General features: G+C 54.4%; 89 protein-coding genes, 1 tRNA gene and 2 pseudogenes (2 of these 92 cut by a window edge). 51 read left to right on the top strand and 41 right to left on the bottom strand.

What is annotated here, in order from left to right:
* The 5 genes and pseudogenes from Q4G72_RS16105 to ispF form a co-directional block, all read right to left on the bottom strand.
* A pseudogene (locus Q4G72_RS16105) lies at positions 1-1,185 on the bottom strand (hypothetical protein); the annotation flags it as partial.
* Positions 1,186-2,831: 1,646 nt separating this feature from the next.
* Positions 2,832-5,228: a T9SS type A sorting domain-containing protein gene (locus tag Q4G72_RS16100; protein ID WP_303312450.1), complete on the bottom strand. Its 2,397-nt coding sequence runs from the start codon at positions 5,226-5,228 to the stop codon at positions 2,832-2,834.
* A gap of 792 nt (positions 5,229-6,020) precedes the next feature.
* Positions 6,021-7,421 (bottom strand): LutB/LldF family L-lactate oxidation iron-sulfur protein, encoded by a 1,401-nt coding sequence (locus Q4G72_RS16095; RefSeq protein ID WP_303312449.1) that lies wholly within the window; start codon positions 7,419-7,421, stop codon positions 6,021-6,023.
* Positions 7,422-7,549: 128 nt separating this feature from the next.
* Positions 7,550-9,244: a M28 family peptidase gene (locus Q4G72_RS16090; RefSeq protein ID WP_303312448.1), complete on the bottom strand. Its 1,695-nt coding sequence runs from the start codon at positions 9,242-9,244 to the stop codon at positions 7,550-7,552.
* A gap of 96 nt (positions 9,245-9,340) precedes the next feature.
* Positions 9,341-9,820, bottom strand: a complete 480-nt coding sequence (gene ispF / locus Q4G72_RS16085) for a 2-C-methyl-D-erythritol 2,4-cyclodiphosphate synthase (RefSeq protein ID WP_303312447.1) — start codon at positions 9,818-9,820, stop codon at positions 9,341-9,343.
* A gap of 242 nt (positions 9,821-10,062) precedes the next feature.
* Between ispF and Q4G72_RS16080 the strand changes: the two genes are divergently transcribed.
* The 5 genes from Q4G72_RS16080 (at position 10,063) to Q4G72_RS16060 (ending at position 17,269) form a co-directional block, all read left to right on the top strand.
* The gene (locus tag Q4G72_RS16080) at positions 10,063-10,674 is read left to right on the top strand and encodes a TetR/AcrR family transcriptional regulator (RefSeq protein ID WP_303312446.1); all 612 of its coding nucleotides are present in this window, start codon (positions 10,063-10,065) and stop codon (positions 10,672-10,674) included.
* Between the two features lie 19 nt (positions 10,675-10,693).
* On the top strand, positions 10,694-12,220 hold the full coding sequence (locus Q4G72_RS16075) for a TolC family protein (RefSeq protein WP_303312445.1): 1,527 nt from the start codon (positions 10,694-10,696) through the stop codon (positions 12,218-12,220).
* Between the two features lie 61 nt (positions 12,221-12,281).
* A complete protein-coding gene (locus Q4G72_RS16070; RefSeq protein ID WP_303312444.1) occupies positions 12,282-13,409 on the top strand; it encodes an efflux RND transporter periplasmic adaptor subunit in 1,128 nt (375 codons plus the stop codon).
* Between the two features lie 63 nt (positions 13,410-13,472).
* Positions 13,473-16,973 carry an efflux RND transporter permease subunit gene (locus Q4G72_RS16065; protein ID WP_303312443.1) on the top strand — a complete coding sequence of 1,167 codons (3,501 nt, stop codon included), beginning with the start codon at positions 13,473-13,475 and terminating at the stop codon, positions 16,971-16,973.
* 29 nt (positions 16,974-17,002) lie between these two features.
* On the top strand, positions 17,003-17,269 hold the full coding sequence (locus tag Q4G72_RS16060; protein WP_303312442.1) for an acyl carrier protein: 267 nt from the start codon (positions 17,003-17,005) through the stop codon (positions 17,267-17,269).
* A gap of 418 nt (positions 17,270-17,687) precedes the next feature.
* On the opposite strand, the pseudogene Q4G72_RS16055 reads toward Q4G72_RS16060, so the two are convergent.
* Positions 17,688-17,849 (bottom strand): annotated as a pseudogene (locus Q4G72_RS16055) (YkvA family protein); the annotation flags it as partial.
* 368 nt (positions 17,850-18,217) lie between these two features.
* Positions 18,218-18,823: a C40 family peptidase gene (locus tag Q4G72_RS16050; protein ID WP_303312441.1), complete on the bottom strand. Its 606-nt coding sequence runs from the start codon at positions 18,821-18,823 to the stop codon at positions 18,218-18,220.
* 264 nt (positions 18,824-19,087) lie between these two features.
* Between Q4G72_RS16050 and Q4G72_RS16045 the strand changes: the two genes are divergently transcribed.
* Entirely contained in the window at positions 19,088-19,522 is a 435-nt protein-coding gene (locus Q4G72_RS16045) for a hypothetical protein (RefSeq protein WP_303312440.1), read from the top strand.
* A gap of 234 nt (positions 19,523-19,756) precedes the next feature.
* Entirely contained in the window at positions 19,757-20,440 is a 684-nt protein-coding gene (locus Q4G72_RS16040; protein WP_303312439.1) for a hypothetical protein, read from the top strand.
* 123 nt (positions 20,441-20,563) lie between these two features.
* Here the strand turns inward: Q4G72_RS16040 and Q4G72_RS16035 are convergent.
* Positions 20,564-20,639 (bottom strand) — tRNA-Thr (locus tag Q4G72_RS16035).
* A 157-nt stretch (positions 20,640-20,796) separates the two neighbouring features.
* On the opposite strand from Q4G72_RS16035, the gene Q4G72_RS16030 reads away from it, so the two are divergent.
* The 7 genes from Q4G72_RS16030 (at position 20,797) to Q4G72_RS16000 (ending at position 27,553) form a co-directional block, all read left to right on the top strand.
* A complete protein-coding gene (locus tag Q4G72_RS16030) occupies positions 20,797-21,249 on the top strand; it encodes a hypothetical protein (RefSeq protein WP_303312438.1) in 453 nt (150 codons plus the stop codon).
* A 65-nt stretch (positions 21,250-21,314) separates the two neighbouring features.
* Positions 21,315-22,073: an FkbM family methyltransferase gene (locus tag Q4G72_RS16025; protein WP_303312437.1), complete on the top strand. Its 759-nt coding sequence runs from the start codon at positions 21,315-21,317 to the stop codon at positions 22,071-22,073.
* 11 nt (positions 22,074-22,084) lie between these two features.
* Positions 22,085-22,369, top strand: a complete 285-nt coding sequence (locus tag Q4G72_RS16020; RefSeq protein WP_303312436.1) for a DUF4834 family protein — start codon at positions 22,085-22,087, stop codon at positions 22,367-22,369.
* Positions 22,370-22,584: 215 nt separating this feature from the next.
* Positions 22,585-25,131 carry a YfhO family protein gene (locus Q4G72_RS16015; protein ID WP_303312435.1) on the top strand — a complete coding sequence of 849 codons (2,547 nt, stop codon included), beginning with the start codon at positions 22,585-22,587 and terminating at the stop codon, positions 25,129-25,131.
* 95 nt (positions 25,132-25,226) lie between these two features.
* The gene (locus tag Q4G72_RS16010) at positions 25,227-26,198 is read left to right on the top strand and encodes a 1-aminocyclopropane-1-carboxylate deaminase/D-cysteine desulfhydrase (RefSeq protein ID WP_303312434.1); all 972 of its coding nucleotides are present in this window, start codon (positions 25,227-25,229) and stop codon (positions 26,196-26,198) included.
* A 107-nt stretch (positions 26,199-26,305) separates the two neighbouring features.
* A complete protein-coding gene (locus tag Q4G72_RS16005; protein ID WP_303312433.1) occupies positions 26,306-26,938 on the top strand; it encodes a DUF4230 domain-containing protein in 633 nt (210 codons plus the stop codon).
* 24 nt (positions 26,939-26,962) lie between these two features.
* Positions 26,963-27,553, top strand: coding sequence for a GNAT family N-acetyltransferase (locus Q4G72_RS16000; protein ID WP_303312432.1), 591 nt, complete (start codon positions 26,963-26,965; stop codon positions 27,551-27,553).
* On the opposite strand, the gene Q4G72_RS15995 is transcribed toward Q4G72_RS16000, so the two are convergent.
* Positions 27,550-28,101 carry a regulatory protein RecX gene (locus tag Q4G72_RS15995; protein WP_303312431.1) on the bottom strand — a complete coding sequence of 184 codons (552 nt, stop codon included), beginning with the start codon at positions 28,099-28,101 and terminating at the stop codon, positions 27,550-27,552. The two genes, Q4G72_RS16000 and Q4G72_RS15995, sit on opposite strands and share 4 nt — an antisense overlap.
* 95 nt (positions 28,102-28,196) lie before the next feature.
* Between Q4G72_RS15995 and Q4G72_RS15990 the strand changes: the two genes are divergently transcribed.
* Positions 28,197-30,821 carry a DUF5686 and carboxypeptidase regulatory-like domain-containing protein gene (locus tag Q4G72_RS15990; protein WP_303312430.1) on the top strand — a complete coding sequence of 875 codons (2,625 nt, stop codon included), beginning with the start codon at positions 28,197-28,199 and terminating at the stop codon, positions 30,819-30,821.
* Here Q4G72_RS15990 and Q4G72_RS15985 read toward each other — a convergent pair.
* Positions 30,818-31,732, bottom strand: a complete 915-nt coding sequence (locus Q4G72_RS15985; protein WP_303312429.1) for an EamA family transporter — start codon at positions 31,730-31,732, stop codon at positions 30,818-30,820. The two genes, Q4G72_RS15990 and Q4G72_RS15985, sit on opposite strands and share 4 nt — an antisense overlap.
* A gap of 132 nt (positions 31,733-31,864) precedes the next feature.
* Here Q4G72_RS15985 and Q4G72_RS15980 point away from each other — a divergent pair, with 132 nt between their 5' ends.
* Positions 31,865-34,363 (top strand): bifunctional UDP-N-acetylmuramoyl-tripeptide:D-alanyl-D-alanine ligase/alanine racemase, encoded by a 2,499-nt coding sequence (locus Q4G72_RS15980; protein WP_303312428.1) that lies wholly within the window; start codon positions 31,865-31,867, stop codon positions 34,361-34,363.
* Between the two features lie 58 nt (positions 34,364-34,421).
* Here the strand turns inward: Q4G72_RS15980 and Q4G72_RS15975 are convergent, their stop codons facing one another.
* Together Q4G72_RS15975 and Q4G72_RS15970 are read right to left on the bottom strand one after the other, a co-directional pair.
* Positions 34,422-35,321, bottom strand: a complete 900-nt coding sequence (locus Q4G72_RS15975) for a carboxypeptidase-like regulatory domain-containing protein (RefSeq protein ID WP_303312427.1) — start codon at positions 35,319-35,321, stop codon at positions 34,422-34,424.
* Positions 35,322-35,404: 83 nt separating this feature from the next.
* Positions 35,405-36,301 carry a carboxypeptidase-like regulatory domain-containing protein gene (locus Q4G72_RS15970; protein WP_303312426.1) on the bottom strand — a complete coding sequence of 299 codons (897 nt, stop codon included), beginning with the start codon at positions 36,299-36,301 and terminating at the stop codon, positions 35,405-35,407.
* Positions 36,302-36,505: 204 nt separating this feature from the next.
* Between Q4G72_RS15970 and Q4G72_RS15965 the strand changes: the two genes are divergently transcribed.
* On the top strand, positions 36,506-36,769 hold the full coding sequence (locus Q4G72_RS15965; RefSeq protein WP_502213691.1) for a FeoA family protein: 264 nt from the start codon (positions 36,506-36,508) through the stop codon (positions 36,767-36,769).
* A 9-nt stretch (positions 36,770-36,778) separates the two neighbouring features.
* Entirely contained in the window at positions 36,779-38,962 is a 2,184-nt protein-coding gene (feoB, locus tag Q4G72_RS15960; protein WP_303312425.1) for a ferrous iron transport protein B, read from the top strand.
* A gap of 20 nt (positions 38,963-38,982) precedes the next feature.
* Here the strand turns inward: feoB and Q4G72_RS15955 are convergent, their stop codons facing one another.
* From Q4G72_RS15955 to Q4G72_RS15930, 6 genes are all read right to left on the bottom strand, one after another.
* Positions 38,983-39,690 carry an SAM-dependent methyltransferase gene (locus Q4G72_RS15955; RefSeq protein WP_303312424.1) on the bottom strand — a complete coding sequence of 236 codons (708 nt, stop codon included), beginning with the start codon at positions 39,688-39,690 and terminating at the stop codon, positions 38,983-38,985.
* 158 nt (positions 39,691-39,848) lie between these two features.
* The gene (locus Q4G72_RS15950) at positions 39,849-40,628 is read right to left on the bottom strand and encodes an alpha/beta fold hydrolase (protein WP_303312423.1); all 780 of its coding nucleotides are present in this window, start codon (positions 40,626-40,628) and stop codon (positions 39,849-39,851) included.
* A gap of 66 nt (positions 40,629-40,694) precedes the next feature.
* Entirely contained in the window at positions 40,695-41,258 is a 564-nt protein-coding gene (locus Q4G72_RS15945; protein WP_303312422.1) for a PH domain-containing protein, read from the bottom strand.
* A gap of 33 nt (positions 41,259-41,291) precedes the next feature.
* Positions 41,292-42,356 carry a selenide, water dikinase SelD gene (gene selD / locus Q4G72_RS15940; protein ID WP_303312421.1) on the bottom strand — a complete coding sequence of 355 codons (1,065 nt, stop codon included), beginning with the start codon at positions 42,354-42,356 and terminating at the stop codon, positions 41,292-41,294.
* 44 nt (positions 42,357-42,400) lie between these two features.
* Entirely contained in the window at positions 42,401-43,474 is a 1,074-nt protein-coding gene (gene mnmH / locus Q4G72_RS15935; RefSeq protein WP_303312420.1) for a tRNA 2-selenouridine(34) synthase MnmH, read from the bottom strand.
* 31 nt (positions 43,475-43,505) lie between these two features.
* A complete protein-coding gene (locus tag Q4G72_RS15930; protein ID WP_303312419.1) occupies positions 43,506-44,219 on the bottom strand; it encodes a pyridoxine 5'-phosphate synthase in 714 nt (237 codons plus the stop codon).
* 136 nt (positions 44,220-44,355) lie between these two features.
* Between Q4G72_RS15930 and Q4G72_RS15925 the strand changes: the two genes are divergently transcribed.
* The 14 genes from Q4G72_RS15925 (at position 44,356) to Q4G72_RS15860 (ending at position 57,889) form a co-directional block, all read left to right on the top strand.
* The gene (locus tag Q4G72_RS15925; protein ID WP_303312418.1) at positions 44,356-44,817 is read left to right on the top strand and encodes a GatB/YqeY domain-containing protein; all 462 of its coding nucleotides are present in this window, start codon (positions 44,356-44,358) and stop codon (positions 44,815-44,817) included.
* A gap of 78 nt (positions 44,818-44,895) precedes the next feature.
* Positions 44,896-45,417: a CvpA family protein gene (locus Q4G72_RS15920; protein WP_303312417.1), complete on the top strand. Its 522-nt coding sequence runs from the start codon at positions 44,896-44,898 to the stop codon at positions 45,415-45,417.
* A gap of 51 nt (positions 45,418-45,468) precedes the next feature.
* On the top strand, positions 45,469-46,164 hold the full coding sequence (locus Q4G72_RS15915) for an anthranilate synthase component II (protein WP_368409013.1): 696 nt from the start codon (positions 45,469-45,471) through the stop codon (positions 46,162-46,164).
* Positions 46,148-46,930, top strand: a complete 783-nt coding sequence (locus Q4G72_RS15910) for an alpha/beta fold hydrolase (RefSeq protein ID WP_303312416.1) — start codon at positions 46,148-46,150, stop codon at positions 46,928-46,930. The genes Q4G72_RS15915 and Q4G72_RS15910 overlap by 17 nt, the downstream gene beginning before the upstream one ends.
* Positions 46,931-47,033: 103 nt before the next feature.
* Entirely contained in the window at positions 47,034-47,711 is a 678-nt protein-coding gene (locus tag Q4G72_RS15905) for a CBS domain-containing protein (RefSeq protein WP_303312415.1), read from the top strand.
* Positions 47,712-47,819: 108 nt separating this feature from the next.
* Positions 47,820-49,160 carry a POTRA domain-containing protein gene (locus tag Q4G72_RS15900; protein ID WP_303312414.1) on the top strand — a complete coding sequence of 447 codons (1,341 nt, stop codon included), beginning with the start codon at positions 47,820-47,822 and terminating at the stop codon, positions 49,158-49,160.
* Positions 49,161-49,202: 42 nt separating this feature from the next.
* On the top strand, positions 49,203-50,099 hold the full coding sequence (locus Q4G72_RS15895; RefSeq protein ID WP_303312413.1) for an NAD kinase: 897 nt from the start codon (positions 49,203-49,205) through the stop codon (positions 50,097-50,099).
* A gap of 129 nt (positions 50,100-50,228) precedes the next feature.
* Entirely contained in the window at positions 50,229-51,167 is a 939-nt protein-coding gene (locus Q4G72_RS15890) for a DUF6089 family protein (RefSeq protein WP_303312412.1), read from the top strand.
* Positions 51,168-51,206: 39 nt separating this feature from the next.
* On the top strand, positions 51,207-51,947 hold the full coding sequence (gene porG, locus Q4G72_RS15885; RefSeq protein ID WP_303312411.1) for a type IX secretion system protein PorG: 741 nt from the start codon (positions 51,207-51,209) through the stop codon (positions 51,945-51,947).
* Positions 51,948-52,011: 64 nt separating this feature from the next.
* Positions 52,012-52,758 (top strand): undecaprenyl pyrophosphate synthase, encoded by a 747-nt coding sequence (gene uppS / locus Q4G72_RS15880; RefSeq protein ID WP_502213690.1) that lies wholly within the window; start codon positions 52,012-52,014, stop codon positions 52,756-52,758.
* A 10-nt stretch (positions 52,759-52,768) separates the two neighbouring features.
* Positions 52,769-55,357: an outer membrane protein assembly factor BamA gene (gene bamA, locus Q4G72_RS15875; RefSeq protein WP_303312410.1), complete on the top strand. Its 2,589-nt coding sequence runs from the start codon at positions 52,769-52,771 to the stop codon at positions 55,355-55,357.
* A gap of 30 nt (positions 55,358-55,387) precedes the next feature.
* Positions 55,388-56,059 (top strand): OmpH/Skp family outer membrane protein, encoded by a 672-nt coding sequence (locus Q4G72_RS15870; RefSeq protein WP_303312409.1) that lies wholly within the window; start codon positions 55,388-55,390, stop codon positions 56,057-56,059.
* Between the two features lie 39 nt (positions 56,060-56,098).
* Positions 56,099-56,746, top strand: coding sequence for an OmpH/Skp family outer membrane protein (locus tag Q4G72_RS15865; RefSeq protein WP_303312408.1), 648 nt, complete (start codon positions 56,099-56,101; stop codon positions 56,744-56,746).
* Between the two features lie 93 nt (positions 56,747-56,839).
* The gene (locus Q4G72_RS15860) at positions 56,840-57,889 is read left to right on the top strand and encodes an RluA family pseudouridine synthase (protein ID WP_303312407.1); all 1,050 of its coding nucleotides are present in this window, start codon (positions 56,840-56,842) and stop codon (positions 57,887-57,889) included.
* Between the two features lie 68 nt (positions 57,890-57,957).
* On the opposite strand, the gene Q4G72_RS15855 is transcribed toward Q4G72_RS15860, so the two are convergent.
* From Q4G72_RS15855 to mazG, 9 genes are all read right to left on the bottom strand, one after another.
* On the bottom strand, positions 57,958-59,589 hold the full coding sequence (locus Q4G72_RS15855) for a tetratricopeptide repeat protein (protein ID WP_303312406.1): 1,632 nt from the start codon (positions 59,587-59,589) through the stop codon (positions 57,958-57,960).
* Between the two features lie 52 nt (positions 59,590-59,641).
* The gene (locus Q4G72_RS15850; RefSeq protein WP_303312405.1) at positions 59,642-60,610 is read right to left on the bottom strand and encodes a PstS family phosphate ABC transporter substrate-binding protein; all 969 of its coding nucleotides are present in this window, start codon (positions 60,608-60,610) and stop codon (positions 59,642-59,644) included.
* The gene (locus Q4G72_RS15845; protein ID WP_303312404.1) at positions 60,600-60,848 is read right to left on the bottom strand and encodes a hypothetical protein; all 249 of its coding nucleotides are present in this window, start codon (positions 60,846-60,848) and stop codon (positions 60,600-60,602) included. The genes Q4G72_RS15850 and Q4G72_RS15845 overlap by 11 nt, the downstream gene beginning before the upstream one ends.
* A 180-nt stretch (positions 60,849-61,028) precedes the next feature.
* Positions 61,029-61,838, bottom strand: coding sequence for an energy transducer TonB (locus tag Q4G72_RS15840; RefSeq protein ID WP_303312403.1), 810 nt, complete (start codon positions 61,836-61,838; stop codon positions 61,029-61,031).
* A 208-nt stretch (positions 61,839-62,046) separates the two neighbouring features.
* On the bottom strand, positions 62,047-62,871 hold the full coding sequence (locus tag Q4G72_RS15835) for an energy transducer TonB (RefSeq protein ID WP_303312402.1): 825 nt from the start codon (positions 62,869-62,871) through the stop codon (positions 62,047-62,049).
* Complete coding sequence (locus Q4G72_RS15830; RefSeq protein WP_303312401.1) at positions 62,868-63,389, bottom strand: ExbD/TolR family protein; 522 nt, start codon at positions 63,387-63,389, stop codon at positions 62,868-62,870. Before Q4G72_RS15830 ends, Q4G72_RS15835 begins: the two co-directional genes overlap by 4 nt.
* A gap of 10 nt (positions 63,390-63,399) precedes the next feature.
* Entirely contained in the window at positions 63,400-64,023 is a 624-nt protein-coding gene (locus Q4G72_RS15825) for an ExbD/TolR family protein (RefSeq protein WP_303312400.1), read from the bottom strand.
* A gap of 65 nt (positions 64,024-64,088) precedes the next feature.
* On the bottom strand, positions 64,089-64,961 hold the full coding sequence (locus Q4G72_RS15820) for a MotA/TolQ/ExbB proton channel family protein (RefSeq protein WP_303312399.1): 873 nt from the start codon (positions 64,959-64,961) through the stop codon (positions 64,089-64,091).
* A 254-nt stretch (positions 64,962-65,215) separates the two neighbouring features.
* Complete coding sequence (gene mazG, locus Q4G72_RS15815) at positions 65,216-66,058, bottom strand: nucleoside triphosphate pyrophosphohydrolase (RefSeq protein WP_303312398.1); 843 nt, start codon at positions 66,056-66,058, stop codon at positions 65,216-65,218.
* A 165-nt stretch (positions 66,059-66,223) separates the two neighbouring features.
* Between mazG and glmM the strand changes: the two genes are divergently transcribed.
* The 4 genes from glmM (at position 66,224) to Q4G72_RS15795 (ending at position 70,342) form a co-directional block, all read left to right on the top strand.
* Positions 66,224-67,618, top strand: coding sequence for a phosphoglucosamine mutase (gene glmM / locus Q4G72_RS15810; RefSeq protein ID WP_303312451.1), 1,395 nt, complete (start codon positions 66,224-66,226; stop codon positions 67,616-67,618).
* 198 nt (positions 67,619-67,816) lie between these two features.
* The gene (locus Q4G72_RS15805; RefSeq protein ID WP_303312397.1) at positions 67,817-68,998 is read left to right on the top strand and encodes a cysteine desulfurase family protein; all 1,182 of its coding nucleotides are present in this window, start codon (positions 67,817-67,819) and stop codon (positions 68,996-68,998) included.
* Positions 68,999-69,138: 140 nt separating this feature from the next.
* Positions 69,139-69,765, top strand: a complete 627-nt coding sequence (locus tag Q4G72_RS15800) for a hypothetical protein (protein WP_303312396.1) — start codon at positions 69,139-69,141, stop codon at positions 69,763-69,765.
* Positions 69,766-69,832: 67 nt separating this feature from the next.
* Positions 69,833-70,342: a PRC-barrel domain-containing protein gene (locus Q4G72_RS15795; protein ID WP_303312395.1), complete on the top strand. Its 510-nt coding sequence runs from the start codon at positions 69,833-69,835 to the stop codon at positions 70,340-70,342.
* Between the two features lie 89 nt (positions 70,343-70,431).
* Here Q4G72_RS15795 and hemH read toward each other — a convergent pair whose 3' ends face one another.
* Positions 70,432-71,478, bottom strand: coding sequence for a ferrochelatase (hemH, locus tag Q4G72_RS15790; RefSeq protein ID WP_303312394.1), 1,047 nt, complete (start codon positions 71,476-71,478; stop codon positions 70,432-70,434).
* A 228-nt stretch (positions 71,479-71,706) separates the two neighbouring features.
* Between hemH and era the strand changes: the two genes are divergently transcribed.
* The 3 genes from era to Q4G72_RS15775 all read left to right on the top strand — a co-directional run bounded on the left by era (position 71,707) and on the right by Q4G72_RS15775 (position 74,403).
* Positions 71,707-72,609, top strand: a complete 903-nt coding sequence (gene era, locus Q4G72_RS15785) for a GTPase Era (RefSeq protein WP_303312393.1) — start codon at positions 71,707-71,709, stop codon at positions 72,607-72,609.
* 80 nt (positions 72,610-72,689) lie between these two features.
* Positions 72,690-74,012 (top strand): ribosome biogenesis GTPase Der, encoded by a 1,323-nt coding sequence (gene der, locus Q4G72_RS15780; RefSeq protein WP_303312392.1) that lies wholly within the window; start codon positions 72,690-72,692, stop codon positions 74,010-74,012.
* Positions 74,013-74,163: 151 nt separating this feature from the next.
* Positions 74,164-74,403, top strand: coding sequence for a hypothetical protein (locus Q4G72_RS15775; protein WP_303312391.1), 240 nt, complete (start codon positions 74,164-74,166; stop codon positions 74,401-74,403).
* Positions 74,404-74,484: 81 nt separating this feature from the next.
* Here the strand turns inward: Q4G72_RS15775 and Q4G72_RS15770 are convergent, their stop codons facing one another.
* The 4 genes from Q4G72_RS15770 to Q4G72_RS15755 all read right to left on the bottom strand — a co-directional run bounded on the left by Q4G72_RS15770 (position 74,485) and on the right by Q4G72_RS15755 (position 77,771).
* Entirely contained in the window at positions 74,485-75,051 is a 567-nt protein-coding gene (locus Q4G72_RS15770) for a hypothetical protein (RefSeq protein ID WP_303312390.1), read from the bottom strand.
* 383 nt (positions 75,052-75,434) lie between these two features.
* Positions 75,435-76,241 carry an N-acetylmuramic acid 6-phosphate etherase gene (gene murQ, locus Q4G72_RS15765; protein ID WP_303312389.1) on the bottom strand — a complete coding sequence of 269 codons (807 nt, stop codon included), beginning with the start codon at positions 76,239-76,241 and terminating at the stop codon, positions 75,435-75,437.
* Positions 76,242-76,262: 21 nt separating this feature from the next.
* Positions 76,263-76,544 carry a cytochrome b5 domain-containing protein gene (locus Q4G72_RS15760; protein ID WP_303312388.1) on the bottom strand — a complete coding sequence of 94 codons (282 nt, stop codon included), beginning with the start codon at positions 76,542-76,544 and terminating at the stop codon, positions 76,263-76,265.
* Between the two features lie 78 nt (positions 76,545-76,622).
* Positions 76,623-77,771 (bottom strand): formimidoylglutamase, encoded by a 1,149-nt coding sequence (locus tag Q4G72_RS15755; protein WP_303312387.1) that lies wholly within the window; start codon positions 77,769-77,771, stop codon positions 76,623-76,625.
* A 132-nt stretch (positions 77,772-77,903) separates the two neighbouring features.
* Here Q4G72_RS15755 and Q4G72_RS15750 point away from each other — a divergent pair, with 132 nt between their 5' ends.
* The 6 genes from Q4G72_RS15750 (at position 77,904) to Q4G72_RS15725 (ending at position 87,707) form a co-directional block, all read left to right on the top strand.
* Positions 77,904-79,685 (top strand): AMP-dependent synthetase/ligase, encoded by a 1,782-nt coding sequence (locus tag Q4G72_RS15750; RefSeq protein ID WP_303312386.1) that lies wholly within the window; start codon positions 77,904-77,906, stop codon positions 79,683-79,685.
* 152 nt (positions 79,686-79,837) lie between these two features.
* Positions 79,838-80,317 carry a MarR family winged helix-turn-helix transcriptional regulator gene (locus tag Q4G72_RS15745; protein WP_303312385.1) on the top strand — a complete coding sequence of 160 codons (480 nt, stop codon included), beginning with the start codon at positions 79,838-79,840 and terminating at the stop codon, positions 80,315-80,317.
* A gap of 81 nt (positions 80,318-80,398) precedes the next feature.
* Complete coding sequence (locus Q4G72_RS15740) at positions 80,399-82,807, top strand: 3-hydroxyacyl-CoA dehydrogenase/enoyl-CoA hydratase family protein (protein ID WP_303312384.1); 2,409 nt, start codon at positions 80,399-80,401, stop codon at positions 82,805-82,807.
* Positions 82,808-82,889: 82 nt separating this feature from the next.
* Positions 82,890-84,068, top strand: a complete 1,179-nt coding sequence (locus Q4G72_RS15735) for an acetyl-CoA C-acyltransferase (protein WP_303312383.1) — start codon at positions 82,890-82,892, stop codon at positions 84,066-84,068.
* A gap of 294 nt (positions 84,069-84,362) precedes the next feature.
* The gene (locus tag Q4G72_RS15730) at positions 84,363-86,150 is read left to right on the top strand and encodes an acyl-CoA dehydrogenase FadE (RefSeq protein ID WP_303312382.1); all 1,788 of its coding nucleotides are present in this window, start codon (positions 84,363-84,365) and stop codon (positions 86,148-86,150) included.
* Between the two features lie 132 nt (positions 86,151-86,282).
* Entirely contained in the window at positions 86,283-87,707 is a 1,425-nt protein-coding gene (locus Q4G72_RS15725; RefSeq protein WP_303312381.1) for a Glu/Leu/Phe/Val family dehydrogenase, read from the top strand.
* 88 nt (positions 87,708-87,795) lie between these two features.
* Here the strand turns inward: Q4G72_RS15725 and Q4G72_RS15720 are convergent, their stop codons facing one another.
* Entirely contained in the window at positions 87,796-89,247 is a 1,452-nt protein-coding gene (locus Q4G72_RS15720) for a hypothetical protein (RefSeq protein ID WP_303312380.1), read from the bottom strand.
* 389 nt (positions 89,248-89,636) lie between these two features.
* On the opposite strand from Q4G72_RS15720, the gene Q4G72_RS15715 reads away from it, so the two are divergent.
* Positions 89,637-89,873, top strand: coding sequence for a hypothetical protein (locus Q4G72_RS15715; protein ID WP_303312379.1), 237 nt, complete (start codon positions 89,637-89,639; stop codon positions 89,871-89,873).
* Between the two features lie 50 nt (positions 89,874-89,923).
* Here Q4G72_RS15715 and recG read toward each other — a convergent pair whose 3' ends face one another.
* The 4 genes from recG to mutY form a co-directional block, all read right to left on the bottom strand.
* Positions 89,924-92,023, bottom strand: coding sequence for an ATP-dependent DNA helicase RecG (gene recG, locus Q4G72_RS15710; protein ID WP_303312378.1), 2,100 nt, complete (start codon positions 92,021-92,023; stop codon positions 89,924-89,926).
* 102 nt (positions 92,024-92,125) lie between these two features.
* A complete protein-coding gene (gldD, locus tag Q4G72_RS15705) occupies positions 92,126-92,722 on the bottom strand; it encodes a gliding motility lipoprotein GldD (protein WP_303312377.1) in 597 nt (198 codons plus the stop codon).
* A 117-nt stretch (positions 92,723-92,839) separates the two neighbouring features.
* Complete coding sequence (locus Q4G72_RS15700; RefSeq protein ID WP_303312376.1) at positions 92,840-93,262, bottom strand: single-stranded DNA-binding protein; 423 nt, start codon at positions 93,260-93,262, stop codon at positions 92,840-92,842.
* Between the two features lie 87 nt (positions 93,263-93,349).
* Complete coding sequence (mutY, locus tag Q4G72_RS15695) at positions 93,350-94,444, bottom strand: A/G-specific adenine glycosylase (protein ID WP_303312375.1); 1,095 nt, start codon at positions 94,442-94,444, stop codon at positions 93,350-93,352.
* A gap of 193 nt (positions 94,445-94,637) precedes the next feature.
* Here mutY and Q4G72_RS15690 point away from each other — a divergent pair, with 193 nt between their 5' ends.
* From Q4G72_RS15690 to Q4G72_RS15680, 3 genes are all read left to right on the top strand, one after another.
* Positions 94,638-94,943: an HU family DNA-binding protein gene (locus Q4G72_RS15690; RefSeq protein ID WP_044511619.1), complete on the top strand. Its 306-nt coding sequence runs from the start codon at positions 94,638-94,640 to the stop codon at positions 94,941-94,943.
* Positions 94,944-95,017: 74 nt separating this feature from the next.
* On the top strand, positions 95,018-95,914 hold the full coding sequence (locus tag Q4G72_RS15685; protein ID WP_303312374.1) for a tetratricopeptide repeat protein: 897 nt from the start codon (positions 95,018-95,020) through the stop codon (positions 95,912-95,914).
* A gap of 326 nt (positions 95,915-96,240) precedes the next feature.
* A complete protein-coding gene (locus tag Q4G72_RS15680; RefSeq protein WP_303312373.1) occupies positions 96,241-97,848 on the top strand; it encodes an Rne/Rng family ribonuclease in 1,608 nt (535 codons plus the stop codon).
* Between the two features lie 113 nt (positions 97,849-97,961).
* On the opposite strand, the gene Q4G72_RS15675 is transcribed toward Q4G72_RS15680, so the two are convergent.
* A complete protein-coding gene (locus Q4G72_RS15675; protein WP_303312372.1) occupies positions 97,962-98,633 on the bottom strand; it encodes a porin family protein in 672 nt (223 codons plus the stop codon).
* Between the two features lie 106 nt (positions 98,634-98,739).
* Between Q4G72_RS15675 and gldB the strand changes: the two genes are divergently transcribed.
* Complete coding sequence (gldB, locus tag Q4G72_RS15670) at positions 98,740-99,750, top strand: gliding motility lipoprotein GldB (RefSeq protein ID WP_303312371.1); 1,011 nt, start codon at positions 98,740-98,742, stop codon at positions 99,748-99,750.
* A 71-nt stretch (positions 99,751-99,821) separates the two neighbouring features.
* Positions 99,822-101,027, top strand: a complete 1,206-nt coding sequence (locus tag Q4G72_RS15665; protein WP_303312370.1) for a glycosyltransferase family 4 protein — start codon at positions 99,822-99,824, stop codon at positions 101,025-101,027.
* A gap of 54 nt (positions 101,028-101,081) precedes the next feature.
* Here the strand turns inward: Q4G72_RS15665 and nth are convergent, their stop codons facing one another.
* Positions 101,082-101,786 carry an endonuclease III gene (nth, locus tag Q4G72_RS15660; RefSeq protein WP_303312369.1) on the bottom strand — a complete coding sequence of 235 codons (705 nt, stop codon included), beginning with the start codon at positions 101,784-101,786 and terminating at the stop codon, positions 101,082-101,084.
* Between the two features lie 20 nt (positions 101,787-101,806).
* A protein-coding gene (locus Q4G72_RS15655; protein ID WP_303312368.1) for a hypothetical protein crosses the window boundary here: on the bottom strand, positions 101,807-102,026 show its 3' portion. 11 nt of this gene lie beyond the right edge of the window; the window shows 220 of its 231 coding nt (coding positions 12-231); its start codon lies off the right edge, out of view; its stop codon occupies positions 101,807-101,809.
* Positions 101,976-102,026, bottom strand: partial view of an RNA polymerase sigma factor gene (locus Q4G72_RS15650; RefSeq protein ID WP_303312367.1) — the 3' portion only. Its footprint extends 585 nt past the window's final position; the window shows 51 of its 636 coding nt (coding positions 586-636); its start codon lies off the right edge, out of view; its stop codon occupies positions 101,976-101,978. Before Q4G72_RS15650 ends, Q4G72_RS15655 begins: the two co-directional genes overlap by 62 nt.

Genomic DNA, 102,026 nt, shown 5'->3' with positions numbered 1-102,026 from the left:
CGCCGGGGTAGTCACGCCGGGGCCGGAGTAGACGCCGCCAGCAGGTGCCCCCCCACTTAAAGCAAAGGCAGCCGCATTTACGCATACCGAATTAAAGGCGGCTAGCGTGGTAGTCTTCACCGTAATGCTCTGAGAAGCCGAGCATCCGTTAGATGTATAAGTAATGGTATGGGTGCCTACACCAGCTACGGCTGGGTTAAACTGGTAGGTTGTGCCACTAACCAGCGTTACGCCCGGGCCGGAGTAGACGCCGCCCGTAGGGGCTCCACCGCTCAGGTTAAAGGCAGCCGCATCCACACAAACCGCAGGGAAGGCCGTGAGGGTTGGCAGGGGTTTCACCTCAATAGTTTGAGTAGCCGAGCAGCCATTGACGGTGTAGGTAATGGTTTTGCTCCCGGTCCCAGCGGTGGCGGGATTAAACTGGTAAGTCGTGCCACTAACCAGCGTTACGCCCGGGCCGGAGTAGACGCCGCCCGTAGGAAGGCCTCCGCTTAGGTTGAAGGCAGCCGCATCGACGCAAACGGCCGTAAAAGCAGCCAGCGTGGGCAGGGCAGTTATGCTGATAGTTTGCTTAACGGATCCGCAGCTGGTAGTATAGGTAATTTGATAATCACCCGGCGCCAGCGTTTTATCAGCATTGAATACATAGGTTCCGGCTGTGGGCTGCGTTACTGCTCCAGCCGTGGGGCTGTCGTAACTGCCTCCCACTGGTGCGCCACCAGAAAGGGTACGGGAAGTGCCTTCACAGATAGGAGCGAGGGCTGCTAACGTGGGGACAGCAATAACTGTGATATTTCTGGAAGCTGAGCATCCATCAGCCGTGTAGGTTATGGTCTTGGTTCCAGCTCCCGCTGCGGACGGGTCAAACTGATAGTCAGCAGTACCATTCTGGGCCGGAGAGGTCACACCCACGCCAGAGTATACCCCCCCCTCCGGGGCTCCACCCGTTAGAACAAATGCCTCGGCATTAGCACACACGCTACTAAAAGCAGATAGAGTAGTGGCTTTTACTGTGAGGGTTTGCGAAGCGGAACAGCCGTTAGCCGTGTAGGTAATAGTACGAGTACCAACCCCATTCCAATGAGGAATGAAATAGTAATTGCCATTCACCAATGCTACACCCGGCCCGGAGTAAACACCGCCGGCCGGAGAACCAGTAGTTAATGGAATGGAGGTTCCATCCATACAGACTGGAGCAAAAGGTGGTAGCGTTGTAGGAGCAGTAACTGTAAGTGGCTGAGTAGCTGTATAAGCGGAAAGCGGGCAACTGTTATTCCCCTGTGATTTAGGGGCATTTGGTGCTGTATAGGTAATTGTATGCGTACCTACACCTGCAAGAGAAGGGTCAAACTGATAGTTCGCCGTCCCATTCTGAGCCGGTGTAGTAACGCCCGGGCCCGAGTAGTTACCTCCTATTGGCAAGCCCCCAGTTAGCGTGAAGGGGGCAAAAGTGGAGCAAATAGTAGGTTGTGCTTGTAGCGTTGTACTTGGGCAAGACGATATCATGATATCGTCTATCATCATAAAATCCTTTGCCTGTGCGCCGGTAGTGACACTAGGGCTCTGCATTTTGAAAGCAATATAGTATTGCGTGGTAGCAGTAACAGAGAAAGTGCCTGAGAAAGAGGTGTATAGATCTTGCGTAACGTTAGTGGGTACGAAAGTGCTGGTAGTGCCTGCAGGCGCATAAATAACCCGACTCGCACTATTAGTAGCATTATCGTTAGTAGGGGTTAGGCTACTTGGAATGCCCATAATGCGCAGGGAGCCGGGCTTGGGAGTACTTCCACTGGTGGAAGATACTTTGGCAAATACTTCTACTGTATAATTATAGCCGGGCTCAAAAGTGAGCAACTCTGTAATAATAGAGCCATCATAGGTCTGAGTAGAAGTGCCCTCATTGGTTATACGGCCAGCAAAACAGCCATTCCTAGGACGGATGTTAAACCCATTAGCTGTATTCCGTGACACCCGCCCAATAGTTGTCCCTACTGCTTTTTCATATGTAAAGGTAGGGTCGAAGGTAGTATTCTCAATTGGGTTTGTGTCTGGGCAGTCACCGCCCTCAAAACCAGACTGATAAAATACCTGTCCGATACTTAGACTGACATTAGTCAGTAGAAGCAGACAAAGCAGCAAAGCGCCTCGCCACAAGGTTTGGCTCCCTTTTCTAAGGGCCTTCGGTAATGCACTCAGTAGTTTCCCCTTTCTCCTAAGGCTAGGGAAAGTGGTTGCAATAGGTAGAGCGTGTTGCATGATCGTATTGGTAAGAAATAACTATGTATTTTACTTTTTTGAAGAATCTCGCTAAAAACGTAACCTTTTCTAATTAATAATATTAGAAGAATAAATTTAATTATCATTCATACATGTTCATATTTTTTTCAATCATATTGTTATTAATCAATCCAGCCATGATTAAGTGAGGATTGTTGAATTTTTTACTTGATGATAAACTTTGATTTGTTATATATTTATAATTAAAATACCATTATATTATTATCACTTATATATGGTTATAAGCATTTGTGAAAAGTATAGTCATATACATATACAACTGAATTTTGCGGCTGAACATTATGTTCAGTTACTTCAGGTATTTTGGCAGTATTATCTGCCCATGAGCCCGCATATCTTATCGTTTAGCAAGCATGTCGCCAAATGAGAAGCAGACTCAGGTAGTCTTCAGAGAAGTAGTCAGGTAAAGACATTTAACTGAAGCCAAACAAAAAAGCAGCATGACCCGGTATGAATGAATCATACCGGGTCATGCTGCTCATAAGAAAAGTATTCGCCTGCTCTGCCGCTTAGAGAGTTTGGAGCAGTTTCACTTATTCCTGCACCACACGCATATGCTGGGGTGGTGCGTTACCTATTTGTATGCTCAGGTTGTAAATACCGGTAGCGGTAAGCTTGGGCAGTACTTCTAAGGTATGGGTGCCTGCCGCCAGCTGGTGAGTAGCATGGTATACTAGTTGCCCCGTAAGCGTGTACAGTTTCACCATGATAGGTTGTTGCTGGGCCAGCGAAGCCAACTCTACTGTGAAGGAGTGGCGGAATGGATTTGGATAAGCCATGATGCTCTGCGTTCCGTTGTTGCTTACTGTTACAGAGCGTACCGGACTATAAGTAGCGGTGCCATCCGTGTCTTCCTGACGCAGACGGTAGAAGTAGATGCCAGTAGAGCGAGGCGTAGCATCGGTATAGGCGTAAGATAGTGCCGTAGAGTTGTTGCCGGCTACTGAGGGAACGAAGGCCAGTTCCTGAAAGTCAGAGCCTTTTGCGGCTACTTCCACACCAAAGCCACGATTGTCCTTTTCCGAAGCCGTGCTCCAGGTGAGCTGTACTGCCTGATTACTGCTCTTAGCATTGAAGGCTATCAGCGTTATAGGCAGCGGATTGGCCAGGTCGCCCAGCGTGATACGTCCCAACGCCGTCAGGTTGGTAAAAGACAACAGATTACTGCCGGTATTTACCGTACTGGGAAGGGGCGTCCAGGGAATGCCACCATTGGCTGAGCGGAAGGCACGGAGGTTGTTTTCCGGCAGGCCATTTAACTCGGCCTGCCGGTAGTTTACCGTACCCGATAATATAAACGGAGCGGTTGACGGAGGTACTGCAACTACATCAAAGTAGCGTTGGATACTTTGGCTGGTTCCCTCGCCGGTTTGTATGGCGCCAACACTGCCAGATACTCTGTTAACGACCACTGTGCCGGGGGAAGTGCCGGATGTTAGGGCCAATGACAAGCCAATGCCTCCAAAGTTTTGCGGGCCTGAAGAAGGAATAACCCGCTCAGCACGGACGCGGGCAAATACATAGCTGGCCTCTGTTTCAATCAGAGTACCGGTGGTGCCTAAGTCAATTCTAAAATCAGCGGAGCCATTTAGCTCTCCTGTATTCAGCACCCCACTCTGCATAGTAAGAGTGCCGGTTACGGCAATATTACCGTTCAAAGACGTTGAGCCCGTAGTGGCCACTGTCAGGTTATCGAAAGTAGCCACCCCCACAATCTGGCTGTTGCCACGTAATGTAACGGTACCGCCACTATGCACAAATCGCCCTGATCCAGAGATAATTAAGTCGCCGTGTAAATCAATATTCCCTGAGGTTGGCAGCCATGTGCCTGCCACTACCAGGCTGCGTACTGCTACCGTGGTGCCCGGGCTAATCACGGGGTAATTGTTTGATGCAGAAGCCGGGATAAAGGCACCAATAGTAGTGCTGGGTACACAGTTAGACCAGTTCCGGGCATCTGACCAGTCATTTGACACAGCACCGGTCCAGTCTGAAGTACCCGTAACGTTCAGATCAATAGTAGTAGAACCGCAGTTGGTGGTGTAAGTAATAGTGAAAGGACCGGTACCCGTTAACCCACCGGGGTTGAATACACCGGCAGAACTAACACCAGGCCCTGAAAAAGTACCGCCAATAGGAGAAGCATAAGGCGCTAAATCAAGCGTAGTGCCCGCACATACTGCTTTGAAAGTTTGCGAGAAGGTAGGTTTTGGAATAATAGTAATGCTTTGTGAAGCAGTGCCACAACCGGTAGAGTAAGTAACGGTATAGTCTCCCGGGGCTAACGTGCCGGAGGCATTAAACACAAAATTGCCGGCAGAAGGATTCGTAACACCCAGGCCTGTATAAGTGCCACCTGTTGGTGCGCCGCCGGAAAGCGTCAGAGAGGATCCTTCGCAAATAGGGCTAAAGGCTGCGAGGGTGGGTAGAGGAATAACGGTGATAGTTTGCGGGGTACTGCTTCCGCAAACGGTGGTATAAACTACAGTATGTGTACCAACGTTGGCAGCTGTGGGGGTGAAAGTGGTAGCTGCAGCACCATCTACAGTGTAAGTGCCACCGGCCGGTGTGCCACCCGCCAATGTATAAGGAGAGGCATTTGCACAGAATTGCGTTTGGGTTAGCGCCAGCGTCGGAACGCCAGAACAGGTAGCAACCGTTAGGTCATCAATTTCCATGAAGTTATTGCCATTGCCTGTCCCATTGCCATTATTAAACAAGCGTAATGCTACATACCGGTTGGTTAAATTGGTAGTACCAGTAGTGAAGGTGAATGTAAACTGCTGATAGTCATTCCCGGCTACTACAGTAGCTGTATTAGGGGTGGCCACTATAGCCGAGGCATTGGTAGTAGCTGCAACCGTTTTGTCAGAGGTATTATATGCTGTTAGAAAGCCATTGGAATTAGCCGAGTTTCCGGCGACAGCCACCTTTGCCCATACGGTGACAACGTAAGTAGTATTGGCAGTAAGGTTTCCTAGACTGATGAAGAGATATCCATTATAAGTTTGTCCGTTAGCTTGTATTAGGGCTAAACCACTTCCTGTATGGGGAGATGCATTGGTAACCCCAACAGGCGGTTGATTAATCTGGCCAAACCGGCTGGCAGTCCCTGTGATATAAGTAAGAGCTGAGTTACCAGTGGAAGTCTCAAAACCATAGCTGAACACTGGAGTTTGGCCCAGGCTTTGGGTATAGTTGCTGAAAATTAGTAGTAATAGCAGGGCAATACCCTTTCCGTAACGAAAGAAGGAGAAATGCCTGGAAGGGTTCAACGAATAGGAAGAAGCAAATCCTGTGGTTTTGCTTCCTGTACTCTTTGCAAGAGTAAGTTCTGTAAGCGTTGACATAAGATATGCGCTTTAAAAGTCCTACCCACTATTACAATCTGTTGTCACTACTACAAAGCCCAGCAGTCAGGCACTTTGACATACAGAAATAATTATTTCCATTTTTATTTACACTTGTTTTAGAAATAGGTTGCGATAATTATGAAAATTTATATTATAAATATGATTGTTATGTGTTTGTGATTCTGTAGCCAAGAATCATTGTTTGTAACCATCTATTCTATATGCTGCTGGTGTAGCGCTCTAGGCAACCGTTTAACTAATACCCTTTTACTGTACAGATAAAGCTTTCTAAAAACAGAATGCCTGCTCTTCCTCAATAGGAGAGAGCAGGCATTCTGTGCCTCTGCGCAGGAAAGTAGAGGATACTCCCTATGGCCGTTTCCCTTGCCGCCAGAGCTTGTTAAACGACTTCTCTGCCACCAGCAGCGGCTCGCGTCTTTTGCTCCAGCCCACTTGGCTCAGCAGGCGCATTAGTACCCAATTCTTAGCCCGCATGGGCAGCAGGTTGAACAGCGTCCGGCTCAGCATAGCCCGCATCCAAAGCTTAATGGCGCGGGTTTCTTCTTTTTCGGAAAGTCCCTCCTCCACACTCTGCTGGCGGTTTTTCAGGAGCAGGTTGTGAATATTAATCTTCACCGGGCATACTGAAGTGCAGGCCCCGCACAGCGACGAAGCAAAGCTCAGGTGCTTATTCTCGGCCATGCCCGACAGGTGAGGCGAGATAACCGAGCCAATAGGCCCGGAATACGTGTTTTCGTAGGTATGGCCGCCAATGTTCTTGTACACGGGGCACACGTTCAGGCAAGCGCCACAGCGGATACAATTCAGGGCTTCGCGCTTGTCGGGCTGGGCTAGTAAGGTGGTGCGGCCGTTATCCAGCAGCACCACGTACATTTCCTCCGGCCCATCTTTTTCCAGCGGCTGACGCGGGCCGGTATACACCGTATTATAAACGGTTACCTGTTGCCCGGTTCCGCTGGTGCTCAGCAGCGGCCAGAACAAGTCCAGGTCCTCCAGCCTGGGAATTACCTTTTCTATCCCCACTATGGCAATGTGCGTGCGTGGAAAAGTAGCGGAGAGGCGGGCGTTTCCCTCATTCTCCGTCACGGCCACGCCGCCCACATCGGCCACCAGAAAGTTGCCGCCCGTAATGCCCACTTCCGCCGAAGTGTACTTATTGCGCAGCAGGCGCCGGGCCGTGAGTACCAGTTCCTGCGCATCATCCGTAGGCGCAATGCCGAGGTGCTTTACAAAGATGTTGGCAATGTCCTGCTTACTCAGGTGCATGGCCGGCGTTACAATATGGTAAGGCCGTTCGCCATTCAGCTGCACAATGTACTCCCCCAGGTCCGTTTCTACGGATTCAATGCCGTGCTTTTCCAGGAAAGGATTCAGGTGAATTTCCTCCGTAGTCATGCTCTTGGCCTTTACCACCGTGCGGGCGTGCCGGCGCGCCATGATTTTGCCGATTTCATGCAGGGCCTCTTCCGCATTCTGCGCCCAAATCACGCGTCCGCCGCGCTCGGTGAAGTTCCGCTCAAACTCCAGCAGGTACTGATCCAGGTTGTTGATGACCTTGGATTTCAGGTACGAAGCCCGTTCCCGGGCCAGCTCGTGGTCCTGATAGAAGCCCAGCCCGGTCTGTACAGCGGCATTGTACTTGCCAATGTTGAACCGGATTTTGCGCCGGTGCTCCAGATCGAAGGCTTTGGCATCAGAATCAGCCAGAAACTGGGAGGCTTTCGACGATTTGGTGGCAGTAGGGTTCATGGCAGAGCGGCAATTAGGTAAGCGGATACTAACAAAGATAAAAACCCGCCGGACCCAAACGGGTTCGGCGGGTTTTTATGATGGAGAATTATCGTTTCCCGCGCATTAAGCGAGAAACGATAATGGGATTACGGCTTGTTGGAGTCCACTACCGGACGGTTGTCGCGGTTAGCCAGCTCCCAGGCGGTGAAGAACACCAGGCGGGCGCGCTTCTCCATTTTGGGGAATTCGATTTTGCTTACTTCATCCCCCGCGCCGTGGTAGTCATCGTGCACGCCATTGAAGAAGAAGGCCACCGGAACGCCGTTTTTAGCAAAGTTATAGTGGTCAGAGCGGTAGTAGAAGCGGTTCGGGTCTTGTGGGTCATTGAAGCGGAAGTCCAGGTCCATCTTCGTGTACTGGTCGTTGGCGGCCAGCAGGATGCTGTGCAGCTCCGAGGAAAGCTTGTCTGAGCCAATAACATACACGTAGTCGCCTTTGCTTTCGTGGTCCTTGTCGGTGCGGCCTACCATGTCAATGTTCAGGTCCGTCACGGTCTGGGCCAGCGGGAAAATGGGGTGGTTGGCATAGTATTCCGAGCCTAACAGACCTTTTTCCTCGCCTGTTACCGTCAGGAACAGCACACTACGGCGTGGGCCGTGGCCTTCTGCCTTGGCCTTGGTGAAGGCTTCGGCCAGCTCCAGCACCGAAACCGTGCCTGAGCCATCATCATCGGCTCCGTTATACACCTCGCCATTAATAATGCCTACATGGTCGTAGTGCGCGGATACCACCAGCACTTCGTCCTTCTTATCAGTGCCTTCCAGGTAGCCCATTACGTTTTCCGTAGTGAACTGCTCCTGCGTTTTGGGGGCCGTCACCGTGAATTTAGCCGGCTTGAAGCTGGCTTTCACCGGCTTGCCTGCCTTGCTCAGGGCAGCATCATACTTGGCAATGCCGGCGGCATTAGTACCCAGCAGCTTGTAGCCCACAGCCGGCGACACGAAGAACGTGGTGGCGCGGGCATCCTTGGCATCGGCGAAGGAGATGGTGGGCTTCTGCAGGTACGGCGTCATGCGGGCAGCCGTCTTCGTGAAGTTGTCGTTGGGGTTAAAGCTCACGAAAAACACGCTGCGGGCGCCTTTCTGCGTAGCCAACGCTGATTTGGAGCGGTACTCCTTGCCCCATTTGCTGGGCTGTCCGTCTTTGCCCAGCAGCGGCTTGCCGTCTTTCATCGGCTCGCCCATAAGCACAATTACGTCCTTGCCTTTCACATCCAGACCGGTGTAGTCGGAGTAGTCACCCTGCTCAATGCCGTAGCCCACAAACACGGGCTGCACGGTGGTAGCTTCCTGGAAAGGTGAGCTGCCGGAAGCGTAGAAATCAGTCAGCCACTTAAAGCTTTGGCCACCAACTTTCAGCGTAGGCGCCTTGGCAGCGTCCCAGCTGGAGCGCACCATAGTGAAATGCTGGATGTAGGGGTTGTCCGAATTGGGTACCGGGCCGGTAAGGCCCAGCTCCTGGAACCGCTTGGCAATATATTCGGCGGCCATTTTCTGGCCTTTCTCGCCGGTTTCGCGGCCTTCGTACTCATCGGAAGCCAACACGGTGAGGTGGCGGCGCAGGTCTTCCTGCGTGATGCTTTCGGCGTAGGTCTGCTTCCAGTCGGCCGTAGCAACTGGTGCGGCAGCCGGTGCCGCGGTTTCCATTACAGGCGCGGCGGTTTTTTCGGTTTTGGGCTTGTGCTTAACCTTAATCTTGTGCTTGGCCGGGGCTTGTTGGGCCACCGCTGCGGTGCTGCATAGGGTAGCCAGCAGCAAGGCATACAGAGAATGATGCTTCATACAAAAGTGAATGCGGGGAGAAGTGAAGAATGGGACCAAAGACACAAGCCTGGGAGAAAGCTTGCACGCGGCCGGGAAAAATTCTGGAGTCGGTTTCTAAGACTTGGTAATCAATACAGAGGCATAGGCGGCTACGCCTTCCTGCCGGCCCACAAAGCCCAGCTTCTCGGTGGTGGTAGCCTTGATGGAAATGTCTTCGGCCGGAATGCCCATTACCTCCGCCAGCACGCGCTGCATTTCTGCAATGTGTGGGTTCACCTTGGGCTGCTCCAGGCACACCGTAGAGTCGATGTTGCTGACCTGGTAGTTGTTTTCGCGCAACAGGCGCATGACCTCGGCCAGCAGGCGCTTGCTGTCAATGCCTTTGTATTGCGGGTCGGTATCGGGGAAATGGTAGCCAATGTCGCGCAGGTTGGCAGCGCCCAGCAGCGCATCGCAGATAACGTGGATGAGCACATCCGCATCGGAGTGGCCCAGTGCCCCGTGAGTATGCGGAATCTGGATGCCGCCGAGCCAGAAGGGGAGGCCCTCGCGGAGTTGATGAACGTCGTACCCGAAGCCGGTGCGAATTTTCATAAAAACAGGGAAGAAGAAAATATGGGAAGCCAAGGTACAACGGCCGACGCGTTTTTGCGGTCTGGCAGCCCAAGGAATGGTCCTGGAGGAAAAACTACCCAAAAAATGGCGGGGCGCTAAAGTAAATGGCGGGGTGGTGCGTCAGAAATAAAACAGGCGACATACGGCGGTTAAAGACATAGAAAAAAATTAATGGAAACTATGAAGCCATACAAAGTTTCCATTGTACCTTTGCTCCCGAAATGGAAATCAAAGACCGGATTTTAGTAGGAGCAGTGGAGATGTTTATGCGGAATGGCATCCGCAGTGTATCGATGGACGACATAGCTAGTCGTCTGGGCATGTCCAAGAAGACGCTCTACAAGTGGTTTGAAAACAAAGACCAGATTGTGCTGGCCGTGATGCAGCAACACCTTCAAAAAGAAGAGGTAGACTGCGAAATGGCGTTTGCGAAAGGTGCTAACGCGCTGGAAGCCATGTTCAATATGATTGATTGGCACCGGGATATGCTGGCCAACATCCACCCCGGTATTTTTCACGACTTACAGAAGTATTATCCCCAGGCCTGGCAACTGTTTGATCAGCACAAAAACACCTTTATCCTGGCCAAAATAGCGGCCAATATCCACCGCGGGATGGATGAGGGACTGTACCGTCCGGACCTGGATGTAGAGGTGCTGTCCCGCCTGCACCTGGCCGAAATCGAGCTGATGTTTAACAACGTGGTGTTTCCGCCCAAGCAATTTGGCCTGCAGCGCGTGAACTCAGCCATGATTGAGCACTTTCTCATTGGCCTTTCCACGCTGAAAGGCCACCAATTCATTAATGAATACCGTCAGGCGACGGAAGCATAGGCTTCCCTTACTCTATCATATGAAAAACACGCTTCGCTTTTTGTTGCTGCTTGCGGTGCTGGGTTTTCTGGGGCTGCACCAGCTGCTGGCCCAGACGCCCTCCACAGGGCAAGCAGTTGCCTCCGCTTCCCCCATGCCCCTGACGCTGCAGCAGGCCATCGACTACGCCCTGCAGAACAAGTCTACGCTGCAGTCTACCCGCCTGAATGAGCAGGTAGCCAAGGCCCGCGTGGGCGAAATCCGCTCGGCAGGCCTGCCCCAGATCAATGGCGCAGCCGGAGTTACAGACAACTTTAAGCTGCAGAAGTCCTTGGTTGACTTCTCCCGCTTTGGTGGCGCCCCCCTTTCGGGTACTACGCTTACCCAGGAAGATATTGTAAAGGCCCAAAGCGGCCCGGTGGTGCTGCAGCCCAAGTACGGGGAGGCACCCCAAACCGGCCCTACGCCACTGGCTTTTGGCCTGCAGTATGCTGGTAATGCCGCCATTTCCGCTTCGCAGCTGCTGTTTGATGGCTCGTATCTGTTGGGCCTGAAGGCGGCCAGCGTGTACGAGAAACTCTCCGTGAAACAGACCAAGCAAAGCGAAATTGACGTAGTAGAGCAGGTCAGCAAGGCCTACTACAGCACGCTGGTAGCCCGGGAGCGGCTGAAGCTTCTGGCCCGCAACGTGAATCGTCTGGACACCTTATTATACCAGACCACCCAAACCTATAAAGAAGGGTTTGTGGAGAAGCTGGACGTGCAGCGCCTGCAGGTGCAGTCCAACAACCTGAAAATTGAGCAGCAGAAAGCACAGCGGTTGGTGGACCTAAGCGTGGACCTGCTGCGCTTTCAGATGGGCCTGGACCAGCGCCAGCCCATTGTGCTGGCTGATTCTCTGGGCGCCGCCATTACGGAAGCCCAAACCAGCGTACAAACGGGTAGTGAGTTTAACTATAGCAACCGCATTGAGTATTCCGTCCTGGAAACCCAGCGCGACTTAGCCGTGCTGGACGTGCGCAACCGCCGCTCGGGCTATTTGCCTAAGCTGAGTCTGAACGCAGCCTATGGCGTCACTGGCTCCGATCCGACCTTTGGTGGCCTTATGGAGTTCCGTGGCCCCGACTCCCGCAACGACGCTGGCTATATCAACCAGAACTGGTTTGGCTTCGGCAATGTGGGGCTGCAGCTGCAGGTGCCCGTGTTCGATGGCTTCCGCAAGAAATACTCTATCCAGCAGGCCAAGCTGGCCCTGGAGCAGGTAAACAAAGGCTTCACCACACTGCAGCAGGGCATTGACCTGCAGCGCCAGCAGGGCGAAACCACCCTGCAGAACTCTCTGGACGTGCTGAATAACCAGAAAGCCAACCTGGATCTGGCCACCGAAGTGGCCCGCGTTTCCAAAATCAAATTCCAGGAGGGCGTAGGCTCTAACCTGGAAGTGATTACCGCTGAAACCGACCTCCGCCAGGCTCAGACCAATTACTACGCGGCCCTCTACGATGTACTGGTGGCTAAAGTAGACTACGCCAAAGCCAACGGTAGCCTCTATCAGGCCCAGAAATAAGCAGCCGCTGGCACCCACTATAAACTCCCGTCCTCTGATGAAAGCGAACCGCTTTTCCCTCATGAACTTTACCAATACTACTTCGGCGGCCGTCCTGGCCCTCGCCCTGCTGGCTTCTTCCTGCGGCGGCAAAAAAGACCCCGCGGCTGAGCTGGCCGAACTGAAAAAAGAGCAAGCCGCCAACGCCGCCAAAATTGCTGATCTGGAAGCCAAAACCGGTAAGCCCGCCGTGGCTACCATTCAGGCTACGCCCGTATCGGTTATCAACGTAAAACCTGAAAGCTTCAAAAGCTACCTGGAAGTACAGGGTCGGGTAGATTTTGATGAAAATGCCAACGTGTCGCCCCGCGTACCGGCCATGATTACCAACATCCGCGTGCAGCGCGGCGACCGGGTAAGCAAAGGTCAGGTACTGGCCACCCAGGATGCCGCTGTACTGGAATCCGGCATTGCCGAGCTGCGTACCCGCCTGGACCTGGCCCGCACGGTATATCAGAAGCAGGAGCGTCTCTGGAAACAGCAGATTGGCACCGAAATTCAGTACCTGCAAGCCAAGAATAACTATGATGCCCTGCAGCGCAGCCTGGCTACCCAGCAGCGCCAGCGCGCTATGTACAACGTAGTGGCCCCCTTCAGCGGTACCGTAGATGAGGTGCCCGCCAAAGTAGGTGAGATGGGCAACCCCGGCGTGCCGGTGGTGCGCCTGGTAAGCAGCAGCGGCGGCAAGATTGTAGCTGATGTCTCAGAAGCTTATGCCAGCCGCATCAAGGCCGGTGACCAGGCCCTGGTCACCATTCCGGACCTCGGCAACGAAGAAATTACCTCCACCGTGCGCACGGTGAGCCGCACCATTAACCCCACCAGCCGCACGTTTGCGGTAGAGCTGCGGGCTGTGGGCAGCAAAGCCGCTCAGCTACGCCCCAACATGGTAGCCACGGTGCGCATCCAGAACTACGCGCAAAGTAACGCCACCGTGCTGCCCGTTGATCTGGTGCAGAAGGACGAACAAAACAGCTACGTGCTGGTAGTGGAGCAGAAAGGCAATCAGAAAGTGGCGGCCAAGCGCATTATCCAGACCGGGAACACCTACAACGGGAAAGTAGAAATCACCAGCGGCCTGAAAGCCAATGATCAGGTGATTTCGGCCGGGTATCAGAATCTGAACGAAGGACAGACGGTTAGTCTATAAAGAAATATCACTCCTGGCCCCAGTTGAGCCGGTGAGTATCGTCCACCCCGCAAAGACCATATTATGCAGGACGTTGAAAAAGAGTTTGGACCCACCAGTTGGTCCATCAATAACAAAACCAGTATTTACATCATCACGGTGATACTCTGTATCGCGGGTATCTTCGCCTACATCAAGCTGGGCAAGGAGAAATTCCCCGATATCGTAATTCCTCGCATCATCGTGGCCACGGTGTATCCCGGTACCTCGCCCACGGACATCGAGAACCTGGTCACGCGCCAGCTTGAGAAGGAAATCAAGAGCGTGAACGGGGTGAAGAAGATCAGCTCTACTTCTAACCAGGACTATTGCATCGTGGACGTGGAGTTCGACTCGGGCGTGGACGTGCAGTATGCCAAGCAGCTTATCAAGGACGCCGTGGACAAGGCCAGCAGTGACCTGCCCAACGACCTGCCCACGCCACCCACCGTGCAGGAGATTAACCTCTCCGAGCTGCCTATCATGAACATCAACCTGGCCGGCAACCTGCCCGTGAGCCAGCTGAAAAAGTACGCCGACGACTTCCAGGATAAGATTGAGGCCCTGCCCGAAATTACCCGTGTAGACATCATTGGTGCCCTGGAGCAGCAGGTAAACGTGGACGTGGACCTGAACAAGCTGCGCGCCTCGCGCCTGGGCTTCTCGGATATCCAGCGCGCCATTGCCAGCGAGAACATCACCATTTCCGGGGGCTCTATTGATGTAGGCAACCAGAAGCGCGCCGTGCGCGTGGCCGGTCAGTACACCAAGGCTTCCGATATTGCTGATATTCAGGTGAAAAACCTGAACGGCGCCGCCGTGCGTCTCGGCGACATTGCCACCGTGGAAGATGCTTTCAAGGACCGCGAAAGCTACGCCCGCCTCGACGGCAAGCCCAGCATCAGCCTGAACGTAGTAAAGCGCCAGGGCGAAAACCTGATTGATGCCTCCGACAAGATCAAGCAGATCATTGAAGAGTCGAAAGCCAGCCTCCCCAAGGAACTGACCATCACCGTAACCGGTGACACTTCCAACGACACCCGCGTTACCCTCCACGACCTGATCAACACCATCATCATTGGCTTCCTGCTGGTAACGCTGATTCTGATGTTCTTCATGGGTACCACCAACGCCTTGTTCGTGGGCCTCTCGGTGCCGATTTCTATGTTCCTGGCGTTCCTGCTCATCCCCATCTTCGGCTTCTCGCTGAACATGATTGTGCTGTTCGCCTTCCTGCTGGCCCTGGGTATTGTAGTGGATGATGCCATTGTGGTCATCGAAAACACTCACCGCCTGCTGCACGAGCACCCGAACCTGGATACGCCCCGTGCGGCCAAGTTTGCGGCCGGTGAGGTATTCGTGCCCGTACTGGCTGGTACCCTGACTACAGTTGCGCCCTTCGTGCCGCTGCTGTTCTGGCCTGGCATTGTGGGCTCGTTCATGTATTACCTGCCCGTTACCCTGATTCTTACGCTGATGTCATCGTTGGTAGTAGCCTTCATCATGAACCCGGTATTTGCCGTGAGTTTTATGGAGCGCGAAAACCACCACGCGGAGGACAATCAGCCAAAGATGAGCCGGAATTTTCTGCTGGCTATGGGTGGACTGGCGCTGGTAGCAGTGCTGGGCTACTCATTTGGCTCATCCTTCGTTGGTAACCTGACGCTGACAATTATCCTTTTCATCTTCCTCAACAAATTTGTATTTGTGAAGATGATTGCCTGGTTCCAGACCCGGGCGCTGCCGCGCTTCCAGAATGGCTATGCCAGTCTGGTGCGGTGGGCCATTGGTCACCCGGTGCCGGCGCAGGATTCTTCATTTTTAAGTAGGTTCATAGCCTTCTGGCAAACCTTCGGGCGCCCAATTGGCATCATGGTGGGCATGGTGTTGCTGTTCTTCCTGTCTATTATGGCAGTCCGCATCCGCCAGCCCAAAGTAGCCTTCTTCCCGAAGGGTGACCCCAAGTTTGTGTATACCTACCTGAAAATGCCGGTAGGCACCCGCGTGGAGATTACCGACTCGGTAACCAAAGTGCTGGAAAACCGCATTTACGGCGTTATTGGTCGCAACAACCCGGACGTGGAATCGGTGATTACCAACGTGGCTATCGGGGCCGGTGACCCGGGCGAAGCTACCGCCTCCGGCGTGTCGCAGTCGCACCTGGGCAAAGTGGGTGTGGCTTTCAAAGAGCTCAGCGAGCGAAAAGGACCCGCCACCAGCACTTACATGGATAAAATCCGGGAAGTGGTAAAAGGCATTCCCGGCGCTGAGGTAGCGGTAGATCAGGAAGCCAGCGGCCCACCTACAGGTAAGGAAATTGCCATTGAAGTAGCCGGCGACGACTACGTGAAGCTGGCTGCGCTGTCAAAGGAAGTGATTCGCTATATCAACGCGAAGAACATTGGCGGTGTGGAGCAGCTGCGCTCCAACCTGGAAGACCGAAACCCGGAAATTGCCGTGAACATCGACCGGACCCGCGCCAACCGAGAAGGCATCAGCACCGCCCAGATTGGCATGGAAGTGCGAACGTCTATCTACGGCACGGAAGCCAGCAAATTCAAGACGCCGGATGATGAGTACCCTATTCAGGTGCGCTATGCCAAGCCATACCGCGAGGACGTGAATGCCATTGTGAATGCGCCGCTCACGTTCCGCGACGCCACTGGCCAGGTGCGCCAGGTGCCCATCAGCGCGGTAGCTGATGTCACCTACGGCACCACCTATGGCGGCATCAAGCGCAAAGACGTGAAGCGCGTGATTACCATTTCCTCTAACGTGCTGAACGGCTTTACCGGCCCGGATGTGGTAGCCAACATTCAGCAAGCGCTGAAGGCCTTCCCCACGCCGCCCGGCTACACAATTAAGATGGGTGGCGCGCAGGAAAATCAGAAAGAAACCTCAGACTTCCTGCCCTTGGCCGGTCTGGGTGCCATTGGTCTTATCTTCCTGATTCTGGTAACACAGTTCAACTCCTTCAGCAAGCCGCTCATTATTCTCACGGAAGTAATCTTCTCCATCATCGGGGTGCTGCTGGGCCTGGCCATTACGGGCATGAATATCAGTATTGTGATGACGGGTGTGGGCATCATTGCCCTGGCCGGTATTGTGGTGAAAAACGGCATTCTGCTGGTAGAATTCACCGACATGCTCCGTACCCAGGGAATGCCCCTGCGCGAGGCCATCATCCTGGCCGGTCGGACGCGTCTGAACCCGGTTATCCTGACGGCCACGGCCGCCATTCTGGGTCTGATTCCGCTGGCTATTGGCCTGAATATTGACTTCTACGAGCTGTTCAACTCCGGCAACCCGCACTTCTTCATCGGTGGTGAATCAGTGGTGTTCTGGGGGCCGCTGGCCTGGACTATCATTTTCGGGTTGTCGTTTGCAACTATCATTACCCTGGTGGTAGTCCCGGTTATGTATCTGCTCAATGAAAAAATCCGCGAAAAGGTAACCGGCCGGCCGGCAGACGGCCCCGGCGCTGTAGAAAGCGCTGATGCCGAAGAAATTGAGGCGGCTACTCCACCGGTATTCGCCAACTACTAACTCTCTAGTTTTCTGAACGTCGTCCCCTTATGATTGCCTCGACGAACCCTTCCTCCCGTGCCATTGCTCAGCAAGTGGTGCGCATCATTAGCAAGCGCAAAGCCATTAAACCTTCGCGCCTGCGTATTTCCAGCAACCTCAGCCGCGAACTGGGCTTCGATACCGTGGATGTCGTAGACATCATTCTGGAACTGGAGCGTAGCTTCCATATCATTATCCCAGATGAGGTGCCTATCAGCACCGTAGGAGATTTTGTGAACTACGTAGCCACCCATACGCCCGAAGCCGCGGCTTAGCAGCTGCCCGGAGGCAATAAAAAAAGCCCGACACCATTTGGTGCCGGGCTTTTTTGTGTCTTGTTATGAAAGGCTAACGGACGTTGCCGCCAGTGTCGCCATTGGCATTAGAGGAAGTGTTTGGTTCCCGGCTGCTGTCGGTGGTATTGGCCGCAATATCAGCGTGCGGCTTAGCAGCGGTTTGAGCGGGGCTTTTCTCCGTATACACTGGGTCGACACCCGCTTTCTTGGCTGATTCAGCTTCAGGCGTAGCGGAGGCATTTGCTTTAGCAGGAGCCGTTTGCTCGGGGCGCTGCTCCGTGGCGTTTACATGCGTAGCAGTTGCGGAAGCAGAAGGGCTGGAGACTACGACAGCCTGGGTCCTTTCCCATTCCTCAAACTTGTCCATCTCATCTTTCAGGGTAGAGGTAAACCAGGCGACCAGGGCTACGTCGTCTAGCAGTCCCAGCACCGGAATAAAATCAGGAATCAGATCAATGGGGCTCAGGAAATACAGCAGCACAGCTACCGCCGCCACAATAGTAGGTGTGGGCAGACCTTTGTACTCACCGCTGGCTGCGGCACGCACCAGCCGGAACATCCGCTGCAGCCCTTCCCAGGCCTCGTGCGCCAGGGTACCTACGTCTTTTTTGTCGCTGGCTTTCTGGTAAGCATCATTCAGTAATTGCTTGATGCGGGTAGGTTTCTGAACGTATTCTTCGGCCGTGCGAAGGGCCCGTTTAAAAAAGGGTGAGGAGCTTACCTGTTCGCCTTTGGGAGGTTGAGTATCCATGGAAAAGAAAGGTTGGAATGTGAAGGGAGGGCTCGGAATGAAGCCAGGAGGATATTCTATACTGCGCGGGCCCAAAAATAGTTGGCCTGCGCACTTCCGGCTACCGGAGGCATAAAAAACCACTGCTCTGCCTGGAGTACAGGCAGGGCAGTGGCGAAAAGGAAAAGCAGGTAAGCTTAATTCTGGGCTACGCGACCAGCTGCATAAAAATTGCGGTGATAATAGGCCTGGTTCAGGGAGCTAACCATGACGCCACCGTTGGTAGCGGAATGGGCAAACTTGCCATCCTTCAGGTAAATACCTACGTGGTAGATGGGCTGGCCCGGGCCACGGCGGAAGAATACCAGGTCACCGGTCTGCATTTCGTCTTTGCCTACGCGCTTCACGTTCTGAAACATGGAGCGGGAGCTGCGCTGCAGCGTTACGCCGTAAACTTCTTTAAATACGCGGGTTACAAAGCCGGAGCAGTCGGTGCCACGCTTGGTGTTGCTGCCAAAGCGGTAAGGAGTGCCCATCCAATCGGCTACGGTACGGAGGAGGTCTTTATCCTCGGTGTAACTCAGCTTCACGCCCAAGGCGCTGGAGTAGTGCTGATACAGGACGGAGTCCCGGTAGGAGGCCCGGTCGTTAGCGGCTTCATCAGAGCCGCTAATCAGAAATTCGGGGAAGAGAGAGGCTTCAGCTACTACCGGCGCGCCGGCAGCAGTAACGGGTGCTTTCTCGAAGAAAAAGGATAGAGCCAGAGAGGCAGCGGCGAGGCAATACAGTATTCTGTTTTTCATTGTCCGTCGTGTGGTGGCAGAATCGTTTTGGTGGGTCGGCCCAGCCAGGGCCTTAGCATACTCCTTCGTTACTCAATAACCAGGTGTGAAGCAGCTGTAAAAAAGGTTGAAAAAAGAGGTAAGCCAGAGAAAAGTCAGCCTTTGCTGAAATACCCTGTTGAGTAAAACTAGGCACAGCAAGGGAGTGTATCCAAGCTAAATCCTGGAAAAAAATCAAAATACATGGTTAAGTACAATGCATAAAAAGAATGATCCAGACTGACTATGCAACTTCCTGCAAACCCGCCCCGTATATTCCGGCCGTTTCTGGTAGCCATGAGTACGCCGCGCATTTTAGAAAACTCACCCTTTGCCCGCATTGCCCGGCTGGTGCTTCGCTCCCAAAGTGTGGCGATGGTGCTGGGCAATACCGTGCACCTTAGTGGTGCCCGCCGGGAGGAGTTTTTGCAGGATCCTTACTGGGTGGCGCATGAGATGTGCCACATCCGCCAGTTTCGGGAACATGGCTTTGTCGGCTTCCTGTGGAAGTATTTAATAGAGTCGATGCGGGTGGGGTATTATGCTAACCGCTTTGAGGCAGAGGCCCGGCAGGCCGGGCGCGATGAGGCGCACTTATACGCGGCTGGCCGTCCCTTGCCCGACCCTGCGCAGATGCACCGGGGAGCCCGCGCCCCAGGTCCGGATAGTTTGCCCTCTTAAATTTTCCGGCTCGCAATAGGCCTGCTGCAGCAGTCGGCGGTCCGGTAAAAATGGCGGCTACACCGCCGCCTTTTTGCACGCCTTTTCAGCTTCTTTTTGTGCTATTGCCGATGTACAGATTCATGGCAAAAGCGGGGGAAAGTTGTAACCTCTAAGTCATTACTTACGAATAGAGAGGTAGCCCGGCCCGCCTGCCGGTGCAGGTTAATGTACTTCTAATTCTACATATGCCTTATGGAAAACACCCCCAAGAATCCCTCATCTTCGTCAGCCGGTTCGGCTGCTAATAAATCTTCCCAGTCTTCTGCATCAGGCGTAAATCGTCAGAATTCGCCTGCAGCCGGTGCTTCCGGTGACATTTCTTCCCGCTCGGATCAGTCTTCTATCGGGGGTGCCCAGAGCACCAGCCAGGGTAGCGAAACGCGCAGCCAGAGCCAGTCTTCTGTTTCCGGCCGTCAGAACCAGTCGGGCAGCAGCTCACAGCAGCGCAGCAACAGTTCTAACGAAGATTCTTCGCGCAATTCCTGGATGGGCCAAGCCAATCTGCGTGACACTGTAAACCAACTGCCCCAGTCTATTAAGGATATCGGCTCAAAAGCCGCTGAGCAATTTAACAAGCTGAGCACCACGCAAAAAGTAGTAGGCGGTGCGTTGTTACTGGGTGGTATTAGCTACCTGGCGTCGCGCTCTTCGGGCTCCCGCATTAGTAATGTGACGGACTCAGCTTCACGCCGCGCCCGTGACTATCGTTCCGGCAATATTCCACGCACGGAGTCTTCGTACCGTTCCGATTGGAATAAGCCTTCGTCTTCTTATTCCTCTTCGTCAACTTCGGAAACCAACCGCTCGTTCCGTAAGCCTAGCAGCGAAACCGACACGCGGTTTGGTTCTTCCTCTGACTATGACAATGTGCTGTAAGGCCCCTGTAAAACAGTAATGCAACCGGCCGGGTAGATTTCTACCTGGCCGGATTTGTGTTGGTGCATAAAGCCAAGAACGAAAAAGCCCCCGTATGCCTGAAGGCATACGGGGGCTTTTTGCTGGAGCCTTCTACGGGACTCGAACCTGCGACCTGCTCATTACGAATGAGCTGCTCTACCAACTGAGCTAAGAAGGCATTTCCCTGCTGCTAATTGCCGCTAGGGGCAGCAAAGATAAAGAGCCTGTCAGACAATGCGCAACCCGCTGCGCAAAATTTTAGCAGACCGGTAGCTAACCCCATGGAGAAAAGCGGCGTTGAAACAAACCTTAGGTAACTACAACACGCACTTACTATGAATTTCACCTCGGTTACCCAGTCTTTAGGAAGCGGCCTGGTCGGTGCGCTGGTACTTAATACCCTGCATGAAACGGTGCGCCACTTGCGCCCCGCCGATGCCCCGCGCATGGATATTCTGGGCGAGCGGGCCCTGCGGAAGCTTTTATATAAGGCCGATGCTCCGCAACCCGATAAAAAGACGGCGTACAGGCTGACCCTGTCGGGAGACGTCCTGAGCAATGGGCTGTATTATAGCTTGGTTGGTACGGGGCCGCATGTGTGGTGGCGTGGGGCGGCCCTGGGCTTGGCAGCCGGCGTAGGCGGGGTACTATTGCCTGGGCCGTTGGGTCTGGGAGAGGCGCCCAGTAACCGCACTCCCCAAACCCAGGTCATGACCATAGCGTGGTACCTCATCGGTGGTTTGGCTACCGCAGCGGCCTCCCGGCTGTGGAGCCTGGCCCGGCAGTAGTAGGGGAGGAGCTGTTTAGAAAGAAGGACAAGGTTTCCCGGCTTTCCGGCATCTTTGTGGCCGCAATGAAACAACTCCGCAAACTTCTGGTGCAGGCGCTCGGCTTTGAGCGGTATATCCGTCTGGTAAGCCGCATATACCTGCGCCTGGTAGGTGCAGGTTGGGGCAAGCAGAAGTATCCGGAGCTGTTTTTCCTCTCAAAGATTGTGCAGCCGGGCTTTGTGTGTGTGGATATTGGCGCTAACCTAGGCTATTATTCCGTAGCGCTTTCGCGCTTGGCGGGGCCACAGGGACGGGTGCTAGCCGTAGAACCTATTCCGCTGTTTCAGCAAATCTGGCAGGATAATGTGCGCCTAAGCGGCTACAACAACCTCACCTTGTTGCCTTACGCGTTAGGAGGCGAAAACACCACCGTGCAAATGGGCACCCCGGAGCGCGAAGGCCTGCTGCACCACGGCATGACCAAGGTAGCGGCCAGCAATACCCAGGAAAACTACGCCCGCACCTACGAGGTACCCATGCGGGTGCCAGATGAACTGTTTGCCGATCTGCCCCGGCTGGATTTTGTGAAGTGCGACGTAGAAGGCTTCGAGTATGAAGTATTTCGCCACATGCAGCACACGCTCCGCCGTTTCCGACCACTTATTCAAACGGAGCTGAATGGCCTCGAAAACCGCCGGCAGGTAACGGCTCTGCTGGAAAAGCTGGGCTACAAACCATTTGTTCTGTCTGAGCGTTCAGACCTTGTTCCGTGCAGCCCGGCCCAGCTGGCAAGTGTTGTAACGGCCGATTTTTACTTTCAACCCACCAACCCTGCCGCATAGGCGGCTTCCTGATGGTCAAGTTCCTGCTTACTCTTCTTATTATTTCTTTGATTGTCCGCTTTGTAGTGCCGGTGGTGCTGCGGTTGGTACTGGGCCGGGTAGTGCAAAAACAGGCCCGCCGCTATAGCCAGCAGTTTGGTGGGCAGGTCCCATTTGAAGCTCCCTTTAATCAGCCCGAGCCCAACCATTCCACCGCTACCGGTGATGTGCGTGTGGACTATGTGCCACCTAAGCCCGCCGAAAAGCCGCAGGAATTTAAAGGCGGCGAATACGTTGACTTTGAGGAAGTGAAATAAGCCGGGCTGCTTTCCGCTAAAGCAGTCTGTGTTCCAAAAACAAATCAACCCTTCTGCCGCCCTGGTAGAAGGGTTTTTTCATGCGAGAAGGGCTATAAGGCAAGGCCGGGATTCTGAAATTGTACTGCCAGAAATGAAATAATCAGGCTACCTTGGGGCTGCTTTCCCGGTCTGTTTACCGGCAAAGCAGGTTTTTAGCTTTCTTTTTTCGCCGAATGACAACCGTTACCTCCGGCCCCGTGCCGCTGTGGCGCCGGGTGCTGCCGCACCTGCTGGCCGTCGTATTTTTCCTGGTGCTGGTCGCCGTATATTTCTCGCCTATCCTCTTCGACGGGAAAACTCTGTCCCAGCATGATATTGTGCAGTTTAACGGTGGGGCACACGAAGCAGCCCAATACCGCGAGGTAACCGGCAAGGAAGCACTCTGGACGAACTCCATGTTCTCCGGCATGCCTACCTACCTCATCAGTACTCGCTTTCCTGGCGACCTGTCCCTCTATCTACATCAGCTGTTTACTCTGCACCTGCCGGCTGTAGTGGCTAACCTGTTTCTGGCGCTGCTGTGCGGCTACGTGCTGTTTATTGCGCTGGGCGTGCGGCCGTTGCTGGCTACCGTGGGCGCTATTGCCCTGGGTTTTACCAGCTACAACCTTATTATTCTGGCGGCGGGGCACAATACTAAATCACTGGCCCTGGCCTATGCGCCGCTGGTACTGGCTGGTTTGCTGGTCACGTACCGACGGAACAAGCTACTGGGCACGGCCCTGTTTGCGCTGGGCCTGGCCATGAACCTGCGCTCCAATCACCTGCAGATTACCTATTACCTGCTGCTGATGGTACTGGTATTTGGGATAGTAGAGCTGATTTTTGCCGTTCGCAACAATCGTCTGCCCGATTTCCTGTCCCGCACCGCGCTACTGGCTGTGGCTGCGCTGCTGGCAGTAGGCGTCAGCTTCGGCCGTTTGTATACCACGCTGGAGTACGGCAAGTATAGCATCCGGGGCCGCTCTGAGCTAACCACTCCGCCGCCTTCAGCCCCTGGCCAGGCTCCTGCCGCTAGGGAAGAAGGTGCCGGCTCCGGTCTGGACCGGGACTATGCGTTTGGCTGGAGCTACGGCGTGGGCGAGACCATTACGCTGCTCGTGCCTAACTACTATGGTGGTGCTTCGCAGGGCAAGCTGAGCGAGTCCTCGGAAACGGCTAAGGCACTGAGTGCACTGGGCGTGCCGCCCATGCAGTTGAAGGATTACCTGGCACAGCTGCCCCTGTACTGGGGTGCTCAGCCCAGCACCAGTGGCCCGGTATACCTGGGCGCCGGCATTCTAATGCTGTTCTTCCTAGGCTTGTTTGTGGCCGACCGTCGCACCCGCATCTGGCTGCTGTCGGCTACTATTCTATCTATTCTGCTGGCCTGGGGCAAGAACTTTGAGGTATTCAACAACCTGATGTTCGACTATTTCCCCGGCTACAATAAATTCCGCTCCGTGAGCATGGCGCTGGTTATTGCCCAGCTGGCCGTGCCGCTGCTGGCCGTACTGGCCTTGGCCCGCGTGCTGCGTAGCCGCCCGGAAGTAGTGGCGGCTAACGGCCACCCCGCACTAACCCCCAAGCCGGTTGATACGCCCGAAACCGCCGACCTGAAGCGCAAGCTGATATATGCGGTAGGCATCACGGCGGGTATCTGCGTGCTGGCCTTCCTGTTTGGCCTGGGGGCTGATTTCGCTTCGCCCATCGACAGCATGCTGCAGCAGCAGGGTTTCCCGCTGGATGCCCTGCGCCAGGACCGCGCCAGCCTGATGCATACGGATATCTTCCGCTCCCTGGTGTTTATTCTGCTAACGGCCGGCATGCTGTGGTTCTACCTGCAGCGCAAACTCTCCGCTACAATGACCGTGGCTCTGGTGGGCGTACTCACGCTGGTGGATCTGTGGAGCGTAGACAAGCGCTACCTCAACGATAACAACTTCCAGCGCGAAACCGTGGCCCAGCAGTTTGTGCCTACCGTAGCCGACCAGATTATCCTGCAGGATAAAGACCTGAGCTACCGGGTACTGAATGCAGATAACCCCTTCAACGAAGCCAATACTTCGTATTTCCACAAGAGCCTGGGTGGCTACCACGGTGCCAAGCTGCGCCGCTACCAGGATTTGATTGAGCGGCAGATTTCAACCAAAAACCCGCAGGTGCTGGGCATGCTGAACATGCGCTACCTCATCACTGGCGACCAAAAGACGCCGGTGCAGCGCAACCCCGGCGCGCTAGGCAATGCCTGGTTTGTGCGGGACATTGAGAAAGTGCAGAACCCCGATCAGGAAATCAACGCCCTCAGCACCACCAATCTGGCTACCACAGCTGTTGTGGATGTTTCAAAGTTCCCCGTCAGCAAAACCAGCTATTCTACAGAAGGCTCTACTATTCGCCTCAGCAATTACGCGCCCGATGCCCTGCGCTATGAGGCTAATGCTGCCCAGGATGGCTTTGTGGTGTTCTCAGAAATCTATTACAAGGATGGCTGGAATGCCTACATCGATGGCAAGCTGGTTCCCCACATGCGCGCCAACTACGTGCTGCGGGCGCTGCCCATGCCCGCTGGCAAGCATATCATCGACTTTAAGTTTGAGCCAACGTCCTATAAGATGGGCAACACGGTGTCGCTCATCTCCTCAGTTATTCTGATTCTGGCTATGGTAGCTGCCTTGGTGTATGCCTTGCGCCAGAAGCCGGAGCCGGTAGTAGAAGAGCAAGAAAAGCTGGTGGCCTAGTTAGTGCCCTGAGTGCTTGCTGACCCCGCTTTCGGCCTTCATCCGCCAGAAGCGGGGTCAGTTGTTTTAGGTGCATAAAGAATGGTGGTTTAAGTATGAAATGGGAAGCCGGGCAGGCACTGGTCTTGCAGGAATTGCACGAGCCTATGGCGCAGGAGCGGGGGGTGCGGCTGCTATTGCTGCGTGATGACCTGACGCACCCCATCCTGCCCGGCAATAAGTGGCGCAAGCTCAAATACAACCTCCTGGAAGCCCGACGGCTGGGGCATCATACGCTGCTCACCTTTGGGGGTGCTTATTCTAACCATCTGGCTGCCGTGGCGGCCGCCGGTAAGCTAACTGGCTTGCACACCATTGGTGTAGTGCGCGGCGAAGAGTTGGGAAATGGCCCTGCCAATGCCCTAAACCCCACGCTGGACCAGGCTGTAGCCGATGGCATGCAGCTTTTGTACCTGGACCGCGCCACGTACCGGCGCAAACAGGAGCCCGCCGTGCTGGCCAACCTCCTCCAACAAACCGGCCCGGCCTATATCATTCCCGAAGGAGGCTCCAATGCCCTGGCGCTACCCGGTTGTGCCGAGTTGGTCACGGAACTGCGCAGCCAGACGGCATTCGACTACCTCTGCGTAGCCTGCGGTACCGGGGGCACGCTGGCAGGCCTGCTCACAGGCTTGCACGGCACAGAGGAGGCGGTAGGTGTAGCGGCTCTAAAAGGAGGAGAGTTTCTACGAGCAGAAATAGATGCGCTAACGCAAGCCACTACCGGGCAGATTTTTGCCAACTACGATTTGCAGACAGCTTACCATGCTGGTGGCTATGCCCGTTTCTCGCCTGAACTGCTAGCGTTTATTCAAGGATTCCAGGAGCGGCATGGGGTATTGCTTGACCCACTTTACACGGGCAAGCTGCTCTGGGGAGTACTGGACCTGCTGACGAAGGGCTATTTTGCGCCGGGCAGCACCGTGGTAGCTATTCATACCGGTGGGCTGCAGGGGTGGGCCGGCTTCCGGCAGCGTTTCGGGAACCGGAGCGGCTGGTGGCCCGAGGAGAGTAGTTTCTCGCTATAGTCAGCAAATGGCCACGATATAGCGTATAGCTAGCTGAGGTAACCCACGTTATTAAGCTCTACCACCTTACTCACTGTCTTTATCAGTAAAAAATACCCGTTTCTCACATGCCCATAGCCCGTCTATTACGTCAGCTACTGCCACTTGCGTTTCTCCTCGTGTTGGGGTGGTTTCTGTGGAAGAAGGTAGAGCCGGCCCTGACGGGTTTTGACCCCTTGCGGGCCGACCCGCGCATCACCGTAACCCATAACACGGTGCTGCAAAAAGTGGAAAACCTGGGCCGATTGGAGTTGGTGCGCTACCGCTTCAAAGATGTAGTGGAGTATAAGAAAAGCACCTACCGCTTCCTGCCCGATGCTAAAGTGGCCCTTATTGTAGCCGGTGATGCCGTGGGCTGTCTGGATTTACGCAAGGTTCGCCCCCAGGACGTGGTTTTTGAAGGTGACTCGGTGGTGCGGGTGGCACTGCCCCCGGCCGAGTTGTGTACCTGGCAGGTAGACCACAGTGCCAGCAAGGTATATAGTGTAGAAAATGGTTTTTTTCAGGATGCCGAGCTGGTAGATGAAGGCTACCGCTACGCCGAGAAAAACGTGCGCCGTGCCGCCCTGCAATCCGGCATTCTGGCCCAGACAACGCAAAACGCGGAGCTTATTCTGCGCCCCATGCTGGAAACCATGACCGGCCGCCGCGTAGTTCTCACCCAACAAATGACTGTGCCTCGCCTGCCTAAGCGGCGGTAATCACGGAATGCAGTATTCTTGGGGATGAATTCTGCCAATAACTTCCTGCCCGAGCACCCGCACCTGCCTACCATTGTTACCAGCCGTCTGCACCTGCGCTGGCTCACCCCTGCCGATATACCGGCATTATTTACCGTTTTCTCTGATCCGGCCGTGATGCGCTACTGGAGCCGAACACCCATGACGGCAGAAGCCGAAGCGGCAGCCCTGCAGGCCCAGATTGCAGAATACTTTGCCAGCCGCAGCCTGTTCCAGTGGGGGGTGGCACGGCGCACCGATGATGTCGTCATTGGCACGTGTACGCTGTACAGCCTCAGCAGCACAAATCAGCATGCGGGTATCGGGTATGCGCTGAGCTCCGCGCACTGGCGGCAGGGCTATGGCTCGGAGGCAGTAGCGGCGCTGGTAGAATTTGCTTTTACGGAACTCAGTTTACACCGCCTGGAGGCAGATGTAGACCCACGCAACACGGCCTCCCGGCGCTGCCTGGAGCGGCTTGGGTTTCAGCAGGAAGGTTACCAGCGGGAACGGTATTACCTGTATGAAGAATGGCAGGACGCCGTATTATATGGCCTGCTGCGCTCAGAATATCGTCTGGCTTCGTCGCTAGGCTAGTCTTCCTCTCCGGGCTCTTTGCCCAGGTCGTCCATAGCCATCCGAATCAGGTCCGACTCATAGCCTTTTAGCGTGAGAAATTGCGTGAGCTTTTGCCGCCGCTTGGCCGGATGACGCTCCTTTTCCTGGGCGTCTTTCTTTTCCAGCAGGTCTACCAGGTTCTGGTAATACTCGTCGCCGTCTATTTCCTTCATGCCCGCTTTAATGCAGTACTCTGATAATCCTTTCTGCTTAAGCTCCTGCTGAATGCGGCGGCGCCCCCATTTCTTCTGGCGGAACTTGCCCCGCACAAAGCTCTTGGCATACCGCTCTTCATCCAGCAGCTTCTCGCGGCTCAGTTTGATAATAATCTCCCCGGCTTCGTCTTCATCCAGGCCGTAGTCGCGCAGCTTGGCTTCCACTTCTTTAAAGTTGCGCTCCTGATAAGCGCAGAAAGCCGCTATTTTCTGGAGTGCCTCACCGGGCGTATAACTTTTCTTTTTCGAAGACTGAAACATAGAGAGGAAAATGGGCTGGGCCAGTAGCAGGCTATAAAGTAACGATGCCAAAGGCGAAGTCGTTCGGCTGGCAGGTCATACGCACGCAACCAAGCAAGGCTGGTTTGTCTCTATCTTCACCGGGAATAAGCCTGAGTTGAGCTGGTATGCTGCGTGTTGTATTGCTGAGTATATGTTTCTTGTGGAATGCCTGCCTGGCCTACGCTGGCATTGTACGCGGCCGGGTGACGGGTCCTGATAAAGCGCCGCTAGCCTTTGCCAACGTAGCGGTGCGCGGCACTACTCAAAGCACTGGTACCAATGAACAGGGCCAGTATCAGCTACGCTTAGCTCCGGGCAGCTACGAGCTGGTATTTCAGTACGTGGGTTATCAGCCGCGCTTTGCAACGGTGCGTGTAGCGGGCGGCGACTCCACTACCACCCTTGACGTTGTTTTACAGCCCGAAAGCTATAAGCTGAACGAGGTATTAGTGCGCGCCAAAGACCGGGACCCGGCGTATGCCTTAGTGCAGCACGCCATTGAGTGGCGCCGCTACCACCGCGCCGAGGTAGCCGCGTTTTCGGCCCGCACTTATATCAAAGGGTTAGTGCGTCTGATTGATGTGCCTGGCAAAATCCTGGGCCTGTTCAAAACCGACCCCAGCCTGAAACCGGGCGTGATTTACTTATCGGAATCCGTATCGGAGCTGAGTTTCCGGCAGCCGAACGTGGTGCGGGAGCGGATGATTGCCTCCCGGGTGAGTGGAAGCAGTAAGGGATTCAGCTTCAACCGGGCCTCGGGCCGCAACTTCAATTTTTACGATAACCTGCTGAACTCCGGCTTCTCGGAGCGCGGCTTTGTTTCGCCCATTGCCCAGAATGCCATGCTGTTTTACCGCTACGAGCTGGTGGGCACCACAGAGCGCAACGGGGAGCAGATTCATAAAATCCGGGTAACGCCCCGCCACCACACCGACCCCGCCTTCACGGGCTATATCTACCTGGTAGATGGCTCCTGGCGGCTGCACAGCCTGGAGCTTTCCCTGGATCAGAATTCCGGTATTGAGTACGTGGAGACGGTGCGCATTGAGCAGCAGTTTATGCCCGCACCCGGCCGTCCCGATATCTGGGTGCTGCAGTCGCAGAAAGTAAACGTGACTGGGAAAGGTATGGGCTTTAAAGGCAGCGGCTACTTTAACGCTGTTTTTTCCAACTACCGCGTGCAGGCCACTTATCCGGCTCGTCCGCAGGAAAAAGCTGTTCCACCACCCACCACGCCGGAGGTAGCAGGACCCGTACGCCGCGAAACCGTGGCGGAAGCCAAAAAGCAGCGGCCTGACCTACGCAACCTGAAAAGTCGGGTGCGGCAACAAGTGAAAGCGGCCGAAGCCCGGCCAGAAGCGGAGGCAGGAATTGAACCGCTGGCAAAAGGAGAGGTGCTTCGGATTGAGAAAGGTGTGAATGAGCGCGACTCCACGTTCTGGGAAGAGGTGCGCCCTATTCCGCTCACAGAGGAAGAGCAGAAAGACTTCCACGTGAAAGACAGTGCTGAAGTAGTAAAGAAATCAAAGCCCTACCAGGACTCGCTGGACCGCAAACGCAACGTGCCGGATGCTACTAAGCTATTACTCACAGGCTACACGTACAGCAGTTCCTTCCGGCGGCGCACTGTGTTTGTGCAACCGGTATTCAACCTGCTGCAATACAGTACCGTGGAGGGCGTCATTATCAACCCGGAAGTGACGTACACCCAACGCTACGAAGACCGGCGGAGCTACTCGCTCACGCCCGCCTTGCGGTATGGGGTAGCGGCCAGGCTTTTCAGCCCCAGTCTGGCGGGAGCCTATACCTTCCGGCCGCTTTCCTTTACCCGGGTGGGGTTTATGGTGGGCCGCACCGTGGAGGATTTTGACCCGAACTCGCAACTCACGCCGTTCATTAACACCCAATACACGCTGCTGCGCAACCACAACTACGCCAAGTACTACCAGCGCGACGGCGGCGAGCTGAACCTGCGCCATGAGCTGGTAAACGGTTTGATGCTGCGCACCGCCTTAGGCTACGCCGACCGCCGCCAGCTTTCCAATAACAGTCGGAAAGTGCTCATCGATATTCCAGGCCGGGCCTTCACACCTAACCAGGCCGTCAGCGAGGAACTGCCGGACCCTTCTTTCGGCCGCAACCAGTCGCTCACGGTGCAGGTGGAGCTAACCTGGCAACCAGGCCAGCAGTATATCATCCGGCCCGATGGCAAGTTCAACCTCGGCTCCAAATACCCTACGCTGCGCCTGGCCTGGCGGCAAGGGCTGGCCGGCGTGCTGGGCTCCGATGTGCGCTACACACGCCTGGAGGCCGGAGTGCGTAAAGAAGCGTCCCTGGGCTTGGTAGGCGAGACGCACCTAAACATAACAGCCGGCGCCTTTCTGGGCCACCCGCAACTGTCGTTTATGGACTACCGCCATTTCTCGGGCAACCTCACAGGTTTTGCCGCCAACTTCGAGCAGTTCCAACTACTGGACTACTACCGGTTCAGCACCCGCAGCCGCTACCTGGAAGCCCACGTGAATCACCACTTCAATGGGTTTCTGCTGAACAAAGTACCGCTATTGCGGAAGCTGAAATGGCAGGAAGTGGCTTCGCTGAATTATCTGAGTACGCCCACCGTGGGCCAGTATGTAGAACTGGGCGTCGGTATTGAGCATATTTTCAAAGTGCTGCGCGTGGATGCCTACACGGCGCTCCGCTCCGGGCAGAAGCTTAGCACCGGAGTGCGCATTGGCGCCGGCTTCTAGCGATCCTGCAGCGCGGGCTGCGGCGCCTTGCGGCGGTCTGGGAGGTTATAAAGCACGACAGAAGCCAGAATAACGGCGTAGGCAATAGCCTGCGTGGTGCCGGAGGCCTCGTGGTAGTACACAAAAGCCAGCACAAAGCTCACCAGGGGGTTGATATACATCAGAATGCCCACGGTGCCGGAAGGCAGTACATTCAGCGCGTACAGGTTCAAAAACAGCGGCACTACAGTGAAGCCTACGCTAAGAATCCCGGCATAAAGGAGTAGGTGCGGGTCCTGAAAACCAGCCAACGGGTGAGCATCCAGCGGCCCGGCCAGCGGAATCAGGATTACTGCCGCCAGGCTAAGCTGCAGGGTCAGCAGAATGAGCTTATCGTAGTTGCGCAGCAGGCGTTGGGTGATGAGGTAAAAGGCATAAGTGAGAGCTACCAGGCAACTCAGTGCTACTGTGTACACGTCGCCGGCTCCCAGCACCGCGCAACTGATGGCGCTGAGGCCAATGGCTAGCCACTGCTTCAAATGCAGGGGTTCGTGCAATAGAAAAAAGCCCAGCAGTGCTGTTATAATAGGGCAAATCAGATACGCAAACGAGCCGGCTTGCACGCTTACCTGGTTGATAACATAGATAAATAGCAACCAGTTGCCAACCAGCAGCAATCCGCCCACGGCTGTCAGCGCTAGTACCCGGCGCCGCTCTCGGTGAGGCGCTTGCTGGTATTGCTGCCAGGTGGCCCGCACGGCTGGCAGGCGCAGCACGCCATTAATCAACAGCAATAGCAATAAGGACAGCACCACCCGGAAAAACAGAATCTGTCCACTGGCATAGCTGCTCAGCATGCGCAGAGGCAAAGGAAAAAATCCCCAAATCAGAAAGGCCATAAAAGCGGCCAGATGGTAGCGCGAGAGTCTCACAGAAAAGCAGTGGTTGGAGGGCGAAGGCGCAAAAATACGGCTTGTTTGGCAGGCCGTTGCGCTGCCAGCCTTTTTATCCATCGTGGGCTTGCCTGCAAACTCCCGTACCTTGGCTGCTGTTTCCTTTCTGGTATGCTGCTATTCTCCCACCTGCCCGATATTACCGGCGGTACGTTGCTGCCAACGCCCGCTGCTCCGCACCGCCCGGTGCAACATCTGTTGCTGGATAGCCGCCACGTAGGCGTTGCGGCCGGGGCGCTGTTCTTTGCCATTCGGGGCGCACAGCACAACGGCCACCGTTACCTGCCGGACCTGTATCAGCAGGGCGTGCGCCAGTTTGTGGTAGACCGCGCCGAGGAAATTCCCCAAGGGGTGGAAGCCTACCCGGAAGCCTGCTTTTTGCTGGTAGCTGATAGTATGCTGGCTCTGCAGGCGGTGGCGGCGCACCACCGTGCTCAGTTCCGCATACCCGTGGTGGGCATTACGGGCTCCAATGGCAAAACCATTGTGAAAGAATGGCTGGCGCAGATGCTGAGCCCCGATGAACTGATATGCAAAAGCCCGCGCAGCTACAACTCGCAGGTAGGCGTGCCGCTGAGCGTATGGGAGCTGAACAGCACCCACACGTTCGGCGTTTTTGAAGCCGGTATTTCCGAGCGGGGCGAGATGGAGCGGCTGGCCCGCGTAATCCAGCCCACGCTGGGTGTTTTCACTAACCTGGGCACCGCGCACGATGCCGGCTTCACCTCCGCCACCGAAAAAGCTCGGGAGAAAATGCGCCTTTTTGTCGGCGTCGATACCCTGTTCTATTGCCGCGACCATGCCCTGGTGCACGCCACCGCACAGGAAGTGCTGGACGAATCCCGCACGTTTACCTGGAGCCGGCAGCACCCGCATGAGGCCGACGTAGCCATAACAGTAGCCGAAGCCAGCGCCGACCGCACCGTAGTGCACGTGGCCCTGGACCGCCCCTTGCCCCAAGAATACACGTTCACGGTGCCCTTCGCCGATGAGCCTTCCCTGGAAAATGCGCTGCACGTTCTCACTGTGCTGCTTTGGCTGCAGGTGCCAGCCACCGAAATTCAGCACCGCCTGGATAGACTGCACCCCGTGGCCATGCGTCTGGAAATGAAGCAGGCCCTGAACGACTGCTACATTCTGGACGACACCTATAACAACGACTTAGCCGGCCTCTCGCTGGCGCTGGATGTACTGGCCCGCCAGCCGCGCCGGGGCCGCCGCAGCCTGATTTTGTCTGATTTGCTGGAATCCGGGCTGCCCGCGGCGGAACTCTATGCCCGCGTGGCTACGCAGTTGGCTACGCACGGCGTAGAGCGCCTACTGGGCGTTGGAGCTGATATCAGTGCCCATGCCTCGGCCTTTCAAGGCATTGATAAAGAGTTTTTTGCCGATACTGAAGCGTTTCTGGCGCAGGTACGGCCGGAGCAGTTCCGGCACGAGACTATCTTGGTAAAGGGCGCCCGCCGATTCGGCTTTGAGCGGATTGTGTCCGCGTTTCAGCAGAAAATCCACGGCACCGTGCTGGAGGTAAATTTTGATGCCCTCGTGCATAACCTCAACTTTTACCGCACGCGTCTGCAGCCCGGCACTAAGCTCATGGTGATGGTGAAGGCCTTTGCCTACGGGAGTGGTAGCTACGAAGTGGCTAACCTGCTGCAATTTCACCGTGCGGACTACCTTGCCGTTGCCTATACCGATGAAGGGGTGGAATTGCGAGAGCAGGGTATCAGTCTGCCGCTAATGGTGATGAACCCGTCGCCTGATAGTTTCCAGAAGATGCATCAGTACCATCTGGAGCCGGAAATCTATTCGTTTGAAGTATTGCAGCAATACCTGCAGGTAGCAGCAGAGCAGCCGCTGCCGGCCATTCATTTAAAGCTGGATACTGGTATGCGCCGCCTGGGATTTGCCGAGGAAGACATGCCCCAGCTGTGCGCCCTGCTGCGCGCCAATGCCAAGCGGTTGCGCGTAGCCAGTGCCCTCACGCACCTGGCCGGTGCCGATGAAGAGCAGCACAACAGTTTCTCCCAGCAGCAGTTGGAAGCTTTTAGTCGCATGACGCCGCTGGTAGAAGCGGCACTAGGCTATTCCATCATCAAGCACGCACTTAACTCGGCTGGGATTCTCCGCTTTCCCGAGGCGCATTTTGATATGGTACGCCTGGGTATTGGGCTGTATGGGGTAGAAGCTACCGGGCAGGAGCAGGAGGCGCTGCGCTCCGTCAGTACCCTGCGCACTACCGTGTCACAGGTAAAAACACTGGCGGCGGGTCAGACGGTTGGTTACGGCCGGCGGGGTTCCGCTACTGCTCATGACCGCCGCATTGCTACGCTGGCCATTGGTTACGCCGATGGCTACGACCGGCGGTTCGGCAATGGGGTTGGAGAGGTCGTTATTCGGGGGCAGCGGGCACCCATTGTGGGCAACATCTGCATGGATATGTGCATGGCTGACGTCACCCATATTTCCGGCGCCCAGGCCGGTGATACGGCCGAAGTATTTGGGCCGGAGGTTACGCTTTCGGAGCTAGCCGCCCGCATTGGCACCATTCCCTATGAGCTGCTGACCAATGTAAGTGAGCGGGTAAAGCGGGTGTTCTACGCGGAATAGCTAAAAAGGCCGCTCAGCTTTGCTGGGCGGCCTTTTTAGGAAAGATAGTACTCTCTCCTTACTTGTACATATCTACTTCGGCCTTAATCATGGCGTTGTAGCGCATACCATTGTTCGCTAAGGTAATCAGGCTCCAGCCCCGACCCATGCTGTAGGTCCAGGTGCGGCTTTCTTTGAACTCGAACGTAGGACGCAGAATCTGGCCATAGGGCGTATAAGAGTCCATGAAGTTCGTGGTGTAGAACTTATCGCCGCTCACAATCCACTCCATAGCGACGTAGAAGCCATCCTCCGGCGCCGGGATATTATAAGAAGTCAGATCAATAGTGTACCATTGTCCACCACCGGGCGCCGATACCACTACGTTGTCCGTCAGTAGGTCGGTATTGGGGGAGCTGTAGTTGCCATCGGGGGCATAGATGCGCACGCGGAACGGCTCCCGCGGGAAGCCACTTTCACTGATGTAGAACGACACGGAGCGAATCATGCCCAGCTTGCGGCCTTTCTCATTCTTCACCCAGAAAGCGTACTGGCTGCCTGGCATGCCCTGAATCATGCCCGAACCGGGCGTGTTGGAGCGGGAGCCTAGCTCCAACGCCTTCATTTTGCCGGCCGTTACCGTCACGTTTTCCAGCACAATGTTGCGCTTGGGCACTTCAATAATGAGCTCGTCCATGTTGGTGCCGCGCTTCACCAGAATAGCTTTGCGCTCAAAGCCCAGGGCCATGATAATCAGCGAGTCGAGCTGGCCCTTCTGCGGCATGGGCAGCTGGAAGAAGCCATACTCGTTGGATAGAGCACCGGTTTGCTCTTCCTTTAGGTTAACTGAGGCAAAGGCAATGGGCTCCTTGGTCTTGGCATCCACGATACGACCGGCAATCCGGTCGTTCTGGGCAAAAGCCAGCGCGGGCAGCAACACCAGCAGAAAGGTGAAAAAAGTGAGTACGCGCTGTTGCATAGAGAGGCTTTTAACTGCCAAAAATACAAGGAGTTTAATCAAGCCCGAAAAACTCTTTCCGGCTTCTGGCTAAGCAGTAGCGCTTATTTATAAGCGTCTACCTCGGCCTTAATCATGGCATTGTAATACTTGCCGTTGTTCACCAGAGTAATCAGGCTCCAGCCCTTGCCGATGCTATAGCTCCAGGTGCGGCTCTCTTTGAACTCGAACGTAGGGCGCATAATCTGACCGTAGGGCGTGTAGTTATCGGAGAAGTTGGTGGTGTAGAACTTATCACCACTTACTACCCATTCCATTGCCACAAAGAATCCTTCGTCAGGGGCCGGAATGTTGTACTGGGTCAGATCAATGGTGTACCACTGGCCGCCGCCGGGGGCCGATACCACTACGTTGTCCGTCAGCAAGTCGGTATTAGGAGAATTATAGTTGCCGTCGGGCTTGTAGATGCGCACGCGGAAGGGCTCCTGCGGGAATCCATGCTCGCCAATATAGAATGACACCGAGCGAATCATGCCCAGGTGTTTGCCTTTCTCGTTCTTCACGAAGAAAGCATATTGGCTGCCAGGCTGCCCCTGAATCATGCCTTCACCTGGGGTGGAAGACTTAGCGCCCAGTGCCAGGTCCTTAATTTTGCCACCCTGTACCTTCACCTCACCCAACTCAATAATGCGCTTGGGAACTTCAATGGTGATGTCCTCCATCTTGGTGCCCCGCTTAACCGCAATTGTCTTGCGGAAATAGCCTAGTGCCTGCACTACCAGTGAGTCTTGCTCGTTTTTTTCGGGCATGGCAATCTGGAAGAAGCCGTATTCGTTGGTTAGCGCCCCGGTTTGTTCTTCTTTCAGTCCAATGGCGGAAAAAGGAATCGGTTCTTTGGTCTTCTGATCGACAATACGGCCTGTAATGCGGTTTTCTTGTGCCTGTACCAGCGCCGGAAACAGAAGGATAATAGCAATGAAGGTGAGTATACGTTGAAGCATATGCAGCGGATTATATGTCAAAAATACAAGGAATACCCCTAACTGATGCATATAATCTGTGATTATTTATAATAATCAATTGTGTTTGGGAATAGTTATACAACAAGGGCTTATTTGGGAAAAAACGGGACTATCAGTCTTGAATTTTGGCCGAAACTTAATTGGGGTGTACCTTTGTTTAAATAGAATCTAAATAACCTCGCCGTGCCCATCCGTTCCACTTCTGCTAAGCCTGCTGCCCGAAGCGTGAAAGACCTTCGTATGGGCGAAGCCGGAACGATTTGCTGCCTCAACGATCCGGAAATGGCGTTGAAGCTGCTGGAAATGGGCTGTATTCCTGGCACGCAGGTGCGCTTAAATAGCCGGGCGCCGCTGGGGTGCCCCATTACGCTGCTGGTTGGTGAAGGCGAGGAGTATACCCTTTCCCTGCGGGTGAGCGAGGCAGCCACCATCTTGCTGAAAGACTAGCCCCAACGAATGGCAAGTCCAGAACTAATGACCAGCCGGGCCGGGGCAGCGCTTTCAGCGTCATTGCTGGAGACGTCTTCGCCTCGCCTGCCCGGCTCTCTTACGCGCATTGCTCTCATCGGGAACCCCAACTCGGGTAAGTCCTCGCTGTTTAATCAGCTCACGGGGCTTAACCAGAAGGTGGGCAATTTTCCCGGCGTAACCGTAGACCGCAAAACCGGCGTTGCGCAGATCACCTCCGGCATGCGCGCCGAAATCATTGACCTTCCCGGTACCTACTCGCTCTACCCCAAGAGCCTGGACGAAAAGGTCATTACCGACCTGCTCTACGACCGGACCTCGAAGCAGTACCCGGATTTTGTGGTGGTGACGGTGGATGCGTCCAACCTGCGCCGCAACCTGCTGCTGTTTACCCAGCTGGCTGATTTGGGTTTGCCCATTGTGCTGTCATTGAACATGATGGACGTGGCCGCTCAACACGGCATTGCCATTGATGTAGCTGCCCTGCAGGAAGAGCTAGGCGTGCCTGTTATTCCCATGAATGCTCGTAATGGCATTGGGGTAGCGGCCCTCAAAATTGTGATGGCCCAGCAGCTAGCCGCACCCACGGTGCACTTCTACGAGCCCGAGGAAGACCTGCTGCTCATGATCCGGCAGATCCGCTACTACTTCAACCTGCACAACGATTACCTGGCACTGCACTACGCGCACCAGTTCCGGCATATCAGCTTCCTGTCCGCCGACGATAGGAAGTACATCGAGGAACTGATACAGAAGTACGGGTTTGAGCCTACACCGCGCCAAGCGCAGGAAACCATTGCCCGCTACGCCCGCATCAACGACATCCTGCTGAACACGGTATCCGTGACGCGCACGGAAAAGGAGGAGCCCTACAGCAACCGCCTCGATCGGGTACTCACGCACCGTGTGTGGGGCTACCTGATCTTCTTTGGGGTGCTGTTTATGATGTTTCAGGCTGTATTTGCCTGGGCTAGCTACCCCATGGAGCTCATTGACCAGGGCATTGCGCTGATTAACGGGCTTATCCAAACCAACTTCAAAGGGCCGCTCATCAACCTGCTCACGGAAGGTGTGCTGGCCGGCCTGGGCGGGGTGCTGATGTTTGTGCCTCAGATTGCCCTGCTTTTCGCCTTCATTGCCGTGCTGGAGGAAACCGGCTACATGGCCCGCGTCACGTTCATGATGGACCGCATCATGCGCAAGTTCGGGCTGAACGGCAAGAGCGTGGTGCCCCTGATATCCGGCGTGGCCTGCGCTGTACCGGCTATTATGAGTGCGCGCACTATTGAGAACTGGAAAGACCGGATGATTACCATCTTCGTCACGCCGCTCATGTCGTGCTCGGCGCGCATTCCGGTGTACACGGTGCTCATCGGCCTGGTGGTGCCTAACCGGGCCGTGCTAGGTGTATTTAACCTGCAAGGGTTTGTGCTGATGGGGTTGTATCTGCTGGGCTTCTTCGCGGCTATTTTCTCGGCTTTGGGCCTGAAATTTCTGCTGAAGACCAAGGAGCGGAGCTACTTCATTATGGAGTTCCCGGTATACCGCTGGCCGCGCTGGAAAAACGTGGGTATTACCATCGTAGAGAAAGTTAAAACCTTCGTGTTTCAGGCTGGTAAGGTGATTGTGGCCATTTCGGTGCTGCTATGGGTACTGGCCTCATTCGGCCCGGGCCAGTCCTTGGAGCATGCCGAAACGCAGGCCCGGCAGCAAGGGACGGCCCAGGGTCTCACTGCCGAAGAAACTGACATCAACGTGGCCTCCGCCCGCCTGGAAAACTCCTACGCCGGCCTCTTTGGCCGTACCATGGAGCCGGCCATTCGCCCCTTGGGCTTCGACTGGAAAATTGGTATTGCGCTGCTTACCTCTTTTGCCGCCCGGGAGGTGTTCGTAGGTACCATCTCTACTATCTACAGCGTGGGGCAAGATGCCGATATGCGCACGGTGCAGCAAAAGCTGGCCTTGGCCAAGGATACTGATGGGCAGCCGTTTTTCACGCCGGCTCGGGCCGTTTCCCTACTGATTTTCTATGTGTTTGCTATGCAGTGCATGAGCACGCTGGCTACTACGTACCGTGAAACTAAAGGCTGGAAATGGCCCATGATGCAACTGGTGTACATGACGGGGCTGGCTTATTTCTCCTCGCTGCTGGTGTACCAGCTCATGAAATAACGCCTAGCGCTGCCTTCAGACTACATTCCTACCAGAAATACGGCCGGCTGCTTGTGGATATCCGGTAGCCCGGCTTTGCGCCAGCCGGCTACGGTATTGGTACGTACAAACTCATTGGGCGCAGTCAGGTTGGCGGCGATGCAGAGGCGGGTAGTGCCGGTTAGCTGGGTGAGTAAATCCTCCAGCATTTGCATGTTTCGGTAGGGCGTTTCAATAAACAGCTGGGTTTGCTTCTGGGCCAGGGCTACGCGCTCCAGCTGCTTGATAGTGGCACTGCGCCGGCTGCGGTCAATGGGCAAGTAGCCGTGAAACGCAAAGCTTTGTCCATTCATCCCGGAAGCCATTAGGGCTAATAGGAGGGAAGACGGGCCTACCAATGGTACTACTTTGATACCCAACTGGTGCGCTGCCCGGGCCAGTTCCGCGCCGGGGTCCGCAATGCCGGGACAGCCGGCCTCAGAAATCACGCCTGCGTCCTGCCCGGCCATCACCAGCTTCAGCGCCGCCTGAATCTGCGCCTCGGAGCTGTCTTTATCAATCACCGAAATGCGCAGTTCCTCTATTACGTGCTGCGGCGCCACCTGCTTAATAAAGCGCCGGGCCGTACGGGCATTCTCCACCAGAAAATACGACAGCGCCACTACCCGTTCGGCCACCTGGGGCGGCAATACCTGCGTGGCCGTGTCCTCGGCTAAAACAGTGGGAATGAGGTAGAGCGTACCAGGCATGTATTGGTGGGTTGGGGTGGTGACTAAACTACCAGTTGCCATCCTGAGCTTTGCGAAGGACCTGCTCACGTTAACATGAGTCGTTGTTACGCTAGTAGTTCTGCGATGAGCAGGTCCTTCGCAAAGCTCAGGATGACATTATTAATAAGGGAGACAGATTACTGCTCGATAAACGCTTTTACCAGCGCAAACACTTCGTCGGGCTTTTCGGCGTGTACCCAGTGGCCGGCGTCTACTATCGTTTCTACCTGGGAGTTGGGGAACAGCGCCGGAATGCCGTAGAGCTTGTCTTCGGTGGAAATGTAGTTCGACCGGCCACCGCGGATAAACAGGGCATGCTTCAGGAAGGGCTGCGTGCTGCTGATTTCAGCCCCCACGGCCGGCATTTGCGCGGTTAGCACCTCCAGGTTCTGCCGCCAGGCAAACGTGTTGTCCTCGCGGCGGTACAGATTTTTGAGCAGGAACTGGCGTACATCAGGCTGGGGAATGTACTGGGCCAGGGCAGTATCAGCTTCCTGGCGGCTTTGCAGGGTGGCGAGGGGCAGGGAGTTCAGGCCAGTGATGATGTCGTCCTGATGGTTCATGTCCGAAAGGCGCGGCGCAATATCTACTACCACCAACTTGGCGAGCCGGTCGGGGTGGTCCAGGGCGAAACGCATGGCTACTTTGCCGCCCATGCTATGGCCCAGCAGCGTGGTATCGGGGCCCAACTGCAGTTGGTCGAACAAGCCCAGCACGTCCTGGCTCATCAGCTCGTAGCTGTGCTCCGGGGTGTGGGGCGAGCGGCCGTGGTTGCGGAGGTCTACTACGATAACGCGGTGCCCGGCCTCGGCCCAGCGGCGGGCCAGGGTTTGCCAGTTATCCAGGGTGCCAAACAGGCCGTGCAGAATGACCAGCGGCGTGCCCTGGCCCATTTCGCGGTAATGAAGTTGCAGCATAATGGGTACAAAGATGCGAAAGCAGGAAATAGCGTGCCGCCGGAAGGCAGTGCTACCGTCGGGGTACTACGCAAAGCATATCCAGCGGGTGCGCTTCTCCAGATGAGTATTGCGCAGAAATTCTGCCACCGGCTCCAGGTTCAGTAGGAGGGAGGTGAGCGTAATGGGCGGGCCCTGCAGGAAGTGCAGCCGGATAAAATCGTAGTTGCTCCAGAACATACGTTTGGACGCACACGTCACCCGCTCCACGCGCACTATATCCTGGCGGCTGAAAGCCAGGCGGGCACCGTGCTCATATATCTCCAGCACATTCTGCTTAGGGTCGAAAACCAACCTAGTCTGCTGATTCCGTAGATAGTACTGGATATGCAATACCAGCGCCGGCACGGAAAAGCCAAGCACTACCGCCGCCAGGGCCAACAGCAGTACCAGCTCAAAAGTGGAAAGGCTATCCATCAAAAAGAAGGAAGCCAGAAAAGGCAGGCCCACCGCCAGACACAGTAGCGGCCAGAATAACAGGTACAGCTGCCGGGTGAAATTGGGGCCGTATACCCGACTCCGCTTGCTAAACAGGCCCGTAACAAAGCGCAGTGCCAACAGCACTGCCCCCAGCCCGATGCCTATTTCCATAAGCTGGCGCAGAAGAGGAAAAAGCTTCACCCGTTAGCGCACCAAAATCCAGGGCTCCTCGGCCGTGTGAGGACGGAGTGCACCGAAGGCTTCCAGCTGCAACCCGTGGCGGGCAAATACTTCCTGCACGGCCGCGCGGCCTTCCGGCGCTACGCAAACCAAGAGGCCCCCGGACGTTTGCGGGTCGCAGAGCCAGTTGCGCTGCTCGTCGGTGATGGGGCCTACTTTGTGGCCGTAGCTGTCCCAGTTACGCACCGTGCCACCCGGAATAGACTTCTGGGCCCGGTATTCCTCGGCCTCCCGAATCAGGGGTACTTTGCTGAAATCAATTTCCGCCGTCAGGTTGCTGCCTTCACATACTTCGCTCAGGTGGCCCAGCAGGCCGAAACCGGTTACATCCGTCATGGCCGTTACTGCCGAGAGCTTGCCCAGATCTTCCCCAATTTTGTTGAGGTGCATCATGCTTTGAGGAGCAATCTGCTCGTGCTCGGGGCGCAGAATGCCGCGCTTCTGGGCCGTGGTCAGCATGCCCACGCCCAGGGGCTTGGTCAGGAACAACTCGCAGCCGGCGGTGGCGGTGTCGTTGCGCTTCAGGTTTTTGATGTCGAGCATGCCCGTGACGGCCAGTCCGAAGATGGGCTCGGGCGAGTCGATGCTGTGGCCGCCGGCCAGCGGAATGCCGGCCTCCAGGCAAATGCTGCGGCTGCCTTCAATCACGCGGCGGGCTACTTCCGGCGCCAGCTTATCAATGGGCCAGCCCAGCACGGCAATAGCCAGCACGGGGCGGCCGCCCATGGCGTACACATCGGAAATGGCGTTGGCGGAGGCTATGCGCCCAAAATCGTAGGCGTCGTCTACGATGGGCATGAAGAAGTCAGTGGTACTAATCAGTGCCTGCCCGTTGCCGATGTCGTACACGGCCGCATCGTCGCGGGAGCTGTTGCCGACCAGCAGCTTGTCATCGTGGGGCTGGGCAATGCTGGTGTGCAGGATCTGGTCGAGGACTTTGGGCGCGATTTTGCAGCCGCAGCCGGCTCCGTGGCTGTATTGGGTCAGGCGGATAGCGTCGACGGTGGCGGTGGCGTTTTCAGGAGTCATAAGGCAGAAATAGCAAAAAGGGGAGGGGCCAGTAATCAGCTAGATTACGCAACGTCCGTATCGGGCAGGCTCATGGTAGCCGGTAAATTGCTGATGCCTTCGCGGCGGAGGGCAGCCATCACGCGGCCGGCATTTTCCACCGGGTCACAGGTTTCAGAAGGTACCTGAATCAGCTGGGTACCGGTGCGGGCTGCCAGGGCGTAGCGGTACGCTTTGTCGTAATAGGTAAGGGCAATGTCTACCATCTTCTCCATGTCACCGGCATCAATAGCGGCCAGGGCTTCCTGGGTGGCCAGGCCACCCAGACGCTTGCTGATGCGCTGGATAGCGGCTTTCAGCAGTTCCGGGTCAGCTTGACAATATTCCTCCGCCAGCTTGCGGGTGCGCATGGGGCGGGGCACTTCCAATACGATCAGGGGGGTGCGGTGCATTTGCTCGTAGAGAGGCTTGGGCAGATGTACGCTGCCTATCATCAGGCTTTCGTCTTCTACCCAAATCAGGTTATCGAGGGGGGTGCGGGAAAGGGCGCCGGCCAGGTTGTTCTCAAACTGCTCGGGGGTGGGCTGGGCTTCCATGCCAATGCCGCCAAACGACGAGCCTTTGTGATGGGCTAGGGCTTCCAGATCAATAATGGTTTCGCCCCGATGAGCTAGCACGTGCAGCACATCGGTTTTGCCGGAACCCGTGAGGCCGCCCAGCACCAACAATGGTAGGGGCTGAGAAAACTGCTCCAGCACCCAGCGGCGGTAGTCTTTGTAGCCTTTATCGAGCAGATGCACTCGAAAGCCCGCCAGTTCCAGCAGCCACTGCACCGCGCCGCTCCGCATACCGCCGCGCCAGCAATGCAGCCGCACTTCTTTGTTGGGAGCCAGCTTTTGGGCCTGCCTTACCATATTGCTCATGTTTGGGCCAAAAAAATCGAGGCCCTGCAGCACCGCTTTTTCCTGGCTTACCTGCTTGTAGGTAGTGCCTATGCGTGCCCGCTCTTCATTGGAAAACAAAGGCAGATTGAGGGCACCCGGAATATGGCCGTGGGCGTACTCCAGCGGGGCGCGCACGTCCAGAATGGGCGCGTGCGTGGGGCCGGAGAGAAAATCAGTAAGCGGAATACGAGGCATAAGGCAGGGTAGGAGCGGGGCAGACTGCAAGTTACACCAGCTGGCGCCGGTATAGCTGAATGGTGTTTTCCAGTCCCAGATAAAGCGCGTCACAAATCAGCGCGTGCCCAATGCTGACCTCGGCCAGGCCGGGCAGCTCCTGTTTCAGGTAGGCCAGGTTATCCAGGTCTAGGTCGTGTCCGGCGTTCAGGCCCAAACCCAGCTCTTGGGCCATAGTGGCGGCCAAGCGGTAAGGCGCTACGGCAGCTTCGCGGTTGGTATGGTAGCCGGTGGCGTAGGCTTCGGTGTAGAACTCAATCCGGTCGGTGCCGGTGCCCACGGCGGCTTTCACCATGGCTGGGTCGGGGTCGAGGAAGATGCTCACCCGGCAGCCGATAGATTTCAGCTCCTGCACTACGCCCATGAGGTACACCAGATGTTCTACCGTGTTCCAGCCGGCGTTGGAAGTAATGGCATCGGGCGCATCCGGCACTAGGGTTACCTGCTCGGGGCGCACTTCTCGTACCAAGGCGAGAAAGTCCGGCGTGGGGTTGCCTTCTACATTCAGCTCGGTGGTTACTACCCGTTTCAGGTCGCGCACGTCCTGGTAGCGAATGTGGCGCTCATCGGGGCGCGGATGCACCGTGATGCCCTGCGCGCCAAACCGCTCACAGTCACGGGCTACCTGCAGCAAATCGGGACGGTTGTGGCCGCGCGCATTCCGCAGCGTGGCTATTTTATTTATGTTTACGCTTAGTTTCGTCATTCTACAAGGCCAAATCAGGTTCCCGGGCCTCCGGGCTACCCCAAAAGTACGCGGAAATCGTGGGAGCCGTTGATTTTGCCCTTGTCTGCTGCCCGGCTTCTTCCGGGCGTTTTCATCTTCTTATTTTCCCTGACCTATGGCTCTGAAAGAAATCATCGACGCTGATATTAAAAAGGCCATGCTGGCCAAAGACAAAGTACGCCTTACGGCCCTGCGCAGCATCAAATCCCAGATTCTGCTGGCCGAAACGGCAGAAGGCCAGCACGGCACCATTACAGAAGATGCCGAACTGAAGCTACTGAACAAAGCCGCCAAGCAGCGCCGCGAAGCCGCTGAAACCTACCAGAAGCAGTTTCGCTCCGATCTGGAAGAAATTGAGCTGGCCGAGCTGGCTATTATTGAGGAGTACCTGCCCCAGCAGCTTTCCGAGGCTGATCTGGTAGAGCGGCTGGTGGAAATCATTCAGCGCGTAGGCGCTACCGGCCCTTCTGATCTGGGCAAAGTAATGGGCGTAGCCGCCCGCGAGCTTTCCGGCCAGGCCGATGGCAGGATGATTTCGCAGGTAGTAAGCAACCTGCTCAACAACACCAATGTGTAAGTAGTGAAGCCGGAAGTCAGGAGTAGCCAATGCTTTATTTGCTGCTCCTTACTTCTGCTTCCTAGCTCCCTACAACTAATGTCTGGGTTTGATATTCTGCTGCTGATTCCGTTGGGTATTGGTGCCGTGAAGGGCTTCCGCCGCGGCCTAGTGCTGGAGGTAGCCTCGCTGCTGGCCTTCATTTTGGGCGCTATTGGTGGACTAATGCTCCTACATGATGCCATTCCGCTGGTGCGGCATTATGTGGGCGAGGCCTTCGGGTTTCTACCTTTCGTATCGTTCCTGCTGGTGTTTGTGCTGATTGTGTGGGGCGTGCATTTGTTGGGTACCTTCCTCAAAACTGCCGTGCACCTCACGCCACTGGGCGTGCTCGATAATGCCTTAGGTGGTGCGGCCGGCGTGGTAAAATGGGTGCTGGGTCTAAGCCTGCTGCTGCATGGTGTGGGTATGGCCGGCCTGCAGCTGTTGTCGCCGGATATGGTGGCACAGTCCCAGGTATTGCCGCTGGTGCGCCAGGCCACGCCTTTTGCTCTGCAGGTGATGGGTTTTGTGATGCCCTTTGCCGGTACCCTGCTGGAGAAACTGCGGGGCGTATTTTAGGGTTATGCTCCCAGCATATCGGCCTGCATAACTGCTGCCGACTTTATATTAGTGAATCAACCTGCCGCTTCAAACGCAAACCTTCCGTCGCTAGCCTCCCAAGCTGCGCAGGAACCACTGCGTCTGCTGCTGCTCGATAACTTTGACTCCTTCACCTATAACCTGCTGGACTACCTGCAGCAGCTAGGCGCCACCGTGCAAGTACTGCGCAACGATGTGCCGCTGACGGAACTGGCGAAGCATCGGTTTGATGGGTTGGTATTGTCGCCGGGACCGGGAACTCCGGAGTCGGCGGGTATTCTATTAGAAGTAATAGCGGCCTACCATCAGCAGGTACCGATATTGGGCGTTTGCCTGGGGCACCAGGCGCTGGGGCAGTTTTTCGGAGCCGCCCTCACACGGGCAAGCCGCCCCATGCACGGCAAGGTTTCGGATATTGATGTGGAGCTGACCGATCCGCTCTTTGCAGGCCTGCCGGCGCGCATACCAGTTACCCGGTACCATTCGTTGGGCCTGCAGTCGTTACCGGATACCTTGCTGCCTTTGGCGTTTACTGCCGATGCGCATGCCGAAGTAATGGCGCTCCGGCACCGCACGCTGCCGCTGTACGGCGTGCAATTTCATCCTGAAGCCCTGCTCACGACCCATGGGCTGGCGCTGTTACGCAATTGGGTCAAGTGTTGTATCATTGCAAAGACCGGTGCGCACTCCGCACCGGCTCCCTCAACCGATGGAACTTCAAATTAAGGAACATAACGGCTTTCAGTATGTAGACGAGGGAAGCGGCGACGTGCTCCTGTTGCTGCATGGCTTATTTGGGGCCCTCAGCAACTGGGAAGACGTAGTAGAAACCTTCCGCCCGAACTACCGCGTGGTCATTCCGCTGCTGCCAATCTACGATATGCCCCTGCTGAAGGCCGGTGTACCGGGCCTAGTCAACTTTGTGGAAGACTTTGTGGCGGCCGTGCAGCTTCCTGGCCCCTACACCGTGCTGGGAAACTCCCTAGGCGGGCATATTGCTTTGGTGTATACCCTGCATAACGCACAACAGGTAAGCCGCCTGGTGCTCACCGGCAGCAGTGGCCTGTTCGAGGACTCTATGGGTGGCTCTTTCCCCAAGCGCGGCAACTACGCCTTTGTGCAGGAGCGCGTGGCCTATACTTTCTACGACCCCACCGTAGCAACTAAAGAGTTGGTAGATGAAGTATTCAGCATCACCAATTCCAATTCCAAGTGCCTGCGTATCATCAGCATTGCGCGCTCGGCGCAGCGGCACAATCTGGGGAAGGACTTAAGCCGTATATCCGTTCCCACGCTGCTCATCTGGGGGCTGAATGATACGATTACGCCGCCTCAGGTGGCGCATGAGTTTCACCGGCTGCTACCTAATTCTGAGCTGCACTTTCTGGATCATTGCTGCCACGCACCCATGATGGAACGCCCAGACGCTTTTAATGCCCTACTGGCGCAGTTTTTGGAGCGTACTACGCCACAGGTAGTTGCCCGTCGCTAAAACCTGTTGGGTTACTTTCCGGTAGTTTTAGAACAAAGTATTAAGGCTCTCGTTTGTTCTTGGCCTAGCCAGCGCTTACCTTCCATTTTACTGCTTCTAGCCGATGCTCTCGATGATTGCCGAAGACATGATTAATCAAATGATTCCGCCACTGAAGGTGACGGACTCAGCCGGCAAGGCAGCGAAGTGGCTCGATGAGTTTCACGTAGGCCAGCTGCCCGTAGTCGAAAACCGCCGCTACCGGGGCCTGATTACGGAAGCCGATATTCTGGATGTAAACGGGACGGAACAGCTGCTGGCCAGCATTCCATTCGGTTACGCCGATGTGCACGTGCAGCGTGACCAGCATTTCTATAATATCATTGAAATGGCGGTGCAGAACAAAGTGCAGCTTATTCCTGTCCTTGACGACCGGCATGACTATATCGGCGTGGTTTCGGTAAGTGATACGCTGGCAGCCTTCGGCGAAACGCCCGTTGCTATTGGGCTGGGGGGTATTCTGGTGCTGACCATGGATGAGCGCGACTATTCTCTTTCCCAAATCAGCCGCTACGTAGAAGAAAACAATGCCAAAGTATTGAGCGCCCACGTGGCCCGGGACGAAAATGAGCCTTATAAAATCAGACTCACGCTTAAACTGAATACGCCGGACCTGGCCCGTATTGCGGCCACGCTGGAACGTTTTGGCTATACCATCAGCGCTCAGTTCAGCGGCAGCAGCGAACTGGGAGAAGACGAGCAGGATCGGTACGACGCCCTGCTGAAGTACCTGAGCCTGTAAGCGCGGCTACGGGTGCTGGGATTTGTATTTGCTTTACTGATATGGTTACCGTCTGAGAAGACGGTTTGGGTGGCGGACACAGCGCGCAGTACCCCAACGGATAGCCTCGTGCGGGTACATTGCCCCAACTACAGCACCTTGCGGGTAAGCTCCGTTGTCTTTGTAGGGAATGAAGTAACCAAGGAGCGGATTTTAAGAGCTGAGTTGGACTTTCAGGAAGGTGATACGCTGGTCGCCTCTGCCTTGACTAGCCGCCTGGAAACCAACCGTCGCCGCCTGCTCAACCTACAGCTGTTTCACGCAGTTTTAGTACAGACTGTTTGTCGTGATGGAGAAGTTACCATCCTCTTTAGCCTGCAGGAGCGCTGGTATACCTTTCCCATTCCTATTTTCTCCTTGGCTGACCGGAATATCCGGTCCTGGCTTGATAGGCCTGACCGATGGCGGCGCGTAGATTATGGCGTGCACGTGGTGCGCAACAATTTCCGGGGGCGAAACGAGCAGTTGCGCGGCAACTTGCAATTGGGCTTCAACCAGAAATACGAAGTGTTTTTTGAAAACCCTGGCAACAGGCAACGCCCAGGCCTGGCTTTGGGTGCCTCCTTTGCCCGCAGTAGGGCGCTTGATTACCGCACTGAGCACGACCAGCTGCTGACCTATCGGTCAGAAAGTGGCTTCGCCTTTCATCGGACCTACCTATTAGCAGGGCTGCGCTGGCGCAATACCGTGCAACGCCGCACAGCCCTCGATGTGGCGTGGCGCCGGGAACAGATATCTGATTCCATTCAGATAGGAAACCCAGCCTATTTTGCTGGTAGCCAGCAACGCAGCTACGTAGATGTAGCCCTGACTCGCATCATCAACGAGCGCAACAATTTTGCTTACCCGCTTACCGGGCGTTATGCCCAGGTTACTCTCTCACAGCGTCTGTTTCTGACTTCTGCCAGCCCTGGCTATACTACTCTGCACGCCCAATACACACGTTACCTAGCGCTTCCTTACCAATTATACTATAGCGCCGGGCTGGAAGGGCAAACCCGCCTGACCAACCGCCGCCTGGCGTATGCCGATTCACGTGCGCTGGGTTATGCCTCCCTCGTGCGGGGCTATGACCGATATGTGGTGGATGGACAGCATTACCTGTTGCTGCAGCAGGGACTATCCTATCCAATCCTACGCGCCCGCCAGCTCCAACTGGAAGCTACCGAAAATCCGAAGTTCAGTACACTGCCGCTGGCCATATATTTAAATACCTTTGTCGATATGGGTTATGTGGTAGCGCCGGCCTCGCTAGTTTATTCCAGCAACCGGCTGCCCAACCAGTTCCTGCTCGCAGCAGGCATCGGGCTGCACGTGGTTACCTATTATGACCGGGTATTTGCCTTGGAATACGCCCTCAATGCGCTTGGTCAGACCGGGTTATACATTCGCACGGCCTTTCCCATCTGAGCCTCATCCGGTTCTGCAGCATTCTATAGTCTGCCTCTAGATATGAAAATAGCCATTCTGGGTAAACCCTTCGATGACAGTGTGGCACCTGCCATTCAGGCCTTGCTAAATAATTTACTGGCCCGTCAGGCCGAGTTATATATTGTCGAGTCGTTCCGGGTCTATTTAGATACCCGCTTGGAGCTACCGGATACCGTTACCACCTTTCGGCGCGGAGACTCTCTCCGCGGTATGCAGTTTGTGCTCAGCATTGGTGGAGATGGAACCCTGTTGGATACTGTTACCTACGTGGGTAGCCTGCAAATTCCTATTCTGGGCATCCACACCGGCCGGCTCGGCTTCTTGGCAACCATTACCCCCGACCGTATTCCGCAAGCCATTGAAGCGCTGTTCAAAGGTCATTTTGTAGTCGAAGAGCGGAGTTTGATTCGGGTAGATACTGACCCGGAGGTTTTTGGCGAAGTCAATTTCGGCCTGAATGAGTTTTCTATCCTAAAGCGCGACACCTCCTCCATGATTGTGGTGCACACGTATATCGATGGAGAATATCTCAATTCATACTGGGCCGATGGGCTGATTGTATCTACACCCACCGGCTCTACCGGGTATTCATTGAGTTGTGGTGGTCCGGTTATGCTGCCGCAAACCAACAATTTTATCATCTCTCCCGTATGTCCGCACAACCTGAACGTGCGTCCACTCGTTGTATCCGACCGCAGCGTTATTTCATTTGAGATTGAAGGACGAAGCAATAACTTTCTTCTTTCCCTAGATTCCCGCTCGGTTCCTGTGGATGCCACTGTGCAGATTGCCGTACGCCGGGAAACTTTTAATGCCCGTTTGATACGACTGAACCACGTAAATTTTTTAAGCACACTGCGTAGCAAGCTAAATTGGGGGTATGACCGCCGCAATCCTGATGGCAGCTTACTTCCTTAAAATAAGGACTTTTTGAAGCTTTTATTTTTAATATTGCTGGCAACCACTACTTTTGTCACTGACTGTAATCGTGTCCGTACGGATCAATAGCTTTTCCTGCACCCCGATATACTTAACCTTCGTTCGATTATGAAGAGATTTTTCCCCCTTATCCTGGCGCTTATACTAGCTTTTGCGCTGGTTGCTTCAGACGCAAGCGCTCAACGGTTTACCAAGCGGAAAATGTATAACTCGGTAGGTGTGAACCTAAACGCCATGAACTATTTTGGCGACATCGTACCGCGTACTAATATTGCTAGTCTACGGCTAGGTGCTACCCGTCCTAACTTAGGCTTTACCTTTACCCGCCGTTTTGCTCCCCGGATTTCGGGCCGTTTTGGCTTATCCTATGGCCGCATCACCGGTGACGACCAGAAAGCAGCCGACGATAAAGACCAAGATGCTAAGTTTCGCTATACCCGGAACATGAACTTCCGTAACGATATCTTTGAGGCCTCTGTGGTTGGCATGTTTGACCTGATCGAAAACCGCAACAACTATATCCGTCGTCCTGACTTCGTTCCTTACGTATTTGCAGGTGTAGCCGCTTTCAAACACAACCCCAAAGGTTTGGTTGGTTCCGAAGCGGATGCTCCAGCCGATTTAAAAGGGCAATATGTAGAGCTTCAGCCTTTAGGCACAGAAGGTCAGAATGTAAGCGGAAAAGGTTATAAGTCGCCTTATAAGCGTGGTCAGATTGCCATTCCCTTCGGTGCTGGTGTACGTTATAAGTTGGACCGTCACTTTGACTTAGGTTTCGAAATCGGTTGGCGCAAAACGTTCACCGACTACATCGATGACGTAGGTGGTGACTTTGTTCAGGATAGAGCCGATTTGACCAGCCCTGCTGCTCAGTATTTTGGTTATGACATCACCCGCAACGATGGTGCACAATTAGGCACCTTTGGGGAAGCCCAGCAAGCAGGTGAAATTCGGGGACACAGCAATGAAAAGGACTGGTACATCGTTACCGGCTTAACCTTGAATTACATCCTCGCTCCTAAAATCAAGAGCCCCAAATTCCGATAGCCAGCCATTGGCTGTCATGTTTAATCCACAGCCAGTCTGATGATCAATTTGAACTCGCATAAAACACTCCTTATTTGCCTGGCGCAAGTAGGGAGTGTTTTTTTTGCCTTCCGCGCACAGGCACAGAACACTAGTGAAGTAGGCTTAGGCCTTGGAGTTGTAAACTATAAGGGGGAATTATCTCCTGAATATCGGTTTGCCAATAATCGACCGGCTGTTTCTGCTTTTTACCGGAAAGATATATCGGCACCCATCACCCTTCGGGGTAACTTGCTGGCTGGGCTTCTACGGGCAGATGATAAGCAGGTAATCGGCGTAAATGGCGATACTGCCCCGCTAAATGCCAATCGTGGAGGCTACCTGAAAGGAAGTATTTATGAGGTAGCGGGGATTCTGGAATATAACTTCTTCGACTATTATGGTGCGAAGACCAAAACTCGCTTCACCCCGTTTGTTTTTGTAGGCGTAGCAGGTTTTCTGGCCCCGGTTAAAACGGTGCTGCAAAATGGGCAGACCTTTTCGAACACCGTGATAGGGGTGGCCGTTCCTGCTGGTATTGGTGCCAAAGTCGGTCTGTCCCGCCACTGGAACTTGGGAATGGAAGTGGGGGCCCGGAAAGCATTTACCGATGAGCTAGATCAGCTTAGCAAGCAAAACGAGGTATTAGCTAACCGACATGACCAGGATTGGTATTTTTATAGTGGGCTAAGTGTTTCCTACACATTCTATAAAATTCGCTGCCCCGATGTGTACAAAGAGAACAACCGGTTATTGCAATAGCTAAACCGGGCAGGGTAATGCAACCATTTGCGTAACTTGCAGCCTCTTTACGCAAAACACACGAATGGCCGCGCGGTCCGAAATAGATCCTACCAGAATTCCTGCCCATGTAGCCGTCATTATGGATGGTAATGGCCGTTGGGCCAAGCAAAAGGGTGGGCTACGCATTTTTGGGCACCAGAATGCTATTACTGCCGTGCGGGAAACGGTGGAGGCAGCAGCAGAGCTAGGTGTGCAATACCTCACGATGTATGCGTTTTCCACCGAAAACTGGTCGCGCCCTAAGCATGAGGTGATGGCGCTAATGCAGCTACTGGTGCATACTATTCGCCAAGAAACGCCTACCCTATTAAAAAACAACATCCGGCTGGAAGCTATTGGGCAAACAGAAAATCTGCCTACTGCCTGCCAACAGGAGTTAGCTGAGGCCAAAGAGCTTACCCGCGCTGGTAACCGCATGACCTTGGTGCTGGCTCTGAGCTATAGTGGCCGCTGGGATCTTACCCAGGCCGCCCAGCGGATGGGTGAAGCAGTAGCGGCGGGCTCCTTGTTACCGGCTAGCATTACGGAACAAACCATTGCTGGTTACCTCGCTACGGCCGGAATGCCTGATCCGGAATTGCTGATCCGCACCAGTGGCGAGCAGCGCATCAGCAACTTCTTGTTGTGGCAACTGGCCTACACCGAACTTTATATCACGGAGCTGCTCTGGCCCGATTTCCGCCGCGACCATTTTTATGACGCAATTTGTGCCTACCAACGCCGCGAACGGCGCTTTGGTAAAACCAGTGAGCAGCTCACCGTTTCGTAAGTCTTTCCGAATGAACTTCACCAGTATCCGGGTTTTTAGCCTGCTCACTTTCCTGTTAGCGTATAGCTGGCTGGCTACGCCCGCTTTTGCCCAGAATGCGCCAGCTGCCCCAGAGCCTCAGCGGTATCAGGTGGGCGGCATCACCTTTACCGGTACCCGTTACCTCGATCCAAATACGCTGGTAGGCATTACGGGCCTGAAAATAGGGGACCCGGTGAGTATCCCAGGAGAAGAGATTGGGAAAGCTATCCGCAAGCTCTGGGACCAGGGTATTGTAGGCGACGTCAGCGTGGGTATCGACCGGATTGAAGGCACCCGGGTGTTCCTGGTATTCGATGTAAAGGAACGCCCACGTCTGTCCAACTTTGTGTTCACCGGTATTGGAAAGACTCAGGCAGATGACGTGAAAGCAAAGATTAAGCTTATCCGGGGTAAAGTGGTAACGGATGCCCTACTGAGTAATACCCGGGAGCAGGTTCGTAAGTTTTTTACCAACAAAGGATTCCTGAATGCAAAAGTAGACGTAACGCAACGGCCGGACTCTACCTTGCCTAATAGCGTAGTGCTGGTATTTGCAGTAAACCGCGGCGCCCGTGTTCACATCAGCGACATTACCTTTCTTGGAAACTCGGCTCTTAAGGATGGCAAGCTGAAGGGCCAGATGAAGAAGACCAAGGAAAAGAAGTTCTATAAGTTCCTGAACGCGGGCAAGTTCCAGCGCAAGGAATTTGAAGAGGATAAAGAGAAGGTAATTGAGTACTACAACTCACAGGGTTACCGCGATGCTATTATTCTATCGGACTCCCTGATTACTACAGCCCAGAGCCGCTCCTATCACTGGCTAGGTACTGAAAACGGAAAATTTGGTATTCACAAAACCACGGTGCAGGACGTAGATAAGCTGGCCCTGCAAATTCGAGTGGATGAAGGCCCGAAATATTACTTCCGTAACATTACCTGGGCTGGCAACTACCTCTACGATAATAAGACGCTGGCCTCCGTGCTGGGTATTAAAGAAGGCAGCGTATACAGCAAGGAAACGCTGGATAAGCGCCTGAACTACAACCCCGCCGGGCAGGATATTACCTCGCTCTACATGAACGATGGGTATCTGTTCTTCTCCATCGACCCCATTGAAACCAAGGTAGAAGGAGACTCCATTGATATTGAGATGCGCATCAATGAAGGGGTACAGGCTCGAATCAAAGACATCAACATTGCTGGCAACACCAAAACCAGCGACCATGTAATTCGGCGGGAACTACGTACCCTGCCAGGAGAGAAGTTTAACCGCGAGTTGCTCATTCGCTCCCAGCGGGAGATTTCCTCTTTGGGTTATTTCGACCCCGAAAAAGTAGGCATCAACCCAGTGCCTAATCAGGCCGACGGTACGGTGGATATCAACTATACGGTAGAAGAAAAGCCTTCTGACCAGATTACCTTGTCTGGTGGCTGGGGTGGTTATGCCGGCTTTATTGGTACGGTGGGCCTCGTGTTCAACAACTTCTCGCTACGTAAAGCCGGTGACCTGCGCAACTGGCGCCCGGTACCGGCTGGTGACGGCCAGCGCCTGGCCCTGAATATTCAGGCCAATGGCTTGCAGTATCAGGCCTATTCCTTCTCCTTCACGGAACCATGGCTGGGCGGCCGTAAGCGTAATTCGCTGTCGGTATCCCTCAACAAAAGCATTCAGCGGGTAGGCACCAACTTCGATGTGAAGACAGGTAGCTCTATTAAAGTAAACAGTGCCTCGGTAAGCCTGGGCCGCTATCTGCGCTGGCCTGATGACTATTTCTCCCTGAGCAATTCGCTGTCGGTTAGCCAGTACAAGCTGAATAACTATACCTATCTGCAGGGCTTCCAAAATGGTACGGGTAATGCCAACAACATCACCCTGAACACCACCCTTTCCCGTAATAGCACCGATAATCCGACCTATACGCGTCGGGGCTCGGCCCTTTCGCTTAGTGTAAACCTGACGCCTCCTTACTCGGCGTTCAAAGGGGCCCATCCGAACGTGAATGAATGGGTGGAATTCCATAAGTGGATGTTTGATGCCTCGTGGTTTACGCCCATTATTGGCAAACTGGTACTGAATACCCGGGCCCACTTCGGCTTTATTGGTACTTACAATTCCAGCCGTCCTATCGGCCCATTTGAGCGCTTCAAGTTGGGTGGCTCCGGTATGGCATCAGGTGGTTCTTCCAACTTCCTGGTGGGTACTGAGTACGTAGGCTTACGTGGCTACGATGACCCGAATGAGGTAAATGCTATTCAGTCGCCTAATTCCAGCGGCGGGGTAGCGTACAATAAATATGTGATGGAGTTGCGTTATCCGGTTTCCCTAAACCCAGCGGCTACCGTTTACATACTCAGCTTTGCCGAAGCCGGTAATGCCGTGGAACGCTACTCAGAATACAATCCTTATAAACTGTACCGTTCGGTGGGCGTAGGTGCCCGCGTTTTCATGTCGGCATTCGGTTTGCTAGGCTTCGACTACGGCTACGGTTTAGACACTGTGCCCCGCTACCCTGGCGTTACGCAGGGAACCCAGGACAAAGGTCATTTTCACTTCATCATCGGTCAGCAGATTCGCTAGTCTGCCGGGCCGCACAGCACGGTATTCCGCATGAAAAAACTAGTGTGTTTGCTGCCATTGCTGCTCTTGTTGGCCATGCCGGTTGCCTGGGCACAGAAGTTCGGCTACGTTGATTCTGAGTACATCATGAGCAAGATGCCGGCCTATGGCGCCGCGCAGCAGGAACTTAATACCTTGTCACAGAACTGGCAGAAGGATATTGAGTCCATGCGCAAGGATCTGGACAAGATGTACCGCGCCTATCAGGCTGAAGAGGTACTGCTGACTGAGCCCATGAAAAAAAAGCGGCAGGATGAGATTCTTAAAAAAGAACAGGACATCAAGGCCTATCAGAATAAAATATTTGGTTACGAAGGCACCTTGTTTAAAAAGCGTCAGGAGCTGACTAAACCAGTACAGGATAAGGTATTTGAGGCCATTGAGAAGGTCGCCAAGAAAAAGCAGCTAGCCATTGTCTTCGATAAAGCCGGCGACCTGACCATGCTCTACACCAACCCCACGCACGATTACACAGAATTTGTGTTAGAGGAGTTGGGACTAGGCTCCGAAGAGCGCAACCAACCCGGGCAGAAAGGTGCGGTACGTACCGTAACTACTCCTACTACGCCTGCCACGGATGAGCCGGGCAACGAGCAGGAAGATGCGAAGCCTGCTCCCAAAACCCCAAAGCCAGCTCCACGAACAAGTGGCCGAAAAAATTAACTTTGCTCTCTCACTTTAGAAATTTCCTTTTCCTTTCGAATGAACGCATTTCCTAAAATTCGTCTGATGCTGGCGGCTGCGGCCTTAATGGTTGCCTCTGCTACTGCTTCTATCGCCCAGACTGCTCCGCAAAAAATCGGCTACACCAACGTAGACTATGTGCTGAGCAAGATGCCCGAAAGCAAGCAGGTAGAGTCGCAGCTGAAAGACTACAGTACGCAGCTGGAAAATCAGTTGAAAGCCAAATACACCGAGTTCCAGACGAAAGGCGAAGCCTACCAAAAAGGAGCTTCTACTATGACGGACGTGGTACGTGCCGATAAAGAGAAGGAACTGCAGAATCTGCAGCAGTCCATCCAGGAGTTTCAGCGCAATGCAGATGCTTCCATTCAGCAGAAGCAGCAAACCCTGCTGAAGCCGGTATTGGACAAGCTGCAGAAGACTATTGATCAGGTAGCTGATGAAAATGGCTATGCATATGTCTTCAACTCTGATGCCGGCTACGGCACTACGCCTATTCTGCTGCACGGCCCGAAAGATGGTGACATCTCGGATCTGGTGTTAAAGAAGATGGGTATCGATCCTAATGCCGCCCCCGCAGCCGCGGCTCCGGCAGCTGCGAAGCCTGCCGCCGCTACACCGGCTCCTGCTGCTGGCAAAACCAAAACAAAGACGAAAAAGAACTAGTCTGCCTTACGCAGTAGCTTTGTGGAAAGCCGGAACCCAAGGTTCCGGCTTTCTTGTTTGTTTGCGCTTACCCTTTTCGGTTCTGTACCTCTTATGATTGATTTAGCTGACGAAAACTTCGAGGCCGACGACCTGGAAACTAGTGATGAGCTGTATGAGCACCACCGCATCCGGGCGGACCGTGGGCAGGAACTCTTGCGCCTCGATAAGTTTCTGATGAACCGTCTGCCTAATGCGTCGCGCACTAAGATTCAGAATGCAATTAAAGCCGAGGCGGTTCAGGTAAATGATAAGCCAGCTAAAGCGAATTACCGCGTCAAGCCGCTCGATGTCATCACCATTACGCTTCCGGAACCACCGCGCGAAGTAAAAGTGACGCCCGAGCCTATGGAACTGGATATTCGCTACGAAGACGAATCGGTACTGTTGGTGAACAAGCCAGCCGGTATGGTGGTCCACCCGGCCTTTGGTAACTGGCAAGGTACTTTAGTGAACGGGCTGGCCTACCATTTCCGGAACCTGCCTACGGGGCGCAATGGCGAGATACGGCCGGGCTTGGTACACCGTATTGATAAAGATACCTCGGGCCTATTGGTTATTGGCAAGACGGAATGGGCCATGACGCACTTATCCCAGCAGTTCTTTCACCATACCATTGAGCGCACTTACCTGGCGCTGGTATGGGGTGTGCCCAAGGAAACTGAAGGCACCGTGCGGGGCCATATCGGCCGCAGTCTAAAGGACCGCAAAGTGCAGGCTGTATATCCTGATGGGGGGCAGGGCAAGCATGCCGTAACCCATTATAAAGTACTTCGCACTTTCCGGCATGTCTCCTTGGTGCAGTGTAACCTGGAAACCGGCCGTACCCATCAGATTAGAGTGCATATGAAGCACATTGGTCACCCTTTGTTCTCCGATGCTACCTATGGCGGAGATAAAGTGCTTTATGGGCAGCGTACCGGCACATACAAGGCTTTTGCGGAGAAGGTACTTGCTCTCATACCGCGGCAGGCACTTCATGCCAAGTCGTTGGGGTTCGTGCATCCTGTAACAGGCGCCCATATTCAGCACGAGGTTGAACTGCCCGCTGACTTCCTGGCCGCGCTGGAAGCCTGGGAGATGTATACCGAAGAGTCGGCTTAGCCTTCAGAGGTAAGTCATAAAAAAAGCCCGCTACATTAGTAGCGGGCTTTTTTTATGAATGCAGACGACTACTTCTGCTTTACCGTGGTTTTCTTGGTAGTCGTGGTGGTTTTGCGCGGTGCAGCTTTCTTGGTTATTTCATTAATAGCCGTGGTTGCTTGCGCATCATTAGGAGCCAGGGTCTTGGCGGCCTGCCAGTAGGGCAAAGAAGCAGCCTTGTCACCTTTCTGGTAGTAGTAGTAGCCTAAGTACTTGTTGGCTTCTACCAGACCTTCAGTATACTTCGAAGGGTCGTTGGCATTTGCTACCTCAATGTACTTCTCGTAGTGTGCCTTAGCGGTACCCTGCTTGGAATCCGGATCAAGGTTAGCATTGGCCCGGGCACGCATCAGGTAACCTGGTACGTAAGTCGGACGAGCGGCTATAATTACACCGTAGAGGCTATCCGCCTGCGCATATTGCTTATTGAACTCATAGGCACGAGCCAGATACACGTTGTCCGTGAGTTCTCCTTTGCCACCCTGAAGCTTTGCCCGGTAAGTAGCAATGGCCATAGGATAGTTTTTCGAAGCAATGTAAGCCTGCGCCAGATCATTCTGCAGATCAGCAGCCTGCGAGGGGTCGGCAGCAATTGCTTTCTTGATCATAGCAATGCCTTCTTCCGAACGACCCGCTTTGGCCAGCATCTTACCCTGGTAGATATAGTCCTGGGTAATGATCTTATCGGCCGGCGCCGTCTTCATGTAGTTCTCCATGGCCACCAGTGCTTTGTCGTTCTGGCCGGTTTCATAGAGCGAATAGGCCTGCAGGCGGTTCATGGTCACGTTTTTCGGATCCGATTGCAGAATCTTCTGAATTTCCGTCAGCGCCTCAGGGTATTTCTTGGTCAGGAACAGGAACGAAGCATACTTTGCCTGCGTGCTAGGCGTGTTTTCTGCCATGTCCCGGTACTTCTGGAACGTGCTCAGTGCATCATCATACTTACCAATGAGGTAGTACATCTCACCCAGTTCCCGGTAAGCAGGAGCATAGTTGGGGTCGATGCTGATAACCTTCTGGAAAGCATCACGGGCACCGTTATAGTTGCGCGAGCGAACATTCAACTGGCCTTTGCGGAAATGTGCCAGCACATTGTTGGGGTCAGCTAGCGTAGCACGCTCATAGGCGTTCATGGCATCGCCACCACCATTTTCCTGCTTCAGGTAGATGTCGCCCAGCAGAACCATTGTCTGAGGGTCATCCTTTTTATTCAGCTTGGTAGCCAGGTTCAGGTACTCAATGGCTTTCTTGGCATCTTTCTCATTTGACTCAGCGTAAGCCTGGCCAATCATCGTCAGGATCTTTGCGTCCTTCGATTTAGAGGCTTTAACTGCATTGTCGAACTGAATTTCAGCTTCGGCTTTTTTGCCTTGGGCCAAAAAGGCACGACCCGCCGCTACCATTGATTGTGGCGACTTGGCGTTAGTAACGCCTTTATTGAAGAAATAAGCCGCCGAGTCGGGCTTTTCCATCAACAGATACAAACGACCCATCTCAATGGAGGCCTCCGGCGACTGGCCTTGTGCCAACAAGCGGCGGGCTTCGCTATAGCGCTCCAGATTCATGGCTTTTTGAGCGCCAGCAATATCCTGTGCGAACACAGCAGTACTGGTAGCAGACAAGGCAACGAGGAGCGAGAGCTTCCAGGGCTTGAACTTCATGTGTGAAATATTAAGTGAAAAAGCGTAAGAAAAATGAACTAGGGAGTCAGTATTAATTAGGGGTCGTATTCACGATACGCGTCTGGCCAGTGGCAGGTACCAAACCAGATTTGAGAATGATAAGCTGACCTTTGGTCCCGGCAACAAAGGATGCAAAACCGGTGCCAAGTCCGGCGCGGGCCTCCCGGCTGATAACATATACGTTGCGTCTGAGTGGGTAAGTCTTCAACGCTAAGTAGGCTTGGTAAGGTTGTACGTACTCATCGGTTTTCTGCGGGCGGGGTGAAGTACTGATGCCAACCACCCGAATTTTCTCCAAGAAGCCACGTACTTCCTTGTCGTCCTGGTCGCTAATCCAATTCACTCCAATGACGCCAATGGCCTTGGGGTGAGTAGCAACGTAATCTAGCAGAGCCGGGTTCGACTGAGAGGCAAACGCCCCCTTCGCCAGCGGAGCCCCTTTTGTAACGGAGTCCTGCATATAGCGGCTGGTACTGGAGTTGTTAGAGTCGAAAACGACCGTAATATCTCCCAGCTTATTTTTCTGATTGACCTGCTGCCACTGTTTGGTCTGGCCGCCAAAGATGCCGCGGAGTTGCTCCATGGTTAGGAGCGTATCAGGGTTAGAGGGATGCACAATAATGGCTAAGCCATCGGTGGCAATGTGCGTAGTGCGCGGGAAGAGCTTTTTGCGGTCAAAATCTGCCTTCTCTGCGGCTGTCAATTCACGGGTTAAAACAGCCAAGCGCACTTTATCGTTCATCAGGTCGCGCATAGCGTCGGCCTCGGGCTCGTAGCGGGCGCTGATTTTAGCGTATTGATAAAGCTTATGAAACGTATCAACCTGCGACTTTACAATGGGCTCGAAAGTAGCATCAACAGCAATAGCCACACTGCCGCTGGTAGGGGTATCATCATTGGCCGCGCCGGAGGGCCCACCTTGGTTACAGGCGGAGAGCAAACACAAGGCAGAGGCCAAAACCAGCCCTAAGGCCCGCAACGAAGTCGGATTATTCATCATTAGTTTGCCGTAAGTTTTGCCGGTAGGTGCGAACAAATCTAATAATTCCATAGAATACCAGGAGTACGCCTAGAATCCGGCGGGGGGTAGAAGGAAGAGAGAGAAAAGTGGCGGGGCTTAGAAGTAGGTAAAGCCCCAGGCCGGTATACACCACGCCCATCACCAATACGAAATACTGGCTTAGGTTGCGGTTGCCACGCGGGCGAAGCCGCTCGTCGGTGGGTGGGCGTTCAAACATAGAGAAGGAGGTAAGCGCTAATGCAACAGAATATGATGGTTAAACGTGTAAAAGTAACCAGTTGGTTTACCTGCACAACGTACTATATACGAACAAGGCTATTTAGCGCCAAAAAGCAGGTTATTCCGCGGGATATACCCCGGAATAGCCTGCTTTTATATTGAACGGTGGTCAGGAAGCTTATTCAAATCGGAACGTAATAGGCAGCGTATAGCGCACGGGTACGTTCTGGCCATTCTGGCGGCCCGGTGTCCAGTCGGGCATACTACGGATTACCCTTTCGGCTTCTTCCCCGGTACCATAGCCCAGTGCCTTCACTACTTCTACATCGGAAATGGCGCCATTTACGCCTACTGTAAAGGCCACATATACCCGCCCTGACACCTGATGCTGCAAGGCCTGAGCCGGGAACCGCAAATGCTGCTGCAGGTAAGCCTGTAAAGCTTTAGAACCACCCGCAAATTCAGGCATTACTTCCACATAAGTAAAAGGCTTTGCAGGCGGCGCAACCGGGGCTGTGACGGTGCCCGAATCAATCCCGCCAGAGCTACCAACTCCAGCACCGGAATCAGTAGCTACTGGCCCAGAATTGCCCTGTAGTGGTCCGTCCACCGCGGGGGTAACGGGCTGGGCTGGCTCTACCGGCTCCTTTTTGCTTAGTGTCTTGACCACCTTGGTCGCTATTTCTTCTTGGGGGCGCACAATGGGCTGTGCCTTGGCTGCCTGTTGGCTTTTAGGCTCGGTGTAGGGCTGCAAGTCAATTACCTTATCCGGAATACCAAGTTCTGGTACCACTACCACAGGAGGAAACAAGTAGTGAATTAACAGAGGAGCTGCAATAAGAAGAGCAAACAGCGCCGTAGCAATGGTGATGGCTGCAGCCAAGTGGCGGTTGTATAAGCGCCGAAGCAAGTAAGCGCCGTAAGCTTTGTTACGGCCCTCAAAAATCATGTCGTCCAGAGACGCAGTCTGCAATTGTGCGGTGTTCATGGCGGTATGGGTTAAAGGTGAGCAAAGATTCCCGACGCGTGTTACCCAAGCCATCCATTCTCCACAGACCTGCTGCCCGGCTTTCCTCTACACAACGGCCACTGTTTTCAACATAGTATGCATGTGGCTATAAATTTGAATAAAATAAAAAACCGACCCGGAAAGGATGTCCAGGTCGGTTTTTTGATGTGGCTAAAACAGCCTTTTGTTAGCGGATAGCGAAGGTTACCGGTACAGTAAACGATACACTTACTGCGCGGCCGTTCTGCTTACCTGGCGAGAAGCGTGGCAGCGTTTTGATAACGCGTACTGCTTCTTCGTCGCAACCGCCACCAAGCGGCTTGGTTACTTTCACATCCTGCACCTGCCCATCCGGGTTTACGGTGAAGGCTACGAATACCTTGCCCTCAATCTGGTTGCGCAGCGCCATAGCTGGATACTTGATGTTTTTACCGATGTATTGCAGCAGGGCTTCCTGTCCGCCGGGGAATACCGGCATCTGCTCTACATAGGTATACACTTTCGTATCCACCACTTCGGCTACTACCGCGTTGCCTTCACCTTCTAAACCCTCCAAATTGGGGTTATCGGTGTTGCCTTTCACGGTAGCCGTAGCTACTACCTTGTCTTCCAGTTCCTTTTGATCCGGAATTTCCTCCACTTTCCGTACTTCCTCATCTTTCTTCACTACCGGAGGCGTGAATTTGATGGTGGAGAGTTTGGGTGGTGGTGGTGGCGGCGCGTCTGGCGGCGGCGGCGGCGGCGGTGGCTTGGTTTGGTCCAGTGGAGGTGCATCCATCAGGACGTTTTCCTTCAACATCTTCTCGTCATCTACTACCTCATTGCCGCTGAACATGCGGGCAATGGTTGGAATGAATACCAACAGGGCAAATAGAGCAACGGCGATGAGAAGAGCGCGCGTGACGTGACGGTTGTACAGGCGGCGCAGCACATAAGCCCCATAGGCTTTGTTGCGGCCCTCAAATACAAGATCATTAAGACTCGCACGCGCTATCTGAGTGTTATCCATCATAGCCCGGAAGATTTAATGAGTTCGGTATCAGCCTTAGAGATTTCCACCAACGCGTATTTCTTCTGGTCGGTGATGTTCATCTCATCCAGGATATCCACCATGTTTTTGTAGTTGGACTTGTCGTCTGGCTTAATCAGCACCACCGTTTTGGGGTTTTGGCGCTGATGGTCCAGCAGAACTTTCCGGATGCCATTGGCATCATAGCTGGAAAGTTTCAACTCCGGTTTGTCCTTATCAGAGAGCAGACCGTCGTAGTAGTAGATCTTATTGTTCTCACCTATAAGAACAGTAAGGGCATCCGACGCTTTCAGCTCCTGTGGCGGATCACCAGGCTTCGGTTTCACCGGCATGGTAATCTGCATCACGTTCGGCTTATTGAACGTGGTAGTCAGCATAAAGAAGGTCAGAAGGAGGAAGGCCAAGTCAACCATTGGGGTCATGTCGATTTTGGTCGACATTTTCTTGGCCCGCTTCTTCCCGCCTTTGCCGGAGTCGGCTTGTTGTTGTATTTCTGCCATGGCGCTGCGCTTATTTGCTCACTGTGGGCTTGTTCTCCAAGTCCGTGATGAGGTTGAAACGGTTGATGTTCTTCTCCTGCAGAAACTTGATGACTTTCTTCACGGTCGGTACATCGGCATTGCCGTCGCCTTTAATGGCAATGTAGGTAGGCTTACCAATGGCTTCCTGGTTGGCTTTACGCGCTTCCATTACCCAGTCGATCAACTGATTGTTCAGTGAGTCGGCCGGAATACCGGGCTGCTTAACTTCTTTGCGCTGCTCGCTGCCCATGTTGAGCAAGGAGCCAAGCTGCTGTACAGGTACGCCGAAGCTGTTGAGGCCGCCAAAAGCACGTTTCTGCTTCTCGCTGAAGGTCACGCCATACTTGGCGCCCATCCGGTCGAGCAGCAGGGGTTTGGCCTTGTCGCTTTCCAAGCCAAAAAACACGCGCTTATCCTTGTCAATCAGGATGCGAATTACGTTACTCTCGGGTAGTTTAAATTCCGAGGTAGAAGAGGGGGTATCTACCACCACCACTTCCTCAGGGGCAAACTTAGTCGTGAGCATGAAGAACGTCACCAGCAGGAATGCCAGGTCCACCATCGGGGTCATATCCAGCGAAGGGGACGTTCTATGGGGCTTTACTTTAGGCATTTCTAGCGTGGTTGAGAATATTCAGAAAACGAGACTTACTGGAGCTTTATTGCGTTAACCGCAACTTAGGCCGTGTAAGTTTCCTTTTCGCCGTGTTGAGCAGCGAAGGTCTGAATGATGCTGAAGCCAGCCTCGTCAATGCTGTAGGTCAGCTCGTCAATTTTGCTGGTGAAGAAGTTGTAGGCAATGATGGCAATAGCCGAACCGGCAATACCAATAGCCGTGTTGATCAGAGCTTCCGAAATACCTTCAGCCAGTGCAACAGCATCAGGGTTACCAGCTTGTGCCAGGGCCGAGAAGGCCTTGATCATACCGAATACCGTACCCAGCAGACCAATCAGCGTAGAAACCGAAGCAATGGTCGACAGAATTACGAGGTTCTTCTCCAACATTGGCAGCTCCAGGGTAGTCGATTCTTCGATTTCTTTCTGGATAGCCAGGATCTTCTGGTCCTTGTCCATGCCCCGCTCGCGGGCCATTTCCTGGTACTTCAGCAGGCCTGACTTTACTACGGCGGCTACCGAGCCTTTCTGCTGGTCGCAGGCGGCAATAGCACCCGAAATGTCATTCGAGTTCAGCTTCTGACGAACAGTACGTACAAAGCTCTCAATGCTCTTAGAGCCTTTAGCCTTGCTGATGGTGAGGTAGCGCTCAATCGAGAAGGTAATTACCAACAGGAAAAGCGACATCAGGATTGGTACAATAACACCGCCTTTATAAACGGTGCCCAGGTAGTTGCCTGGCAGTGCAGCATTAGCGTTGTCGCCACCCTGGAAGTTAGAACCATTACCCAGTACAAAAATGTAGATAATGATACTCACAATAAAAGCCAGTGGAATCACGATGGCGGCAAACGCGGAACCGCCTTTGGCTTCGCTCTTAGGCGCAGCTGGAGCGGCAGGCCGCACGTTCTTGTTCATGGCATTCTTTTGTTCCATTGTTCCGGAAAATTAGGGGATGGTTGGTGAAAGGTAATTTTTGAAAGTGTAAACAGGGCTGGTTTGTATAAAGACGACGAAGCCCCGTTAACCCGCACTAGTTAGCCGGTGTGAGGCAAAACAGTGGGTCTGCTTGTGAACGGGGACTACTCCGGAACCTATACTCTCCTTGGCAAACCTAAGCAAAAGCCTTGTCCCTGCCAAATACAACTTGCGTTTAAACGCATCTATGTAGCATTCATCTGGAAAAAAGGCTATTTCTCAGAAGAAGGGGTTTTGTCGTCTACGGGCAGAGCCTTGGCTTGGTTCCAATACACATCCATCTGTGCTAACGTCAGGTTAGCGAGCTGGTGCCCGTCGCGGGCTGCTTCTGTTTCCAGGTACTGGAAACGGCGGATAAACTTTCGGTTGGTATGTTCCAGTGCCTCTTCCGGGTTTATGCCGGCAAAGCGGGCGAAGTTGATTAAGGAAAAGAGCAGGTCGCCGAATTCAGCGGCCGCTCGCTGCTGGTGTTCAGGGCTGTTTTCAGCTTCGGCAAACTCCGCTCTAAACTCCTCCAGTTCCTCCTGTACCTTTTCCCACACCTGCTCCTTTCGTTCCCAATCAAAGCCAGCACCACGGGCTTTTTCCTGGATGCGCATGGCCTTTATCAGGGCAGGTAATGTTACAGGTACGCCACCCAGCACTGAAGAATTGCCTTTCTCCTTGAGTTTAAGCTGTTCCCAGTTGCGCTTCACGTCCTCCTCACTGGTCACGGTGGTATCACCATAAATGTGGGGGTGGCGGAAAATGAGCTTCTCGCACTGTGCATTAAGTACATCAGCAATATCAAAGGCCCCTTTCTCAGCGGCAATTTTGGCGTAGAAAACCAGGTGTAACATCACGTCACCTAGCTCCTTGCTGACATCGGGCAAATCGTCCCGTAGAATGGCGTCCGAGAGTTCGTAGGTTTCTTCAATGGTCAGATGCCGTAGGCTCTGCATCGTTTGTTTTCGGTCCCAGGGGCACTCAGCCCGAAGCCGGTCAAGCACATCCAACAGGCGGCCAAAAGCGGCCAACTGCTCAGAGCGGCGGTCATCAGAATTGGTTGTATCCATCAAGTCAAATATACAACAGGGCAGCCGCTGAGGAAAAAATATGTCCCTGTTGCGGCTGCCTGCGTAATAGCGTAGCGGCCACGGCGCAACACGGCAAGCCGTGTATTATTCATAAAAACAACGGGCTTTTCTCTACTTTTGCCCATTCAAAAAAATAACATTCTAGTGGCACTCATCAAATCCATTTCGGGCATACGAGGCACTATCGGGGGCGCGGCAGGCGAAGGTCTGACGCCGTTGGACGTGGTGAAATATGCTGCCGCTTTCGGCAGCTGGGTTCTAAACAAAACGCAGAATAATACGATTGTTATCGGTCGTGACGCCCGCTTATCGGGCGAAATGGTGAGCAAGCTGGTAGCAGCTACACTACAGGGCCTGGGCATTCATGTTATCGATCTGGGTCTGAGCACCACCCCTACTGTGGAAATGGCGGTGCCAGCTAAAAAAGCGGGTGGAGGTATCATTCTCACTGCTTCGCATAACCCCAAGCAGTGGAACGCACTGAAGCTTCTGAATGATAAAGGCGAATTCATCTCGGACGCTGATGGACAGCAGGTGCTGGCTCTCGGCGACTCAGAGGCTTTTGATTTCGCCCCGGTAACCAAGCTCGGCCAGTACAGCACCGACGATACGTTTCTGCAGACGCATATAGAAGCTATTCTGGCTCTGCCACTGGTAGATGTGGCAGCTATTAAAGCCAAGAACTTCCGGGTGGTTGTAGACGCCGTAAACTCTACCGGCGGCTTTGCAGTGCCTATGCTGCTGGAAGCATTGGGCGTAACCACTATTGAAAAGTTATTCTGCGAGCCCACCGGTGACTTTGCCCACAACCCCGAGCCGCTGCCTGAAAACCTACGGGACATTGCCAAGGTGCTGGAAAAGGGCTCTTTCGATGTAGGCATTGTAGTGGACCCCGATGTAGACCGCTTGGCCTTGGTCAATGAGGATGGCACTATGTTCGGGGAAGAGTATACCCTGGTCGCCGTAGCCGATTATGTGCTACAGCAAAATGGCGGTGGCAACACCGTTAGCAATCTAAGCAGCACTCGTGCCCTGCGGGATGTAACCGAGAAACACGGTGGCCAATACGCCGCCGCTGCGGTAGGGGAGGTGAATGTGGTAACCAAAATGAAGGAAACCAACGCTGTTATAGGGGGAGAAGGCAATGGAGGTATCATCTATCCCGAGCTGCACTACGGTCGGGACTCGTTGGTAGGTATTGCGCTTTTTCTGAGCCACCTGGCCAAAACCGGCCTAACGATGACACGCCTACGTGCCTCTTACCCCAACTACTTTATCTCGAAAAATAAGATTGAGCTGACACCGGAAATAAACACCGACCAGGTGCTGGAGAAAATGCAGCTGCGTTATGCCAAGCAGCCCGTGAATACCATTGATGGGGTGAAAATCGAGTTTGATAAAGAGTGGGTGCACCTGCGCAAGTCAAACACGGAACCCATTATCCGCATTTATGCCGAGTCAGATTCTAATGCCACTGCCGACTACCTGGCAAACAAGATTATTGGCGACATCAAGGAGATTATTGCGGTAAACGTTTAAGCTTCTTCACTCCAGTGAGGTTGTAGCAGAAAAGCCCAGGCATTGTGTCCTGGGCTTTTTATTGCGTGCTAAGGAGAAGTGGGCCGCAGGGTTTTCACCATCAAAGTCCGCGCTGGGCACCGGGAATCTTTTACTTTTGTACTACTGTCGGGTGCAAAGAAGCCTGGCAGATCATTATTTCTACTTCGTTGCTGGGCTATGTCAACTCCTTCTGATTGTACTCCTTCGTCGGCATCACGGGCGGTATACTTTGATAATGCGGCCACCACGCCGCTGGACCCCGAAGTGCTGGATGCCATGCTGCCTTTTATGCGTGAGCATTTTGGCAACCCCAGCAGCATTCATAGTCACGGCCGGCAGGTGCGGGCAGCCATCGAAAATGCCCGCAAAACCATTGCGCACCTGATTAATGCGGCGCCGGCAGAAATTGTTTTTACCTCCTGCGGCACCGAAGCTGATAACTACGCCGCTTTTGGTAGTGTGCGTACGCTGGGCCTGAAACACGGTATTACCTCCCAGCTGGAGCACCACGCCGTGCTGCACACCATGCAGGCGCTGGAAAAAGCCGGTGACCTAAAGCTCAGCTATCTGCGCCACGACGAGCGGGGCCGCTTTGATCTGGAGCATCTGGAAGAGCTGTTAGCTACGCACCCGCGCACTTTTGTGAGCCTGATGCAAGCCAATAATGAAATTGGTAACCTGAATGACATTGCGGCTATTGGCGACATCTGCGCCCGGCACGATGCCATTTTTCATACCGATACGGTGCAGACGATGGGCCACTACCGCCACGATGTGCAGCAACTAAAAGCACATTTTCTGGTAGGGTCCGGGCATAAATTTCATGGGCCTAAAGGCATTGGCTTCCTGTACCGCCGCTCCGGCCTGCTGGTAGATGCCCTGATTCATGGCGGCTCGCAGGAGCGCAACCAGCGTGCCGGCACTGAGAATGTGTATGGCATCATTGGGCTGGCTAAGGCGCTGGAAATTGCTTACCGCGACATGGCCGAGCATCACCGCACCATTCAGGCCCTGAAAGACCGGTTTATTGAAAAGCTACGTGCTGAAATTGACGGAGTAGAATTCAATGGAACGTCTGCCGACGCTGACCATAGCCTTTACACTGTCCTGAGCGTGAGCCTGCCGCCTTCCGAGATGAACGAAATGCTGCTCTTCAACCTCGACATTAATAAAGTGTCCGTGTCGGGTGGCTCGGCTTGTACCAGCGGAGCACAGGCTGGCTCACATGTGCTGCAGGCCTTGGGCTGCGACCCCGACCGGGGCACCATTCGCTTCTCTATGAGCAAGTTTAACACGCCCCAGGAAGTAGACTATGCCGTGGAGCAGTTGGCCAAGATGTACCGTAAGGTGCCGGCCTAATGTCCTCTTGATAAGTCTGACAAAATAATACCCTCCTTTAGGCATTTAAGGGAGGGTATTATTTTTTGGGTGAAATCAGAAGGCCGACAGCACCTAATTCTGAAATGTGCCGTACTGTCTCAGCAACACTATATACCGATATGGCTGACATTAATATCCAACGCAAGAAAAAGTCCCTGAGCCCCTGGCTGGCCGTACTGCTGGCCTTGGTGGTGCTAGGTCTGATCTGGTTTTTCTTCTTCCGCGCCGACCCAGAACAACCCGTTGACGCCATACCTCCTACTAACACTACCCAGCCGCTTGGGGCTACGTCTGATACCTCCGCTGCGGCTGACACGAAGGCCATGGAAGATATGGCTAACGAGGTAGCCGCCACACCGGAAGCCTTCTATGCCTTCGCTACAGACTCTGCCCGCTCAGTTACGGACTATGGCCGGCGTGGCCTGCACTTACTGACTGGCGTGTTGGTTTCTTTAGCCGACCGGGACGACCTGCGCCAGGATCCGACCGTGCAGGAAAGGCGCAACGATCTGACCAGTGCCACCAGCCGCCTGGAAGAACCTGGCACCAGCCTGAGACCAGGCTTTACGGCTACTGCGGCTATGCTACAAGCCATTCAACAGAAAGCGTATCCGGAACAGGCCGCTCCTGTAAACCGCCTCACCAAGCAGGCCGACGCCCTCAGCGGCCGCGACGAGCCAGCCCAGCAGGAGATGCAACGCGCATTTTTCAGCCAGGCGGCTCAAATTCTGAAGAGCTTCAGCTAACCCAGTATCAGAAGCAGGCACGGTTATCCGGCTGCAGGCTTCTGGTATATGAGATAACACTACTACTATGGAACCTACTCCCATACCCTCTGCCCAAGGCATGCACCTGCGCCGCCTGCGCGACCTGGAAAACTTTGAAGTAGCTGACGACAGCGTGGATGTACGCGGCTGGGCCGTACGCGGCAGCGACGGTAAAAAGTTTGGGGACGTCTTTGAATTGATTGTAGACGAAGACGCCATGAAAGTTCGCTACCTCGACATTGAACTGGATGCTTCGCTTCAAATTGATAAGTGGGCGCGCCACATTCTGCTCCCTATTGGTGTGGCCACCATTGATGAGGATGGAGACAACATCTTCGTGCCTTCCCTCAACCTACAGTCGGTGCTGGATTACCCACCTTACACCGATATTCAAATTACCCGGGAATACGAAGAAGCCATGCTACGCTCCTTGAAACTCCCCCTACCGGAGCATGCCACACCTTTTTATGAGCAGGCGCCTTACAATGAGCAACACTTTTACCAGAACCGCCATTCTACGGAATCGGCCAGCAACCTGCGCCGCCGCATAGTGTAACCTGTTCTAAACCCGATTTAAATAAAAACAGCAACGCCTGGTCACTCTGCTTAGAAGGGCCAGGCGTTGCTGTTTTTGATATTCAGTAGTTAGTTGCGATGCACTAAATCAGCCACGGCATCTACCCACATCGGGTTGGCGTTCAGGCTGGGCACCAACTGCCAGTGCTTACCACCGGCCTGCTCAAACATTTCCTTGAATTCCGTGCCTACCTCAATGGTGGTTTCCAGGCAATCAGCCACGAAAGCGGGGCTAAAGGCCAGCACATTGTGGATGCCTTTAGCCGGAAATTCTTTCAGAACCTCATCGGTATAAGGTTGCAGCCACGGGTCACGGAGGCGGCTTTGCAGACGGCTCTGGAACGTGACGGTATACTGCTCTGGAGCAAGGTTCATGGCTTTGGCCAGCAGGCGGGAGGTTTCGTAGCACTGCGCCCGGTAGCAGTAGCGGTTGTTCTTGTTGTAGTGGTTGCAGCAGCTACTCAGCTTGCAATACCCATTTTGGCTGCCTTTCAGCACGTGGCGCTCCGGAATACCGTGGTAGCTGAATACTACATGGTCGTAGTCGTGCTTCTGCATTTCCTGCAGGCCCAGAGCGGCAAATGAAGCAATAAAGCCAGGATCGTCAGTAAAAGAGCTAATGAAGGAAATAGTAGGCACTACCCACCATTTGCTCACAATGTCCATCACCTTTTGCTGCACCGAGCCCGTGCTGGCCGCCGCGTATTGCGGAAATAGCGGTAGCACAATAATGCGCTCCACGGCCGCATCGCGCAGCTCCTGTAGTGCCAGCTCAATGCTGGGCTTTTGGTAGCGCATGCCAAAAGCCACCAGGTAATCCTTCCCTAACTTTTCCTGCACTAGCTTTTTCAGGTCGAGGCCGTGGTATAGTAGGGGAGAGCCGCGGTCCGTCCAGAGCTGCTGATATATTTTGGCCGATTTAGGGGCCCGTAGCGGCACTACCAAGCCCTGAAACAGCGGATAGCGCACGGCGGCCGGCATATCAATCACGCGGGCATCTGTCAGAAATTCGTTGAGGTAGCGGCGCACATCGCTGGTTTGGGGCGAGTCGGGCGTACCGAGGTTCACGAGCAGGACGCCGATGCGGCCTTTAGAAGAAGCGGGGGTAGAGGACATAGAAACCGTAACGCCGAAAGAGGTAAGCAGGCAAGTCCTCTGAGCATATCAGAGGACTTGGCCAGGGTAAAGAACTACAAAGGTCGTACAACCGTTGCCGAACTAAAACTGACATCCGTCATCTTTCAATTTGGGGTACAGACAATCTGGCCACCCCCGATGTTTTAATAACCGGCGGCCGGGCGGGGTAAAAGTCGTACCTTTGCGGGCCAAATTTCAGAGTCTGAAATGAATACCATCCCTACTCCACACCGCGCTGGCTTCGTGAGCATTATCGGCAAACCCAACGTGGGCAAGTCGACGCTGATGAACGCGCTGGTAGGTGAGCGGCTGAGCATCGTCACGAGCAAAGCCCAAACCACCCGCCACCGCATCCTCGGCATCCTCAACGGCGACGATTTCCAGCTGATCTACTCCGATACGCCCGGCATCATTCAGCCCAAATATGAGCTGCACAACGCCATGATGTCGTTTGTGTATTCATCTCTGGAAGATGCTGACGTGGTGCTGTTTGTAACGGATATCTACGAAAAGCACGACGAAGAACCCATTGTGGAGCGGCTGCGCAAAATGCAGGACGTCACCATTATGGTGCTGGTAAACAAGATAGACCAGGCTGACCAGGCCGATGTGGAAGCCAAGCTGGCCTACTGGCACGAGCAGCTGCCCAACGCCGCCGAAGTGCTGCCTATCTCGGCCCTGAATGCCTTCGGTACCGAACGGGTGCTGGAGCTGGTGCTGGAAAAGCTGCCGGTGCACCCACCTTATTATCCGAAAGATGAACTAACCGACAAGCCCGAGCGGTTCTTTGCTGCCGAGATGATTCGGGAGAAAATCTTTAAGCTCTACAAGAAAGAGGTGCCCTACAGCTGTGAGGTAGCTATTGATGAGTTTAAAGAAGAAGAAGATATCATCCGGATGCGCTCCACTATTTACGTGGAGCGGGCCAGCCAGAAAGGCATTGTCATTGGCCAGAAAGGCGAGGCCCTGAAGAAAGTAGGCACCTGGGCCCGCGAGGAAATGGAGAAATTCTTTCTGAAGAAAGTGTTCCTCGAAATCCACGTGAAAGTCAACGAAAACTGGCGCGCCGACCCCAAGGCCCTGAGCCGCTTCGGGTATAACAACAGTTAATAAACGCTTCCGACCTTCCTTCACTTAACTACTCCGGGCACTGCCGAAAATGGTCGGGCCGGCGGCTGGAGTCAGACAATATGAAAAATACGATTGCCATTGTGGGCCGCCCAAACGTGGGTAAGTCTACTTTATTCAACCGCTTGGTTGGCCAGCGTAAGGCCATTATGGACAACGAGTCCGGCGTAACCCGCGACCGGCACTACGGCTACGGCGACTGGACCGGCAAGTACTACACCGTTATCGACACGGGTGGGTACGTGCACAACTCCGAGGATATCTTCGAAGGCGAAATCAATAAGCAGGTAAAGCTGGCTATTGATGAAGCCGATGTGGTGCTATTTATGGTGGACGTAGATGCTGGCCTGCACCACCTGGACGAAGAATTTGCCAACGTGCTGCGCCGCTACCAGGGCAAAAAGCCGATTTATCTGGTAGCCAACAAGGCCGATACCAACACCCGCGCCCACGCCGCCGGCGAGTTCTACGCGCTGGGTATGGGCAATGGTGAAATCTACCCCATCAGCTCCCAGAGCGGCTCCGGCACCGGCGACCTGCTGGATGCTGTGGTTAGCCATTTTGAGGAAGAAGGCATAGAGGAGCCCGATGCAGGCATTCCAAAAATTGCTGTGGTAGGCCGCCCCAACGTGGGTAAGTCATCCTTCGTGAACCTGCTGCTGGGCACCGACCGCAGTATTGTAACGGACATTGCCGGCACCACCCGCGACTCTATTCAGGCGCGCTACAATGCCTTTGGCAAAGAATTTATTTTGGTAGATACGGCTGGTTTGCGCCGCAAAGCCAAGGTACACGAGGACATTGAGTTCTATTCCGTACTGCGCTCCATCCGGGCGCTGGAAGAATCCGATATCTGCATTGTGATGCTGGATGCCACTCGTGGTATTGAGTCACAGGACCTGAACATTATTGGCCTGGCCGACAAAAACCGCAAGGGCATCGTGATTCTGGTCAACAAGTGGGACCTCATCGAGGGTAAGGAAACTAACACGGCCAAGGAGTTCGAGGCGAAAATCCGCGAGAAGATTGCGCCTATCAGCTACCCGCCTATCATCTTCATTTCCGTACTGAACAAGCAGCGCGTGCACAAGGCCATTGAAACGGCCATTGACGTGTACGAAAACAAGCGCCGCAAAATTCCAACCTCGGAGCTGAACGAGGTGATGCTGAAGGAAATTGAGAAGTATCCGCCGCCCATCCAGAAGGGCAAAATGGTACGCATCAAGTACGTAACGCAGTTGCCCACGCATAACCCGGTATTTGCCTTCTTCTGCAACCTGCCGCAGTATGTACTGGAAAGCTATACCCGCTACTTGGAGAACCGTCTGCGTGAGCATTTTGACTTTACTGGTGTACCGGTGGGTATTATTTTCCGGAAGAAATAAGCGTTTGAACGGTCGAATAAGGCAGGGCCAAGGAAATTCTTTTACAGGTTGGGTTACCTTTTTTCACTAACCGGTATAAACCACCAGATTCCGCGGAGCTTTCTGTTGGAATCGACCTAAAAAGACTTTTCATTTTCAAAACAACCCCACCATGAAAAAGGTATTGTTCCTCGCCCTTGCTGCTGTTTCTTTCTCGTTCGCTTCTTGCGACAGCAAAACTGAAAACACGCAGGAGCAGGCTGCTGACAACGTAGAAGAAGCTGGCGAAGCCAAAGCTGACGCTATGGAAGATGCTGGTGCTAACGAGGCTGCTGCTGATGCAGTACGTGACTCGGCTGACGCTAAGGCTGACGCTATGGAAAACTCGGCTGACGCAAAGGACGCTAAGTAATTTCTTCTGCGCCCAGCGCATATAAAAAGAGGGCTTCTCCCACGGGAGAAGCCCTCTTTTTCGTTTAAGGGAGTTTAGTTATTAGCCTAAGCGGCGTTCTAACAGTCCGTCAATCACCTTAAAGAGCTTGCGGGGGCCATAAGTGCGCCAGGGCAGCTCGTCCAGCTGCCCACCAAAGTTTACATAGTTGTCGATGTTATACTGGCGCATTTCCCTGATAACGTGTTCTTGGAAGTTGACGGCAGCAATCCAGCCATCCTCCACGTCTTCAAACCACTCCTCATAGTAGCAGTCATCGGAGCCGTGGAAATTGAAGACGTTTTCCCCGATCAGCACGAATTTGCGGACGCCTTCGTGCACCATAGAATCTATGATGTTGCGCTTAAGCTGCATCACATCATTCTCAATGGCATCATTCCACTCGCCAATAAACTCAATGATGCCGATGCCCTGCTCGTAGTCCACGAACAGGATTTTCAGGAATAGAGTATCAGATTCCAGGCTGTCCCACTGGGGATGGATATAGTAGCCGTAAATAGTATTGACGTAGTGGTCTAAGCTGTTCTCGGTTTCAAACAGCGGGGAGCGGGGGTCTTCAGCAGCGGAATACTGCTCTATCCAGTTATAATGAGGTTCGATGGTATGCATAGAATATAGAGCAGACTATAGCTCACGCGTATACATGAACAATGGTATCTAGGTCATTTGTTCAGTGAGCACAGGCACATTACTCTATTGTACTTATAGTTTGCTACTTAATGTTAAGGATAGTAGGAGGATTAATAGCAATAGCCCGGGTAGGGCAGCTAGTAAGGTTATAATGCTGGTTACCCAACGCCTTTGCCTGGCTGCAATAGCTGCAACGGCAAGCAGTAAAATTCCTAAGGGCCCAGTAATATAGGAAGCACCTACAAGCGTAAACAACCCATCACCAAGCTGCGCGGCCAGCAGAAGAATACCCAATTGTAGCAGGCATAATGCCCAACTGGTTCGGTAAATTGTTTGGCTTCGGAAACGAGGCAGCATTTTCTTCAGTGCTTAGAACGCGCGTCCAGCGCCGCCCGCACGGAGCCATGCTTTGCCAGCAACTCGGCTGCTTCCACCTGACCAATGCCCAGCTCATCCATTAGCATCCGCTCGCCCCGGTCTACCAGCTTGGCGTTGGAAAGCTGCATATCCACCATCTTATTGCCCTTCACGCGGCCCAGTTGAATCATGGTGGCCGTAGTGAGCATATTCAGCACCAGCTTTTGTGCGGTACCGGCTTTCATGCGGGTGCTCCCCGTTACAAACTCAGGGCCCGTTACCACTTCCACCGGAAACTCGGCAGCCGCAGCTACCGCCGAGCCGGCATTACATACAATACAGCCCGTAGCAATGCCGTGCTGGCGAGCCTGCTCCAGGCCACCAATGACGTAGGGTGTCCGGCCTGAGGCCGCAATGCCTACCACGATATCCTTCTTATTGATGTCAAACGCCAGCAGATCCTGCCAGGCCTGTTCTGCATCGTCCTCCGCATTTTCTACTGCCTGCCGGATAGCCGTGTCGCCGCCTGCAATCAGCCCAATCACCAGCCCTTGAGGCACACCAAAGGTGGGAGGGCACTCAGAGGCATCCAGAATACCCAGGCGGCCACTAGTGCCGGCGCCAATGTAGAATAGGCGGCCTCCTTCCCGTAAGCGGGCTACAGTAGCTTCTACCAAAGCCTCAATTTGCGGGAGTGCCTTAGCCACTGCCAGCGGCACCGTCTGGTCCACACTATTGATGCCAGTCAGCAATTCGTGGGTACTCAGGGTTTCCAGATGATTGAACAGGGAAGGGCTTTCGGTGTTGCTCACAAAGAATAGGGTTGGCGAAAATTAAGATGGGGCAGTAGCAGCAGCTGCTTTCAGCCGCCCTATAACCGGAAACCTATCAAAAACGTTGGGCGTGTGGGGCGCATTCACGTCCAACTCGCGGGTCAGGTCCTGGCCCGCCCAGTGTTCATAATGGTTGCCGCGTCGCCATAGGCGGGAGCGGGTTACATCGTAAATCAGCCCTTGGTAGCTTACCCAGATTTCGTCCCGGTCCTGCCCGTTACGTAGGGCCAGCTGGGAGCGGGAGTATTCGGGTAAATCAGTTAGGGGCAAAGAAGATTCCATGAGTAGACTCGTGCATTCCAGACTTGGAAGGATACTGGTTGCCACTACGGCCAACGGACAGGCTGTTTTCGGTGACTTTTAACCTAACAAGGCCTGCGTCAGAATCCAGCGGTTAGGCAAGTCCCCCTGGGCGGCATGCAGGTAGTCCTGGTAGCTGCAAGGCACGATGCGCTTGAGGTTGCTATCGGCTAGGCTCTCCACTTCCAGCCACCACTTTTCCGTGCGCCGAGCTTTGTAGAATACCAACTTGGCTGGTGTGCCTGGCAGGCCCACGGCGTAGCGCATAAAGCGGCGACTCTGAAAATCGGTTTCGCCGTGTCGGTGGTAAAAGCCCTCAATGAAGTACCACAGCATAGTGGCCGTAGCAAAAGCGGCCAGCCCATGCGGATCATGGTCGGGGCGGTAGCCATATAGGCCGAAGGAACTGAGCTGGTCATTGTGGCCCGCATACCAGCACAACTGAGAGGCTTCCTCGCCGGTAAGCCCGTAGGGGCTGGCCGGGTAGTAGCCCGGAAAGTCAGGCCAGCGCAGAGCCGAGAGGTCAAAGCTCATCATATCGGCTTGCCGGATCAGCGGTTCTGCCTGCCGGACATCCGTATGGACTTCGCCTAAACGTAGCGTTTCAAAATGCAGCTTCTCCAGGGTGGCCAGCACGCCGGGCTGTACCAGATATTGCTGATGGCCAATTTGACTAAAGGCAAACAGGAAGTTCGGCTCGTGCATCAGAATGCGCTGCAGGTGCGATTCTTCAGCCGGCGCGGTATCGTGCTCGGCCATGTCCACGCGAGAGTCAATGGTCACGTGGCTAACGGGGCGCTCCAGCGTTTCATAAGCCAGAAACTGACCGTAATCCAGGTCGTGACTGCCACCCAGCAGCAGCGGAATGGTCTTTTGCTCCAACAAAGCCGCTACAATTTCCCGCAGGCGCAGGTAGGTGTCTTCCAGTGTAAGGCCAGGGCGTAGGTTACCCAGGTCTACCAGCCGGATGGGGCCTGTGCCTTTCTGCAGTTGATAAAACCGCTCACGTACAGTGTTGGCCGCATGGGTAGCTGGTGCACCGGCGGCGCTGCCGCGCCATTCATCCAGCCCAATTAGGGCCAGATCAGCTGCCCGCCAGTCCGGAAATGTGTCCACGAAGCGTGTGGCATATGCGCCCAGCGTAGTAGGCGCCGGCGCCGCCGCCAGCGGATCTTCGAGAAGCGGATCAAAGAATATCGCAAGGTTCATCAGGCTCGGGCAGTGCTGCTGACAAAACTAGTTAAAAACGCCGCTGCTACAGTATTCCAATTGGCCGTAAATAGGGTTTCCGCTAAAAAATCAATTTATTTAACCACTATTTCCACCTCACTGTCTTTGTTCATGCAAGTTCGCCGCGCTTTTGATGTTCTTCCTTACCAGCTGGAGAATTCACCTAAATCTGATTGCCTGGCTGCCAAAGTAAACGGGACATGGGAAAAAATGAGTACCCAGCAGGTATATGATACCGCGCAGCTGGTCAGCTTGGGGCTAGTACAGCTTGGTCTGAAGAAGGACGATAAAGTGGCCATCATCTCCATGAACCGCCCGGAGTGGATGCTGGCCGATTTTGGCATTTCGCAGATTGGAGCGGTGAGCGTGCCTATGTACCCCAGCATTACAGTGGAAGACTATAAGTACATCTTTGCCGATGCGGGGGTAAAAGCCATTTTTGTGGCCGATATAAAACTATATGAGAAGGTAACGGCGGCTATTGAAGGGCTGAACGTTCCTGCCACCCATATTTTCACCTTTGATAAAATTAAGGGGGCTCGGCATTTCTCCGAGCTGCTGGAAATGGGCAAACAAGGCACCACCGCCTCGTTGCAACCCCTGAAAGACGCCGTGCAGCCCGATGACCTGCTCACACTCATCTATACCAGCGGCACCACCGGCCAGCCCAAAGGTGTGATGCTGTCCCACGACAATATCCTCAGCAACTGCCGCAATGCCCAGCGCTTTGTGCCGGTAAACAAAGATGATATGGCGCTGAGCTTCCTGCCGCTCTGCCACATTTTTGAGCGCATGGTTACCTACCTCTACATGATTAACGGCGTGAGTATTTACTACGCCGAGAGCATGGAGGTCATTGCCGACAATCTGCGTGAAGTGAAGCCCAGCATCTTTACCACAGTGCCGCGCCTGCTGGAAAAAGTATATGATAAGATTGTCGCCAAAGGCCATGAGCTGACGGGCATCAAGAAAGCCCTGTTCTTCTGGGCGCTGGATCTGGGCCTGAAATACGATACCCAAAAAGACCAGGGTGTTTTCTACAATGCCCAACTGGCCCTGGCCAATAAGCTTATCTTCAATAAGTGGCGCGAAGCGCTGGGCGGCAACCTGAAGTGCATCGTTTCCGGTGGCGGAGCACTGCAGCCACGGCTGGCGCGCGTATTCTGGGCGGCCGGCATCCGGGTAATGGAAGGCTACGGCCTCACCGAAACCTCTCCGGTTATTGCCGTGGGCGGCTTCGAGCCCGAAAACAACCTGATTGGCACCGTAGGCCCCATCATCGATAACACGGAGGTGAAGATTGCGCCCGACGGCGAAATCCTGACGAAATCGGCCTCCGTGATGAAAGGCTACTACAACAAGCCCGACCTGACAGCCAAGGAGTTTGATGAGGAAGGTTGGTTTCACACCGGCGACATTGGCGAGCTGGTCAACGGGCGTTTCCTCAAAATCACGGACCGCAAAAAGGAAATGTTCAAGACCTCAGGCGGCAAGTACATTGCCCCGCAGGTAATTGAAGGCAAGCTGAAAGAGTCGCCACTGGTAGAGCAGTGCATGGTGGTAGGCGACGGCCAGAAGTTTCCTTCTGTGCTGATTGTTCCTTCTTTCGATGACCTAAAAGGCTGGTGCAAGCGCAACGGCGTGACCTGCAATGGGCCAAACGAGGAAATAATCAAAAATGAGAAGGTAGTAGATATGTATGAAGCCTTGGTGAAGAAATATAACCAGGGCTTTGCGCAGTGGGAGCAGGTAAAGAAAGTGGCGCTATTACCACAGCAGTGGACGGTGGATACCGGCGAGATGACGCCCACCATGAAGGTGAAACGCAAAGCCATCTTCCAGAACAATACCGACTTAATTGATAGTCTATATCATACAGACCGCCCCCGATAACCTATAAGGCCCCGCTTATTTCTGGCGGGGCCTTTTTTATTTGGGAGGCAGCTGAAATCGTCATAATATGCTAGGCATGCCAAATTTTTTTTGCCTGAACTAGTATGCAAGCATAACATATTTACGTATGTTTACCGGACTTCACCCAGCTCATGAAACCGGAAGAAACCGTCGATTATAACATTAAAGTAGCCTGGCACGCCATTTCGCGCATGTACAATACGCAGGCTGCCAAGCACGACATCACGACCAGCATCGGCTTTGTGCTCCTGAACATTGATCAGGAAAATGGCACCCCGGCTACCAAAATAGCGCCGCTGCTGGGCCTGGAAACGCGCAGCCTCACGCGCATTCTGCGCAGCATGGAGGAAAAGGGCCTGATCTACAAACAAGCCGACCAGCTGGACAAGCGTTCCGTGCGCATTTTCCTAACGGAGGAGGGCCTGAAGAAAAAGGAAATTTCCCGCCAGACAGTGCGTCATTTTAACCAGAAGGTGCATGAGAAAATCCCGCAAAACCAGCTGGATACCTTCTTTAAAGTCGTAACCCAGATTACAGCCATGATTGAGGGCAAAACTCTCTTCGATGATTTTACGCTGAAGCCGCTGCGCTCCAAGTCGAACCAGGCCTAGCCCGGCTGATTTGGGGCGTGCCTGTTTCCAATGCGCGCTCAACTCAACTTACTTCCCAACCCGCACCCGCTTCATCCCCACATGAATCGAACCATCAAAAAAGTAGCTGTTTTAGGCTCGGGCGTCATGGGCTCCCGCATTGCCTGTCACTTCGCCAACATTGGCGTGCAGGTGCTGCTGCTCGATATTGCTCCTAAAGAGCTGACGCCCGACGAAGAAAAAAAAGGTCTTAAGCTGGATTCTGCGGCCGTTAAGAACCGCATTGTGAATAGCTCTTTGCAGGCCGCCGTGGCTAGCAACCCCTCGCCGCTGTACCGCAAGGCAGATGCTTCGCGCATCAAAACCGGCAACTTCGACGACAACCTTAAGGACATTGCCCAGTACGACTGGACGATTGAGGTGGTAGTAGAGCGTCTCGATATTAAAAAGAGCTTGTTTGAGCGCGTGGAGCAGTTCCGTAAGCCCGGCACGCTCATCACCTCCAACACCAGCGGCATCCCGATTCACCTGATGACGGAAGGCCGCTCCGAGGATTTCAAAAAGCATTTCTGCGGTACCCACTTCTTCAACCCGCCGCGCTACCTGAAGCTGCTGGAAATTATCCCCACCCCGGACACCGATCCGGCCATTGTGGACTTCCTGCTGCACTACGGCGACCTGTACCTGGGCAAAACCACCGTCCTGGCCAAAGACACGCCGGCTTTCATTGCCAACCGCGTGGGCGTTTTCGCCATTATGGACGTGCTGCAGGTGATGCAGGAACTGGGCCTCACGGTAGAAGAAGTAGACAAGCTCACCGGCCCGGTTATCGGCCACGCCAAATCAGCCACCTTCCGTACCTCCGATGTGGTGGGTCTGGATACGCTGATGAACGTAGCCAACGGTCTGGCCCAGGGCCTGCCGAACGACGAAGCCAAAGCCGTATTCCAACTGCCCGACTTCCTCAAGAAGATGGGCGAAAACAAGTGGCTGGGCGACAAAACCAAGCAGGGCTTCTACAAGAAAGTAACCGGAGCCAATGGCAAGTCGGAAATTCTGGCGCTGGATCTGAACACGCTGGAGTACAAGCCCAGCCAGAAGGTGAAGTTTACTACTCTGGAAGCCACCAAGCCCATTGAAAAGCTGGCGGACCGCTTCAAAGTGCTGGCCGCGGGCAAAGACAAAGCCGGCGAATTCTACCGCAAGATGTTCGCGGGCCTGTTTGCCTACGTGACCAACCGCATTCCGGAAATTACGGATGCCCTGTACAAGATTGACGATGCCCTGCGCGCCGGCTTCGGCTGGGAGCTGGGTCCGTTTGAAACCTGGGATGCCCTGGGCGTACAGAAAGGTCTGGAGTTGCTGAAGGCTGAAGGCAAAACCGCTGCCCCGTGGGTAGAGGAGATGCTGGACGCCGGCAATACCACGTTCTACAAGGTAAACGAGCAGGGCGTAAAGCAGTACTACGACCTCGAGTCGAAGAGTTACAAGGCCATTCCCGGCGTCGAGAACTTCGTGATTCTGGACAACCTGCGCGCCACGGGCAAAGTGCTCTGGAAAAACGCCGGTGCTTCCGTCATTGACCTCGGCGACGGTATCCTGAACGTGGAATTCCACTCCAAGATGAATACGCTGGGCTCTGATGTTATTCAGGGCTTGCTGAAAGGCGTGGAGCTGGCCGAAAAAGACTTCCGCGGTCTGGTAGTGGGCAACGATGCCCCCAACTTCTCAGCCGGTGCCAACCTGGGTCTCGTGTACATGTTTGCCTTAGAGCAGGAGTACGACGAGATAAACATGATGATTGCCCAGTTCCAGAATGCTATGATGCGCATGCGCTACAGCAGCATTCCAGTGGTGGGTACGCCGCACGGCCTCACCCTGGGCGGCGGCTGCGAGCTGAACCTGCACTGCGACCGGGTAGTGGCATCCGCCGAAACCTATATGGGCTTGGTAGAATTTGGCGTAGGCCTGATTCCGGCTGGTGGCGGCACCAAGGAAATGACCTTGCGCACCGCGGCCAAGTACGAGGAGGGCGAGCCGGAGTACAACATGCTCCGCAACACCTACATGACCATCAGTACCGCCAAGGTATCGACCTCTGCTGCCGAAGCCTTCGATCTGGGCTTTATGCGCCGCGGCGACGAAATTGTGGTGAATAGCAACCGCGTCATTGCCCAGGCCAAAGCCGCGGCTATTGAGTTGGCGGAAGATGGCTACACCCAGCCCACGCAGAAAACCAACATCAAGGTGCACGGCAAAGGTGCGCTGGGCATGTTCCTGACGGGCGTTTCGGCCATGAAAGAAGGGCGCTACATCTCCGACCACGACGTGAAAATTGCCAACAAGCTGGCCTACGTGATGTGCGGCGGCGACCTGAGCGCCCCCACGGAAGTATCGGAGCAGTACCTGCTGGACCTGGAGCGCGAAGCTTTCCTAAGCCTCACCGGCGAGCGGAAGACGCTGGAGCGGATTCAGAGCATCCTTACGACCGGTAAGCCGCTGAGAAATTAAGAACCTTAGATAGTTGTTGTTATGCTGCGCCTGACCACCAGGAGAGGAGCAACCCCACCACTTTCTTCAAGACTCCACTGAAATGAATGCATATATCGTAGCTGGTTACCGTACGGCCGTAGGCAAAGCCAACCGTGGCGGTTTCCGCTTCACCCGCCCCGATGACCTGGCCGCTGACGTCATCAAGCACCTGGTAGCCTCGGTGCCCGCCCTCGACCCCACGCGCATCGACGACGTGATTGTAGGCAATGCCGTGCCGGAGGCCGAGCAGGGCCTGCAAATGGGTCGCCTGATTTCCCTGCTGGCCCTGCCCATGAACGTTTCGGGCCTTATTGTGAACCGCTACTGCGGCTCCGGGGTAGAAACCATTGCCATGGCCGCCGGTAAAATTGCCGCCGGTATGGCTGAATGCATCGTGGCCGGTGGCACGGAAAGCATGAGCCTGGTGCCCACCGTAGGCTGGAAAACGGTGCCCAACTACAAGCTGGCCAAAGAGCATCCGGACTATTACCTCGGCATGGGCCTCACCGCCGAAGCCGTAGCCCAGGACTACAAGATTTCCCGCGAAGACCAGGACCAATTCTCCTACAATTCCCACCAGAAGGCCATTAAAGCCATTCAGGCCGGCAAGTTCAAGGAGCAGATTGTGCCCATCACGGTTGAAGAAACCTACCTGGACCCCGCCAGCGGCAAAAAGAAAACCCGCTCCTTCGTGGTAGATACCGACGAAGGCCCCCGCGCTGATACTTCGGTAGAAGCATTGGGCAAGCTGCGTCCCGTGTTTGCCGCCAACGGTACCGTAACGGCCGGCAACTCCTCCCAGACTTCTGATGGCGCTGCCTTCGTAATCGTAATGTCCGAGCGCATGGTGAAGGAGCTCAACCTGGAGCCCATTGCCCGCATGGTGACTTATGCCACGGAAGGTATCGACCCGCGCATCATGGGCATGGGCCCCATCAAAGCCATTCCGAAGGCGCTGAAGCAAGCCGGCATGAAGCTCGAGGACATGGACCTGATTGAGTTGAATGAGGCGTTTGCTTCGCAGTCTATTGCGGTGGTGCGCGAGCTGGGCATCGATGAAAGCAAGCTGAACGTGAATGGTGGCGCTATTGCGCTGGGCCATCCGCTGGGTTGCTCCGGTGCCAAGCTTAGCATTCAGCTGTTCCACGAACTTCGGGCCCGTAACAAGAAATACGGCATGGTAACCGCCTGCGTAGGCGGCGGCCAGGGCGTAGCCGGTATCTACGAACTGCTGAAGTAAAAAACGGTTGTCATGCTGAGCGCAGCCGAAGCATCTCTACCGCTTCATTGAGTTAGTAATCTGACATCAGCACGCGAGATGCTTCGGCTGCACTCAGCATGACACTGGTTTGCAAGAACAACCCCGGCAGTTCGGGGTTTTCTTTACGGAATATACTCGGCTAGCCTACTATTTTTTTGTATATTTCGGTACGACAATTTGTTGAGCTACTGTGTTAATAAGTAGTTGACAGTCATTGGAATAATTTTGTTTTCCCCTCGATAATCCCCAACCCCCTCAATACCTCACCCAGTCATGGAAGTAACCAATAAACTGACCAAGGGCGGCGAGTTCATCATCAAAGAAACCGACGCTCAGGAAGTATTTACCCCCGCCGAATTCTCGGAGGAGCAGCGCATGATGTACCAGACCTGTCTGGACTTTGTACAGACCGAAGTAGACCCCTTGCTGGAGCGCCTCGATAACCACGAGGAAGGCTTGCTGGAAGGCCTCATGAAAAAGGCCGGCGAGCTGGGTTTGTTCGGCGTGAGCATTCCCGAGCAGTACGGCGGCTACGACATGGACTTCAACACCGCACTGCTGGTGACGGAAGGCGTAGGTGGAGGCCACTCGTTCCCGGTAGCCTTCGCGGCCCACACGGGCATCGGCATGCTGCCCATTCTGTACTTTGGTACCCAGGAGCAGAAAGACAAATACATTCCTAAGCTAACCAGCGGCGAGTGGCTGGGCGCTTACTGCCTCACTGAGCCCGGCTCGGGCTCCGACGCTCTGGGCGCGCGCAGCAAAGCCGTGCTGACGGAAGATGGCCAGAGCTATGTGCTGAATGGCCAGAAAATGTGGATTACCAACGCCGGTTTCGCGCACGTGTTCATCGTGTTTGCGCAGGTAGATGGTGACAAGTTCACGGGCTTCATTGTAGAGCGCGGCACCCCTGGCCTGAGCTTCGGCAACGAAGAGCACAAGATGGGCATCAAAGGCTCGTCAACCCGCCAGGTATTCCTCTCCGATGTGAAAGTTCCGAAGGAAAATGTGCTGGGCGAGATTGGCAAAGGCCACCTCATTGCCTTCAACATCCTGAACATCGGCCGCATTAAGCTGGCCGCTGCCTGCCTGGGCGCTACCAAGCGCGTGGTGGCTACCAGCGTGAAGTATGCCAACGAGCGGATTCAGTTTAAGCTGCCCATCTCCAAGTTCGGCGCCATCAAGTACAAGCTGGCCCAGCAGGCCATCCGCACGTACGCCGTAGAATCGGCTATTTACCGGGCTGGTATGGATATCTACCGCATGGAGCAGGAACTGCTCAGCCAGGGTCAGAGCCACAACGAAGCGTTGCTGGGCGCCGCCCGCGAGTTTGCCGTGGAGTGCGCCATTCTGAAGGTAGAAGGCTCGGAAGTGCTGGACTACGTGGTGGATGAAGGCGTGCAGATCTATGGCGGCTACGGCTTCTCAGCCGACTACCCCATGGACCGCGCTTACCGTGATTCGCGCATCAACCGCATCTTCGAAGGCACCAACGAAATCAACCGGATGCTGGCCGTAGACATGATCCTGAAAAAGGCCATGAAAGGCGAGCTGGATCTGATGGGCCCTGCCCAGGCCGTGCAGCAGGAACTGATGGCTATTCCGGACTTCAGTACCGAAGAAGAAACCGGCCTGTTTGCTGCTGAGAAGAAGACCCTTCAGAAGCTGAAGAAGGCTATTCTGATGGTAGCTGGCACGGCGGTGCAGAAGTACATGAATTCCCTGGCCAAAGAGCAGGAAGTGCTGATGAACATTGCTGACATGGCCATCAAAGTCTACACCGCCGAAAGCACCCTGCTGCGCGTGGAGAAAGAGGCTGGCACCAAGGGCGAAGAAGCCGTGGCCAATCAGATAGACATTGCCCGCGTGTACCTCTACGATACTGTGGACCTGGTGAACAAGGCCGGTAAAGATGCCATTGCCTCCATGACGGAAGGTGACGAGCAGCGCCTGCTGGCCATGGGCCTCAAGCGCTTTACCAAAGCCGACCTGTTCAATGCTAAAGAAGCCCGTCGTCGCATTGCTGATGCCATGATTCAGGCCAACGATTACGTGTATTAGGGGTAATCTACGTAAGGGAAACTCAAGTAAAAAGGCTGCTTCCAATCCGGAGGCAGCCTTTTGGTTTTAGGTACAACGCGGAGCTTGCGGATGACGTTTGCTGATGACATCCACCTTCAACACCGCCGAGCCATGACCAACGAACAAGTAAAGGGCAAGGACTTTTACGACAGCGTGCTGCAGTTTTACGATCATGCGGCAAGCTTCTCGAAGCTGGACCCCGGCATTATTGCGCAGATCCGGGCCTGCAACAGCATTTACAAGGTGAATTTCCCGGTGGAGGTAGATGGGCACGTGCAGGTGTTTGAAGGAATTCGGGTGCAACACAGCCACCACAAGCTGCCCAGCAAGGGAGGTATTCGCTACAGCGTGTATGTGGATGAGGAGGAAGTAATGGCCCTGGCTACCCTCATGACTTTTAAGTGCGCCCTGGTAGATGTGCCGTTTGGCGGAGCCAAGGGCGGCGTAAAAATTAACCCGCGCACCAGCTCCGTCCAGACGCTGGAGCGGGTTACGCGCCGCTACGCCAGTGAGCTGATTAAGAAAAACCTGATTGGGCCCGGCATGGATGTACCCGCCCCGGACTACGGTACCGGCAGCCGCGAAATGGCCTGGATTGCCGATACCTACATGGCCTTCAAGTATGGGGATACCAACGCCTTAGGGTGCGTTACGGGCAAGCCCGTAGGGCAGGGCGGTATCCGGGGGCGTACGGAGGCGACGGGCCTGGGTGTGTTCTACGGCCTGCGCGAATTACTGCAGGACGAGCCGATGCTAGAAAAAATAGGCCTGAGCAGTGGTATTGCCGGCAAGCGCATTATCGTGCAGGGGCTGGGCAACGTGGGCTATTACGCCGCGCACTTCTGCCAGGAGGCGGGTGCCCTGATTACGGGTATTGCCGAGCGGGAGGGCGCTATTTTCAACGCCAAAGGGCTGGATGTAGCCGCAGTGTTCAAGCACCGCCAGGAAACCGGCTCTATTCTGGGCTTTACCGGCGCGCAGGATATTCCTCAGTCCCTGGAGCTGCTGGAATATGAGTGCGACGTGCTGCTGCCAGCCGCGCTGGAAAATCAAATACACGAGGGCAACGCGGCGCGCATCAAAGCCAAAGTCATTGCCGAAGGTGCCAATGGCCCCACCACCAAAGACGCGGAGAAAATTCTACTGGAACGCGGCATCGTGATTCTGCCCGACCTTTACCTCAATGCGGGCGGCGTGACGGTGTCCTACTTCGAATGGCTGAAAAACCTTTCCAATGTGCGCTTTGGGCGCATGGGCAAGCGGGCGGAAGAAGCCGCCATGAAGCGCCTGGTGGATACTATTGAGCGCACCTCGGGCAAAAAAATAACCCCCGAGGAGCGGCAGCTTATTGTGCACGGCGCCGACGAAATTGACTTAGTCCGCTCCGGGCTGGAGGATACCATGATAACGGCCTACCACGCCATCCGGCAGGTAATGAAAGACGTCGAGGGCATCAACGACCTGCGCACGGCCGCTTTCTACAATGCCATTGAGAAAATAGGCGTGAGCTATCAAGCGCTGGGTATTTTCCCGTAAGCTCAAAGGCGGTATCAAATACCATAAAACCAGTGGGGCCAACCGATGTACATCGGTTGGCCCCACTGGTTTTGAGAATAGCTTCCGGCTACTTCACCACAATCTTGTTCAGCATCAGGGCCGCTGATTTCTTGTTGGGGCGGCTCACGCCGATGATGGTTTTGGCATCCAGCCAGGTCGTAAAGTCTTTCACGTAAGCCAGGTTCTGGTCGGCAGCTACATTCAGGCCTAGCTTTTTGGGTTCCGATACCACTCCGGTGCGGGCATCTACCCGGCGCAGGTACAGGTCTGACTTGCCTTTGATTTTTTCCTGGGTCACAATCTCCAGCTGGTTGCCGAAGGTGGCCATGCGGTAGCCAATACCGGCAAAGCCCTCGGCAGGCGAGGCTACCTGATCTTTGGCAATGATGGTATTCCAGGTGGGTGTCTGAAACTGGTTGTAGCCGAACAGGTGCAGCTCCCGGGCGTGTACCGGTGAGGTATCGCCACCTTCTTCATACTTCTTCTCGGCTATTACCACCAACGAGCTGTCGGGCGTCATCACCACATCGGAGAGGTACACGTCTTCCAGGCGCTTGGCACTGCCCTGCGTGGCTTTGTTCACCAGGGTCAGGTACTCAGGCTTGAAGCGGAATTCCGGCGCAAACTTCAGCTCGCCGCCCGCAGTAGGGTCAAACTTCAGGAGCTTGAGGCTGTAGTACTGGCCGGTTTCGCGCTCCGTGCAAATGGCTGCCCCCAGGATTACGCCGTTGGGGTGCATCGTGAATTTAGTATCGAACACATTCACCACTTTGCCGCCAAACGTACCGCCCACTACCACCGACATGACCTTGACATCGGGGTTATCGTTGCGGTACTGGCGCACGGCTATCTTTTTCATACCGTCCGTTACCAGCGCCACGTACTGGGTGCCGTCGTTGGCTACGTACACGGTAGGGGAAAAGAAGTCGCCCAGGTCGTGGAAATCGTAGACGCGGCTTTTAAGCTTAGTTAGCTTCTGATCGAAGATGTTCGCGCTCAGGGCCCGGATCTGCACGTCGCGGGTGAGGTAGCGGAAAGCCACGATGTGCGTGCCGTCGGGCGAAATAGCCACGCCGGGGCGCCGGTCACGCGGGGGTGCGTCCATCAGTTTTTTGGCGGCGGCTTTCTGGCCATTGTTCAGGTCCACAGCTACTACCGAGAGGTTCTGGGCGCCGGCATCTTTGTGGTGCACTACCACCAGCGCCTGCTCCTTGTTGCGGGAAAATGCCTCAATGGTTTCGCCGGCGGCCACGGGAATAATGGTTTGCCAGGCCCGCTTCAGCTCCGTGTTATAGCGCTCTACGGTGTATTCCGTGGCCGATTTATGGCCGAGTACGATGAAATCAGTGGAACCAGCCAGTGCCAGCGTCTTGTGGGGCACCCGCTGGTTGTAGCGGTCATCCGACTGTTCGGGGACGTAGCTGAAAGCGGTTTTTGCCTTTTGGGCTGTAGCCGGAGTGGCGGCAACGGTCCAGGCCAGAGCAAGACTGCTTATCCAAAAAAGAAAGTTAAGATGCACGGCAAAAGACAGTTAACAAGAAAAAATGAAAAAAAACTGAAAAAGTCTTCTTCAAAGGTATCAACTCTGTCCTCAGTTCCGTACATGGCCAACAATGCGGCGAATCGCCACTACCGCTTTTTGAAATCTTCACGAATCCTTAACCACGTTTTTTACCCTCGCTCTCCCGCTTCACCGTTCCTTTGTCTGTGCCCCCCACAGTAGAAAAGTGCTGATTGACTTATCAATAGGATTTTTTGTCCTCTAAGATGTTCCTGCATTTTGCGCCTGCATCTACCAGCCAATCATCGTACTTTTACCCCTGATTCTTTGATTTACCTCGATTTGACTACGGCTCTGGCTTAATTCTTGCCCTATCAGCCAGCGCTTATTTGAAGACCACCATCCTTATGAAATTTTTACTCAAAGCTTTTTTATTGTTCACGCTGATTGTAGTTGGTAAGCTTGCCAAGCAACCATTAACGTACGTAAATCTGGTTGCTCAAAAGCCCCAGGCAGCGCCTGCCCCTTCCACCGATAGCCATTCGTTTTTTGTGCAGCAGGTAAACCACAAGTCAGGCGACTTTCACCAGGCCCCCGGTACACCGCCTTCCTCGAGCGGTGATGAAATCTTCACTATTGAGTAATTCGAAAAGCGGAAGTGATTCCGCTTTTTTTATGCCCTATGTTGTTGGGTTTAGCTAATCCGGCTCCAGTTTACGGCCGTAGCCGGCAGCGAATCAATATGCTGCCGGATGTTGCGGTTTTCCTCGTGGTTCAGTTCCGGGTCTTCGTTCAACAATTGCTGAGCGGCGGCCCTGCTTTCAGTTAGGATGCGGCCATCTTTGGCCAAATCGGCAATGAGCAGGTCCAGCACGCCGCTTTGCTGGGTGCCCATCAGGTCTCCAGGGCCGCGTAGCTTCAGGTCGATATCGGCAATTTCGAAACCATTGTTGGTGCGCACCATGGTTTCGATGCGGGTGCGGGAGTCTTTGCTGAGCTTGTAGCCGCTCATCAGAATGCAGTAGCTCTGGTCGGCGCCCCGGCCCACGCGGCCACGCAGCTGGTGCAGCTGGGAAAGGCCAAACCGTTCGGTGCTCTCAATCACCATTACGGATGCGTTGGGCACGTTCACGCCCACCTCAATTACGGTAGTAGCCACCATAATCTGCGTTTTGCGCTCAATGAAGCGCTGCATCTCGGCGTCCTTCTCGGCAGCCGTCATGCGGCCGTGCACAATGCTGATCTGAAAGTCCGGAAAGGCCCGGGTCACGCTTTCGTAGCCGTCCATCAGGTCTTTGTAATCGGCCATGGCCTCGCTTTCCTCAATCAGCGGATACACGATGTACACCTGCCGGCCCAGCGCAACCTGGTCGCGTAGAAACTGGAACACCTTCAGGCGGTTGGAGTCAAAACGGTGCACCGTAACAATAGGCTTACGGCCGGCCGGCAGCTCATCAATAACGGACACATCCAGGTCGCCATAGAGCGTCATGGCCAGGGTGCGCGGAATGGGCGTGGCCGTCATCACCAGCACGTGAGGTATCACGTGCGGATTTTTCTGCCAGAGCTTGGAGCGCTGCGCCACGCCAAAGCGGTGCTGCTCATCCATAATGGTGAGGCCCAGGTTGCGGAACTGCACTACATCTTCCAGCAGGGCATGGGTGCCCACCAGCATATGCATCTCGCCGGAGCGCAGCTGCTCGTGCAGCACGCGCCGCTCGGCAGTGCGGGTGCTGCCCGTCAGCTTGCCTATCTTCAGTCCCAACAGGTCGGCATACTGTTTTAGCCCCACATAGTGCTGGTCGGCCAGGATTTCGGTGGGCGCCATCAGACAACTTTGCGCGCCGTTGTCGGCGGCCATGAGCATGCTGATGAAGGCCACAATGGTTTTACCCGAACCCACGTCGCCCTGCAGCAGGCGGTTCATCTGCTTGCCGGCGCAGAAGTCCTTGTAGATATCGTGAATCACCCGCTTCTGCGCTCCGGTGAGGTCGAAGGGCATGATGTTTTTGTAGAAGTGCACCAGCGTGGGCACTTCCTTGAAAATCTGGCCGGCCAGCTCAATTTTACGCTGGGTTTTCTGGCGCAGCAGCTTGAGCTGCACATAAAACAGCTCTTCAAACTTGAGGCGGAAGCGGGCGGCCTGCAGCAGCTCAGGCGACTGAGGGAAATGAATTTGCTGCAGGGCCGTGGCCTTATCCATCAGCGCATAGTGCTGTATCAGGGCCGGCGACAAGGTTTCCTGCACTTGGGGCAGGGCAATCTTCAGCAAATCGGCCACCATACGCGCAATAGCCTTGCTGTCGATGCGGTGGTAGTTCTTGAGCTTCTCGGTGGTGTTGTACACCGGCTGCAGGAAGCTCTGGCCTGGTTTGGCTTCGGTCACCTCTTCCAGCTCGGGGTGCGCCATCTGGGGGCGACCGTTGAACAGGGTGGGCTTGCCGAAGACAATGTACTCCTGGTGGTTCCGGATGATTTTCTCCAGATAGTTCACGCCCTTGAACCACACCAGCTCCAGCTCGCCGCTGGCATCAGCTACTTTGGCCACCATGCGCTTTTTAGGGCCTTCTCCCAGCACTTCGCGGTTGCGGAGCACGCCTTTCACCTGCACGTAGGGAAGGTCGTCGTGCAGGTCACAAATGTTATAGAACTGGGTACGGTCGAGGTAGCGGAACGGGTAGCGCTGAATCAGGTCGCCGTACGTGAAAATGCCCAGCTCCTTTTGCAGCAGCTGGGCTCGTTGCAGGCCCACGCCCCGCAGATACTCAATTTTGGTTTGAAAGAAATTACTCATTTAAGAGCGGTTGGCTAGGGGCTGAAAGCGAATAGCCGTCAAAACGATTCGGTAATCTAGAAACAATAGGTATGACACCCAAAGGCAGTGACCAGTGCTTGTCTACTTATATTTCAGCGTGTTAAGTAAATGTAGGATGTCCATCTTCACATACTCAATAACGGGCGCTAGGGAATCATTGGCGGTAGCTGTGCGGAAGTACAGCGCCCCCCGGAAGAAGTGCTTGGTACTATCAGTAGTATAAAACTGCAGCTGGCTCGGTACCTCTCCCTGCAGCTCAAATACCGATACGCGCATGCCGCTGGGGGTTTTCAGCAGGCTTTCATCAATAGCTGTAGCTTTGATTTCGTGCTTGCCGGTGAGCTTGCGCGCATCCTCCATCATCTTGTTGTAGAGCTTCGGGTTTTGGTGCACGTCGGTGTAAGTAATCTGCACGTTGGCTTTCAGCGTGGGATAGTACACGTTAATCCAGTGCGGCTGCGCTAGGTAAGAAGAGTCGCGCAGCACTTTGGCAAAGCGGGAGTATTCAAACGTATACGGGTGTCCGGGCGCCAGCTGCTGGTAGCGGTGCGGCGGCAGGTCAATACGGTTGAACCCCTTGGGTTTGGGCGTAAAATCGGGGGCAGAAGAGCAGCCGGTAGCTAGCAGCAGAAAGCCAAAAGCAGCACCAATGCTGCGGAGTAGAGAGGAAGCAGGCATTTGAAACAATGCGGATTTTACTCAAAGGTAGCCACTAACGGGCACTGTGCCGCACAACGCAAAAAAGCCCCGGCAAAGTGCCGAGGCTGCTTGCAAGCCGCGGAGCGGCTGTTCTGACTAGAAAGGAAGCTGGTCAAGTTCTGGCTCCTGGCGAAACGTGGTAGGCGCCGCCACAGATTGCTCTGCGGCGGGCGTATCATCGTTATGTGGGCGGCCGCCCAGCATGGAAATTTCATCGGCTACAATCTCCGTGATGTAGCGCGTCTGATTGTCCTTGTCCTGGAACTGGCGGGTGCGGAGTTTGCCTTCCACATACACCTGTTGGCCCTTTTTGAGGTACTTCTCGGCCATTTCGGCCAAGCCGCGCCAAGCAGTAATGTTATGCCACTCCGTGCGCTCTACCCGGTTGCCTTGCTTGTCTTTATAATAGTCGTTGGTGGCTAGCGTGAAGTGAGCTACACTGGTGCCGCCTTCCAAATGACGTACTTCTGGGTCTTTGCCCAGGTTACCAACCAGAATTACTTTGTTGATGCCTGCCATGGTCTGACAATGAAAATTTTAAGTATGAAATAGGGTTGTTTTCTAATAGGTTAAAGATACACATATTTCTTCAATATTCCAATAGTGTTAGCTAAAGGTTTGTTTGCCAATATAATTAGTAATTAATAACGGTTTGGGCAGTTGCTCTACTTCTTCTGCGGAGAAAGCAGCTAAGCCCGACGCTAAAAGTGACGTCTCTGATAAGGGCTCCTGCAGCCATAAAGAGTGAAACCGGGCCTCCAGCTTTTGATGGCTTAAGACCTGCCGGAAAGCAGGCGTTGGCTCTTCTACCCGGTCGGTAGCCAGCTTGCCACCCAACGCTTCTACCTGGTCAAGAATTAAATGTGCCGCCAGTTCCGGCAATTCTGTTTCTGTCAGGGCAAAATCGTAGAGTCCCTGCCAGATATCTTTCCCGGTGCGCTTCCGCATATAAATTCTATCCGCGTGGCGGAGCACCAGGTAATGGAAATAGCGGGTACGAGCGGCTTTAGCTTTACTCTTCACGGGCAGCTCCGATACCATCCCATGCTGAAAAGCATAGCACTCACTTTGCACAGGACAAAACAAGCAATCCGGCTTCAAAGGCGTGCACTGAATAGCACCAAACTCCATAATGGCCTGGTTGAACTCAGCGGGTGCATCGGCAGGAATCAGCGTATCAGCCAGCTGCTGAAACACCTTGCGGCTGGCGGGGGCGGCAATATCAGCGGAGATGCCAAACACCCGGGCTAGCACCCGGAATACGTTACCATCCAGCACCGCTACTTTTTCATCGTAAGCAAAAGAGGCAATGGCTGCGGCAGTGTATTGGCCCACGCCCCGCAGTTGCAGCAAGCCAGCATATGTACCGGGAAACTGTCCATCGAATTCCCGAACTACCTGCTGGGCAGTATGATGCATATTCCGGGCTCGGGAATAATAGCCTAGGCCCTGCCAGTGGCGCAGCACCTCATCCTCAGGAGCTGCTGCCAAGTCATGCACAGTGGAGTAAGTTGTGATAAAATCTAGGTAGTAGGGGAGGCCCTGCTTCACGCGGGTTTGCTGCAGAATTACCTCTGAAAGCCAGATGGCATAAGGGTCGCGCGTGTGCCGCCAGGGCAGGTCCCGGCGGTGGCGCGGATACCAAGCTAGCAGGGCACGAGAGAAGAAAGGATGAGCGGCAGAAGAGGAAGTAGATGTCAAAATGGTGAGGAAGAAAGGCTTGTCAGATGAACAGCATCCGACATGGATTCAGGAGAAAGTATTGTAAAACAAAAAAAGGAAACTACCTTTGTGGCCCCAATTCGTAGGCGAACCGCCTATTGGGCAAAGGCTTACGTATAGAATCGGGGAGTTTTGCCCGTATATTTTTTCACTCCATAGTACACTTACCAGCGTGACTAAAGCAGAAGTAATCGCCGAAATTGCCGAGAAGACTGGCATTGAGAAAGCAGACGTTTCGGCTACCGTAGAAGCCTTCTTCAAAGTAGTGAAGGATTCCATGGCCGATGGCAACAACATCTACGTGCGCGGCTTCGGAAGCTTCGTCAACAAAAAACGGGCGAAAAAAGTAGCCCGCAACATCTCGAAAAACACGTCGATTATCATCGACGAGCACTTCATTCCAAGCTTCAAGCCGTCGAAAACCTTCATCGGCAAGATCAAAAACAGCAAGAAGATCAAGGAGCTGGCTCAGGCATAAGTTCGTTTCTTTGTAACATTGCCGCAGCGCCGCCAGGTTTTTCTTAAAACCCGGCGGCCTGCTTTTTTCTTCGCATGGCTCGTACTTCCTCTTCGCATCAATTAATTCTGGTCCTCGTCGCTCTGGTGATAGTGGGGGCATTGTTCATGTTGCCGAAAGGAATTGTGAAGCCTAAGGAAGGCAAAGGGGAGCTGACGCAAAATGCGGCTGCCACTGCCAACCGCGACAATGGCACCGCAGCACCCTCTACAGCATCCGTAGAGGGTGCTGTGCCGGTTACGGCTAGTCCTACGCCAGAGCAGCCCCATATGGCGGCCACTCCGGCGCAGCAGAAAGAACTGGCACAGCTGCGTACGAAATACGCCGCCGCCGATGCGGCTGCTAAAACCCGCCTAGCAGGTGACCTGGCTGAGAAGTATGCCGCTGTTAATAAATTTGACAGCGCCGGATACTACTATGAGCAGGTGGCTGTAGCTCGCCCCGGGGAGCAAGCCTGGAAACGGGCCGCCGACCAATACTTCGAAGCCTTCAGCTTTGCAGCTAATGAGGAGCGGGCTAAGCAGCTGAGTGCCAAGGCACGGGAGCTGTACGAGCGGGTGCTGAAGAACAACCCCGATAACCTGGACGCCAAAACTAACTTAGGAATGGCGTTCATGGCTAGCGAAAATCCCGTACAGGGGGTTGTGCTGCTGCGCGAGGTGCTGGCCACTGACCCCCGTAACGAAAAGGCGCTCTATAACCTGGGCGTTTTGTCGTTGCAGAGCAACCAGGCCGATAAGGCTGTGGAGCGTTTCCGGGAACTGGTGAAATATCACCCCGAGAATGAAAGCGGCCAGTTTTACCTGGGAGTGGCCCTGGCGCAAACCGGCAATCGTGCCGAGGCCCGCAAGGTGTTCACCGAAGTCAAGAAAAACAGTACCGATCCGGCTCTGTCGGCATCGGTTGATCAGGAATTGCAGAAGCTGCAATAATCATTTTTTAACCCTAACTACTTTCACCCATGCCCTGCGGTAAAAAAAGAAAGCGTCATAAGATTGCTACCCACAAACGCAAGAAGCGTCTGCGCAAGAACCGTCACAAGAAGAAGTAAGCCTTCCGGGGTTTGCTGGCGGGCGTAACGCACTGCGTTTAAGCGTCCGTCTATCTCTCATGTAATATCCCCGAGAGTGGCTAACTGTGCGCTTTCCCCGTGGCTTGGAAGGGAAGCTGGTGCTCTTTGCACTGGCTTCCCTTTGCGGGTTTCTGGTCAGACCATAGTGTTACAAACTCGGCGATATACCTTAAACAGCCTAATCCATTGAGTAACGAATTAATCATTAATTCTACTCAGGACGGAGAACGGATTGCTCTGCTCCAGGACAAGCGGCTCATCGAATATCATTTCGACCGCAACGACACCAATTATTCTGTTGGTGACATTTTCCTGGGCACGGTCAAGAAAGTTATGCCCGGTCTGAACGCCGCGTTCATTGATATCGGGTATCAAAAGGATGCTTTTCTACACTACGGCGACTTGGGGGAGAACTTCCCCTCGCTCACCAAGTGGGTGAAAGGTGTTCAGTCGCAGAAAATTACCGTCGGCCCCCTGAAAACCTTCCAGTTTGACGGGCAGCAAGACAAAGTCGGCAAGATTGCTGACACCGTGAAAAAGGGCCAGCAAATGCTGGTTCAAATCGTCAAGGAGCCCATTTCTACGAAGGGCCCGCGCCTGTCCACGGATATTTCCATGGCCGGCCGCTACCTCGTGTTGGTGCCCTTTTCCAATACCATCAGCGTTTCCAAGAAAATTGTCAGCCGTACGGAGCGGGAGCGTCTCAAGCGTCTCATTGCCTCCATTAAGCCCGACAATTTTGGCGTCATCATCCGCACCGTAGCCGAAGGCCGCGAGGTGGCTGAGCTCGACAAGGATATGCAAAGCATGGTGGATAACTGGAACCAGCTCTACCAAACCTTGCGCACGGCTAAGCCGAACGACAAGGTGCTGGGTGAGCTGGGCCGGACCAGCTCCATGCTGCGTGATATGCTCAACGAGTCGTTCGATGCCATTACCGTGGACTCGGCGCCGATGTACGAGGAGATGCGTAGCTACCTCCAGAAAATTGCGCCCGATAAGTTAGGGCTGCTCAAGCTCCACAACGCCAAAGTGAAGGTGTTTGAGCAGCACGGCATTGAAAAGCAGCTGAAGTCGCTGTTTGGCAAAACCGTGACGGTGCCGGGCGGTGGTTACCTCGTTATCGAGCACACTGAAGCCCTGCACGTTATCGACGTAAACTCGGGCAATAAGAGCAACCAGGAAGGCGACCAGGAGGCCACGGCTCTCATGATCAATATGCTGGCGGCGAAGGAAGTGGCCCGGCAGTTGCGGCTGCGTGATATGGGCGGCATTATTGTGGTCGATTTCATTGATATGAAGTCGGCAGATAGCCGCAAGAAGGTGGAAGACGCGGTGAAGGACATTATGAAGCACGATAAAGCGCGCTTCACCATTCTGCCCATCACCAAGTTTGGTCTGCTCCAGATTACGCGGCAGCGCGTGCGCCCCGCCGAGAACATTATAACCGGTGAGGTGTGCCCCACCTGTGGTGGCACGGGCAAGATTTCCGCTTCTATTCTGGTAACGGATGAAATCGACAACAGCATTGAAGACCTCCTGGTAACTCAAAACCAAGCGGGCATCACGCTGTATGTGCATCCGTTCCTGCACGCCTACTATACTAAAGGCCTTGTAAGCCGGCAGATGAAGTGGTACCTGAAGTACTACAAGTGGGTGAAGATTATGAAGGACACGTCCCTTGGTCTGACGGAATACCGCATCGAAGACGAGCACGGCGAAGATATTGCGCTGCACTCGGCCGCCGCGGCTATGAGCCGGCTACAGGACCGTGAAATAGAAATTACAGACTGACGGTTTTTCTGCGAAAACCCCGCCTGAAGACGAAGGAAAGCCCGCGCTGCTAGTAGCAACGCGGGCTTTTTTATGTAGTTAGCGCTGCGCCAAGCGGCAGCGTGCGCACCGGTTTAGAACTTCAGACCCAGATCTAAGGCAAACTCACTATTCTTAAGTACTACATTTTTTAAGCCACGCTCATCGCCATAATAGTTGTCGATGTTGGGTAGGCCGCGCTGGTAGTGCAGGCCCGCGAATACCTTGGTGCTCTGGCCCACCTGATACTCGCTGCCAAAGCCAATCATCACACCGAAGTCGGGTACCAGCAGGAATTTGTTGGCTTTGAATACTTCATTATTGTTGCCGGGGTCGGTGTATTCTTTTTCACCGTTGATGCGGGTACCGATGTTGGCCCCAACCACACCACCCAGCTGGAAATAGAGCTTCGTATCGGTGGCTATATCATTGGTGAAAAGCTTCATGGTAAGCGGAATCTGCAGATACTGAGCCGTGATTTTGGTCGTCTGCGCGGTACCGGTACCCGGGTCGTTGTAGCTGATGGTGCCCCCTTTGCCGGCCAGCTCCAAGCCTGAGCTAAAGGCATAGTTCTCGCCAAAGAAGTAATCTACCACCAGTCCGCCGCCCAAGCCTAGCTTGGACTTGTCTTTCTGGAAGTTATTCGACGAGCCATCGGCCCGCAGATACGCAATGGAAGGAGATACCTTCAGGCCAATTTCTACTTGTGCCGAAGCAGCGGTAGCAGTAACGCCCAACAGGAGGAGGGCCAGCAACGTCTTTTTCATAGAAAAGCAAGGAAAAACGGGGTCAGACAATAGCGCCCGTAGCGCGGCGTTTCGTTTTGGCTAATTTCGCCCTAAAGATAGAAGCGTGAAGTTCATTCTCCCCCACATGCGCCCGTTGTTTCACTTTCTGCCGTGGCTATGCGCCATTGGCCTGCTGGCTGGCTGCAGCCGCGATACGTCCTCGTGTGAGTTGGACCCGGCCGTGGCCCGGGTAGAGGCCCCGGTGCAGATGGAGGATCTGACGCGCCCGTTTTTTAAAATTAAGACACCGGCTGATGCCAAGCGCTTTCTAGCAACGGAGCCTTTGTTTGCTACGCACTTCCTGCAGCGCCGGCAGTATCCCTCAGAAGATGTGCTGGCCCAGCGCCTAACCCAGCTGGCTGCCAACGAAGGCCTGCAGAAGCTAGGCCGTGAAACAGAAGCAGCTTTCAAGGATACTGCCGCTCTGCAGCGCCACCTGCACCAGGCCTTCCAGCATGTGCGCTTCTATTTCCCTGATTTCCGGGTGCCACCCGTAAAGACCTTCGTGAGCGGGCTGAGCCAGGACGTATTTGTGAACGACAGCCTGCTGGTGCTGGGGCTTGACTTTTTTGTGGGCCCCAAGGCCAGCTACCGACCCAACGTGCCCGAGTATATTGCCCGCCGCTACACGCCGGAACATTTGCTGCCTACCGTGATGCTGGCCGTATCCAGTAAATACAACCGCAAGCAACTCACCAATCAAACCATGCTGGCCGAGATGGTACAGTTTGGCAAGGCACTATACTTCGCCGAAAAAATGCTGCCCTGCACGCCCGATTCCCTGCTGATTGGCTACACCGCTAAAGAACTGGATGGGGTAAATTATAATGAGGGCAAAGTGTGGGGCCATTTCATTGAGAAGAACCTGCTGTATAATACTACGCCCTTCGTGATACAGAAGTATGTGGGGGAACGGCCCGACGTACCGGAAATTGATAAGACTGCGCCTGGTCGTATTGGTGCGTGGGTAGGCTGGCAGATTGTGCGCAAGTACATGGCTGAGAATCCCAAAGTGACGCTGCCGCAACTGATGGCTAACAAAGACGCGCAGCAGATCCTCAACCAGTCGCGCTACCGTCCGCAGAAGCGGAAATAGCTCTGGATGAAGTACCAGGCTGCTTAATTGGACTCCGGAGCCATTTGCATATCTCCTTTCAGAATTAGCCGGTGCACATCCTCGTTTTCAGCCAGTATCATACCAACCCCGACTGCCCGGCTACCAGCCGGCATTACTCCCTGTTAGCGCACATTGCCCGCCACCACCGGGTCACGCTCATCACCACGCGCACTTGGGAGCGGCAGCGCCTGACGCAGGAGTTTCCGTGGCTGCCGGCAGGAGTAGAAATGCACGCGGCTGATATACCGTATCATAATAAGATGGGCACGGCCCGGCGCGTACTGGCCTTTGGGCAATACGTGGCGTATGCTTTCCGGCAAGGGTTAAAAGTGGATAAGCCCGATGTTATCTGGGGCATTTCTACGCCTCTTACCGCCGCCTGGGTAGCGGCCCAGGTGGCACGCCGGCGTCATGTACCCTGGGTGTTTGAGGTGCAGGATCTATGGCCTTCCTTTCCTATTGCAATGGGGGCCGTGCCCACGCGCTGGGCTCGGCAACGCTTGTTTGCCATGGAGAAGAGTCTTTACCAAAGCGCTGCCCATATTCTGCCGCTCTCACCAGACATGACGCGCTACATTACCGACTTGGGGATTCCCGCTGCCAAGGTAACTACCGTGCTTAATGGCACCGACCTGGATCTGGCTGCCCACGCTACGGATGAGGCAGTAGCTATGCTACGGCAGGAGTATGGCCTGGAGGGGAAACAAGTGGTGCTATATGCCGGCACTTTCGGGCGGGCTAATGATATACCAACCCTAGTGGCAGCCGCGGAGGCGCTGGCTGTGCAGAATCCTGCCGTGTGCTGGCTTTTTATGGGGCTAGGCTACCACGAGTCGCTGATACGAGCGGCTGCCGCGCGCTGCCCCGCAATCCGGCTGGTACAGACGCAGCCGCGCCACGCGGTATTCACGTGGTTCCGGATGGCCGCAGTATCCATAGTGGCTTTTCTGGAGATGCCCGTGCTGGATGCTAATTCTCCCGCTAAGTTCTACGACAGCCTGGCCGTAGGTACCCCCGTGATAGTAACCAACCAAGGTTGGACAAAGGCATTTGTGGAGCAGCACGGGGCCGGATGGTTTGTCCCCGCCGGGCAGCCCCATACACTGGCCACCACGCTACAGCAACTACTGTCTGAACCGGACCAGCTACGTATTGCCGGTCAGCGTGGCCAGCAAGCAGCCCGGCAATTATTTGACCGACAGCAGATTGCTTCTACCATGCAAAAGGTACTGGAGACCGTAGCAGGGGCTCAATAGAACCTTGTGCTGGTTAAAGCCAGTTTTATACTAAGTTGTGCTAAATAGAAAATTTTATTCGGCTGTACCCTCGTTTTCCAGCTGTTCTGCGGTGTTTAAGCCAAGTGCTGCCGTAGGCTTCACCACCTTCTGATAGTAGGCACAGATATCCGTGAGCGGGCAGATCCCGCATTTGGGGTGCCGCGCCACGCAGATGTAGCGACCGTGCAAAATAAGCCAGTGATGCGCTTTGTTAACCAACTCTACCGGGATATACCGTACCAGCTCTTTCTCTACTGCCAGCGGGGTAGTAGCTGTTTTACTAACCAAACCCAGCCGGTGCGATACACGGAACACGTGCGTATCCACGGCCATGGCCGGCAGGTTGTAAATCACCGACATCACGACATTAGCCGTCTTGCGGCCTACCCCGGGCAGGCGCTGCAAATCTTCCAGCTGGCTGGGTACTTCTGAGTTGAAATCCTGCACCAGCAAGCGGCCCAAGCCAGTCAGATGCTTGGCCTTGTTGTTGGGATAAGATACACTCCGGATAAAAGGAAAAATCTCCTCTACAGAAGCTGCGGCCAGATGTTCAGGCGTGGGGAACTGCTCAAAAAGAGCCGGCGTAACCAGGTTCACGCGCTTATCAGTGCATTGGGCACTGAGCACCACGGCCACAATCAACTCGTACGGGCTGCGGTAGTGCAGCTCGGTTTCGGGGGCAGGAAAGTGGGTGGTGAAGTAGTCCAGAAAGCGGCGAAACCGCTCGGTCTTACGCATAAAAAAGAAAAGCCGCGCCCTTAGGACGCGGCTAAAAATGTACGCGAATACTGTAGAATAGACTGGGTAGTACCAGTGCTGGGCGTGGTGCGCACGCCATCCAGCACCCGTTGGGCTAGCAATAGATCAGCGCACTGGCCCGCCAGTTCGGCATCGTGGGTCAGGGCTTGCTCCAGGCCGGCTTGTTCATCAGCCGGCAATTCGTTGTATACGTACCGGAGCAGTTTCTCTTGGGTAAAG

This window comes from Hymenobacter sp. BT730, assembly GCF_030542105.1.
Classification (GTDB): domain Bacteria; phylum Bacteroidota; class Bacteroidia; order Cytophagales; family Hymenobacteraceae; genus Hymenobacter.
Note: the sequence above shows the minus strand (reverse complement) of the source record. Positions and strands in the feature narration are given on the sequence as shown.

Bases quoted from the DNA above. Each gene is read 5' to 3' on its own strand.
- Q4G72_RS16095 (WP_303312449.1), bottom strand. From the start codon at position 7,421: ATGAACCCTACTGCCACCAAATCGTCGAAAGCCTCCCAGTTTCTGGCT.
- Q4G72_RS16090 (WP_303312448.1), bottom strand. From the start codon at position 9,244: ATGAAGCATCATTCTCTGTATGCCTTGCTGCTGGCTACCCTATGCAGC.
- ispF (WP_303312447.1), bottom strand. From the start codon at position 9,820: ATGAAAATTCGCACCGGCTTCGGGTACGACGTTCATCAACTCCGCGAG.
- Q4G72_RS16080 (WP_303312446.1), top strand. From the start codon at position 10,063: ATGGAAATCAAAGACCGGATTTTAGTAGGAGCAGTGGAGATGTTTATG.
- Q4G72_RS16075 (WP_303312445.1), top strand. From the start codon at position 10,694: ATGAAAAACACGCTTCGCTTTTTGTTGCTGCTTGCGGTGCTGGGTTTT.
- Q4G72_RS16070 (WP_303312444.1), top strand. From the start codon at position 12,282: ATGAACTTTACCAATACTACTTCGGCGGCCGTCCTGGCCCTCGCCCTG.
- Q4G72_RS16065 (WP_303312443.1), top strand. From the start codon at position 13,473: ATGCAGGACGTTGAAAAAGAGTTTGGACCCACCAGTTGGTCCATCAAT.
- Q4G72_RS16060 (WP_303312442.1), top strand. From the start codon at position 17,003: ATGATTGCCTCGACGAACCCTTCCTCCCGTGCCATTGCTCAGCAAGTG.
- Q4G72_RS16050 (WP_303312441.1), bottom strand. From the start codon at position 18,823: ATGAAAAACAGAATACTGTATTGCCTCGCCGCTGCCTCTCTGGCTCTA.
- Q4G72_RS16045 (WP_303312440.1), top strand. From the start codon at position 19,088: ATGCAACTTCCTGCAAACCCGCCCCGTATATTCCGGCCGTTTCTGGTA.
- Q4G72_RS16040 (WP_303312439.1), top strand. From the start codon at position 19,757: ATGGAAAACACCCCCAAGAATCCCTCATCTTCGTCAGCCGGTTCGGCT.
- Q4G72_RS16030 (WP_303312438.1), top strand. From the start codon at position 20,797: ATGAATTTCACCTCGGTTACCCAGTCTTTAGGAAGCGGCCTGGTCGGT.
- Q4G72_RS16025 (WP_303312437.1), top strand. From the start codon at position 21,315: ATGAAACAACTCCGCAAACTTCTGGTGCAGGCGCTCGGCTTTGAGCGG.
- Q4G72_RS16020 (WP_303312436.1), top strand. From the start codon at position 22,085: ATGGTCAAGTTCCTGCTTACTCTTCTTATTATTTCTTTGATTGTCCGC.
- Q4G72_RS16015 (WP_303312435.1), top strand. From the start codon at position 22,585: ATGACAACCGTTACCTCCGGCCCCGTGCCGCTGTGGCGCCGGGTGCTG.
- Q4G72_RS16010 (WP_303312434.1), top strand. From the start codon at position 25,227: ATGAAATGGGAAGCCGGGCAGGCACTGGTCTTGCAGGAATTGCACGAG.
- Q4G72_RS16005 (WP_303312433.1), top strand. From the start codon at position 26,306: ATGCCCATAGCCCGTCTATTACGTCAGCTACTGCCACTTGCGTTTCTC.
- Q4G72_RS16000 (WP_303312432.1), top strand. From the start codon at position 26,963: ATGAATTCTGCCAATAACTTCCTGCCCGAGCACCCGCACCTGCCTACC.
- Q4G72_RS15990 (WP_303312430.1), top strand. From the start codon at position 28,197: ATGCTGCGTGTTGTATTGCTGAGTATATGTTTCTTGTGGAATGCCTGC.
- Q4G72_RS15980 (WP_303312428.1), top strand. From the start codon at position 31,865: ATGCTGCTATTCTCCCACCTGCCCGATATTACCGGCGGTACGTTGCTG.
- Q4G72_RS15975 (WP_303312427.1), bottom strand. From the start codon at position 35,321: ATGCAACAGCGCGTACTCACTTTTTTCACCTTTCTGCTGGTGTTGCTG.
- Q4G72_RS15970 (WP_303312426.1), bottom strand. From the start codon at position 36,301: ATGCTTCAACGTATACTCACCTTCATTGCTATTATCCTTCTGTTTCCG.
- feoB (WP_303312425.1), top strand. From the start codon at position 36,779: ATGGCAAGTCCAGAACTAATGACCAGCCGGGCCGGGGCAGCGCTTTCA.
- Q4G72_RS15955 (WP_303312424.1), bottom strand. From the start codon at position 39,690: ATGCCTGGTACGCTCTACCTCATTCCCACTGTTTTAGCCGAGGACACG.
- Q4G72_RS15950 (WP_303312423.1), bottom strand. From the start codon at position 40,628: ATGCTGCAACTTCATTACCGCGAAATGGGCCAGGGCACGCCGCTGGTC.
- Q4G72_RS15945 (WP_303312422.1), bottom strand. From the start codon at position 41,258: ATGGAAATAGGCATCGGGCTGGGGGCAGTGCTGTTGGCACTGCGCTTT.
- selD (WP_303312421.1), bottom strand. From the start codon at position 42,356: ATGACTCCTGAAAACGCCACCGCCACCGTCGACGCTATCCGCCTGACC.
- mnmH (WP_303312420.1), bottom strand. From the start codon at position 43,474: ATGCCTCGTATTCCGCTTACTGATTTTCTCTCCGGCCCCACGCACGCG.
- Q4G72_RS15930 (WP_303312419.1), bottom strand. From the start codon at position 44,219: ATGACGAAACTAAGCGTAAACATAAATAAAATAGCCACGCTGCGGAAT.
- Q4G72_RS15925 (WP_303312418.1), top strand. From the start codon at position 44,356: ATGGCTCTGAAAGAAATCATCGACGCTGATATTAAAAAGGCCATGCTG.
- Q4G72_RS15920 (WP_303312417.1), top strand. From the start codon at position 44,896: ATGTCTGGGTTTGATATTCTGCTGCTGATTCCGTTGGGTATTGGTGCC.
- Q4G72_RS15910 (WP_303312416.1), top strand. From the start codon at position 46,148: ATGGAACTTCAAATTAAGGAACATAACGGCTTTCAGTATGTAGACGAG.
- Q4G72_RS15905 (WP_303312415.1), top strand. From the start codon at position 47,034: ATGCTCTCGATGATTGCCGAAGACATGATTAATCAAATGATTCCGCCA.
- Q4G72_RS15895 (WP_303312413.1), top strand. From the start codon at position 49,203: ATGAAAATAGCCATTCTGGGTAAACCCTTCGATGACAGTGTGGCACCT.
- Q4G72_RS15890 (WP_303312412.1), top strand. From the start codon at position 50,229: ATGAAGAGATTTTTCCCCCTTATCCTGGCGCTTATACTAGCTTTTGCG.
- porG (WP_303312411.1), top strand. From the start codon at position 51,207: ATGATCAATTTGAACTCGCATAAAACACTCCTTATTTGCCTGGCGCAA.
- uppS (WP_502213690.1), top strand. From the start codon at position 52,012: ATGGCCGCGCGGTCCGAAATAGATCCTACCAGAATTCCTGCCCATGTA.
- bamA (WP_303312410.1), top strand. From the start codon at position 52,769: ATGAACTTCACCAGTATCCGGGTTTTTAGCCTGCTCACTTTCCTGTTA.
- Q4G72_RS15870 (WP_303312409.1), top strand. From the start codon at position 55,388: ATGAAAAAACTAGTGTGTTTGCTGCCATTGCTGCTCTTGTTGGCCATG.
- Q4G72_RS15865 (WP_303312408.1), top strand. From the start codon at position 56,099: ATGAACGCATTTCCTAAAATTCGTCTGATGCTGGCGGCTGCGGCCTTA.
- Q4G72_RS15860 (WP_303312407.1), top strand. From the start codon at position 56,840: ATGATTGATTTAGCTGACGAAAACTTCGAGGCCGACGACCTGGAAACT.
- Q4G72_RS15855 (WP_303312406.1), bottom strand. From the start codon at position 59,589: ATGAAGTTCAAGCCCTGGAAGCTCTCGCTCCTCGTTGCCTTGTCTGCT.
- Q4G72_RS15850 (WP_303312405.1), bottom strand. From the start codon at position 60,610: ATGATGAATAATCCGACTTCGTTGCGGGCCTTAGGGCTGGTTTTGGCC.
- Q4G72_RS15845 (WP_303312404.1), bottom strand. From the start codon at position 60,848: ATGTTTGAACGCCCACCCACCGACGAGCGGCTTCGCCCGCGTGGCAAC.
- Q4G72_RS15840 (WP_303312403.1), bottom strand. From the start codon at position 61,838: ATGAACACCGCACAATTGCAGACTGCGTCTCTGGACGACATGATTTTT.
- Q4G72_RS15835 (WP_303312402.1), bottom strand. From the start codon at position 62,871: ATGATGGATAACACTCAGATAGCGCGTGCGAGTCTTAATGATCTTGTA.
- Q4G72_RS15830 (WP_303312401.1), bottom strand. From the start codon at position 63,389: ATGGCAGAAATACAACAACAAGCCGACTCCGGCAAAGGCGGGAAGAAG.
- Q4G72_RS15825 (WP_303312400.1), bottom strand. From the start codon at position 64,023: ATGCCTAAAGTAAAGCCCCATAGAACGTCCCCTTCGCTGGATATGACC.
- Q4G72_RS15820 (WP_303312399.1), bottom strand. From the start codon at position 64,961: ATGGAACAAAAGAATGCCATGAACAAGAACGTGCGGCCTGCCGCTCCA.
- mazG (WP_303312398.1), bottom strand. From the start codon at position 66,058: ATGGATACAACCAATTCTGATGACCGCCGCTCTGAGCAGTTGGCCGCT.
- Q4G72_RS15805 (WP_303312397.1), top strand. From the start codon at position 67,817: ATGTCAACTCCTTCTGATTGTACTCCTTCGTCGGCATCACGGGCGGTA.
- Q4G72_RS15800 (WP_303312396.1), top strand. From the start codon at position 69,139: ATGGCTGACATTAATATCCAACGCAAGAAAAAGTCCCTGAGCCCCTGG.
- Q4G72_RS15795 (WP_303312395.1), top strand. From the start codon at position 69,833: ATGGAACCTACTCCCATACCCTCTGCCCAAGGCATGCACCTGCGCCGC.
- hemH (WP_303312394.1), bottom strand. From the start codon at position 71,478: ATGTCCTCTACCCCCGCTTCTTCTAAAGGCCGCATCGGCGTCCTGCTC.
- era (WP_303312393.1), top strand. From the start codon at position 71,707: ATGAATACCATCCCTACTCCACACCGCGCTGGCTTCGTGAGCATTATC.
- der (WP_303312392.1), top strand. From the start codon at position 72,690: ATGAAAAATACGATTGCCATTGTGGGCCGCCCAAACGTGGGTAAGTCT.
- Q4G72_RS15775 (WP_303312391.1), top strand. From the start codon at position 74,164: ATGAAAAAGGTATTGTTCCTCGCCCTTGCTGCTGTTTCTTTCTCGTTC.
- Q4G72_RS15770 (WP_303312390.1), bottom strand. From the start codon at position 75,051: ATGCATACCATCGAACCTCATTATAACTGGATAGAGCAGTATTCCGCT.
- Q4G72_RS15760 (WP_303312388.1), bottom strand. From the start codon at position 76,544: ATGGAATCTTCTTTGCCCCTAACTGATTTACCCGAATACTCCCGCTCC.
- Q4G72_RS15755 (WP_303312387.1), bottom strand. From the start codon at position 77,771: ATGAACCTTGCGATATTCTTTGATCCGCTTCTCGAAGATCCGCTGGCG.
- Q4G72_RS15750 (WP_303312386.1), top strand. From the start codon at position 77,904: ATGCAAGTTCGCCGCGCTTTTGATGTTCTTCCTTACCAGCTGGAGAAT.
- Q4G72_RS15745 (WP_303312385.1), top strand. From the start codon at position 79,838: ATGAAACCGGAAGAAACCGTCGATTATAACATTAAAGTAGCCTGGCAC.
- Q4G72_RS15740 (WP_303312384.1), top strand. From the start codon at position 80,399: ATGAATCGAACCATCAAAAAAGTAGCTGTTTTAGGCTCGGGCGTCATG.
- Q4G72_RS15735 (WP_303312383.1), top strand. From the start codon at position 82,890: ATGAATGCATATATCGTAGCTGGTTACCGTACGGCCGTAGGCAAAGCC.
- Q4G72_RS15730 (WP_303312382.1), top strand. From the start codon at position 84,363: ATGGAAGTAACCAATAAACTGACCAAGGGCGGCGAGTTCATCATCAAA.
- Q4G72_RS15725 (WP_303312381.1), top strand. From the start codon at position 86,283: ATGACCAACGAACAAGTAAAGGGCAAGGACTTTTACGACAGCGTGCTG.
- Q4G72_RS15715 (WP_303312379.1), top strand. From the start codon at position 89,637: ATGAAATTTTTACTCAAAGCTTTTTTATTGTTCACGCTGATTGTAGTT.
- recG (WP_303312378.1), bottom strand. From the start codon at position 92,023: ATGAGTAATTTCTTTCAAACCAAAATTGAGTATCTGCGGGGCGTGGGC.
- gldD (WP_303312377.1), bottom strand. From the start codon at position 92,722: ATGCCTGCTTCCTCTCTACTCCGCAGCATTGGTGCTGCTTTTGGCTTT.
- Q4G72_RS15700 (WP_303312376.1), bottom strand. From the start codon at position 93,262: ATGGCAGGCATCAACAAAGTAATTCTGGTTGGTAACCTGGGCAAAGAC.
- Q4G72_RS15685 (WP_303312374.1), top strand. From the start codon at position 95,018: ATGGCTCGTACTTCCTCTTCGCATCAATTAATTCTGGTCCTCGTCGCT.
- Q4G72_RS15675 (WP_303312372.1), bottom strand. From the start codon at position 98,633: ATGAAAAAGACGTTGCTGGCCCTCCTCCTGTTGGGCGTTACTGCTACC.
- gldB (WP_303312371.1), top strand. From the start codon at position 98,740: ATGCGCCCGTTGTTTCACTTTCTGCCGTGGCTATGCGCCATTGGCCTG.
- nth (WP_303312369.1), bottom strand. From the start codon at position 101,786: ATGCGTAAGACCGAGCGGTTTCGCCGCTTTCTGGACTACTTCACCACC.